The sequence below is a fragment of the Pectobacterium brasiliense genome (genome assembly GCF_016950255.1).
Classification (GTDB): Bacteria; Pseudomonadota; Gammaproteobacteria; order Enterobacterales; family Enterobacteriaceae; genus Pectobacterium; species Pectobacterium brasiliense.
Genome location: NZ_JACGFN010000001.1, coordinates 2,532,699 through 2,648,041 on the forward strand (window position 1 = coordinate 2,532,699; position 115,343 = coordinate 2,648,041).

100 protein-coding genes, 1 tRNA gene, 1 other RNA gene and 2 pseudogenes (1 of these 104 only partly in view) are annotated in these 115,343 nt (G+C 52.2%); 60 read left to right on the forward strand and 44 right to left on the reverse strand.

Annotation, left to right across the window (positions count from 1 at the left end):
• The 3 genes from H4F65_RS11215 to zapA all read right to left on the reverse strand — a co-directional run.
• On the reverse strand, window positions 1-177 hold the 5' portion of the coding sequence (locus H4F65_RS11215) for a 5-formyltetrahydrofolate cyclo-ligase (RefSeq protein WP_010284681.1). Its footprint begins 471 nt before the window's first position; the window shows 177 of its 648 coding nt (coding positions 1-177); its start codon is at window positions 175-177; the stop codon falls past the left edge of the window.
• Window positions 178-217: 40 nt separating this feature from the next.
• A non-coding RNA gene (gene ssrS, locus H4F65_RS11220) (6S RNA) lies at window positions 218-401 on the reverse strand.
• Between the two features lie 74 nt (window positions 402-475).
• Entirely contained in the window at window positions 476-805 is a 330-nt protein-coding gene (zapA, locus tag H4F65_RS11225; RefSeq protein ID WP_010284667.1) for a cell division protein ZapA, read from the reverse strand.
• A 192-nt stretch (window positions 806-997) separates the two neighbouring features.
• On the opposite strand from zapA, the gene H4F65_RS11230 reads away from it, so the two are divergent.
• The 9 genes from H4F65_RS11230 to H4F65_RS11270 all read left to right on the forward strand — a co-directional run bounded on the left by H4F65_RS11230 (window position 998) and on the right by H4F65_RS11270 (window position 8,950).
• Complete coding sequence (locus tag H4F65_RS11230) at window positions 998-1,585, forward strand: YecA/YgfB family protein (protein WP_010284662.1); 588 nt, start codon at window positions 998-1,000, stop codon at window positions 1,583-1,585.
• A gap of 57 nt (window positions 1,586-1,642) precedes the next feature.
• Window positions 1,643-2,968, forward strand: coding sequence for a Xaa-Pro aminopeptidase (gene pepP / locus H4F65_RS11235; RefSeq protein WP_010284660.1), 1,326 nt, complete (start codon window positions 1,643-1,645; stop codon window positions 2,966-2,968).
• A 45-nt stretch (window positions 2,969-3,013) separates the two neighbouring features.
• Window positions 3,014-4,192, forward strand: a complete 1,179-nt coding sequence (gene ubiH, locus H4F65_RS11240) for a 2-octaprenyl-6-methoxyphenyl hydroxylase (RefSeq protein ID WP_010284657.1) — start codon at window positions 3,014-3,016, stop codon at window positions 4,190-4,192.
• 28 nt (window positions 4,193-4,220) lie between these two features.
• A complete protein-coding gene (ubiI, locus tag H4F65_RS11245) occupies window positions 4,221-5,432 on the forward strand; it encodes an FAD-dependent 2-octaprenylphenol hydroxylase (RefSeq protein ID WP_010284655.1) in 1,212 nt (403 codons plus the stop codon).
• Window positions 5,433-5,901: 469 nt separating this feature from the next.
• Window positions 5,902-6,330 (forward strand): hypothetical protein, encoded by a 429-nt coding sequence (locus H4F65_RS11250; protein ID WP_039313461.1) that lies wholly within the window; start codon window positions 5,902-5,904, stop codon window positions 6,328-6,330.
• Between the two features lie 540 nt (window positions 6,331-6,870).
• Complete coding sequence (locus H4F65_RS11255; protein ID WP_010285305.1) at window positions 6,871-7,350, forward strand: Hcp family type VI secretion system effector; 480 nt, start codon at window positions 6,871-6,873, stop codon at window positions 7,348-7,350.
• A 52-nt stretch (window positions 7,351-7,402) separates the two neighbouring features.
• Window positions 7,403-8,089, forward strand: a complete 687-nt coding sequence (locus H4F65_RS11260; protein WP_010285302.1) for a hypothetical protein — start codon at window positions 7,403-7,405, stop codon at window positions 8,087-8,089.
• Window positions 8,067-8,498 carry a hypothetical protein gene (locus H4F65_RS11265; protein WP_039313464.1) on the forward strand — a complete coding sequence of 144 codons (432 nt, stop codon included), beginning with the start codon at window positions 8,067-8,069 and terminating at the stop codon, window positions 8,496-8,498. Before H4F65_RS11260 ends, H4F65_RS11265 begins: the two co-directional genes overlap by 23 nt.
• Before the next feature lie 149 nt (window positions 8,499-8,647).
• Complete coding sequence (locus H4F65_RS11270) at window positions 8,648-8,950, forward strand: DUF2645 family protein (protein ID WP_072013556.1); 303 nt, start codon at window positions 8,648-8,650, stop codon at window positions 8,948-8,950.
• A gap of 31 nt (window positions 8,951-8,981) precedes the next feature.
• Here the strand turns inward: H4F65_RS11270 and H4F65_RS11275 are convergent, their stop codons facing one another.
• Together H4F65_RS11275 and H4F65_RS11280 are read right to left on the reverse strand one after the other, a co-directional pair.
• Complete coding sequence (locus H4F65_RS11275) at window positions 8,982-10,019, reverse strand: NADP-dependent oxidoreductase (protein ID WP_010285300.1); 1,038 nt, start codon at window positions 10,017-10,019, stop codon at window positions 8,982-8,984.
• 94 nt (window positions 10,020-10,113) lie between these two features.
• The gene (locus H4F65_RS11280) at window positions 10,114-10,620 is read right to left on the reverse strand and encodes a TIGR00645 family protein (RefSeq protein WP_010285299.1); all 507 of its coding nucleotides are present in this window, start codon (window positions 10,618-10,620) and stop codon (window positions 10,114-10,116) included.
• Between the two features lie 325 nt (window positions 10,621-10,945).
• Here H4F65_RS11280 and rhaT point away from each other — a divergent pair, with 325 nt between their 5' ends.
• Window positions 10,946-11,980, forward strand: a complete 1,035-nt coding sequence (rhaT, locus tag H4F65_RS11285; RefSeq protein WP_010285298.1) for an L-rhamnose/proton symporter RhaT — start codon at window positions 10,946-10,948, stop codon at window positions 11,978-11,980.
• A gap of 302 nt (window positions 11,981-12,282) precedes the next feature.
• On the opposite strand, the gene H4F65_RS11290 is transcribed toward rhaT, so the two are convergent.
• On the reverse strand, window positions 12,283-12,897 hold the full coding sequence (locus H4F65_RS11290) for a YagU family protein (protein ID WP_010285296.1): 615 nt from the start codon (window positions 12,895-12,897) through the stop codon (window positions 12,283-12,285).
• Between the two features lie 739 nt (window positions 12,898-13,636).
• Here H4F65_RS11290 and H4F65_RS11295 point away from each other — a divergent pair.
• From H4F65_RS11295 to H4F65_RS11310, 4 genes are read left to right on the forward strand one after another with little or no spacing between them, the layout of a single operon-like run.
• Entirely contained in the window at window positions 13,637-15,250 is a 1,614-nt protein-coding gene (locus H4F65_RS11295) for an ABC transporter substrate-binding protein (protein WP_010285295.1), read from the forward strand.
• Complete coding sequence (locus H4F65_RS11300; RefSeq protein ID WP_039279295.1) at window positions 15,228-16,187, forward strand: ABC transporter permease; 960 nt, start codon at window positions 15,228-15,230, stop codon at window positions 16,185-16,187. Before H4F65_RS11295 ends, H4F65_RS11300 begins: the two co-directional genes overlap by 23 nt.
• A complete protein-coding gene (locus H4F65_RS11305; protein ID WP_010285293.1) occupies window positions 16,180-17,046 on the forward strand; it encodes an ABC transporter permease in 867 nt (288 codons plus the stop codon). The genes H4F65_RS11300 and H4F65_RS11305 overlap by 8 nt, the downstream gene beginning before the upstream one ends.
• Entirely contained in the window at window positions 17,043-18,752 is a 1,710-nt protein-coding gene (locus H4F65_RS11310) for a dipeptide ABC transporter ATP-binding protein (protein ID WP_010285292.1), read from the forward strand. The genes H4F65_RS11305 and H4F65_RS11310 overlap by 4 nt, the downstream gene beginning before the upstream one ends.
• Window positions 18,753-18,811: 59 nt before the next feature.
• Here the strand turns inward: H4F65_RS11310 and H4F65_RS11315 are convergent.
• The 4 genes and pseudogenes from H4F65_RS11315 to rhaS form a co-directional block, all read right to left on the reverse strand.
• Window positions 18,812-19,081 (reverse strand): annotated as a pseudogene (locus tag H4F65_RS11315) (type II toxin-antitoxin system RelE/ParE family toxin); the annotation flags it as partial.
• A 23-nt stretch (window positions 19,082-19,104) separates the two neighbouring features.
• The gene (locus tag H4F65_RS11320) at window positions 19,105-19,395 is read right to left on the reverse strand and encodes a CopG family ribbon-helix-helix protein (protein WP_010285289.1); all 291 of its coding nucleotides are present in this window, start codon (window positions 19,393-19,395) and stop codon (window positions 19,105-19,107) included.
• A gap of 61 nt (window positions 19,396-19,456) precedes the next feature.
• Window positions 19,457-20,311 (reverse strand): helix-turn-helix domain-containing protein, encoded by an 855-nt coding sequence (locus tag H4F65_RS11325; protein ID WP_039318963.1) that lies wholly within the window; start codon window positions 20,309-20,311, stop codon window positions 19,457-19,459.
• Between the two features lie 24 nt (window positions 20,312-20,335).
• On the reverse strand, window positions 20,336-21,175 hold the full coding sequence (gene rhaS, locus H4F65_RS11330; RefSeq protein ID WP_010285287.1) for an HTH-type transcriptional activator RhaS: 840 nt from the start codon (window positions 21,173-21,175) through the stop codon (window positions 20,336-20,338).
• Window positions 21,176-21,511: 336 nt separating this feature from the next.
• On the opposite strand from rhaS, the gene rhaB reads away from it, so the two are divergent.
• From rhaB to H4F65_RS11375, 9 genes are all read left to right on the forward strand, one after another.
• On the forward strand, window positions 21,512-23,002 hold the full coding sequence (rhaB, locus tag H4F65_RS11335; protein WP_010285284.1) for a rhamnulokinase: 1,491 nt from the start codon (window positions 21,512-21,514) through the stop codon (window positions 23,000-23,002).
• The gene (locus H4F65_RS11340) at window positions 22,999-24,261 is read left to right on the forward strand and encodes an L-rhamnose isomerase (protein WP_010285282.1); all 1,263 of its coding nucleotides are present in this window, start codon (window positions 22,999-23,001) and stop codon (window positions 24,259-24,261) included. Before rhaB ends, H4F65_RS11340 begins: the two co-directional genes overlap by 4 nt.
• 4 nt (window positions 24,262-24,265) lie before the next feature.
• A complete protein-coding gene (rhaD, locus tag H4F65_RS11345) occupies window positions 24,266-25,090 on the forward strand; it encodes a rhamnulose-1-phosphate aldolase (protein WP_010285281.1) in 825 nt (274 codons plus the stop codon).
• An 89-nt stretch (window positions 25,091-25,179) separates the two neighbouring features.
• Window positions 25,180-25,494, forward strand: a complete 315-nt coding sequence (gene rhaM / locus H4F65_RS11350; RefSeq protein WP_010285280.1) for an L-rhamnose mutarotase — start codon at window positions 25,180-25,182, stop codon at window positions 25,492-25,494.
• Between the two features lie 419 nt (window positions 25,495-25,913).
• Window positions 25,914-27,491, forward strand: coding sequence for a methyl-accepting chemotaxis protein (locus tag H4F65_RS11355; protein WP_010285279.1), 1,578 nt, complete (start codon window positions 25,914-25,916; stop codon window positions 27,489-27,491).
• Between the two features lie 485 nt (window positions 27,492-27,976).
• Complete coding sequence (gene mgtA, locus H4F65_RS11360; protein ID WP_010285278.1) at window positions 27,977-30,688, forward strand: magnesium-translocating P-type ATPase; 2,712 nt, start codon at window positions 27,977-27,979, stop codon at window positions 30,686-30,688.
• A 437-nt stretch (window positions 30,689-31,125) separates the two neighbouring features.
• Window positions 31,126-33,075: a methyl-accepting chemotaxis protein gene (locus tag H4F65_RS11365; RefSeq protein WP_010285277.1), complete on the forward strand. Its 1,950-nt coding sequence runs from the start codon at window positions 31,126-31,128 to the stop codon at window positions 33,073-33,075.
• A 580-nt stretch (window positions 33,076-33,655) separates the two neighbouring features.
• The gene (locus tag H4F65_RS11370) at window positions 33,656-34,324 is read left to right on the forward strand and encodes a carbonic anhydrase (RefSeq protein WP_072013566.1); all 669 of its coding nucleotides are present in this window, start codon (window positions 33,656-33,658) and stop codon (window positions 34,322-34,324) included.
• Window positions 34,321-35,790 carry a SulP family inorganic anion transporter gene (locus tag H4F65_RS11375; protein WP_010285275.1) on the forward strand — a complete coding sequence of 490 codons (1,470 nt, stop codon included), beginning with the start codon at window positions 34,321-34,323 and terminating at the stop codon, window positions 35,788-35,790. Before H4F65_RS11370 ends, H4F65_RS11375 begins: the two co-directional genes overlap by 4 nt.
• A 50-nt stretch (window positions 35,791-35,840) precedes the next feature.
• Here H4F65_RS11375 and H4F65_RS11380 read toward each other — a convergent pair whose 3' ends face one another.
• Window positions 35,841-36,938 carry a DUF1615 domain-containing protein gene (locus H4F65_RS11380; RefSeq protein ID WP_010285274.1) on the reverse strand — a complete coding sequence of 366 codons (1,098 nt, stop codon included), beginning with the start codon at window positions 36,936-36,938 and terminating at the stop codon, window positions 35,841-35,843.
• 152 nt (window positions 36,939-37,090) lie between these two features.
• Here H4F65_RS11380 and H4F65_RS11385 point away from each other — a divergent pair, with 152 nt between their 5' ends.
• Window positions 37,091-37,876 (forward strand): HNH endonuclease, encoded by a 786-nt coding sequence (locus tag H4F65_RS11385; protein WP_010285272.1) that lies wholly within the window; start codon window positions 37,091-37,093, stop codon window positions 37,874-37,876.
• 10 nt (window positions 37,877-37,886) lie between these two features.
• Here H4F65_RS11385 and H4F65_RS11390 read toward each other — a convergent pair whose 3' ends face one another.
• Window positions 37,887-39,230: a HEAT repeat domain-containing protein gene (locus H4F65_RS11390; RefSeq protein ID WP_010285271.1), complete on the reverse strand. Its 1,344-nt coding sequence runs from the start codon at window positions 39,228-39,230 to the stop codon at window positions 37,887-37,889.
• Between the two features lie 16 nt (window positions 39,231-39,246).
• Window positions 39,247-40,482, reverse strand: coding sequence for an RtcB family protein (locus H4F65_RS11395; RefSeq protein WP_161502920.1), 1,236 nt, complete (start codon window positions 40,480-40,482; stop codon window positions 39,247-39,249).
• A gap of 191 nt (window positions 40,483-40,673) precedes the next feature.
• Here H4F65_RS11395 and rtcR point away from each other — a divergent pair, with 191 nt between their 5' ends.
• From rtcR to H4F65_RS11420, 5 genes are all read left to right on the forward strand, one after another.
• A complete protein-coding gene (gene rtcR / locus H4F65_RS11400; RefSeq protein ID WP_010286778.1) occupies window positions 40,674-42,251 on the forward strand; it encodes an RNA repair transcriptional activator RtcR in 1,578 nt (525 codons plus the stop codon).
• 160 nt (window positions 42,252-42,411) lie between these two features.
• A complete protein-coding gene (locus tag H4F65_RS11405; RefSeq protein ID WP_010286776.1) occupies window positions 42,412-42,681 on the forward strand; it encodes a hypothetical protein in 270 nt (89 codons plus the stop codon).
• Window positions 42,682-42,694: 13 nt separating this feature from the next.
• Window positions 42,695-43,039: a hypothetical protein gene (locus tag H4F65_RS11410; RefSeq protein ID WP_010286774.1), complete on the forward strand. Its 345-nt coding sequence runs from the start codon at window positions 42,695-42,697 to the stop codon at window positions 43,037-43,039.
• A 101-nt stretch (window positions 43,040-43,140) separates the two neighbouring features.
• Entirely contained in the window at window positions 43,141-43,458 is a 318-nt protein-coding gene (locus H4F65_RS11415) for a helix-turn-helix domain-containing protein (protein ID WP_005971176.1), read from the forward strand.
• Between the two features lie 563 nt (window positions 43,459-44,021).
• Window positions 44,022-44,357 carry a hypothetical protein gene (locus H4F65_RS11420; protein ID WP_010286771.1) on the forward strand — a complete coding sequence of 112 codons (336 nt, stop codon included), beginning with the start codon at window positions 44,022-44,024 and terminating at the stop codon, window positions 44,355-44,357.
• Window positions 44,358-44,519: 162 nt separating this feature from the next.
• Here H4F65_RS11420 and H4F65_RS11425 read toward each other — a convergent pair whose 3' ends face one another.
• Genes H4F65_RS11425 through H4F65_RS11435 form a run of 3 tightly spaced genes read right to left on the reverse strand, consistent with a single transcriptional unit; the run spans window position 44,520 to window position 48,528 of the window.
• On the reverse strand, window positions 44,520-45,350 hold the full coding sequence (locus H4F65_RS11425) for a hypothetical protein (RefSeq protein ID WP_010286769.1): 831 nt from the start codon (window positions 45,348-45,350) through the stop codon (window positions 44,520-44,522).
• The gene (locus H4F65_RS11430) at window positions 45,347-46,993 is read right to left on the reverse strand and encodes a ribonuclease E domain-containing protein (RefSeq protein ID WP_010286767.1); all 1,647 of its coding nucleotides are present in this window, start codon (window positions 46,991-46,993) and stop codon (window positions 45,347-45,349) included. The genes H4F65_RS11425 and H4F65_RS11430 overlap by 4 nt, the downstream gene beginning before the upstream one ends.
• Before the next feature lie 17 nt (window positions 46,994-47,010).
• Window positions 47,011-48,528 (reverse strand): OmpA family protein, encoded by a 1,518-nt coding sequence (locus H4F65_RS11435; RefSeq protein ID WP_010286766.1) that lies wholly within the window; start codon window positions 48,526-48,528, stop codon window positions 47,011-47,013.
• 729 nt (window positions 48,529-49,257) lie between these two features.
• Between H4F65_RS11435 and H4F65_RS11440 the strand changes: the two genes are divergently transcribed.
• The 6 genes from H4F65_RS11440 to H4F65_RS11465 all read left to right on the forward strand — a co-directional run bounded on the left by H4F65_RS11440 (window position 49,258) and on the right by H4F65_RS11465 (window position 57,059).
• On the forward strand, window positions 49,258-50,253 hold the full coding sequence (locus tag H4F65_RS11440; protein WP_010286764.1) for a LysR family transcriptional regulator: 996 nt from the start codon (window positions 49,258-49,260) through the stop codon (window positions 50,251-50,253).
• Between the two features lie 251 nt (window positions 50,254-50,504).
• The gene (gene aspA, locus H4F65_RS11445) at window positions 50,505-51,944 is read left to right on the forward strand and encodes an aspartate ammonia-lyase (RefSeq protein WP_014913979.1); all 1,440 of its coding nucleotides are present in this window, start codon (window positions 50,505-50,507) and stop codon (window positions 51,942-51,944) included.
• A gap of 396 nt (window positions 51,945-52,340) precedes the next feature.
• Window positions 52,341-53,762 carry a TolC family protein gene (locus H4F65_RS11450; RefSeq protein WP_010287525.1) on the forward strand — a complete coding sequence of 474 codons (1,422 nt, stop codon included), beginning with the start codon at window positions 52,341-52,343 and terminating at the stop codon, window positions 53,760-53,762.
• Window positions 53,759-54,757 carry an HlyD family secretion protein gene (locus H4F65_RS11455; RefSeq protein ID WP_039318970.1) on the forward strand — a complete coding sequence of 333 codons (999 nt, stop codon included), beginning with the start codon at window positions 53,759-53,761 and terminating at the stop codon, window positions 54,755-54,757. The genes H4F65_RS11450 and H4F65_RS11455 overlap by 4 nt, the downstream gene beginning before the upstream one ends.
• Window positions 54,757-55,872, forward strand: coding sequence for an ABC transporter permease (locus H4F65_RS11460; protein ID WP_010284643.1), 1,116 nt, complete (start codon window positions 54,757-54,759; stop codon window positions 55,870-55,872). Before H4F65_RS11455 ends, H4F65_RS11460 begins: the two co-directional genes overlap by 1 nt.
• A complete protein-coding gene (locus tag H4F65_RS11465; RefSeq protein ID WP_010284642.1) occupies window positions 55,866-57,059 on the forward strand; it encodes an ABC transporter permease in 1,194 nt (397 codons plus the stop codon). The genes H4F65_RS11460 and H4F65_RS11465 overlap by 7 nt, the downstream gene beginning before the upstream one ends.
• A gap of 44 nt (window positions 57,060-57,103) precedes the next feature.
• On the opposite strand, the gene H4F65_RS11470 is transcribed toward H4F65_RS11465, so the two are convergent.
• From H4F65_RS11470 to lptF, 6 genes are all read right to left on the reverse strand, one after another.
• Window positions 57,104-58,240, reverse strand: coding sequence for a lipase family protein (locus tag H4F65_RS11470; protein ID WP_039318973.1), 1,137 nt, complete (start codon window positions 58,238-58,240; stop codon window positions 57,104-57,106).
• 297 nt (window positions 58,241-58,537) lie between these two features.
• The gene (locus H4F65_RS11475) at window positions 58,538-59,659 is read right to left on the reverse strand and encodes a ribosomal protein uL16 3-hydroxylase (protein ID WP_010284639.1); all 1,122 of its coding nucleotides are present in this window, start codon (window positions 59,657-59,659) and stop codon (window positions 58,538-58,540) included.
• 90 nt (window positions 59,660-59,749) lie between these two features.
• A complete protein-coding gene (locus H4F65_RS11480; protein ID WP_240350849.1) occupies window positions 59,750-60,211 on the reverse strand; it encodes a GNAT family N-acetyltransferase in 462 nt (153 codons plus the stop codon).
• Between the two features lie 277 nt (window positions 60,212-60,488).
• A tRNA-Leu gene (locus H4F65_RS11485) sits at window positions 60,489-60,573 on the reverse strand.
• A gap of 233 nt (window positions 60,574-60,806) precedes the next feature.
• Window positions 60,807-61,883 carry an LPS export ABC transporter permease LptG gene (lptG, locus tag H4F65_RS11490; RefSeq protein WP_010284634.1) on the reverse strand — a complete coding sequence of 359 codons (1,077 nt, stop codon included), beginning with the start codon at window positions 61,881-61,883 and terminating at the stop codon, window positions 60,807-60,809.
• Window positions 61,883-62,998 (reverse strand): LPS export ABC transporter permease LptF, encoded by a 1,116-nt coding sequence (gene lptF, locus H4F65_RS11495; protein WP_010284631.1) that lies wholly within the window; start codon window positions 62,996-62,998, stop codon window positions 61,883-61,885. Before lptF ends, lptG begins: the two co-directional genes overlap by 1 nt.
• A 283-nt stretch (window positions 62,999-63,281) precedes the next feature.
• Here lptF and pepA point away from each other — a divergent pair, with 283 nt between their 5' ends.
• The 4 genes from pepA (at window position 63,282) to H4F65_RS11515 (ending at window position 69,078) form a co-directional block, all read left to right on the forward strand.
• Entirely contained in the window at window positions 63,282-64,793 is a 1,512-nt protein-coding gene (pepA, locus tag H4F65_RS11500) for a leucyl aminopeptidase (RefSeq protein WP_010284628.1), read from the forward strand.
• Window positions 64,794-64,918: 125 nt separating this feature from the next.
• The gene (locus tag H4F65_RS11505; protein WP_010284626.1) at window positions 64,919-65,368 is read left to right on the forward strand and encodes a DNA polymerase III subunit chi; all 450 of its coding nucleotides are present in this window, start codon (window positions 64,919-64,921) and stop codon (window positions 65,366-65,368) included.
• Window positions 65,369-65,380: 12 nt separating this feature from the next.
• On the forward strand, window positions 65,381-68,236 hold the full coding sequence (locus H4F65_RS11510) for a valine--tRNA ligase (protein ID WP_010284623.1): 2,856 nt from the start codon (window positions 65,381-65,383) through the stop codon (window positions 68,234-68,236).
• Window positions 68,237-68,427: 191 nt separating this feature from the next.
• Entirely contained in the window at window positions 68,428-69,078 is a 651-nt protein-coding gene (locus tag H4F65_RS11515) for a DUF421 domain-containing protein (RefSeq protein WP_010284621.1), read from the forward strand.
• 174 nt (window positions 69,079-69,252) lie between these two features.
• On the opposite strand, the gene H4F65_RS22225 is transcribed toward H4F65_RS11515, so the two are convergent.
• Together H4F65_RS22225 and H4F65_RS11520 are read right to left on the reverse strand one after the other, a co-directional pair.
• Complete coding sequence (locus H4F65_RS22225) at window positions 69,253-69,399, reverse strand: DUF6862 domain-containing protein (protein WP_010284619.1); 147 nt, start codon at window positions 69,397-69,399, stop codon at window positions 69,253-69,255.
• A 325-nt stretch (window positions 69,400-69,724) separates the two neighbouring features.
• A complete protein-coding gene (locus H4F65_RS11520) occupies window positions 69,725-70,534 on the reverse strand; it encodes a VENN motif pre-toxin domain-containing protein (RefSeq protein ID WP_010284616.1) in 810 nt (269 codons plus the stop codon).
• Here H4F65_RS11520 and H4F65_RS22070 point away from each other — a divergent pair.
• Together H4F65_RS22070 and H4F65_RS11530 are read left to right on the forward strand one after the other, a co-directional pair.
• Window positions 70,503-70,784, forward strand: a complete 282-nt coding sequence (locus H4F65_RS22070) for a SymE family type I addiction module toxin (RefSeq protein ID WP_052051599.1) — start codon at window positions 70,503-70,505, stop codon at window positions 70,782-70,784. The genes H4F65_RS11520 and H4F65_RS22070 overlap by 32 nt on opposite strands.
• Before the next feature lie 58 nt (window positions 70,785-70,842).
• The gene (locus H4F65_RS11530) at window positions 70,843-71,385 is read left to right on the forward strand and encodes an RNA 2'-phosphotransferase (protein WP_010284611.1); all 543 of its coding nucleotides are present in this window, start codon (window positions 70,843-70,845) and stop codon (window positions 71,383-71,385) included.
• Here the strand turns inward: H4F65_RS11530 and H4F65_RS11535 are convergent, their stop codons facing one another.
• The 9 genes from H4F65_RS11535 to H4F65_RS11575 all read right to left on the reverse strand — a co-directional run bounded on the left by H4F65_RS11535 (window position 71,386) and on the right by H4F65_RS11575 (window position 87,168).
• The gene (locus H4F65_RS11535) at window positions 71,386-71,781 is read right to left on the reverse strand and encodes an SMI1/KNR4 family protein (RefSeq protein ID WP_010284609.1); all 396 of its coding nucleotides are present in this window, start codon (window positions 71,779-71,781) and stop codon (window positions 71,386-71,388) included.
• Between the two features lie 3 nt (window positions 71,782-71,784).
• Window positions 71,785-72,030, reverse strand: a complete 246-nt coding sequence (locus H4F65_RS11540) for a hypothetical protein (RefSeq protein ID WP_146235429.1) — start codon at window positions 72,028-72,030, stop codon at window positions 71,785-71,787.
• An 86-nt stretch (window positions 72,031-72,116) separates the two neighbouring features.
• Window positions 72,117-72,491, reverse strand: a complete 375-nt coding sequence (locus H4F65_RS11545) for a DUF6896 domain-containing protein (protein WP_039318976.1) — start codon at window positions 72,489-72,491, stop codon at window positions 72,117-72,119.
• 1 nt (window position 72,492) lies between these two features.
• Complete coding sequence (locus tag H4F65_RS11550) at window positions 72,493-79,578, reverse strand: two-partner secretion domain-containing protein (RefSeq protein WP_010284604.1); 7,086 nt, start codon at window positions 79,576-79,578, stop codon at window positions 72,493-72,495.
• A 71-nt stretch (window positions 79,579-79,649) separates the two neighbouring features.
• A complete protein-coding gene (locus H4F65_RS11555; RefSeq protein WP_010284602.1) occupies window positions 79,650-81,428 on the reverse strand; it encodes a ShlB/FhaC/HecB family hemolysin secretion/activation protein in 1,779 nt (592 codons plus the stop codon).
• Between the two features lie 250 nt (window positions 81,429-81,678).
• Window positions 81,679-83,298: a methyl-accepting chemotaxis protein gene (locus H4F65_RS11560; protein ID WP_010284601.1), complete on the reverse strand. Its 1,620-nt coding sequence runs from the start codon at window positions 83,296-83,298 to the stop codon at window positions 81,679-81,681.
• Between the two features lie 210 nt (window positions 83,299-83,508).
• Window positions 83,509-84,588 (reverse strand): alpha/beta fold hydrolase, encoded by a 1,080-nt coding sequence (locus tag H4F65_RS11565; RefSeq protein ID WP_039319122.1) that lies wholly within the window; start codon window positions 84,586-84,588, stop codon window positions 83,509-83,511.
• A gap of 351 nt (window positions 84,589-84,939) precedes the next feature.
• Entirely contained in the window at window positions 84,940-85,977 is a 1,038-nt protein-coding gene (locus tag H4F65_RS11570; protein WP_010284592.1) for a M48 family metallopeptidase, read from the reverse strand.
• Between the two features lie 9 nt (window positions 85,978-85,986).
• A complete protein-coding gene (locus H4F65_RS11575; RefSeq protein ID WP_010284589.1) occupies window positions 85,987-87,168 on the reverse strand; it encodes a YjgN family protein in 1,182 nt (393 codons plus the stop codon).
• Window positions 87,169-87,592: 424 nt separating this feature from the next.
• On the opposite strand from H4F65_RS11575, the gene H4F65_RS11580 reads away from it, so the two are divergent.
• Window positions 87,593-88,096 (forward strand): GNAT family N-acetyltransferase, encoded by a 504-nt coding sequence (locus H4F65_RS11580; protein WP_010284587.1) that lies wholly within the window; start codon window positions 87,593-87,595, stop codon window positions 88,094-88,096.
• Window positions 88,097-88,205: 109 nt separating this feature from the next.
• Here the strand turns inward: H4F65_RS11580 and rraB are convergent, their stop codons facing one another.
• A complete protein-coding gene (rraB, locus tag H4F65_RS11585) occupies window positions 88,206-88,631 on the reverse strand; it encodes a ribonuclease E inhibitor RraB (protein WP_010284584.1) in 426 nt (141 codons plus the stop codon).
• 91 nt (window positions 88,632-88,722) lie between these two features.
• On the opposite strand from rraB, the pseudogene argL reads away from it, so the two are divergent.
• Together argL and argF are read left to right on the forward strand one after the other, a co-directional pair.
• Window positions 88,723-88,770 (forward strand): annotated as a pseudogene (argL, locus tag H4F65_RS22165) (putative translational regulatory protein ArgL); the annotation flags it as partial.
• A gap of 22 nt (window positions 88,771-88,792) precedes the next feature.
• Complete coding sequence (gene argF / locus H4F65_RS11590) at window positions 88,793-89,800, forward strand: ornithine carbamoyltransferase (protein ID WP_039318979.1); 1,008 nt, start codon at window positions 88,793-88,795, stop codon at window positions 89,798-89,800.
• 53 nt (window positions 89,801-89,853) lie between these two features.
• Here argF and H4F65_RS11595 read toward each other — a convergent pair whose 3' ends face one another.
• The 3 genes from H4F65_RS11595 to H4F65_RS11605 all read right to left on the reverse strand — a co-directional run bounded on the left by H4F65_RS11595 (window position 89,854) and on the right by H4F65_RS11605 (window position 92,039).
• Window positions 89,854-90,519 (reverse strand): helix-turn-helix transcriptional regulator, encoded by a 666-nt coding sequence (locus H4F65_RS11595; protein WP_010284575.1) that lies wholly within the window; start codon window positions 90,517-90,519, stop codon window positions 89,854-89,856.
• Between the two features lie 4 nt (window positions 90,520-90,523).
• Window positions 90,524-91,207: a helix-turn-helix transcriptional regulator gene (locus H4F65_RS11600; protein WP_010284572.1), complete on the reverse strand. Its 684-nt coding sequence runs from the start codon at window positions 91,205-91,207 to the stop codon at window positions 90,524-90,526.
• A 367-nt stretch (window positions 91,208-91,574) separates the two neighbouring features.
• Entirely contained in the window at window positions 91,575-92,039 is a 465-nt protein-coding gene (locus H4F65_RS11605; RefSeq protein WP_010284571.1) for a NanQ anomerase/TabA/YiaL family protein, read from the reverse strand.
• A 436-nt stretch (window positions 92,040-92,475) separates the two neighbouring features.
• Here H4F65_RS11605 and pyrB point away from each other — a divergent pair, with 436 nt between their 5' ends.
• The 9 genes from pyrB to nrdG all read left to right on the forward strand — a co-directional run bounded on the left by pyrB (window position 92,476) and on the right by nrdG (window position 101,625).
• Window positions 92,476-93,411, forward strand: a complete 936-nt coding sequence (gene pyrB, locus H4F65_RS11610) for an aspartate carbamoyltransferase (protein WP_010284568.1) — start codon at window positions 92,476-92,478, stop codon at window positions 93,409-93,411.
• A gap of 15 nt (window positions 93,412-93,426) precedes the next feature.
• Window positions 93,427-93,891 (forward strand): aspartate carbamoyltransferase regulatory subunit, encoded by a 465-nt coding sequence (gene pyrI / locus H4F65_RS11615; RefSeq protein WP_010284552.1) that lies wholly within the window; start codon window positions 93,427-93,429, stop codon window positions 93,889-93,891.
• A gap of 98 nt (window positions 93,892-93,989) precedes the next feature.
• Window positions 93,990-94,376 (forward strand): 2-iminobutanoate/2-iminopropanoate deaminase, encoded by a 387-nt coding sequence (gene ridA, locus H4F65_RS11620; protein WP_010284551.1) that lies wholly within the window; start codon window positions 93,990-93,992, stop codon window positions 94,374-94,376.
• 220 nt (window positions 94,377-94,596) lie between these two features.
• Window positions 94,597-96,036 (forward strand): circularly permuted type 2 ATP-grasp protein, encoded by a 1,440-nt coding sequence (locus tag H4F65_RS11625; protein ID WP_039313642.1) that lies wholly within the window; start codon window positions 94,597-94,599, stop codon window positions 96,034-96,036.
• Window positions 96,030-96,959, forward strand: a complete 930-nt coding sequence (locus H4F65_RS11630; RefSeq protein WP_010284548.1) for an alpha-E domain-containing protein — start codon at window positions 96,030-96,032, stop codon at window positions 96,957-96,959. Before H4F65_RS11625 ends, H4F65_RS11630 begins: the two co-directional genes overlap by 7 nt.
• Window positions 96,956-97,777, forward strand: coding sequence for a transglutaminase family protein (locus tag H4F65_RS11635; protein ID WP_039318983.1), 822 nt, complete (start codon window positions 96,956-96,958; stop codon window positions 97,775-97,777). The genes H4F65_RS11630 and H4F65_RS11635 overlap by 4 nt, the downstream gene beginning before the upstream one ends.
• Before the next feature lie 23 nt (window positions 97,778-97,800).
• Entirely contained in the window at window positions 97,801-98,538 is a 738-nt protein-coding gene (locus H4F65_RS11640; protein WP_010286744.1) for a proteasome-type protease, read from the forward strand.
• Between the two features lie 402 nt (window positions 98,539-98,940).
• A complete protein-coding gene (gene nrdD / locus H4F65_RS11645; RefSeq protein WP_010286742.1) occupies window positions 98,941-101,079 on the forward strand; it encodes an anaerobic ribonucleoside-triphosphate reductase in 2,139 nt (712 codons plus the stop codon).
• Window positions 101,080-101,160: 81 nt separating this feature from the next.
• Window positions 101,161-101,625: an anaerobic ribonucleoside-triphosphate reductase-activating protein gene (nrdG, locus tag H4F65_RS11650; protein WP_010286739.1), complete on the forward strand. Its 465-nt coding sequence runs from the start codon at window positions 101,161-101,163 to the stop codon at window positions 101,623-101,625.
• An 11-nt stretch (window positions 101,626-101,636) separates the two neighbouring features.
• On the opposite strand, the gene H4F65_RS11655 is transcribed toward nrdG, so the two are convergent.
• The 3 genes from H4F65_RS11655 to H4F65_RS11665 all read right to left on the reverse strand — a co-directional run bounded on the left by H4F65_RS11655 (window position 101,637) and on the right by H4F65_RS11665 (window position 103,297).
• Window positions 101,637-102,290, reverse strand: coding sequence for a Rossmann-fold NAD(P)-binding domain-containing protein (locus tag H4F65_RS11655; RefSeq protein ID WP_010286737.1), 654 nt, complete (start codon window positions 102,288-102,290; stop codon window positions 101,637-101,639).
• Between the two features lie 104 nt (window positions 102,291-102,394).
• Window positions 102,395-102,841, reverse strand: a complete 447-nt coding sequence (locus H4F65_RS11660; protein WP_039318986.1) for a YhbP family protein — start codon at window positions 102,839-102,841, stop codon at window positions 102,395-102,397.
• A gap of 9 nt (window positions 102,842-102,850) precedes the next feature.
• Entirely contained in the window at window positions 102,851-103,297 is a 447-nt protein-coding gene (locus tag H4F65_RS11665; RefSeq protein WP_010286732.1) for a winged helix-turn-helix transcriptional regulator, read from the reverse strand.
• A gap of 153 nt (window positions 103,298-103,450) precedes the next feature.
• On the opposite strand from H4F65_RS11665, the gene H4F65_RS11670 reads away from it, so the two are divergent.
• Window positions 103,451-104,707, forward strand: a complete 1,257-nt coding sequence (locus tag H4F65_RS11670; protein ID WP_039318989.1) for an MFS transporter — start codon at window positions 103,451-103,453, stop codon at window positions 104,705-104,707.
• A 41-nt stretch (window positions 104,708-104,748) separates the two neighbouring features.
• The gene (locus H4F65_RS11675; RefSeq protein WP_010286725.1) at window positions 104,749-106,101 is read left to right on the forward strand and encodes a pyridoxal phosphate-dependent decarboxylase family protein; all 1,353 of its coding nucleotides are present in this window, start codon (window positions 104,749-104,751) and stop codon (window positions 106,099-106,101) included.
• A 94-nt stretch (window positions 106,102-106,195) separates the two neighbouring features.
• Here H4F65_RS11675 and H4F65_RS11680 read toward each other — a convergent pair whose 3' ends face one another.
• The 4 genes from H4F65_RS11680 to H4F65_RS11695 all read right to left on the reverse strand — a co-directional run bounded on the left by H4F65_RS11680 (window position 106,196) and on the right by H4F65_RS11695 (window position 108,293).
• Window positions 106,196-106,654, reverse strand: a complete 459-nt coding sequence (locus H4F65_RS11680) for a hypothetical protein (protein ID WP_010286715.1) — start codon at window positions 106,652-106,654, stop codon at window positions 106,196-106,198.
• 204 nt (window positions 106,655-106,858) lie between these two features.
• Complete coding sequence (locus H4F65_RS11685) at window positions 106,859-107,275, reverse strand: helix-turn-helix domain-containing protein (protein WP_010286714.1); 417 nt, start codon at window positions 107,273-107,275, stop codon at window positions 106,859-106,861.
• On the reverse strand, window positions 107,272-107,583 hold the full coding sequence (locus H4F65_RS11690; protein ID WP_010286712.1) for a type II toxin-antitoxin system HigB family toxin: 312 nt from the start codon (window positions 107,581-107,583) through the stop codon (window positions 107,272-107,274). The genes H4F65_RS11685 and H4F65_RS11690 overlap by 4 nt, the downstream gene beginning before the upstream one ends.
• A gap of 158 nt (window positions 107,584-107,741) precedes the next feature.
• Window positions 107,742-108,293: a bactofilin family protein gene (locus H4F65_RS11695; RefSeq protein WP_010286709.1), complete on the reverse strand. Its 552-nt coding sequence runs from the start codon at window positions 108,291-108,293 to the stop codon at window positions 107,742-107,744.
• 473 nt (window positions 108,294-108,766) lie between these two features.
• Between H4F65_RS11695 and H4F65_RS11700 the strand changes: the two genes are divergently transcribed.
• The 5 genes from H4F65_RS11700 (at window position 108,767) to H4F65_RS11720 (ending at window position 115,334) form a co-directional block, all read left to right on the forward strand.
• Window positions 108,767-109,690: an aminoimidazole riboside kinase gene (locus H4F65_RS11700; protein WP_039318992.1), complete on the forward strand. Its 924-nt coding sequence runs from the start codon at window positions 108,767-108,769 to the stop codon at window positions 109,688-109,690.
• 198 nt (window positions 109,691-109,888) lie between these two features.
• Window positions 109,889-111,424, forward strand: coding sequence for a carbohydrate porin (locus tag H4F65_RS11705; RefSeq protein ID WP_010280265.1), 1,536 nt, complete (start codon window positions 109,889-109,891; stop codon window positions 111,422-111,424).
• An 80-nt stretch (window positions 111,425-111,504) separates the two neighbouring features.
• A complete protein-coding gene (locus H4F65_RS11710) occupies window positions 111,505-112,875 on the forward strand; it encodes a sucrose-specific PTS transporter subunit IIBC (RefSeq protein WP_010280264.1) in 1,371 nt (456 codons plus the stop codon).
• Complete coding sequence (locus H4F65_RS11715; RefSeq protein ID WP_039318996.1) at window positions 112,875-114,284, forward strand: glycoside hydrolase family 32 protein; 1,410 nt, start codon at window positions 112,875-112,877, stop codon at window positions 114,282-114,284. Before H4F65_RS11710 ends, H4F65_RS11715 begins: the two co-directional genes overlap by 1 nt.
• A gap of 30 nt (window positions 114,285-114,314) precedes the next feature.
• A complete protein-coding gene (locus H4F65_RS11720; RefSeq protein WP_010280260.1) occupies window positions 114,315-115,334 on the forward strand; it encodes a LacI family DNA-binding transcriptional regulator in 1,020 nt (339 codons plus the stop codon).
• The last annotated feature ends 9 nt before the right edge of the window (window positions 115,335-115,343 follow it).

Genomic DNA, 115,343 nt, shown 5'->3' on the forward strand with positions numbered 1-115,343 from the left:
GATTTTCGGATGCGCCATGACGCGCTCACACGCCTGTTGCGCAAAACGCGACTGCTGCTCTGACGTCAGTAAACGCCGATTCTGCCGCACAGCCTGACGAATGTGCTGACGCGATGCTGCCTTAGAAGAGAGTGATGTATCGGGAAGTGCCGATGAAGATGAATCAGAAGATGACATGGGCTGCATTCGCCACGGGTCAAGAATGATAAAAAGAAAGGGAATCTCCGAGATGCCGCCGCAGGCTGTAACCCTTGAACCCTTGGTTCAAGGTGAACATAACGTCGCAGTCTTAAGGCTTCTCGGACGAACCGAGCGTGCTCACCAACCGCAGAGCATTACATTCTGTTGGTATGAAATATCGGCTCAGGGGACTGGCCCGCTGACAAACATCTCAGAGAAATTTTATTCGTTACTCGCGATAAACCTTAGCACGTCTTATCGCGTAAAAACACCGTACTTTTGTCAAAATACGACGTTATTCAAATTGTGCACCCTGACGTTCGGTGATCTTGCCCTGCTCCAGCAACGCCTGTTCGATGGTCTGCTGCAACATACGAATACGCTGTTCCATATTCGACGCATAATCACGCGTCTTACCCCGTTCCTGCGCCAGCTCATGGCACACGTTCAGCGCGGCAATAAACACCAATTGCTCAGTGTTTGTGACTCTAGTGCGAACTTTAAGATCTTGCAACCGCTGGTTAAGATCTTCCGCAGCCTGATTCAACGCATCCTGTTGTTCTGGCGGGCAATTCACTCTTAACGAACGGCCAAAAATTTGAATATCTACTGGTTGTGCAGACATACCACCTTCCTGCCTTTTGTCGTTCTTGCGCCTGCGTGCCGCATAGCATGAGCATTACCCGTTACATCGGGCTCGTTAAAGCGGGCGCAACTATATATAGCCGAGATCTAAGATACAAGCCCTTTCTGGTATCGAAAGGGAGCTTGGTGGTAGCATAGCACGAACCAATCCAGCCAACGATGACGAATCCGCATGTCTATAGAGAATACGTTTCCCGCCTATGAAGGCCTTAACCAACTGCTTCACCAACAGCAAGTCGCGCTGACCGCAGCAGAAATGCACGGTTTGATCAGTGGGATGCTGTGTGGTGGCAACCATGACGACAGTTGGAGAACGCTGGTTTTTGAACTGACTAATGAAGGCATGGCGTTTACCCAAACGCTGTCTCAGCCGCTTCAGGACCTGTACCAGGCTACGCGTGAAGCGCTGGAAGATGATGGTTTTCTGTTCCAGCTTTTCCTGCCGGACGACTCGCTGGATAGCGTGAGCGTTTTCGATCGCGCCGATGCGCTGGCAGGCTGGGTCAACCACTTCCTGCTTGGGCTGGGCGTGGCTCAACCACAGTTGAACAAAGCCAAAGGTGAGCTGAAAGAAGCCATCGAAGATTTACGCAACATCGCACAGCTTGGCTACGACGAAGATGAAGATCAGGAAGAGCTGGAACAATCACTGGAAGAAGTGATTGAGTATGTTCGCGTTTCTGCCATTTTGTGCCATACCGAGTTTACCAGCCAGCGCGTTGTGACTGCGCCCGAGCAGCAAAAACCGACGCTGCATTGAGTGTTATGCAAGGCAGAAGGGAAAGGTAACCGCACGGACTACTTTCAGGAGCAGGTGATGAATCCACAAGAATTTCTTCGTCGTCGTCAGGTACTGTTGGAAAAAATGGCACCGGGCAGCGCGGCGATTATTTTTTCTGCGCCGGAAGCACAGCGCAATGCCGACAGTGACTATCCTTATCGTCAAAATAGCGATTTCTGGTATTTCACCGGCTTCAACGAACCGGAAGCCGTGCTGCTGCTGGTAAAAAGCGATGCCAAACATCATCACAGCGTGATCTTCAACCGCGTACGCGATCTGACGGCTGAAATCTGGTTTGGTCGTCGTCTCGGTCAGGACGCGGCACCCGCCAAACTTGGCGTTGACCGCGCCCTGCCGTTTGGCGAAATCGGCGCACAGCTGCACCTCTTATTGAATGGGTTGGACGTGGTGTACCACGCGCAAGGGCAGTACGATTATGCAGACAAGCTGGTCTTCGCCGCGCTGGACACCTTGCGCAATGGCACCCGTCAGGGCTTTTCTGCCCCAGCTACACTGACCGACTGGCGCCCGTGGGTACATGAAATGCGCCTGTTTAAATCACCGGAAGAAATCAGCGTAATGCGCCGCGCCTGTGAAATTACCGCGCTGGCCCACACCCGCGCCATGCAGAAATGTCGCCCAGGCATGTATGAATATCAGCTTGAAGGCGAAATTCACCACGAATTTACCCGTCACGGCGCACGCTACCCTTCTTACAACACTATCGTCGGCAGCGGTGAGAACGCCTGTATCCTGCATTACACCGAAAATGAAACACAAATGCGCGACGGCGATCTGGTGCTGATTGACGCAGGCTGTGAATACAAAAGCTATGCTGGCGACATTACCCGCACCTTCCCCGTAAACGGCAAGTTTACCGCGCCTCAACGTGCCATTTACGACATCGTGCTGCGCTCACAGCTGCGGGCGCTGGAACTGTTTGGTCCGGGTCGCAGCATCCGTGAAGTGAACGAAGAAGTGGTACGCATCATGGTCAGCGGGCTTATCAAGCTCGGCGTGCTAAAAGGTGATGTGGAAGAGTTGATTGCCGAGCAGGCACATCGCCAGTTCTTCATGCACGGCCTCAGCCACTGGCTGGGTCTGGATGTGCATGACGTGGGAGACCACGGTTCGACAGACCGGGGACGCCCGCTGGAACCAGGTATGGTGCTGACCATTGAGCCAGGTCTTTACATCGCACCTGATGCCAAAGTACCACAGCAGTACCGGGGAATCGGCGTGCGTATCGAAGATAACATCGTGATCACCGAAAACGGCAATGAAAACCTGACGGCTGGCGTAATCAAAGACGCTGATGCCATCGAGGCGCTCATGGCGCAACGGCATGATAAACAACACTAAGCAGGGCTTTAAAAGGGCAACGACATAATTGCAAAGGACAACAGCATGGCGGTCATGATTGTCGGTGGCGGGATGGCGGGCGCAACGCTGGCGCTGGCAATATCGCGGCTTTCGCAGGGCGCAATCCCGGTTGACCTGATCGAGGCACACTCACCACTCGACAAGGAACATCCGGGTTTTGACGCACGCGCCCTCGCGCTGTCTGATGGCACACGTCAGCAGCTCGCAGCGCTGGGCATCTGGCAAGCGCTGTCGGGTAATGCAACGGCGATAACCGACATTCACGTCAGCGAACGCGGGCACGCCAGCGTGGTGAATCTGAAGGCCTCGGACTATCACGTTCAGGCATTAGGCCATGTGGTTGAACTGCACGACGTCGGACAACGCCTGTTTTCCCTGCTGCAACAGGCACCGGGCGTGCGCCTGCACTGCCCGGCCAAAGTCATGACCGTCACGCGGACGCAGGATAATGCGACGCTCACGCTGGACGACGGCACTGAGCTAACGGGTCAACTGCTGGTCGCCGCCGACGGTTCGCGCTCCATGCTGTCGCAGTCCTGCGGCATTCAATGGCAGCAGCATGACTATGATCAGATCGCGACCATCGCCAATGTGACAACTGCCGACTCCCATCGCGGCCGCGCGTTCGAGCGATTTACCCCGCACGGCCCGCTGGCGCTCTTGCCGATGAGCAACGGGCGCTGCTCGCTCGTCTGGTGCCATGACAAACACCGTCAACATGAGGTCGATGGGTGGAGCGAAGCCGAATTTCGCCAGCAGCTACAGCAGGCTTTCGGCTGGCGTCTGGGGCAGTTCACCCATATCGGCGAACGCCACAGCTATCCGCTGCGCTTACTCACGGCAAGCCAGCATATTAGCCATCGGCTGGCGCTGGTGGGTAATGCAGCTCAAACGTTGCACCCGATTGCCGGACAGGGCTTTAATCTGGGGATTCGTGATGTGATGTCACTAGCGGAAACCCTCGTCGACGCAGCAAAAAATCAGCAGGATATCGGCCAGTACACGGTACTCAACCGCTATCAACAGCGGCGCACGCCCGATCAACAAACCACGGTGGCGATCACCGATGGGCTGGTCAGGCTGTTCGCTAACCGCTATACCGCGCTGACAATCAGCCGTAATCTGGGTCTGATCGCCATGAATAACCTGCCGCTGATGCGCGACGCCTTTGCTCGTCGCACGCTGGGCTGGGTAGAACGTTAATTAAGCTCGCCAACAGGAAAAGACGGAAATGCAATCATTCGACGTGGTTATTGCCGGTGGCGGTATGGTCGGTCTGGCGCTAGCCTGCAGCTTACAGGGCAGCGGCCTGCGTATCGCCGTGCTGGAGAAACAGGCGGCCGAACCTCAGGCGCTCGGGAAAGACCATGCGCTGCGCGTCTCCGCCATCAATGCCGCCAGCGAATGCCTCCTGCGCCATATCGGCGTCTGGGAAAATCTCGTGGCGCAACGTGTCAGCCCTTACAACGATATGCAGGTATGGGACAAAGACAGCTTCGGCAAAATCAGCTTTAGCGGTGAAGAATTCGGCTTTTCCCACCTTGGGCATATCATTGAAAACCCAGTGATTCAGCAGGCGCTGTGGCAACGCGCTTCTCAGTTAAGCGACATCACCCTGCTCTCCCCCGCCTCGTTAAAACAGGTCGCCTGGGGCGAGAACGAAGCCTTTATTACATTGCAGGACGACAGCATGCTGACCGCCCGGCTAGTGGTCGCCGCGGACGGTGCGCATTCGTGGCTGCGTCAGCACGCGAATATTCCGCTGACCTTTTGGGACTACGGCCATCACGCACTGGTCGCCAATATTCGAACTGAGCACCCTCATCAATCCGTTGCGCGTCAGACGTTTCACGGCGACGGTATTCTGGCGTTCTTGCCGCTGGACGAGCCGCACCTTTGTTCAATTGTCTGGTCGCTTTCACCGGAACAGGCTCAGGCGATGCAGAGCTTGCCTGCCGAAGAATTCAATCGTCAGGTCGCGATGGCGTTTGATATGCGCCTGGGGCTATGTGAACTAGAAAGCGAACGCCAGACTTTCCCACTGACCGGACGCTACGCTCGCAGCTTCGCGGCACACCGGCTGGTGCTGGTCGGCGACGCAGCGCACACCATTCACCCGCTGGCGGGGCAAGGCGTCAATCTGGGTTTCATGGATGTCGCCGAACTGATTGCGGAAGTGAAGCGCTTACAGGCGCAAGGCAAAGACATCGGCCAGCACCTTTATCTGCGACGCTATGAACGCCGCCGCAAACACAGTGCCGCAGTGATGCTCGCCAGCATGCAGGGGTTCCGCGAACTGTTTGATGGCGATAATCCGGCGAAAAAGCTGCTGCGTGACGTCGGTCTGGTTCTGGCGGATAAATTACCCGGTATTAAACCCACACTGGTACGTCAAGCAATGGGATTACACGATCTGCCAGACTGGCTTAGCGTCGGGAAATAATAAAACCAGAATAGATAATATCGCCGCTTAAGCGGCGAGTTATCAATAACGCTTTCTTATTAATTAAATCACTAATTTATTCAACCCTCCCCCTTATTATTTAAGCGATCACTCTATTTTTATTTATAAAATAAATCCATCATCAAAACATAATTAGCAGAGTAATAAAAACTTACCTTACGCAGTTAATTACCATTAAAAACAATCAATTATAGGATTTTGGAAAGGATATCTTTCTGACAAAAGTCATAGTTTTTATTAAATAGTTGGGTTCTTCTTTTGTTCAATAAAGATTTACGTTATAACGTTCCCAACAAGGATTTTTTTAACAGGGAGTTACACGAATGGCTAATTCTATTTTCATGAAGATCACCGGAAAAATTCAGGGACTGATCTCTGAAGGGTGTTTAAGTATCGACTCTGTAGGAAATAAACATATCTCTGGTCACGAGAAAGCCATTTTCATCTTATGAAAACGATCTTAACTATCTTCATTTCATTATCTTCCCTGCTGTTTTTTTGGGGATGGCTTATCATCTTTCCTTATACCGTTTATACGGAAAAAGACATTTTTAAGTACTATACATTAACCTATAAAGAAATCAGGGACGCACCGAGACTATCAAAGAATTATTATTTTTCTTATGGGCCGAGTGATGAGGCAAACCCTCAGATAAGCACGATATATTTATGCGATCTAGATAACATTAATGAGGCTTACGATAAGTTACTCGATTATGTTAACAGTACTGGCATCCCATTAGTTGACGATTTCTCCTTAGGTAATTATCCATCATTCGATGAATACTTTCAGATCATTAAAACAAAAGAGAAAGATAGGGTAACTATGAAAGAAATAGAATGCCTAATGTTGGATTTATCTAAGGAACAACGTTAATTAATACTATGATTGAGTGAATGGCGCAGTGGTTTAAAAAATGAATAAATTAGCGTTTGATCTATCCTCGACTTAGAGCAATATCAAAAATCGCTATAATTAATAAAAAATAACAAATCTTATTAGTCTATTATCCCAGCGTTTATGAAAAGTGATGAACGAACATGCGTGGAATAATCGCTACTTTGAAAGCATAAGCGAGTTTCGAAATGCAATATTCAATTTGTTCTCAACCAAGCACCATAAATAGCCGGTCTCACTGACCGCCAGAATTCACGATCGCTTTCAGATGCTCAAACCTACATCTTGAGGTTTATTGGGTAAATAAACTTATCATTAAAATATAATTAGCGAACTAATAAATAGATTTCATCCTATATGGTGACTTACCATTAAAAACAATCAATTATAGGATTTTGGAAAGGATATCTTTCTGACAAAAGTCATAGTTTTTATTAAATAGTTGGGTTCTTCTTTTTTTCAATAAAGATTTACGTTATAACGTTCCCAACAAGGATTTTTTAACAGGGAGTTACACGAATGGCTAATTCTATTTTCATGAAGATCACCGGAAAAATTCAGGGACTGATCTCTGAAGGGTGTTTAAGTATCGACTCTGTAGGAAATAAACATATATCTGGTCACGAAGATGAGATTTTTGTTTATGCCACAAATTACGACTTATCAAGAGATCGACACGTCAATCATCATCCCTTTTCTGTGACCAAAGTCGTTGATAAGTCTACACCGCTCTTGCTCACCAGCATTGCCAACAATGAGCTAATGGAAGTTGAATTGAGATATTACCGCACCTCCGCCAGCGGGACCCAAGAGAACTACATGACAATCACATTGAGAGATGCGTCTATTGTCAACCTCTCTAACCAAAACCCCAACTCATTGACGCATAGCGATATGCAGCCATTTGAAATCCTAAGTCTGCGTTATGAGAGTATTACCTGCCAACACAATATTGCAGGGACATCAGGGTACAGCATATTAACTGAAAATATGTACTGAATTGCGATAAAAACACTATCTAGTTAACTTTATAGTAAATTATAGGTTCTTTATGAGCAAAAGAAGTGATATAGAAAAGGGAACATTAGTTTATACTGAAGTACTAGGATGGGTAGACTTAGCTCATGCCAAAGGAGATGATGCCAGGGCATTAATGGCTGCAATAAATTCAGGTGAAGAGCGAATAGAAGACCATTTTGTTGTCATATACTCACAGTACATGGGAAAAGGATTCAAATACGGAACATCAAAAACCACAAGATGGAAAATAAGGAAAGGGCTATCTTCGCATGATAAAAAAAGAGTCGCTCTCACTATTATTATGTATACAAGCCATATATTCGAATCATATCAAGGTTCGCCGCTATTCAGTTGGTACAGTGATAGTGGATATAGTGGTGAAGATTTGGTATCTAATCTACTCGGGTTTTATCGGGCAGTAGATAACATCGATTATTTACTTCAACTCAGGGTTGCTAGTCAAGCCGACACATTTACAAGATGGGATTACTATGGTCCTATAGGACAATATAAAAACAAAGAGTTTAGACCCTTACTTTTCCCACACCCAGAAAAATATCCAAATAATGCCAGACCTTATTATTCTGTTCTTCCTGAATTTATGAAATCTGTATCACCTGTAAATAATATTGAAAAGAGTGATATGTTAACACATCTTAACGATAAGACCGGATATAATATCGGAGTAGAAAGCCGTGTCACTATTCAAATCGAGTAACATTATTAAAATCATTGCGTTCTTTATTACATGCATGGGATTAGCTTTAGTATTAGCGTATCTTTTCGCTAATACCAGCTACTCTTATACGAAAGATAACTATGTTAAATATCACTTACTCACTTTGAAAGAAATAAAAGGAATGCCATTTATCTCAACAAACTACTCTATTGAATATGATTCCCCTGACGGAACATCTGGACTAATTAATAGCGTATTATTTTCAAATGTTGATCTTAAAAAAAAATCAGAACTAGTCAATTATCTTAATGAATTGGGATTCAAAAAACATGAGGACATTTTTTGGATTAAAGGAGGGGAAATTTGGAAAAAAGGAGATGATAGAGTTAGATTAATACAAGATAATGAAAGAAAAGTCATTATTATTTCATTTGAGAAAAACGATTAGTTTTACTTATCACCACTACCCAAGAAAAACAAAAATCAGGCACTGGATAAAATGTTAATAAAAAATGACTACATTTATGACGTCAATTTTCATTTCTATCCGGTCTTATGTTTTTTCTAGACTCGGGTTAATCTCTGTCCGTACAGATAATGCACTATGAAAACATAAATATATTACTCTTTGCTCTCTGTTTTTATCTCTATTCACTTCTCTGCGCTCTAATCATATTGATCACATCAATAAGGGATTACGAAGGGATGGTTGATGGGGTAGAAATAAGAAATCTCTGTGAAATACCTGAATCAGATTCCGACGGTTCCTTTGAGTTTATTATTATTCCCCTATCCATTCCTTTCTTTTTTGTAAAAAAGAGCATCGCCAGAATAATCACTTATCTTATTGTTTTAATTTATTATTTATGGAGTTTTTATCTCCGTTTTACTCTATGTTAAAACTCGCCGCCGCAGCGGCGAGTCTGGTGTATTAGGCGTCGGGTCCGACTCTGACCACTAATTTACCGAAGTTGCGGCCATGTAGCAGGCCGATAAAGGCTTCGGGGGCGTTTTCCAATCCGTCGACGATCTCTTCGCGATATTTGATCTTACCTTCTTCCACCCACGGCGACACATCCTTCCAGAACTCATCGAAGCGATGACCATAATCATCAAAAATGATGAATCCCTGCATGCGGATACGCTTTTTCAGGATAGTCCCCGCCAGTAGCTGTAAGCGGTCTGGGCCATCAGGCAACCCAGTAGCATTGTAGCCAGAGACTAATCCGCACACAGGAATACGCGCCGAGGTATTCAGCAGCGGCAGCACGGCGTCAAAGACTTTCCCGCCGACGTTTTCAAAGTAGATATCGATTCCCTTCGGACAGGCTTGTTTCAGTTGTTCGGCAAAATCATCCGCCCGGTGGTCGAGGCAAGCATCAAATCCCAGTACTTCAACCGCATAGCGACATTTTTCCGCGCCCCCCGCCACGCCAACAACCCGACAGCCTTTCAATTTCCCGATCTGCCCAACAGTCGCACCAACCGGGCCAGTCGCGGCAGCCACCACCAGCGTTTCACCCGCTTTAGGCTGTCCGATATCCGTTAGCCCCATATACGCAGTGAAGCCCGGCATACCCAGCACGCCCAACGCATAGGAAGGATTTGTCGGCGACTGACCCAGATTGGTTAATCCTTTGCCGTCGGAAATCGCATAATCCTGCCAGCCGCTGAAGGACAGCACCCAATCGCCGGTCTGATAATCCGGGTGTTTTGATTCCACCACGCGGCTGATTGTCCCGCCTACCATCACGTCATTCAGTTCAACGGGTTTAGCATAAGAAGGGGCGTCGCTCATACGGCCACGCATATAAGGGTCAAGGGAGAGAAACACCGTACGCAGCAGGATATGCCCTGAATCGACCTGTGGGACAGGCTGCTGTTCCAGACGAAAAGTCTCTAATGTTGGCGCGCCGTGCGGGCGCTGAGCCAGAACCACACGGCGGTTAATTTGATCGGTTTGCGGCATAATATCCTCCGTTAAACAAAGCGTGTTGATAAAATCACTTCGTTAACAATAGGATCTGTTCTTTCATCTGGCTACGCAAACCGTGCGGCGTTCATTATGCCGTTTTGCTTTTTTCGTAACGCGACATGCGATCCAGATACCCCATGACCAGTGCAGACAGCACAAACGTCAAATGGATAATCACGTACCACATCAGCTTGTTATCCGGGATATTACGGGCATCCATGAACACACGCAGCAGATGGATGGACGAGATAGCGACAATCGAGGCGGCAACTTTATTTTTCAGCGAGCCGGAATCCATCTTACCGAGCCAGTTCAGCTTTTCTCTGCCTTTGGAGATATCCAGCGCCGAGACAAAGTTCTCGTAACCGGACAGCATAACCATCACCAGCAATCCGCCGACCAGCGTCATATCGATGAGTGACAGCAGCACCAGCACCAAATCTGCTTCAGCGATATCCAGGATATTAGGCAGGACGTGGAACACCTCCTGGAAAAACTTGATCGCCAGCGCCAGCAACCCCAGCGATAGCCCGAGATAAACGGGGGCAAGCAGCCAGCGCGATGAGTACATCAGATTCTCAATAAAACGTTCCATAACTCACTATATGCAGGTGGAAAAGAGGGAAATAATAGCGAAAAGTCCTGCGGTGGTGTTAATCAATTCTTGAGCAGAATGCACCATTTACAGAATGCTCTGCCCTGTCTTGCCCTCAACGATGATTTCCGTGTTTTGTGATCGGACCGGCCCCCACCTTCAAACCGATGCCGTCCTCCTGCCGCTCGTGGCACGCATCTGAAGGTTCACCCTTTTTCACCTTCCTACACTGTCTAGCGCCAGCAGGTCTGGCAGCAATCATACACTGCACTCTACATTCAGAGCCGAATACAGGCTTACCACAAAATAAAACAAGGGGTTACGCATGAGCGATCCTATTTTCCTTGGTATTTTCTGGCACTTCATCGGAGCGGCCAGCGCGGCCTGCTTCTATGCACCGTTTAAGCAGGTCAAAAACTGGTCGTGGGAAACCATGTGGTCACTGGGCGGATTTTTCTCGTGGATTATCCTGCCCTGGTGCATCAGTTGGTGGCTACTGCCTGACTTTTGGCGTTATTACGGTTCATTCGATATGGCGACCCTACTCCCCGTCTTTCTCTTCGGCGCGATGTGGGGGATCGGCAATATCAACTACGGCCTGACGATGCGCTACCTTGGCATGTCGATGGGCATCGGTATCGCCATCGGCGTGACGCTGATTATCGGCACGCTGATGACGCCCGTCCTGCAAGGCAAGTTCTCCATTCTGTTTGGCTCGGCAGGCGGACGCATGACGTTACTGGGCGTGCTGGTCGCAGTCATTGGTGTCGCGATTGTCAGCTATGCCGGTTTACTGAAAGAGCGTGCGCTCGGTATTCGCGCCGAGGAATTCAACCTGAAAAAAGGGCTGATTCTGGCCGTGATGTGCGGCATCTTCTCCGCAGGAATGTCCTTTGCGATGGATGCTGCGAAACCCATGCACACCGCAGCACAAGAGCTGGGGATCAGTGCACTGTATGTCGCACTTCCCAGCTACGTGGTGATTATGGGCGGCGGTGCCATTGTCAATCTGGGTTTCTGCTTCATCCGGCTGGCGACCTGCAAGGGCATTTCATTAAAAGCCGATCTGGCACAGGCCAAACCGTTGCTGATTGCCAACGCGCTCTTCGCCATTCTGGGCGGCGTCATGTGGTATTTGCAGTTCTTCTTTTATGCCTGGGGACACGCCAATATCCCAGCCGATTACACCTACATCAGTTGGATGCTGCACATGAGCTTCTACGTACTGTGTGGCGGTATCGTCGGGTTACTATTTAAAGAGTGGAAGGCCGTTGGCCAGAAACCGGTGCGTATGCTGGTACTCGGCTGCGTGGTCATTATTCTGGCGGCGAATATCGTCGGGTTAGGAATGGCCGCGTAAGCGTTCTATCATCGCGTTCGGTGCCACCAAAACAAGCACCGAACGCGATGGCAATACATTCATATTATCGCCTCTCTGTACCAACATGCCTAACTCTCGTTGTTATACCAAACAAGAGACAATGAAGAGTGGGTAACATCAGAGGTGTTTTTTCTGAGAAGTAAAAACGCCCTGAGGGTACCTCAAGGCGTTCTGGAATAGACTTTAATTTTTATGGCTAACTTTTTCACGACTCATTAATAGTGCGATACTTAAATAATAAGCATCGCACTATTTCACATTATCTAAAATAAAATCACAGCCTATCGTGAAGCACTCAAAGGAATCTCTGGATCCGGTTCATGAGTCATTCGATTACGTAAATCACGGCGAATAATTTCAATAGACCAGAACCAAATGAGATGGCCTACGATTTCTGATACATGCTCATACCAAGGGAGAACAAAAAGAGATGGCGTAAGCCCCATCAATGGGAACGAAATCATATGGACAAATAATTGAGCCAGCGCACCAGCCAACAGACCTTGCCATAATTTTATTTTAGGAAATACTTCTGCAACAACGCAGTAACCTACAGCGAAAACAATAGAGAAAATAATATGCGTCACACCAACCCAATTGAATACGTGGCCGGCAAAGGTATAAACCGCCGCATTAGGGTCAACAACCCCAAGCCAATCGCGTAAAAAGATGTAGGGAGGGTTAAGAAAATTACGAGAGCAATCAATTTGCTCGGCCGCTCTAATCAGTGATTCTGGTGCACACGCACCGGTAAACATATCAGTGGGACTACGTGGAGGAAGCGGGTTTTCCGCGCCCCACTTAACGAAAGATGAAACAATACCTGCAATCAAACCGATAAAAGCAGCTAATCCATAGCGTCTCCGAGAGGGAGATGTTTGTTCAAAGAAGTTCATTTTTTTACCAATCTAACCATTAAAGGTTATAGTCTTACATAGACATCATGTACTTATAAAGAGGTTAATTGATATATAGAACAATCTCTCTAGGTTATTTTGTTATTAGGAACATCGTTTTAAATTTTATAAAAATAAAAAGAAGAAATCATGCGTTTATTTTTTGTGAAACTTTTATTCAATCATTGAAAAACCAGATTCTCTAACGTGCCCGAAATGTATATCCCAAATGATGCGAAAGAATAATAATTAACCAATAATATTATCAATAAGAAATAGACTGGTTATTTTTTTGTGAAAGAATAACAGTTCAGTCACTCATCCTCTCGCCTTGCATCCCTCTCACTCAGAATATTTTCTCACCTCAGCAAAAGCTGATATTCATTTTCGGTTGTTCGAGGGGGATGAAAAATCCAGCACGCTTCATTATCGCTTGTTTCTTAATCAACGGCGAATCAATCCGGGCGCTGATGTTCCTCACGCCCCTGTAGCGATAGGCAATCCCCCTGTCGCGGAGGCGTAGCAACAGGTACTTCAATCAATAGTCGTGATAAAAGCGGGCATCACACTGAGTTTCAAGCAGAAACCTCACTCATCAGCGAATGTAACAACCTTTCGCATATATATTTTTATGGAATTGAAAATCAATTTTTATTCTTTTACATGCATAAGGCCACCCTTTAGAGTAGCGAAAAGACCGCCGTGTATGGCCTCATGTCATTGGTAAGGGACACAGGGAATGGAAAAAAATCATCCGCAAGTTACAACTCTCGCCGCAGGGTTACTCTCGTTACTGTTTGCATTCAACCCCGGCGCATACGCGGCGGAAACCGGTGAAAAACCGGTGTCTGGCGGTATTCTGAATGTTGGATTGGGCAGCGATACGCCGATTATCGACCCACACATTACGGCCTACGGTGTTACCGCGCTGATTGCGCGTAACGTGGTGGATTCACTGGTAGGACAGGCGGAAGATAACCGCTTTACGCCCTGGCTGGCGGAAAGCTGGAAAATTAACGACAACAACACCGAGTACACCTTCCACCTGCGCAAGGACGTGACGTTCAGCGACGGCACCAAGCTGGATGCGGAAGCGGTGAAATACAACATCGAACGTATTCTCGATCCGAAAACCACCTCCAGCTACGCGAAATCGCTGTTAGGTCCTATCGATAAGATCTCAACGCCGGATGATTATACGATTGTGCTTCACTACAGCTCACCGTTTGCGGCGCTGTTACAAGGCCTGAGCCTGCCGTATCTGGGCATTCAATCACCGACGTATCTGAAGAAAACACCAAACACTAGCACCACCGTGGTAGGTTCCGGTCCGTTTATTCTCGATTCCTTTGTGAAAGGCAGCGGCAGCAAGCTGACGAAACGTCCTGATTACAACTGGGGACCGGGTTATGCCAAGCACACGGGTCCAGCCTATCTCGATGGTCTGGTGTTCAAATATCTGCCTGAAGCGTCGGTTCGCCTCGGCGCACTGAGCAGCGGGCAGATTCAGGCGATTGACGCCGTACCACCGGCTAATTTCCCGACGGTGAAACGCAATCCGAAGCTGGAAGTGATCACCTATGAGAACCCGGGCGTTAACCGTGTACTCTATCTCAACACCACCAAAGGCCCTTTCCAGGATGTCGCGGTGCGTAAGGCATTCCAGAGCGCGGTGGATACCAACGCAGCGGTGAAAGTTGCCTTCTTCGGTACGCTGAAAGCCGCCGATAACGTTCTTGGCCCGGCCACGCTGTACTACGATCCGAGCGTTGCATCCCGCTGGGGCTTTGATGTGAAAAAAGCCAACGAACTGCTGGATAACGCAGGCTGGAAACAGAAAGACGGCGAAGGCTTCCGAACCAAAGATGGCCAACGCCTGAGCGTCAGCTTCGTTTACGCCTCAACCAACGTTGAAGCTGCGGATGTCGCGCTGTTCCAGGCGGTGCAATATCAAGTGAAGCAGGCAGGCTTCGAAGTCAAACTGACGCCGGTTGATGCAGGTGAGTTCACCACGCGCACCAATGCCAACGAGTACGATATCGCTTCTAACTTCTTCGTACGTGCAGAGCCGGATATTCTGCGTACCGTCTTCGATTCAGCCTATGCACCACCGAACGGCAACAACTTTACGCGTATCAGCGTACTGAATGACAAGCTGAGAAAAGCCATCGGCGCAGGCGAAGCAGAACGTAAACAGCTGTATAGCGAAATACAGCGTGAGGTCATCGATCAAGCGTATGTTGTTCCGCTGTATATTCCTGCCTACCAACTCGGCCTGTCCAAACAGGTACAGGGCATAAGCTGGGCCACCAACGCAAAACCGAACTTCTATGATGTCTGGATTAAACGTTAATCTGTACGCGATAGGTAAACGTCTTTTCACCATTCTGGCTGTGCTCTGGGGCGCAGCCACATTGACGTTTATTGCTGTCAAACTGATCCCCGGCGATCCAGTCGCCATTCTTAGCGGCGGCGATAACGTGGTAGACGAAGCCTATCGCGCCGTACTCATCAAACAATTTGGACTCGACCAGCCGCTGTGGGTGCAATACCTGCGCTACTGCGGACAGGCGCTACAGGGTGATTTTGGCGTCAGCTATCTTTACCGCCTGCCAGTCGGCAGCGTGATTAGCGATGCGATGCATGAAACGCTACCATTGGCGCTCGGCGGCTTGATTCTGGCGCTGCTCCTTGCCATCACCAGCGCGCTGCTGACCGCAGGCCGCTATGGTGTCATGCGTACCACCGTGTCCTGGCTGGAACTCACGCTGCTTAGCACGCCGGTCTACTGGATTGGTATCGTTCTGCTAAGCCTGTTCAGTTTTCGTCTGCAATGGTTTCCGGTCACTGGCAACGATGGCGTCATGTCGCTAGTACTGCCCGTCATCACGCTGAGCCTACCGATTGCCGCTATTTTGAGTCAGGTACTGCGCGACGGTCTGGAAGATGCACTCTCCCAGCCGTTCTCGCTCACCGTGCGCACACGCGGCGTCAGCGAAATCCGACTGCGTTTTCGCCACGGTTTACGCCACGCGGCGCTGGCCGCCTCAACGCTGACCGGCACGCTGCTGGCAAGCGTACTCGGCGGCTCCGTGCTGACCGAAACCGTCTTTGGCCGCGCGGGTATCGGGCAGGTCACGCTGAGCGCAATTGAAAACCGCGACATGCCGCTGGTGTTGGGCGTCGTCATGCTGTCCGCATTCCTGTTCGTCGTTATCAACCTGCTGGTGGATGCGCTGTACCTCATTATCGATCCCCGCTTACGCAAGAAGGCGAGCGCCCATGAGTAGTGAACCGATGCCCTTCACGCAGACGCCCTCAAGAAAAACCTATCGCAGTCCGTGGCTGAGCACGGCGACGTTGCTGCCTGCGGCTATCGTTTTCCTGCTGGCGCTGGCGGTCTTTTTCCCCTCGCTGTTTACCAGCCGTACCGCCGACGAAATGGATATGGGTGCGGTATTCCAGTCGCCGAATAGCACTTACTGGTTTGGCACCGATCAGCTGGGACGTGACATTTTTTCCCGCATCGTTCACGGCACCTCGCTGTCGCTGGGGATTGGCGTCGGCGCGATGCTGATCGCCTGCTTCGGCGGCGTGCTGTTTGGCACGCTGTCGGTGCTCGCGCCGCTGCGCATCCGGCAGGTTCTGGTGCGCCTGCTGGACATCATGCTGGCGTTTCCCGATCTGCTGCTGGCATTGCTGGTGATCGCCGTCCTGGGACGCGGACCTGAAAATACCATGCTGGCCGTTGGTCTGGCGGGGATTGCTGGCTATGCGCGTTTGATTCGTTCTCAGGTGCTGCAAGTCAGGCTATCCGGCTATGTCGAGCACGCGATTGCGCTGGGTGAACACCCACTGTATATCGTTTTCCGCCACATCATTCCCAATACGCTGCGCCCGTTGCTGATTGTCGCCACCATTGGCGTCGGCCACGCGGTACTGTCCGCCTCGGCGCTGAGCTTTCTCGGATTGGGCGTCGTCCCACCGACCGCCGAATGGGGCGCGCTACTAGCTGACGGACGCAACTTCCTTGATATCGCGCCGTGGGTCAGCCTGCTGCCCGCCAGCGTCGTTGCGCTGTCGGTAATTTCCATCACGCTGCTGGGACGTCGTTTACAGGCCATTTTGGCAAAAGGAGAGGCACGATGAGCCTGAACACACATTCTCACCCCTCTCATTCATCTTCAGAAACGTCCGCAAAAACGCCGCTGCTGCGCGTAGATGGCCTGAGCGTTACCTTTCCCAATCCTTTCGGCCCCGTTCGTTCGGTTAAAAACCTTTCATTTCAGGTGAATGCCGGAGAAATCCTGGCGCTGGTCGGCGAATCGGGTTCAGGGAAATCCGTCACCGCTCGCACGCTGGTGGGTCTGGCTGGGGAAAACGTTGACGTACAGGCAAACGCGATTGAGCTCACGCGCCATGATGGCAGCCTGTGTGATTTACGCTATCTGACTGACCGGGATTGGCGGGCGATTCGTGGCCGTGAAATCGGCTTTGTTTTGCAGGATGCGCTGGTGTCTCTCGACCCGCTACGCAAGATCGGGCAGGAAGTCGCCGAACCCATTCTGACTCATCGCCTGTTGCCTCGCCAGCAGGTTCCTGCACGCGTCGCCGAACTCCTGACGAAGGCAGGCATTCCCGATCCAGAGAATCGCGCGGCGCAGTATCCGCATGAGCTGTCCGGCGGGCTGCGTCAGCGTGCGCTTATCGCTTCCGCGCTGGCGGCGGGTCCACAGTTGCTGATTGCCGACGAACCCACCACCGCGCTCGACGCCACGGTGCAAAAGCAGGTGCTAAAAGTCTTCACGGCATTGGCGCAGGCAGGGCACGGCGTTTTATTGATCACCCACGATCTTGCCGTCGTCGCAGAGGTGGCAGATCGTGTCATCGTGATGCAGCAAGGATCGCTGGTTGAAGGCGGTGAGGCGAAGCAGATCCTGTCCGCACCGACGCATCCCTACACCCGCAAGCTGCTGGCGGCGATCCCGACCGCGTCTACCCGTGGAAAATGGCTGGCTGGTGCGGACCCGTTACAAAGTGGCATTGCACCGTCACCCGCTTCTTTGGCAGCCAATCACACCAACACCGACGACACCATTGCACTCACGGCAGATCGGATTGCGGTGTCGTTCAAGCGCCCAGACGGTAGCCGAATGCAGGCCGTCAATCAGGTCTCTCTCCAGATCAAACGCGGAGAAACACTGGGCATCGTCGGGGAATCCGGTTCGGGGAAAACCACGCTGGGCAAAGTCATTCTGGCGCTGCAAAAGCCAGACAGCGGGGAAGTCCGACTCGCGGACAATGCCTGGAGCACATTAACGGAACGCGAACGCCGACCGCTGCGCGCACGCATTCAGACGATCACACAGGATCCGCTTAGCTCGTTCGATCCGCAATTTACCGTCGCCCAGATTCTAAATCAGCCGCTGCGTTTGCGCCGCGATTTGAGCGACGATGAGAAGCAGCGGCGCATGCTGACGCTGCTCGAGTATGTCGGCTTGACGCCCGACCTGCTGAGCCGCCGTCCAAGAGCGTTGTCCGGTGGGCAACGTCAGCGCGTCTCCATCGCACAGGCGCTGGCTTCAGAACCCGAGATTCTGATCTGCGACGAACCGGTATCAGCGCTGGACGTCACCACACAGGCGCAGGTGCTGGATTTGCTGGTGGCGTTACAACGCCAACTGGGGCTAACAATGCTGTTCATCTCCCACGATCTGGGCGTGGTACAGCATATGAGCCACCGCATCGCGGTCATGAAAGACGGGGATATCGTAGAAACAGGGCCGGTCGAGCAGATCTTCAATCAGCCGCAGCACCCTTACACCCGCCTGTTGCTTTCAACGGTGGCGGAATAGCGCTGTTGACATGTAGTGGCACGCTGAATTTGGCGAATGGGTAATCTCAGAGGACAAAATTAAGGGTTTTGGTAACCCGCTTCTTTTTGATGCTTAACGGTCAGTATCACCACTCTGTCAGTCAGTTCATCATGACGGTAAAGCATCACGTATCCGCTGCTGCCGAATTCGATCACCAGTTCCTGATATTCAAGAGGGAGATGTTCAACGGGTCGTCCGATATTCGGCAGCGCTTCTAACTGACGAATGCCCTGAATCAAAACTTCAGCGGCCTTTTTCGCAGCCAGCGCATTTTTGTTTTTTAAAAAATCCTGCAGACGCTGCAAATCACGTCTTGCGCGTTATGAAACAATCACTTGTGGCATGCAGGCGCATCCTGTTCATGCCCAGAACCCCAAGATTCTAACCAGGTGACCGTCTCATCGGCGGTGATGTGTTCGCCGGTGTCCTGGTATTCCTCCCACGCGGCCAGCGCCTCTTTACGGTACTGACTGCGTTTTTCTTCACGCTCCACGTATTCGGCGATGGCTTCCAGCATTAGCGCATGGGCTGAGCTATGGCGGTCATCGGCCAACGTTTTCAGTCGTTCTTTAATGTCCTGATCGATGCGCAGCGTCGTGGTTTGTCGTGGCGTGTCAGCCATGATGTGCTCCGGTTAATATCACTGGTGTCACCAATGATATTAACCCTGAATGATGCGTGTGTCACTCCGCATTCAGGAAGCGCTGGCGGTAGGCGCTGGGTGAAACGCCGAACGCCTGATGGAACACCACGGAGAAATAGTTGCTGTCTTCAAAACCGCACAGCGCGGCAACGTCGCCAATGGTTTGCAGGTCATAACGCAGCAGCTCCATCGCCTTACATAGCCGTAGCTGGCGCAGGTAGTGCGGCACGCTCATGCCGGTTTGTTCTTTAAAGCGTGAACGTAAACTGCGGGCGCTGAAGTGGTGCTGTTCACAGAAGGCCTCAAAGCGGAACGGAGCGGCGATGCTGGCACGCAGCGCATTCATCAACATATCCAACTGATGCGCATCGGCCAACTGTGGGCTATCCGGCGTGTGGCGATAGCGCGCCGCCAGCAGCGCAATCTGTAACAGCAGCGCTTCACTCAGTTGTAACGACAGCACATCCGACTTCATGCACTCCTGCCTCAACGCATCCACCTTCTCGCGGAGGGTATCCATGCCTTCCGAACCTAAACACCAGTGGCGCTGGCTTTGTGGCAGCTCCCCGCCCGGCAGTAACGCTTGCCAGTCGGCAGATAACGTCAGGCGATTGCGAATATAGAGAATGTTGTCGAGTTCGAGTCCGTTGACGGATTCATAGCTGTGGCGATCGTTCGCGGAGACATAGAACATATCGCCGCGAGTGATGCGATAAGGCACATCGTTCCAGACGTGGAGGCCATTGCCACGCCAGACAATCACCAGTTCATCGAAATCATGATGATGTAGCGGAAACACAGGCTGTGGATGCCGTTCGGCAACCATCACGGCATTCTTGTCGGTGAGGAAATAGTCTTCAGTCTGTAATTTCAAACCCCGTATTACTGTCGTCATTCCCTCACCCGCAGTTGCCGTTACCTACTCTTCACGAGAAAACGCCTGATGGCGCAGTGACTTAGGTGCCTGCGAGAATGCCTTGCGGAATTGCGTCGAGAAGTGATTGCTGTCGCTAAATCCACAGGCGTGCGCAATAGTGGTGATGGAATCATCACTCTGCTGCAACCGCCGACGAGCCTCCAGTAATCTTAACCGATTCAGATAGCGTTGTGGCGTCATACCGGTGTGTTGTTTGAGCTGACGGTGCAGCGTGCGCAGCGGCAGCGAGAACTGATCGGCCAGACTGCCCCAGTTCACCTCTTCGCTGTAGTTATTTTGCAGCCAGCCCAGCAGCGCCTGTACCCCCTGACGCTCGGAGCCATTGGCCTGCGTCTGGAAACAGTGCTGACGCAGTTGCACCAGAATATGCAGAAACAGGCTCTCGCTGGCGGCAATCGCTTCCGGCGCATCGCTCTGTGCCAGCTCCGCCAGACTGTTCATCGACTGTTTCAACTGCTGCATCCCCGCCGCATTCACCTGCCACTGCCCTTGCCACTCGCCGTTCTGGCCATACGGCAAAAAGGCAGCGATGTCGGAAAGGAAGCGGAATCCACGCGGCGAGCGGTACAGCATGTTGGTCAGGCACAGCCCTTCGACGTCTTCAAACAGATGCCGATCGTTATCGCGAACAAAGAATACTGAACCGCTGCATAGCGCATAGGGCTGATCGTTAAACACATGGACGCCAGCACCCTGCTCCACCAGCACGATTTCCCAGAAATCATGATAATGCTCAGGAAACGCCGCTTGTGGGGTGCGCGGCTCCACCGCAACCGTTACGGCACGCGAAGTAAAAAAATCATCACCACGAAGTAACGTCATTTCAGTTCTCCATTCAGCCTCTGGCAAAAGTGCGGCCTTTGAAAAAGGGTAGTCAGAAGCCACAAAACCGGCCTTCAAATACCGTCGCCCACACGCCATCTGGCTGCTCTTTTTTTAAGATCGCACCGCCTAATTGATTGAAGTGTGGCAAGGATCACACCGCTTTTTCCCTGATTTTTTCATGGTTATTCCCTGAATAATTTCCCAGATTGTGAGCCCTTTCACGGTCAGCTTTGTCATTTTGCCAGCCGCCTGTTGTAGATGGCACTCATAGGAAGGTGGCTTCTGTTACCGCTACTTACACTGCAACACATCCAACAAGTAAGGAGTGCGGCTATGGCGGTGAAGAATATCGTGGCGGTGGATTTAGGTGCATCCAGTGGTCGGGTCATGCTGGCAACCTTGCACACCGCAACGCAGCATTTGACGCTGAAAGAAATTCACCGTTTCAGCAATACGCTGGTGTTTCAGGACAAGCATCACCAGTGGGATCTGGCCGCGCTGGAAGGCGACATCCTCACCGGATTACACCAAATCGATGCTATGGGTATCACCCCCGATAGCATCGGGATCGACAGCTGGGGCGTGGACTATGTGCTGCTGAATAAGGACGGGCAGCGCGTTGGCCTACCCTATTCCTATCGCGACCACCGCACCGACGGCGTGATGGCTACCGTCACTGCCGAGCTGGGGCGTGAAGCGATCTATCAGCGTACCGGCATTCAGTTCCTGCCGTTTAATACGCTGTACCAGCTTAAAGCGCTGTGTGACACATCATCTGACGATCTGAATCAGGTGGCACATCTGCTGCTGATTCCCGACTATTTTCACTATCGCCTCACCGGGAATCGGGTCTGCGAATACACCAACGCCAGCACGACCCAACTGCTTAATCTGGAACAGAAAACCTGGGACAGCGAACTACTGGACTATCTGGGTATCCCGCGCCGCTGGTTGAGCGATCCAGTTCAGCCGGGTCACGTCGTGGGGAACTGGGCAGCGCCGAGCGGACGGCAGATTCCCGTCACCGCTGTCGCCACGCACGATACCGCCAGCGCGGTGGTCGGCGCGCCGTTACAGAGCCGCGACAGCGCCTACCTGAGTTCCGGCACCTGGTCACTAATGGGCATCGAGAGCGACACGCCGTTTAACAGCCCGCAGGCGCTAGCCGCCAATATCACCAACGAAGGTGGCGTGGATGGCACCTATCGTGTACTGAAAAACATCATGGGCCTGTGGCTGCTACAGCGCGTTTGTCAGGAGCGTGACATCAAGGACTTAGGTGCGCTGATTCAGTCCGCCGCCGCTCTACCCGCTTTTGTCAGTTTGATTAACCCGAATGACGAGCGCTTTATCAATCCGCCGTCCATGCATCAGGCGATCCGCGACTATTGCCGTGAGCACGGCCAGCCTGTGCCCCAAAGCGATGCCGAACTGGCACGCTGCATCTTCGACAGCCTCGCGCTGCTCTACCGACAGGTGGTACTGGAACTGGGCGAACTGCGCCACGCGCCAATCCGCCAGCTGCATATTGTCGGCGGCGGCAGCCAGAACGCCTTCCTGAACCAGCTGTGCGCCGATGTGTGCCAGATTCCGGTTCTGGCCGGGCCGGTCGAGGCCTCGACGCTTGGCAATATCGGCTGCCAGCTGATGGCGCTGGACGCCGTCGCCGACCTTGCCGCATTCCGGCACATGCTGACTCATAACTTCCCTCTGCATCGCTATACCCCGCGTGCGGAGAGTGACTTTGCCGGGCATTGGCGTCGTTTTCAGGCGCTCAGCCAGCCAGAAACCGCCCCACAGGGCAAAAAGGAGACTACGCAATGAGCACACCAATTGAAGCAGCCTGGCAACTGGCAAAAGCGCGTTACGCCAGCCTAAATGTTGACGTAGAGGCCGTGCTGGAACAGCTCGACCAGATTCCGGTGTCAATGCACTGCTGGCAGGGCGACGATGTGGCCGGATTCGAGAACACCGGCGGGCCACTTACCGGCGGCATTCAGGCCACTGGCAACTACCCCGGTAAGGCGAGCACGCCGGATGAACTACGTGCCGATCTGGAACAGGCCTTTGCGCTGATCCCCGGCCCTAAACGTCTGAACCTGCATGCTATCTATCTGGAATCTGCCCAGCCCGTCGCCCGCAACGAGATTGCCCCCGAGCATTTCAGCACCTGGGTCGAATGGGCCAAGCGCCACCAGCTCGGGCTGGATTTTAACCCGACCTGCTTTTCCCATCCGCTGAGCGCGGACGGCTTTACCCTGTCGCATCCAGACGAAAAAGTACGCCGTTTCTGGATTGAACACTGCCAGGCCAGCCGCCGGATTTCCGCCTACTTCGGGCGCGAACTTGGCACGCCGTCTGTAATGAACATCTGGGTGCCGGACGGTATGAAAGATTTGACCATCGATCGTCTGGCGTTCCGCCAGCGGCTGCTCAGCGCACTGGATGAGGTCATCGCCGAGCCGCTCGATCAGGCACATCATATCGACGCGGTGGAAAGTAAGCTGTTCGGGATCGGTGCGGAAAGTTTCACCGTCGGCTCCAGCGAATTCTGCCTCGGCTACGCAGCCAGCCGCGGCACCGCGCTCTGCTTGGATGCCGGACACTTTCACCCGACCGAAGTGATTTCCGACAAGATCTCCAGTGCGATTCTGTACGTTCCACGCCTGCTGCTGCACGTCAGCCGCCCGGTACGCTGGGACAGCGACCATGTGGTGCTGCTAGATGACGAAACGCAGGCCATCGCCCACGAAATCGTGCGCCATAAACTGCTCAACCGCGTGCATATCGGGCTCGATTTCTTTGATGCCTCGATCAACCGCATCGCCGCCTGGGTCATCGGCACCCGCAATATGAAGAAAGCCCTGTTGCGCGCGCTGCTGGAACCCACGGAAACGCTACGCACGCTGGAACAAAACGGCGATTACACCGCGCGTCTGGCCCTGCTGGAAGAGCAAAAATCGCTGCCGTGGCAGGCCGTGTGGGAACACTACTGCCAGCGTCATGACGTCATCCCGGGCAGCGAATGGCTGCAACAGGTGCGTCAGTATGAAGAAACCATCCTCACTCAACGTCAAGGGTAAGATTATGCAAGCAATTCTCTCTTCCTGGTTTGTACAGGGAATGATTAAAGCCACTAGCGACATGTGGCTCAAAGGCTGGGACGAACGTAACGGCGGTAACGTCAGCCTGCGCCTGACGGCTGAGGATGTGACGCCTTATGAAAGCGATTTCTACCCGCAGCCGCGTCATGAAGCCCTTTCGCAGCCGATGCCTGCGCTGGCTGACTGCTGGTTTATCGTCACCGGCTCCGGCAAATTTTTCCGCAACGTGCAGTTGGATCCGGCCGATTCACTGGTGGTGTTGCAGGTCGATAGCGACGGTAAAGGCTACCGCATTTTCTGGGGGCTCACCAACGGCGGTCTGCCGACTTCTGAACTGGCTTCGCATTTCCAGTCGCACATTGTGCGTATGGGCGTCACCCACGGGCGCGACCGCGTCATCATGCACTGCCACGCAACCAATCTAATCGCTTTGAGTTATGTGCTGGAGCTGGATACCGCTAAGTTCACCCGTGAACTGTGGGAAGGCAGCACGGAGTGTCTGGTGGTTTTCCCGGACGGCGTGGGGATTGTGCCGTGGATGGTGCCGGGCACCGATGCCATTGGCGATGCCACCTCCGAACAAATGAAACGTCATTCGCTGGTGCTGTGGCCTTTCCACGGTATCTTCGGCACTGGCCCGACGCTGGATGAAGCCTTCGGCCTGATCGATACCGCAGAGAAATCCGCCGAAGTGATGGTGAAAGTGATATCGATGGGCGGTAAGAAACAGACAATCTCGACCGAAGAGCTGATCGCATTGGGTAAACGTTTCGGTGTCACACCAATGGAAGCCGCGCTGCGCGTGTAGCAGATTTTCAGCATAACATTACCTTCATCCTCAACTCGCCACGGCCTCACCGCCGTGGCGTTCTGCCAACGACTACGGGAGATTCATCCATGTTGCGTAAGGCTTTTGTGATGTCAGTTTTTCCTGACAGCCACGATGAATATCAGCGTCGCCACAATCCTATCTGGCCGGAACTGGCTGAGGTGCTCAAGAACCACGGTGCGCACCACTACAGCATTTTTCTGGATAAGCAGCGCAATCTGCTGTTCGGCTATGTCGAGGTCGAATCCGAAGCACGCTGGGAAGCGATTGCACAAACGGATGTCTGCCAGCGCTGGTGGAAACACATGAGCGACGTCATGCCCGCCAACCCTGATAACAGCCCGGTTAGCGATGCGTTGGAACCGGTGTTCTATCTGGACTAAGAATAACCATGCGGCGGTAATATAATGAACATATTACTGCCGTAACATTACGATGAAGATAGAATAAAGAAATAGTTTGTCATTTAATTAATGAATCTTGTTACATATAATCATTAGGTATTATTAAATACATAAATATTTATTGATTATTGATGGCGGTCACATTTTATTTTCCTTCATTGTGAATAGCGCACCCTTCACATTAAAAATAACAAACTTATTGAGATGATTTTTATTTTTAAGAAATAAACCATTACCACTTAATGATTAATCAGCATTTAGTCTCACCGCAGAGAGTCGTGTTGCTATTAAATCCCGTTTATTCTTTAACGCCAGTTAATCTAATCACACATCGTAAAGATCTTATTTTATTTGCCGTTATCACTACTACCTTCTCTCTATAATCAATAAGAATAACGATGAAATTTTCCCAACTCACAGTGTTCTCCAAATTATTACTTGGTTTTTCCGTCCTGATAGCCATGATGTTGTTATTAGGTGTGGTTTCACTACTCCAGCTGAGCCTTAATAATAGTCGTATTGATGAATTAAGCAGCAGCAGCCTGCCCGGCGTACGATACAGCCTGGAAATGCGCGGTTCCTTGTCTGAAACGCGTTTGCAACAAATACAGTATATCGATTCCAAAACGCCTGAGGAGCGCGAAGGCCATCGCAAAGAATTACTGCAAAACGCCACTGCTTTCCTCACCGCGTTTAAGAATTACCAAACGATTGCCAGCAGCGAGGATAAAAAAGCGTTGATTAACGTGATTGGGGAGAATTTCTCCGGTTTTAACTCGGTCAATGCCACGCTGATCGATACCGTCAATCGGGGCGATCTGGCAGAAGCGAGCAAAATCAGCGGCGCAAACTCTGCAAAATACCGTAGTCAGCTAATGAAAGATTTGGCAAAACTGGTCGAAATGGAAGTGGCAACGGCAAAAGATATCGTCGATGGCGCCAATTCGACTTATCGGACGTCACAGTACTCTGTCTGGGGATTGCTACTGCTCGCTCTGCTGACGACCGCCGTTATCGCCACCATTATCTCACGTAATATTTCGCGCCAGCTCGGCGGCGACCCGCATTACGCCCAGGAAATCATGACCGAGATTGCTTCCGGTAATCTCACAACGGAAATCAGGTTGCGTCAGGGGGATAACAGCAGTCTGCTGGCGTCCATCAACCACATGAACCGGCAGTTGGTGAACACCGTACACACCATCATGAACGGCAGTGAATCCATCTCGCTGGCGTCCAATGAGATTGCTCAGGGCAACAGCGACCTGTCGCAGCGTACCGAAGAGCAGGCGGCTTCGCTGATTCAGGCATCGGCCAATATGCAGCAGTTAACGCACACCGTGCGCCAGAATGCGGATAACGCCAAGGAAGCCAGCCAACTGGCGCAGCAAACCTCGGAAACAGCCTCTCAGGGCGGGCTTATCGTGGACGACATGCTCAAGCGTATGCATGAGATCTCCGACAGTTCACAGAAAATCGTTGATATTATCGCCGTGATCGAAGGCATTGCCTTCCAAACCAATATCCTTGCCCTAAACGCGGCGGTAGAAGCGGCCAGAGCGGGTAGCGAAGGGAAAGGCTTTGCCGTCGTAGCAGGCGAAGTCCGGACGCTGGCACAGAAAAGCGCCAATGCCGCCAAAGAGATCAAAACGCTGATCGAAGGCACCGTCGAGAAGATTACCGACGGCTCCGCGCGGGCAGACAAAGCCAGCCAGGCGATGTCAGAAATTGTGCAATCGGTGAAAAAGGTCACGGATATCGTGGCGGAGATTTCTCAGGCCTCCAACGAGCAGCATATCGGCATCAAAGAAATTAGCGTGGCGGTAGAACAAATGGATCGGGTCACTCAGCAAAACGCCGCGCTGGTTGAACAATCCGCCACGGCGGCACACGCCATGACGGAACAGGGGGCACAGCTGCGTGATGCGGTTCGTTTCTTCAAAGTGAGTCAGGACCACATGCTGAGAATTCATTAATTCTCCTCTGCCCCGCCAGCGACTCAGCGGGGCAGCCACCTATTTCTGAGCTCTCTTGTTTCTGATAACTATTGTTTCTGAACTCTATTATTTCTAATAACGGCTAACTCACCCTGTTTGCTTCATGAACAAACGTTGACGTCTGGTTTAGGCAAACGGGGTTATAGTTGCACCACTACACTACGTGCTGTGTTTTTACGTACCCGTTTTCTACGTACCAGATTTCTGCGCAATCTGTTTCGTCAGCTGACGACTATTTTTACATCTCGCCGCACGGCGATAAGGAGACCACATGGACGAGCACCCTCGATGGCCCGGTAAACCGCATCCGTTAGAATAAGGACCGTCTTCTTCCTCGACCTCTCTGTTCTCTCCGTCTGCGCCGTTTACCTCCCTTAATACCTTCATTTTTTTCCGCTTTACATCCCTTTATCCGGGATGCGCGCCCGTGCGCGGCGGACAGGCAACATTAAGAGAGCAGCATCATGACCGATATGATCACGCAAACGGGGTATCGCCGCGCCCGTAAGACACCCACGGCCACCTTTGCGATTGCCCGCGAGGCGCAAAACAGCCTCGATCAAACACTGGCTAACCTGAATACGCATCTGCACGGCTTAAGCCATGATGACGTCATTGAGCGCCAGCAAACCTATGGCGAAAACCGCGTCGCACATGAAAAAGCGCCGCACGCGCTGGTGCAGTTGGCCGCCGCGTTTAATAACCCGTTTATTTACGTACTGGTGGCGCTGGCCGCGATCAGCTTTTTCACCGATTACTGGCTACCGCTGCGCCATAATGAAGAGACATCGCTCACTGGTGTGATCATCATTCTGGTGATGGTGAGCCTGAGCGGCCTGCTGCGCTTTTGGCAGGAGTTTCGCACTAATAAAGCCGCCGAAGCACTGAAATCGATGGTGCGGACAACGGCCACCGTGCTGCGCCGCCCTCACGCCAGCGCCACTGCCGTCATGCAGGAAATCCCGCTTCAGCAATTGGTTCCCGGCGATATTCTGACGCTTTCCGCTGGCGATATGGTGCCAGCGGATGTCCGACTGGTGGAATCACGCGATTTGTTCGTCAGCCAGGCCGTTCTGACCGGTGAATCGCTGCCGATCGAAAAATACGACGTCTTCAGCGATATCAGCGCCAAAGGCTGTCAGCCCGCAGGCTGCGGCGGCGAAAGCGATCTGCTGGCGCTCTCCAACATTTGTCTGATGGGAACCAACATTTCCAGCGGTACGGCAACCGCCATCGTCGTGGCGACGGGTAGCCACACCTACTTTGGCTCGCTGGCAAAATCGATTGTCGGCACCCGTTCCCAAACCGCCTTCGATCGCGGCGTGAACAGCGTAAGCTGGCTGCTGATCCGTTTCATGATTGTGATGGTGCCTGTCGTGCTGCTGATTAACGGCTTCACCAAAGGTGACTGGATGGAGGCTAGCCTGTTTGCGCTGGCGGTCGCCGTCGGCCTGACGCCGGAAATGCTGCCGATGATTGTCTCTTCGAATCTGGCAAAAGGCGCGATCGCCATGGCGCGGCGTAAAGTGGTGGTCAAACGGCTGAACGCGATTCAGAACTTTGGCGCGATGGATGTCCTGTGCACCGACAAAACTGGCACGCTGACGCAGGATCGCATCATCCTTGAACATCACCTGAATACGCAGGGTCAAATCGACGCGAGCGTACTCCAACTCGCCTGGCTCAACAGCGCGCACCAGAGCGGCATGAAAAACCTGATGGATCAGGCCATCATGCATTTTGGTCGCCATAATCCCGCCATCGCCGCACTAGGCCGCTATCGCAAAATCGATGAGCTACCGTTTGATTTCATTCGCCGCCGTCTGTCCATCATCGTTGCCGATGAGCACAACCAGCAACGCCTGATTTGCAAAGGCGCAGTAGAAGAAATGCTGGCCGTCGCCACGCACGTGAGTGAAAACGGGCAGCGGTATGAACTGGACGACGAGCGCCGCAGTACGCTGAAAACGCTGGCGGAAAACTACAACCAGCAAGGATTCCGTGTGCTGATGATCGGCACCCGTGAACTGAGTCCGGTGGGCAGCACGCTGCCGCTGAGCGCCGAGGATGAACGCGACCTGACAATTTGCGGTCTGCTGACGTTCCTCGATCCGCCGAAAGAAAGCGCCTCTGCCGCCATTCGTGCCCTGCATGAAAATGGCGTGACGGTTAAAGTTCTGACGGGCGATAACGCGATTATTACCAGCAAGATCTGCCGCGATGTCGGGCTGGAACCGGGCGAAGTGCTGGAAGGCAACGCTATCGATGCGCTCAGCGATGAACAGCTCGGCGTGCTGGTAGAACAGCGCACCATTTTTGCCCGGCTGACGCCGCTGCAAAAATCCCGCGTGCTGAAAGCGCTACAGGGGAATAACCATACGGTCGGATTTCTGGGTGACGGTATCAACGATGCTCCCGCTCTGCGCGATGCGGATATCGGGATTTCTGTCGATACGGGTACAGATATCGCCAAAGAGTCGGCCGATATCATTCTGCTGGAAAAGAACCTGATGGTGCTGGAAGAAGGCGTCATCAAAGGGCGCGAGACGTTTGGTAATATCATCAAATACCTGAACATGACCGCCAGCTCCAACTTCGGTAACGTGTTTTCAGTGTTGGTAGCCAGCGCCTTTATTCCATTCCTGCCGATGCTGGCGATCCATCTGCTGATTCAGAACCTAATGTACGACATCTCTCAGCTATCACTGCCGTGGGACAAAATGGATAAGGAGTTCCTGCGTAAACCGAGAAAATGGGATGCCAAAAATATCGGTCGCTTCATGCTGTGTATCGGGCCGACGTCATCGATTTTTGACATCACCACCTACGCGCTAATGTGGTTCGTGTTTGCCGCCAACAGCGTAGAGCATCAGGCCCTGTTTCAGTCAGGCTGGTTCGTTGAGGGGTTGCTGTCACAAACGCTGGTAGTGCACATGCTGCGTACCCAGAAGATCCCGTTCATTCAGAGTACAGCGGCGCTGCCGGTGATGCTGATGACCGGGCTGGTAATGGCGCTGGGTATCTATCTGCCGTTCTCCCCGCTGGGGCCGCTGGTCGGTTTGCAGCCGCTGCCGTGGGAATATTTCCCGTGGCTGGCCGCCACGCTGATTGGCTACTGCACCGTCGCTCAACTGGTCAAACGCGCCTATATTCGCCGTTTCGGCCAGTGGTTCTGAGCCCTTCTTACCTCTTCACGGCGGGTGCGCTGTCGCCCGCCAAATCAGGAGCCGCGATGAAACCTTCTCGCTATGCATTCAGGATAGTTGTCTTCTTTCTTACCCTGATTTCACTGATTAACGTCACGATGCTGCTTACCGTCATCTAGACTGTAAAAATACCGATACAGTGGCAAACATACATACCACCTTAGATGTAGCATAAGTTAACGATCTTGTTGCAAAAAAACAGAGAAAAAAGATATAAGCAATTAAATAATAAGCAATATATTCTTGTTAATGGGGTGGCAAGCAAAATAGGCATGATTTTTTTAAGGGAATCATGGGGTCAGCGCTAAACCATTCCCCTATTAGGCCGAAACTAAAATAAACCCCTGTCTACTTTTGCAAACTGCACATGTCAGGAACGGACGACTTGCAGGCTATGGAGCACACCTATGAAATCCCTTCATCATATCTCGATTCGTAGTAAGTTCATTCTTGCTCTTCTCCCACCCATTCTTGCCCTCCTCTGGTTCAGTTTTTCCGGCGTGATGGAACGCCGCAGTACAGAAAATGAAATGATCCGTATGGAAAAGCTTATCACGTTGGCGCGCGATGCAGGCGAGTACGCTCACCAGTTACAGCGTGAGCGCGGCTTGAGCGCAGGCTATTTTGGCAGTCAGGGGAAAAATTTTGGCCCAGAGCTCACCACGCAGCGGCAAGCCACCGATCGGGCACAGCAGGTGCTTGAGCAAACCGCCGTAAACCTGAGCCGCGCCGAGCTTGGGGATGCCGTCAGCGAAGAACTCGGGCGCCTCACACAGAAAACACAACAGCTTGGGGAGCACCGTCGCAGTGTCGATAGCATATCGATACCCGTTGCCCAAGCCATCGGCTACTATTCCGATTCCGTCAACTATCTGCTGAATATTGTCGGGGATATGACTCATCTGGTCAGCGACGGCGGTATCGCCCAGCAGTTGGCGGCCTATTACAACCTGCTGAACGTCAAAGAGCAGGCCGGGCTTGAACGCGCCGTGCTCTCCAACACGTTCTCTGCCAATAGCTTTGCTGCTGGTATGTTCGAACGTCTAAACCAGATGGTTGGCCGGGGAGATGCCTATACCACGGCCTATAACATGTTCGCCAATCCCGAGCTACGCAGAGCTTTTGAACAGGCCCTCAACAATCCTTCTGCACAAAACGCACTTCAGATGCGTAATAAGGCCATCGCCTCTCCCGGCGGCAATTTTGGTATCGATGCGAGCCAGTGGTTTAATCAACAAACGGCAAAAATCGATGAGTTGAAAAAGGTTGAACAACTCGCCACCAACGACCTGACGGTACAGGTGAATACCTTAGCCGCCAATGCCCGCCAGTCCTGGATTAGCTATCTGGCCGGTGCGTTGGTTTCTCTGCTCATGGCACTCGGTCTTGCTTCCATGGTCATGCGCAGCATCAACGAGCAGCTTCAACAAACGCTGACGACCATTCGCGAGATGGGCGGGGATCTTACACGCCGCCTGCGCGTGCCGGGAACCGACGAACTGTCGCAGTTGAATCAGGCGTATAACGCCTCACTGGAAAACATCGCCGATATGGTGGTGAGTATTAAGCGCAGCTCGCAGACGATTGGACAGGCCAGCAGCGAGATCGCCAACGGCAATCAGGATCTGGCGCAGCGTACCGAAGAACAATCCGCTTCGCTGGTGCAAACCGCCAGCAGCATGGAAGAGATTACCGTCACGGTAAAACAAACCGCCGACTTTGCCGGACAGGCGCGTCAGTTGACAACAGAGGTGGACGATCAGGCTCATCGTGTCGGCACCATTACCGAGTCGGCCAGCGGTGCGATGGAAAGAATTCAGGACGCCAGCCAGCGCGTGAACGCGGTGGTTTCCGCCATTGATGCCATTGCCTTTCAGACCAACCTGCTGGCGCTGAACGCGGCGGTTGAGGCCGCACGAGCGGGGCAGCATGGCCGCGGGTTCTCTGTCGTCGCGGCGGAAGTGCGTCAGCTATCGCAGCGCAGTGCAGACGAAGCAGGCAAAATCCGCGCGCTCATCGCCGACAGCATTGCCAGCGTCAGCGAAGGGACAAAGCTGGTGAACCAATCGAACCGGGGGATTAACGATATCGTCGCCGGCACCCGTAAAGTGCGCGATCTGGTGAATGAAATCGCGGTCGCCGCCGATGAACAGTCGCTGGGCATCGCGCAAATTAATGAAGCGCTCAGCCAGCTAGAGATGGTCACGCAGCAGAATGCGACGCTGGTTTCTCAGGCTTCCGTTGCCAGCCAGTTACTGGATGAACAGGCGATTGAAATGGAATCGCTGGTCAGCCGCTTCAAGGTTGACGACAACGCACCGCAGCAACCTTTGCGGCAAGCGCTGTTATCAAGGTAGTGCATTAAGACAGTCGGACTGAGGTGGCCGACAGCAGTATCTGCTGTCCTTTTAGCCGGGCGATGTAGCCCGGCTCCACTTCATTACTTAGACGATATATCCCGTATATCTCTCATCACTTCCCCCTCTTTATTCCCTCTCTATCTCTTCTATTTATCTCCACACTTTATATTGGGTTAATACAGGTAAAATCTATTTTATATTTCCAAACATAATTATAATTGGTACCCTCGTCGCTTTAATTAACTAATTAAAGTGGATGTCAATAACGCATTACTTTATATAAAAAGGCCTAGAAATAAGGATATAAATTGTAATATCAATACAACATTACATACCTAACCTCAAATAAGGTTAAGTAAAATAGTTTTTTCTTATTATAAGGATATAAGTGATAAGTGATTGTTTTTAAAAGAATTAAATAATTATTTATTTATATTAACAACAAATAAAAATATAAGAAAATTCTCAATAAGCGTCACAATTTAGAAAACGCCAGAACTAAATCCAATTATGCCTAACTTAATTAAGTGAAGGCTAATAATTAATGATTCCGTTTTCCTTCCCAACTGGGCGGGGAATATCCCTGTGTTTTCTAAAGAGAGAGTTCACTTTGACGACATTAAAACCCCTATTAGCCAAAAACCGTAGTTGGGCTACGTTGCGTCGCCAGCGCCATCCCCATTATTTCAGAAAGCACACGCAGGGCCAGACGCCCCACTCACTCTGGATCGGCTGTTCAGACAGTCGCGTTCCTGCCGAAGTGCTGACGGGTTCTGCCCCTGGCGAGCTTTTTGTTCACCGCAACATCGCGAATATGGTGGTGGCAGACGACGATAATTTCATGAGCGTGCTGCAATATGCCCTCGAATACCTGCATGTTTCCCGCATCGTGCTCTGTGGCCACTATGGCTGTGGCGGCGTTCAGGCGGCGGTGAACCTCCCCGAAATGGGGCTCGCTCAGGAGGATTCCGCCCTTTCCCGCCGCATCACGGATCTGCGTCAGGCGCTTTCGCCGCATATTGCCGCTTCGCAAGATAGCGATGCCGATGAAAGCACGCGCCAGAACCAACTGGTGGAAGCCAACGTGCTGGCACAGTTCGCCCACTTGATCGCTTGTGAACCGGTACAAAAAGCCTGGCGCAATGGGGTCGAGCTTGATGTTTTCGGCTGCGTCTACGACCTGCATAGCGGTCACCTAAAGGAACTCATCCACCGTCACGCCCAGAAACAGGAGGCATCCCCATGAATCTGAGCACACTCCGACATGATATCCCCGCGGGGCTCGTCGTCTTCCTTGTTGCCCTGCCGTTGAGCCTCGGTATCGCGCAGGCCAGCGGTCTTCCTCCTTTTGTCGGTCTGTTGACCGGCGTCGTCGGTGGTATCGTCGTCACCCTATTCAGTCCATCTCGCTACGCCGTCAGCGGCCCTGCCGCCGGTCTGGTTACTATCGTCTCCGGCTCTATCGCCAGCCTGGGATCGTTTTCGGCATTGCTATTGGCGATCATGCTCGCAGGGGTGCTGCAATGCCTTATGGGCCTGCTGCGCGCCGGGCGTTTCATTACGCTCATCCCTGGCACTGTAATTAAAGGCATGCTGTCTGCTATCGGCATCCTGCTGATTATTCAGCAAATCCCGCTCGCCTTCGGTTCGGACGGTGAGGACAGCCTGAAATCGCTCTTCGACGCCTCCGAACCGGGATTCTCCGCCAGCGCGCTGACCGTCTGCCTGGTCGGGCTGGCAATTCTTTGGCTCTGGACCACCAAGCCCGTGCAGAAAATCAGCGCATTGAGCTGGCTTCCAGGCCCGCTGGTCGCCGTGCTTTTTGGCGGACTCTTTACCGTCTACGGTGAGCGCTTGTCCTCCGAAATGGTCGATAACCTGCCGCGTATTGTTCTGCCGGAATTTGGCAGTCTGGAACAGTTGATGGGGGAGATGACGCGTCCTGACTGGCAAGCATGGAAGAACCCGGCGGTTTATGTCGTCGCGGTAACGCTGGCGCTGGTGGCTAGCCTGGAAACGTTGTTAAGTCAGGAAGCGCTGAAGAAAATTCGTCCGCAGCATCCTGCGCCTTCGCCGGATAAAGAGATGCGCGCGCAAGGTATCGGGAACCTGCTCAGTGGTTTTCTGGGCGGATTGCCGATTACTGCCGTGATCGTACGCAGCTCCGTCAACGTCAACGCTGGCGCGCGTACCAAATTTTCCATCCTGCTGCACGGCGTGCTGCTGCTGCTTTGCGGCCTGTTTATGACCGACTTGCTCAACGTCATTCCGCTTGCCAGTCTGGCAGCCGTGTTGCTGTATACCGGCTATAAGCTGGCTTCTCCGCAACAGTTCCTGCTGCTGTGGCGTCAGGGTTTACAACAGTTCGTGCCTTTCGCCGCGACCGTTATTGGGATCATCGTGTTTGGGATGCTGGCAGGCATCGGGATTGGTATCGTGACCCAGTTGGCTTTCAGCATTTACAAAAGCCACCGCAACGCGATGCAGCTCACACGCTACGGCGATCACTTTGTCCTGAGCTTTCAGCAGAACCTGACGTTTGTACACAACCCGCGTCTGCAAGGCTTGCTCAACAAGATCCCCGCCAACAGCGTCGTGATTGTGGAACACGACAATGCCGACTACATCGACCCCGATGTCCGCACGATGCTGGAAGATTTCCGCGAGAATGCGCAAGAACGCGGCATCAAACTCAGCCAGTGGCCAGTTTGACGCACTAACCGCCGCGAATAACGGCAACGCCCTCGTCGGAGGGCGTTTGCCTATTTAGCTCTCGCCAAACACCGCTGGCGACGATCGTCGACCCGATTGGCAAACCACGCCGTGGTCAGCTTGCGCGTAATTTTCGGGCTTTCCAGCGTGATCCCCGGCAGGATGGCGCGCGGCGCCTTCGTGCCCGACTTATCCGCCAGCGCAAAGACGCGCTCATACAGGCTGGTGTCTTCAAAATCGAGGCTATTACCCTTCTCCAGCGCGCGACGAATGGCGCTGTCACTCATGTCCAACCGCTTCCCCAACGCGCGAACCGCCAGTTCCGTAGCACTGGCTTTATCCGAACCGTAGTTGATTAAATCACCGTCCAGCGCCAGCTTGATCCCCGTCAGACGGCTAACAGCACGCTGAAACGCTGCATTTCGGCTGGCATACCATCCCGCGTTAAAATCCGCGAATCGGTATATTGACTGCGGATAATTCGCCGGATAGCCCAGCAGGTGTTTGATGCCAAAGTACATCCCGCCACGACGGCTAAACACCTCCTGACGAATCGTGCCGTCCACGGTATACGGATAGCCCTTCGCGTTAGCTTCCGCGAACGCGATGCTCACCTGCATCGGCCCACCGGTATGCACCGGATTCAGCCGACCGAACAGCGTCTGCCCCATCGGCACCATGTCGATGAAATCATCAAAGATCGCGCTAAGCTCTTTTTCGGTACGCACTTTATCAAGCCGCTCGCTGTAGCTTTTTCCGTTAGGGGATTTGATGAGCAGCGCGGTACGCACCAGAAACGCTGGTACATGAACTTTCTCCGCACGGCGGTCAATCTCCTGCCAGGCGATTTTCGACAAATTCGGCACCTGCGGATCGGCATTAAACGTCGATTCCTGCTCGGTTACAGCCAGTACCGAACACAGATTTTCATTGCTGGGATCGAGTCCCTGCGTGGTGAACGCCGTAGCGATGTCGGTCGCCCAGCCCTGACGATCTTTCACGTTGTCCGGCAGCAGCTTGAGTAGCTGAGCACGAACATCCGCAGGCCGCGATTCCGGTGTCGTCGCAGTCTTGCTGGCACAGCCCGCGAGCACCAGCAGAGCCAATGCGCATAGGGGACGAAACAAGGGAATAGAAGAACGGGACATAGTCTCTCGCATCATGATGGGAAGGCTGTCAGAACGTTAGCGCAGCCCGCACCAATTATCCAGCCGGAGTCAAGCACATGCATTTTACGGGCTGACCTGGCATAGTTAGCGCTATCACTAACCGAATGCGCTAACGAACGGATAACACACGCATGGCTGCCACCAACCATTGGACGCGAGATCAGCTCCTGATCGCCTTCACCCTGTACAGTCAACTACCGTTTGGCAGGCTGCATTCGCGTAACCCCGATATCATTCACTATGCTGGGTTGATTAACCGCACGCCTTCCGCACTAGCGATGAAGCTAGTTAATCTGGCTAGCCTCGATCCGTTTATTATCGATTCCGGTCGTACTGGCTTGCGTGGCGCGTCCAACGCTGACCGCGCGCTGTGGCAGGAGATGGGCAACAATCCTGAGTTATTTGAACAGCAGTGCCAACAGGCGATGGTATCGCTCGAAGCAGGAGCGGCGGAAGCGACAGCAGTACCGTTCCAAGCCAACGACAGCGAAATCCCTGATTATCACGGAGGAGAACGCCTTACACAGGTAAAAACGCGCATTGGTCAGCAGCTATTCCGCAAACGCGTACTCAGCAACTACGGCGAACGCTGCTGCGTGACCGGATTGGAAGAGCCCGCGCTACTGGTCGCCAGCCATATTCAACCGTGGAAAACAGCGGCAGAATATCGCCTCGATCCCAGCAACGGTCTCTGCCTGTCCAACCTGCACGACAAAGCCTTTGATATGGGACTCATCAGCTTTAATGATTCGCTGGAAATGCTACTTTCTCCACGCATCAAAAAGCTGAAAAGCGCTATCAGCGACGTCAATTTCGCCCAGTACGAAGGCAAACAAATCAACCTGCCAGACACCTACCCGCCCAACCTGTCACAGATGGCATTCCATCGTGAGCATATTTTTTTGGCGCGGGGGTAAAAGCGACAAATCAACGATACAAAAACAGGGTGATATAGGGGCTGTCGCGCGAGATGACGTGTGGGTTTTCATCAAGCAGCCTCCGTAAACGTGCCTGCTGTCGGGTATTCGGCAACATGCCAGAACGGTTGAACCGCTGTACCCAGTACGCCACGCCAGTGTGCGTGAGTGCAGTATTCTCTGACTTAGCATTATCCAGCAGGAACACCAGCCAATCCCATTTATTCAGCTTATGCGCTAGAAAGTAGTACACCTCGACGTGTTCTCTGGAAGACGCGCTGTCCAGACAACATTGAAGATCAGACAGCGACAAATAAATTTTCTGCTGGTAAAACAGCTTCCGTGCCACCTTCGTAATAGCAATCGAAGGATTGCGCAGAGAATCCAGCAGCCGCTCACGCGCATCATCACCCGTACGCAGAATAAGAATGCGCAACGCGCTGTAGTAAAGGCTGGGATAACGTTCGTCCAGATTGCGCTCCGCCAGCGCCACAATGCCGTCATAGCGATGCTCATCCAGCCCCCATAGCGTGATTTTTCGCACGGTAACGGTACTCGCCCGATCCAGTGCCGCAAGATAATGCGCAACCGGATCGTCGTTTCGTTCGCGCAATAGCGCTGAGGCTCGCTGACGCACCAATGCATTCTTATCAAACATTAAGGCAATCAGTTGAGACTCAGACACTGGGAACGCATTGTGTATCACATACTGCAACGCCACCTGCTTGATGGGGGCGAACGAGTCTTTCAGCAGAATGGTCAACACGTCGTGATCGACGTCCTTGTCCGCACTCAGCAAATACCGTGCCGCGTTCGCCCTGACTAACGGATCGTGATGCAACATCGCCTGTCCAAAGATCTGCTTCAACGGGAACCGCTCACTCTCAGCGAGAATATCCAGTGATAATCGGGCGACGGTTTTGTCTTCCGAACACAACCCCGCGAATAGCGACGGCGCGTGCGCCTCCTCGGACAGAAAGCTCACGATCTCATCCACCAGCGGCTGATGATCTGCCCGCTGGCACTGCAACAGCCAGAAAATGGCAGGCAAATTGGCGACAAAAGACGCGGTGTTATTCGGCGTTAACAGCAGCCGCACGCTCTGTTTAGCCGCTCGGCGTACCGGTTCAGCCCAATCGTTCACCCGTTCAATCAGCGCCGGTAATGCCAAGACCTCATCCATGAAGCCCAGACACAGCACCGCACGCTGCCGAATATGCCCGTTATAGTGACGTGTGAGCGCTATCAGGTGTGACGTTGAACCCAGTGCCTCAGCCTGCGCGGGCCGATAATAGTTATCTGGTGAGGCCACCAGCTTTTCTAACTGGTACAGTAGTAGATCGTACGATGCCATATTCCCTGCCCTCTTCTTATCCTTTCACACACACCACCTGACGCAGCGTATGCACAATTTCCACCAGCGATGACTGTGCCGCCATCACCTTATCGATGTCTTTGTACGCCATCGGGATTTCATCGATAACGTCGCTGTCTTTTCTGCACTCGACGTGTGCGGTCGCGCGAATCTGGTCTTCTACGGTGAAGCGTTTTTTCGCGGCGGTACGGCTCATCGTTCTCCCCGCGCCGTGGCTACAGGAACAGAAGCTTTCTTCGTTCCCCAATCCGCGCACGATAAAGCTCTTCGCGCCCATCGACCCCGGAATAATCCCCATCTGACCTTTCTGCGCCGACACTGCCCCTTTACGGGTGATCAGTACCGATTCACCAAAGTGCGTTTCGCGCTGCACATAGTTATGGTGGCAGTTCACGCCTTCCTGCTGGGTGGTAAACGGCTTTGTCACAATGCGAGACAGCGCCGCCAGCGTATGCGACATCATCACTTCACGGTTATGACGAGCAAAATCCTGTGCCCACTCAACTGCTTCAATGTAATCGTCAAAGTGCAGGCTACCTTCCTCGAAATACGCCAGATTACGGTCCGGTAGATTCGCAATGTGCTGCTGCATATCTTCCTGCGCCAGCTTGATGAACAGCGACCCAATCGCGTTCCCTACTCCACGCGACCCGCTGTGCAACATCACCCACACGCGATCCACTTCATCCAGACAGATTTCAATAAAGTGGTTACCCGTTCCTAACGTTCCCAGATGCTGATAGTTGTTGGTTTTCAGCAACTGCGGATATTTATCCGTCAAACGCTTAAAACGCGGCTCCAACAGCGACCAGTGCGCATCCACCGTTTGTGGCGGGTTCTGCCAGGAACCGACATCACGCTTGGAGCGCGTTACGCTACGTCCGTGCGGCACCGCCTGTTCAATCGCGCTACGCAGCCCCATCAGGTTATCCGGCAGGTCACTGGCAACCAGTGACGTACGCACCGCAATCATCCCGCAGCCGATATCCACACCAACTGCCGCCGGGATAATCGCGCCACGCGTGGGGATTACGCTACCAATCGTCGATCCTTTTCCCAGATGTACATCCGGCATCACCGCCAGATGTTTAAAAATGAACGGCATTTTGGCTGTGTTCAGCAGTTGATCGCGAGCTTCCGGTTCCACAGGCACGCCCTGCGTCCACATTTTTACCGGTGCGCTATTCACGGGCGACATCATGTCGTAATCCTGCGTTTTCATTTCTTCCATTTTTCATTCTCTTTGTTTGTCATTATTCGCTATAGGTATTGCCAAAGGCGTGCCAGTTTTCTGAAAAAAACAAAATAAAAATATAACCAATTGATAATTAATAGTTAAAAAACAAAGCATACAAACTAGCAACGAAACAAAAGAACCGGTAAACTTATCCCACAGGATAATAATTTATAACAAGGTATAGCATGAAGCGTCGCGTCGTCATTGGTGTGTTAGGCACCACGCTGGACAAACGGGGTAAACGGGAGAATCGTTGGACGAAATGGCGGCCTACCGTCGGCCTATGCCAGCAGCCGGATTTTCCGGTCGATCGGCTGGAGCTGCTGCATCAGTCACGCAACGAGGGAATGGCACAGCAGGTGGCGGAGGATGTTGCCGTGGTGTCACCCGCCACGCGGGTCACGCTTCAGGCCGTTGAGCTGCGCGATCCGTGGAATCTGGAAGAGGTCTACAGCGCCTTTCTGGACTTTGCGAGCCGCTACCCATTCGATACCGAGAACGAAGAGTATTTCGTTCATATCACCACCGGCACTCACGTCGTGCAGATTTGCTGGTTCCTGCTGACCGAAGCCCGCTACTTGCCCGCCAAGCTGCTGCAAACCGCGCCGGGAGAGAAAGCGGATCGCCCCTCACCGCAGGGCATCTATGCCGTTATCGATCTGGATCTTAGCCGCTACGCGACCCTCACCAGCCGCTTTCAGCACGAGCAAGAGCGCTCTGTCTCGTTCCTGAAATCGGGTATCGAAACACGCAACAGTACGTTCAACGCACTGATTGACCAGATTGAACGCGTCGCGCTGCGTTCCACCGCACCGATGCTCTTAACCGGACCAACCGGTGCGGGGAAATCCTTTCTGGCACAGCGTATCTATCAGCTACGCCAGTCCCGCCATCTGGTCAGCGGTCGATTTGTCGCGGTTAACTGCGCCACGTTGCGCGGCGATAACGCAATGTCGACACTGTTCGGCCACGTAAAAGGCGCGTTTACTGGTGCATTGCAGGCGAGAACCGGACTGCTACGTGAAGCGGACGGCGGGATGCTGTTTCTGGATGAGATCGCCGAACTTGGGCTGGATGAACAAGCTATGCTGCTCAAAGCCATTGAAGAAAAACGCTTTTTACCGTTTGGTTCGGATAAAGAAGTCAGCAGCGATTTCCAACTGATTGCTGGCACGCACCGCAACCTGCACGAGTGGATCGCACAGGGCAAATTCCGTGAAGATCTCTACGCCCGTATCAATATGTGGACGTTCCCCTTGCCGGGGCTAGCGGAACGTCGGGAAGATATCGAACCGAATATTGACTACGAACTCCAGCGCTTCACACGCGATCACCAAACGCAGATCCGCTTCGATAAAGACGCTCGACAACGCTACCTCACCTTTGCCTGCTCATCGCAGGCCGCTTGGCGCGGCAACTTCCGCGAACTCGGCTCTTCCATCGCCCGCATGGCGACGCTGGCGGAACAAGGACGTATCACCGTGGCACTGGTAGAGGAAGAAATCACGCGCCTGCGGGCCAATTGGCAAAGCGATGCCCCGACAACCGCGCTACCGCCCGAACTCGCCAACATCGATCTGTTTGAACAACGCCAACTTGAAACCGTGCTCGACGTCTGCCGCACGGCAAACTCACTTTCCGAAGCTGGCCGCCAGCTGTTCGCCGTTTCACGCCAGCAAAAACAAAAGCCCAACGACGCAGACCGACTGCGTAAGTATCTGGCACGTTTTGGGCTGAGCTGGGAGGGGTTGAAGCGGGTATAAATTCATCATAAATTTATACATTACGTGTAGGCTACGATATAATTACTCTGTGCCTCCTCAGGCAGCAGCAAGATGAAAGTATTCACTACACCACATGGCAGGAGTCTACCGCTTATAGCCATATTTTCTATAAGCGATTGTTTTAATTAAGGCAGATGATATGAAAACCACAATGTCTCAGAAGTCGGCCCGTGAAGGTCTTGGCAACCCTGAACTGTTCCAGGGGGGCGTTTATATAACGAAGAACGGCTCCGCAGAACTTTTCGTGCAGACGGCAGCAGAGCGCGAGGCAGAGTTGATCGAGAGAGAAAGAGAAAGGCAATCTAACGCACTTTTGAAACTGGTGATGACAGCCAAAAAAGAAATTAAAGACGGTCAGGGAATGTCCGCCGAGGAAGCACTACAAAAATTACGTGAAGCACGAACGTAAATAAGGAGCCAATTTGGCCAGTTCGTACACCATTAAAGTCGCACCTGCGGCTGTCTGGTCTTTGCAGGATGCTGAGTCTTATAAATCTCACTATATCGGCATTGCGCAGGCCGCTACATGGTCTGAATCGTTGTTCTCATCATCCATACAGGCCATTTCTCAAGATCCTGCACGCTACAGGCACAACGCGATATTATCCGATAAGGGAATTTCGCTCCGTGAACGTCTCTCAGTAGAAGATGATTTTCGCTGTTTGTATGATGTTGATGAAGAGAATGGCGTCATAGAGATCCTGCTTTTCGTCAGCATGAAACAGGACCTTGAGAAAATGCTCTATCGCTATCATGTGTTGAGCTGACTAATTCCGAATCAGTAAACAGGACACTTTCCATCCAGTAAACTTGACGAAATATCTAAAATATTAGATATTTTATTTACTGAGATAAGGAGGTAAGCATTATGGCGTTAAAATTCTACGAAAGTCCGTTTCATGTAACGCATGACGCAGAGATTGCCAGCAAGATGGCAATGAAAATGGATTTATCGATCATGATCACTAATTTAATCAAAGAGAAAGGCTGGACACAAAAAGAAGCAGCGGAAAAACTGGGTATCAGCCAGTCGCGCGTTTCAGAACTGAAAAATGCCAAGATCGAGCTTTTCACTATTGACGCCATGTTCGACATGCTGGATGCACTCGGTTTCCGCGCGAAGATGTCGATGCCAAGCCTACATCAGGCATCAATCGCTATAACTGAAATCGAATCAGCAGGCTAACGCTTTTTACAGCGTTCACTCTCCCTGACATCAGCCATAAGCACGCCACCTCCTTAGCTTTACGATCAACGCTTTTAATGCCGCCCTCCCCTGTTCATCAATAATGCGTGTAAGATTCCTCGTGCCCACAAGCCCCCCTAGCTAGCCTCATTTTAGGGGAAACACAGGGGGAGGTTCCCGCAGGGAGGCCTCACCCCTGTGGTCGCCCCGAGTATCGCGGTTTGCCAGCGGAGGCTTTCAAGCCTGTTTCTGCGAACTCCATTCCAAAACGCACTGTAATTCCACTGTAAATCTATCCACCCTATTTCACGTTTTTCGCCATTGGAATAGAGTCTCTGTGCTGCGGCAACATCCGTAGCCGGGCTTGGAACCCCGACTATCTAGAACTGAAAACGCTTTGTTTTTTCAGGGGCTACGTGCACACTCTAATCCGTGGCTCAGGCAGGGCAACCGCAAGGTTGGCCGGTCGCTAGATCCGGTGTTCCAACCCTGTCTGGGTCACACCTTTAGTTTGGAACCTGAAGGCGTGATGAAATAATTATCTAGCAATGGAAGATTCAAACATGACGGACACTCACGCCACACCCGCAGACAGCACCATTACCATTTTCCGCGATCTGATCGCCAGCCTGCCTTTCGCGCAGTTAGATGACGTTCAGCTCTGCGACCTCGGCGCGATTGCTGCCGAATCGGTTGAAGGCCTGTGCCACGGCCTGCATTACCTCGGCGACACACTGCAAAATGAAGTGGAACTGCCGCAAGAAAGCCTCAACCAGCTAGGCGCCTGCCTCAACGCCACCGCACACCTGATTCCGGCGCTGCTGGAAATATGTGAACAGGCGGAACGCCATGTGCGCACAGTCACGGCAGTGGGTGACGTGCCTCTTACCACACAGTAAAAACACGCGGTTAGATCATATAGGGTGTTAGCATTCTCTATCGAAGGGAGCAAGCTCGGTATTGCTCATCAACTGAAAAAATAGAATCAGTGATGCAAACCCGCTGAAAACAAAAAAGGCGCTAATGCCATTCATACATTAGCGCCTTTCAGTAGGAAAAAATTACTTCAGATCAACAGTCAACTCAGGCGCACCGAAACTCACCACAGTTGCTTTTGAAGCTGCGAAGTATTGTCGCCAGAAGACTTCAAGCTGCTGCATGATCTTGCCGGATCGGTAGTTGTTTTTCGAGTCCGTATCGATCAGCCCCGCCCCTGCGATATACACATTCGCACCGGTGAAATCCGCCACTAACTTTTGCTTCCCAGCACGTGCCATCTCTTTTTCCGGCTCTAACAGACGAATACTGTTGTTGCTATAAAAGCTGCCAAATTCGCTATTCTCCAGCATATCGGACACCAGCAGAATCGTTTTACTAGCAGCAGAGGTCTCTTTCAGATCATCACCAATGCGCTTGAGGCTATCCATAATCTCACTTTTAGCGATGTTATCCCCGCGTTCGGCAAAACTTTCTGCCATTTTCTTTCCGATATTTTGCGCAAAAAACTGCCTTTGCTGCACAAGGCACCCATCCAATGATTTCAGGCTGTCCATCCCCAAGCTGTTGCGTACCTTCTGATCGGTAAACGGCATTTCCAGCTTGCCGTCAAACACGCGCTTCATGTAGTTATCCTGCAACAGCGCCGAGAACTGATACATCACAACATGGTCGCCAGGCTGCACGTAACGAACGACCTGATTCCAGATCGATTTTTTCAGTTCAACAGGCACTTTGACCGTCTGGTCAACAATCACCACCAGTTCCCGACCGCTGTCAGCCGGGCGATGTTGATCCAGTTTGGCAAAGCTATAGCAACTAGGGATATCGTTACGCTCTGCGGCCTGCGACATACAGGTTGCCCCCAGTAGCAGCAACGAGAGTAGCATCCTCATACGCTCTCCTTCGGACGCGCCTTATTCAGTAACGCCTGCACGCGCTGACGTTTCTTCAAAGACTCCAACGACAGCCCCTGATCGTCAGCAATCAACTGTAACTCTTCCTCGCTGAACAACGTCAAATCACCCAGTTCATGGATACGCTGTTTCTCGTCATCGCTCTCCGGCGTATTAACTGCCGAAGTGACTGGCTGAGCAGCCTGAACAGGTTCAACGACCGTTGCTGTCGGTGCGTGTACCGCAGGCTGGCTAACCACCTCGGCAGGTGCAGACTCAACGTGCTGGACCGCTACAGGTTGAACAACAGGCGCGGGCTGCACCGGTTCGTTTTTCGCTTGTAAATGCGCAGTCAATTCTGCGTTAGAGCGCGCTTTATCACGTAGCTTGCCACTGATGTAATCATCAAACGTCGGTAGCGTGGTAAGCGGTTCACTCTGGCTATTAGTGCGTTTCATCATCAAACGATTTTGCAACGCGGTTAGCTTTTCTTGCCCATCACGCTCCACACGCTCACGCCGCATTGCATGCCACGACGCAAACTCTTCAGACCCACTGAAATTACCGATATATTTCGCCGCAGCTTTGGATTCAATCCCGGCAAATGAACGATAAATACCAATCAAAATACCAATTAGCTGTACGCCAACAAAAATGACGGACAGGATGATGAACGTCAGTTTCGAAGCAAATATACGATTGTCCGTGATCTCTTGTGATGCCTGCGTGTCCGCTTTGGCATTGTCCGCTACCGCACCCGACGGCAGGTCAAACGGGGAAGCTTCGCTGGTTTGAACCATCTGCGAGAACGGAGAACCGTTCACTGCCTGCGTATCCATCGCATTGATGGTCGCAGCACGTACCAGGTAAGCACCGACGGAGAAGAAAATAATCAGCGCCAATGCAACTGCCGTTGCCCAATACTGCGGCTTAACGTGTACATTGTGGGTTACGCGGTTCAACATCTGGATGTAGTTTGGTTCATTGTCATCCAGACGAGTATTTTCCAGCGAGATTTCGTGGTTCTTACTCAGCCCTTTCGCAGAGCCGCTGTGGCGCGCTTCTGAATACCAGTAACGGATCTTTTTCAGCAGCGTATTTTTATGCAGCTCGGCCCCCATCAGGTGAGTAGCAGGCACCAGAACTACACCGATCAGAATGGAAATGACAATCGCCGAGAACTCGGCCTGATTGGCAGAAATGTTGCTAGCGATAAATGGCGAGAGCACTAACGCGAAAATAAAGGCTTCGAGCAGGACTAATACCACACTGCAACCCCACAAGATGACGCCCGTCGGCTTACGCCCCCGTTCATCCACCTTGTTCAGGTAGTTGACGCAGCGCAGGTAAAAATCAGCATCCAGATTAGAGGTTTTATAGTATTGCCAATATTTGGCGCAAATCGCCTCTTCTGCCGGATACCAGGCCAGCTTTCCCGTACCTTGACGACGTGGTTCATTCGCGCGGGACAAACGGGATACATGGCCGATAAGTGGCATACTGCTAATCAGGTTGAGGAAAAAATAGCTGACCTGATCCCACCAGCGGATAAAAATCAGTACCAGCGCCATCAATGCCAATAATGGCCAGAAAATGTAGCGATAAAGCGAAATCGCCTCAGCGATGCTTTGAAATAGTTCCATGAATCAATACCTTTTAATTAACTACGCGTTGGGGTGTAGCTCGCGATGTATTCTTTGCTGTGATTGCTGTAGAACAGCTGACCTTGTTGTGCCTTACTGGCCTTTTTCGGCACCAGCAAATCTACGCAGGAAAGTGCCTGTTGTGTCTCATCTTGCAGATAAACCCGATACAGAATGCTCTCTTCGCCTTCCCACGCATTCGCCACTGCATTTAATGGCGCATCAGCTTTACGGTTACCTTTGGACTGATAATCGCGCGTGACATACACCTTCGGATTTTCCACCACCGTGGCGTTATCACTCAGAACCTTAACTGGTGAGAGCGTGACCAGATGATTATTCACCAACCCAGCCCAAGCCCGACCGTTCATGCCCGGCAGATATTCTCGGGTTTCATGGGCTTCAACCGCTTTCCCGCTAGCCAAATTTTTTGCCTGTCCACTGACCCGCACATTGTCTGCTACACAGCTTTTTAGCATAGTGCTGGCATTCGCTTCTGGAATCAGGCTAAACCCGCTGCTGCGCGGTTTGAGGCTTGCCGCCAAAACCGGTATGGAGGAATTGACTGGCTGCCCGCCAAAATCAACAAAATTCTTGCTATTAGCTGGCTCGGCTTTCTTCGTCGTTGGCGCGACTGACGGCTTCGCTTCTGTTGCTGACGTTACCGCCGCAGTCTGCGTTTCTGCTTTACGCGTGGAATCAGCTTTACGATTTGAAGATGATATAGAGGGTTTCGCCTTGCGGCTTGATGTAGCGGAAGAACGCGCTGTCGACGTAGCCTGCTCAGCCGTACCATAACGCAGATAAGCAAGGTTACTGCCTTCCTGTTCAAGCCGCTGTTTTAACAGGGCTTCATTTGCCAGCCCCACAATCTCGACCCGGCGGTTGGCAGTACGGCCAGTTACCGTAGCGTTATCGGCCACCGGCCGAGCGGAGCCCGCCCCCTGAAAGTAAAGTTTCTGTGCGCTCAGTCCAGCCTGTTCTAACACCCGACCGACATTCTGAGCACGTTGTTCTGAAAGACGCTGATTCCATTCCGCACTCCCAGTGGCATCAGTATGTCCCACAACCAAAATGACGCCGCTTTGATCTCCCTCTTTCATCGCTGTAGCAATCTTTTTGACCTGACGTAAACCGTCTGTAGAAAGCTGCGCACTATTGGTATCGAACATGCCGCTGTCTTGAACCTGAGCCACCAGTCCTACGGTTTCAGTACCGCTTTTTTCCTGAGATTGCAGCGCACGCGTTGTCATCGCGATGTTCTCTTCTTGAGCGATTTTTGCCAGTGCCTCTTCGCGATTCTGCCAAACGTTCCCCAATGCACAACCTGCGGCACCGCCTAACAATCCTCCCGCCACAGCTTTCTTGGCGTCCCCCGTCACCAGATAGGTAAGGCCACCACCCAATGCCGCCCCGCCAATACAGCCAATCGCCGTTCCATAACTGCGCCCCGCATCATGTAAGGACGCACAGCTTGTTGTCAGTGTCACAATGGCAGCAAGCAGGCTAATTCTTCTGACTTGATAATGCTTCACTCCATATCCCTCATCCTTAACCACCCCAAACGCGAAGAACGCCGACAAGCAGAGTTCTTTTATCCCTTAATTAACATATTTTTATGTCATTTTTTTTGAAAAAATCCGCCAGCCGCAGTACCCCCCCACGGCGTGGTTTTCTCAAAAATCAGAACGGTTAATTAATTCGGCATAGTTTTTTCCGCACTTAAGCGCCACTCAATGTGAATAAAGTGAGCGAAGTACGAAATCAGTTTTTATATTTATCTCTTTGAATTAACGTGAGAATTAAGAAATTACACGCCAGTGGATATCAATCCGTAAGAGAGTATTTCGTATCGTAACAAAGGTGTCAACAAGCTGTTAAAGGGAAACTTTCTAACTTAGCCCTTTGAAATACAGAGGCATTTTCCACCCTACTGCGTACAACACCTCTTCATTCCCTCGCCACATTCCATTGACTCGCCGCTTCTCAATAATGGCTGCTCATTCGCCGATAAATATGGCCCAACATCATTGCGTTCCTTCTTCCTTCTCTACGCTATTCCACACGTTAAAATCCATGAATGTCATATCTTCAGATCCGCTAAAGCTAGAAATAAGAAAAAATTAATCAGTGACGCGACCTGTATTTTTTCTGAAGTTAGCCGACTATTCTGACATCAGTTAGCGAGGTCGTAGTCAGCGAGATGAGATAGACTAACGCTTCATATTTCGACGACATTCACCTTGCAGCGTAGGCAAACTCATATGGTTAAACGCACAGTGTCCGCCAATAAATCGATCGATATGTACGCCGTCTATGTTTTTGTGACGATGGCGGAAGCAGGAAGCATGACGGCAGCCGCCACGCGGCTAGGTCTGACGCCTTCTGCCATTTCGCAAACGATCCGGTTATTGGAAGAAGATTTCGGCGTCAAATTGGTAAACCGGGCTCGTCGCCCCTTTGTCCTGACGCCTTACGGCATTGCGTTGAAAAACCGGGGAGAAATCCTGACGGAGGAGATTGCGAACCTGAAGGCGCAGGTGTTGGAAGCGGGAAAAGGGATTAAACCTGACTTGCGTATCGGCCTGGTGGATTCGTTTGCCATCACCTGCGGTTCGGTGTTTACCAAGAGTTTGATGAAGAGTTCATCGCAGTTGCTGATTCGTACCGGGCTCAGTCCGCAGCAGGGTGAAGCGTTAATGCGCCGCGAGCTGGATATGATCGTCACCAGCGACCCGTTGATCGACAGCGATAGCGTAGTGCGTCATCAGCTGTTTTCCGAAGGCTATTTCATTATCACGCCACCGGATTACCGCAAACGCATCAAAACGGTTGAGGATATCCGCGAGCTTTCCGCCGCACTGCCGCTAGTGCGCTTTAACCGGAACTCGCAGATTGGGATGCAGATTGAGCGTTACCTCCGACGCATCGATGTCCGCGTACCAAACATGCTCGAATTTGATAATGCGGATACCTTAACCTCGATGGTGGCGGCAGGTATCGGTTGGGCGGTAACCACCCCGCTCAGTTTCCTGCAATCCGTTGCACACTCCCGCGAGGTGCTAACGCATATGCCGGAACAGCTGAATATTAAGCGTTCGCTGTATATTGTCGGGCACCGAGATGAATACAGCGCGTTCTTTGAAGAAGCGTGTGATGTCACACATGACATTATTAAAACCGTATTTATTCCGAAATTGAAAACGCTGAACCGCGGAATAGAAAAGCTGGTTGAGATCAACCCGGATAATACGGAATAACGGTTAGATATAACTATTCACGATTGGGAGACGTAGCAAAAATGGAGGAATATATCCACCGCTAGCCATTTAACAATGCTAATTCCATGTTCGTCTCCCCGAGAACGCTTTTTAGTCATGATTTTATACAAATCGTGATGGGTTCGTGTTACCTGAAAATCAAAAAACAGGAAATACAAACCCTAAAAAATCATAGTCTTAATATTGAAAGCGATGCTATGTACATCGAACAAGAAAAAGGAAGAAGAACCATGTCAACGAATATCCGTATTGAAGAAGACCTGTTAGGTACCCGTGAAGTCCCTGCTGATGCCTATTATGGTATCCATACGCTGCGTGCGATTGAGAACTTTTATATCAGCAATAGCACCATCAGCGATATTCCAGAATTTGTCCGCGCTATGGTGATGGTAAAAAAAGCAGCCGCGCTGGCGAATAAAGAACTGCAAACCATCCCACGTAAAATTGCCGATACCATTCTGCAAGCCTGTGATGAAGTGCTGAATAACGGCAAATGTCTGGATCAGTTCCCTGTCGATGTCTATCAGGGTGGTGCGGGCACATCAGTCAACATGAACACCAACGAAGTGCTGGCGAATATCGGTCTGGAACTGATGGGTCACCAGAAAGGTGAATACCAATACCTGAACCCGAACGACCACCTGAACAAATGCCAGTCTACCAACGATGCCTACCCAACCGGCTTCCGTATCGCGGTGTACACCTCCATCCTGAAACTGGTCGAAGCGATTACCCAGTTGAGCGATGGCTTTGAGCGCAAAGCGAAAGAGTTCGAAAACATCCTGAAAATGGGCCGTACCCAGTTGCAGGACGCCGTACCGATGACTCTCGGTCAGGAATTCCACGCGTTCAACGTACTGCTGAAAGAAGAAAACCGTAACCTGCTGCGTACCGCCGAGCTGCTGCTGGAAGTGAACCTGGGCGCAACCGCCATCGGTACGCGCCTGAACACGCCGGATGAGTACCAGAAACTGGCCGTTCAACATCTGGCAAAAGTCAGCGGTCTGCCTTGCGTACCGGCTGAAGACCTGATCGAAGCGACCTCAGACTGTGGCGCTTACGTGATGATGCACAGCGCCTTGAAACGCGTCGCAGTTAAAATGTCGAAGATCTGTAACGACCTGCGCCTGCTGTCTTCCGGCCCACGCACTGGCCTGAACGAAATCAACCTGCCGGAACTGCAGGCGGGCTCGTCCATCATGCCAGCCAAAGTTAACCCAGTCGTACCAGAAGTGGTCAATCAGGTCTGCTTCAAAGTCATCGGCAACGATACCTGCGTCACCATGGCGGCAGAAGCGGGTCAGTTGCAGTTGAACGTGATGGAACCGGTTATCGGCCAAGCGATGTTCGAATCCATCCAGATTCTGTCCAGCGCCTGCTACAACCTGCTGGAAAAATGCGTTGACGGCATCACCGCTAACAAAGAAGTATGTGAAGCTTACGTCTTCAACTCTATCGGTATCGTGACCTACCTGAACCCGTTCATCGGCCACCATAACGGCGATATCGTCGGGAAAATCTGTGCCGAAACGGGTAAGAGCGTGCGTGAAGTGGTACTGGAACGCGGCCTGCTGACCGAAGAACAGCTGGACGATATTTTCTCCATCCAGAACCTGATGCACCCGGCCTACAAAGCCAAACGCTACACCGACGAAAACGAAGCCGTTTAATTTTCATTTTCCGTCATTATTGTTGCTAGTTGTCACACAGGCCCGAGGGAAACGTCGGGCCTTTTCTTTGCTTATTATTTACAGTATGACGATATTATTTTTCCCGCTTACATACAGGAGTCACCGATATACCGTGACTTATTTCCCGCAGCACCGCTTCTCTAAAAATAAATTTCCAATTCAATCCCTTATATTATTTGAATAATTGGGGATTTAGACCAAAACTAAATCATCACAAAAAATAATACGGAACACACCACCCGCAATACGTGTTTGTTTACCTGACGTTAGATGCTTTTCCTCATCATGTACAAACGGACAAGCCTTGTGCTGCTTTCGGCGGGCTTATTTTTATTAATTTGACGGTATTTGGGTAAAAGGATGATTTCACCTGGCATGCCTCGAATAACACACGGCAAAATCCGGCTTCTGACTTATTTCCCCGTCGCGCTGCTGCTGTTGCAGTGCTGGTCGTCCACGGCATTGGGGCAAACCATCTCGTTTAATCAGGCCTGGGCCCGCCTGTTGCAGAGCGATGACAGCATTGCCGCTGAACACGCTGGAGTCGATCGCGCCCAGTTCCTGAAAGAATCCGCCAAAGGGCTCTATTGGCCGCAGGTCAACGTGGGCGCAAGCTATACCCGCCTTGATAAGCCTGTCGAACTGGACGCTCGCGACTTAAACCCGCTGTCGAACCACCGGGACATCTTCGCCGCGCTCAATCAGTTGATTAATACCAGTGGCAATCCCTTCGTCACCCGCTTCACAGAACAAAATGTGGTAACCAGCTCCGTTCAGGTCGTCTGGCCGTTATTCACCGGAGGCAGGATTGATGCGGCTCAGTCGATTCGTGCCGCACAGGTGAATGAGGCAGAGCAAATGCTGATCGTCCGCACACTGGCGCAGTTTGAGGCGCTGGCACAGACTTACTACGGCGTGGTGATGGCGCATCAGGTAATGAAGACGCGTCAGGATATCGAGAAAGGCATGGCGCAACACTATGACCATGCCCGCAAGCTGGAAGCGCAGGGCCAAATCGCACGAGTCGAGGTGCTGTCTGCCCAATCCGCTTATGACATGGCGCGTATCGAAACACAAAAGGCGCGGCGAAGCATGGAGACCACCGAAATGGTCTTCGCCAAGCTCATCAAAACAGAAGGCGCAACCCCTTCGTCTTCGCTGTTCGTCAACAAAGCGCTTCCCGAACTGCCTGCGCTGGTGAAGCAAACGCTCAACACGCACCCCGGCTTAAAGGTGCTCTCCGCTAAGCGCGATCAGGCTAAGGATCTTATCCGTATCGAACGCGCCAAATACGCCCCTGACGTATTCCTATTCGGCAACTATCAGCTCTATGAGCAGGACACGCTGGCCGCCAGAACGACTCCGGACTGGATGGTGGGCGTCGGCGTTTCCGTCCCGCTCATCAGCCGCGAAGGCCGTTCCGACAACATCGCCGCCGCGAAAAGCGCGGAAATGCAGGTTAACTATCTGGAAGCCGATATGCGCCAGAACCTTGAAATAGTCGTCGAGAGTACGTGGCGAGAGGCCCGACTGGCGCTGGAAGAGTTCAATTCTCTGTCCTCAACGGAAAAACTGGCCGAAGAGAACGTCCAGCTACGTAATAAGGCGTTTACGCAGGGCATGTCTACCTCATTGGACGTCGTGGATGCGCTAAACCAACTCGCTGGAGCCAAAACACAGCGCGCCTCTGCGGCCTATCGTTACGTGGTATCCATCGCCAGATTGATGGCGATTTCCGGCCAGATAAACCGCTTCTCTGACTACCAGACCCAATACGCCATACAGGTGACGCCATGACACAGCCCCAGCGCCCTTCTCGTGCAAAACGCAAATGGCTCCTTCAGGCCGTTCTGTTGATTGTGATTGTCTGGATAGCCTATCGCTTCTGGCTCGCCTATCAGCCCGAACCGATACGGCTTCAGGGACAAATCGAAGCACAGCAGTATTCAGTGTCATCAAAAGTAGCTGGCCGTATCGCAGAGGTGCAGGTACAAAAAGGCCAGCAGCTTGACGTCGGCGATCTCGTCTTCACGCTCCTGACGCCGGAACTGGACGCGAAGCTGGAACAGGCAAAAGCGGGTGAAGCCGCGGCGGGTGCGGTGGCGCAGGAAGCCAAAAAAGGCGCACGTGAACAGCAGATCGCCGCCGCCAAAGATCAGTGGCAAAAAGCCAAAGCCGGTTCCGAACTCAGCCATAAGACCTATCTGCGCGTGCAGAACCTCTATCAGGAAGGCGTGCTGCCGCTGCAAAAGCGGGATGAAGCTAAAGCCTCATGGGATGCCGCGCGCTATACCGAAGGGATGGCGTGGCAGGAATATCAAATGGCGCTGGAAGGCACGCGGAAAGAAACCCAGGCAGCGGCAGAGGAACAAGTCCGTATGGCCGCCGGTTCCGTCGCCGAAGTGGAAGCCTATCTGGCAGAGGCGCGCGTCGTCAGCCCGCACACTGGCGAGGTTAGCAATGTGCTGCTGCGCAGCGGCGAAATTGCGCCACAGGGTTTTCCCGTGGTCACACTGCTGGACATGAGCGACATCTGGATCCAACTGGCAGTACGCGAGGATCTGCTTGAACGCTTTGCGATGGGCACCGAGTTTGAAGCGCGTATCCCCGCGCTGAACAACCAGACATTTCGGTTTAAGGTGTCTTACGTTTCCGTCATGGGCGACTTCGCCACATGGCGGGCAACGGATACCCGACAAGGATTCGACATGCGAACGTTCGAAGTGGAGGCGCGTCCAATTCAACCGATTAGCGGGCTGCGCGTCGGCATGAGCGCACTGGTAGAAATGTGATGATGCGCGAATGGAGAGCGCTGTGGCGCGACCGCTGGGGTATGGCTTTAGCGCTCTGGTTGCCACTTGTCACCATGCTGATTACCTGGTGGACGCTATCCGGGGCGATTGTGCGCGAACTCCCCATTGGTCTGATCGATCTGGATAACAGCACGATGTCGCGCCAGTTTGCCAGAGAGCTGCATGCTTCGTCGTCTTTCAACCTGAACCATCAATTCTCGACAGAGACGGAAGGCTCAGCCTCGTTACGCGGCGGCAAGATCTACGCACTAGTGGTCATCCCACGCCATTTTGAGCGCGATATCCGACTGGGAACCTTACCCACCGTGACCGCCTGGAATAATGGGCAGTTTGTGCTGATTGCAAAGGTCATCAACAGCTCGCTGTCGCTGGTCGCAGGGACGTTCAACGGGCAGATCGCCGTGGTGCAGGCGCTGTCTCAAGGCTCAGCTGTTCCCGAAGCCAAAGGGCTAGCGATGCCGATTGGTGGACAGATTACCGCGCTGTTTAATCAAAACTCCAACTACGCCCAGTTCTTGCTGAACGCGATTATCCCCTCGATCTGGTCGATTCTGCTCGCGCTATACGGCCTGAATACGCTAGCTCGGGAGGATCGGCACGGAGCACATTGGGTGCCGGAAAACCACGCTGCCATCGGTGCTAAGTTCCTGACGCACTGGCTGATCGGCTGGGCATGGGGCGGCGTCTGGAGCTATGCGCTGTATAGCTTGCTTGATTACCCGCTTAACGGCTCAGCGCTGTTGCTATTTGTCTCGATTGGCGTGACCGCTGGCGCCTGCGTTGCACTAGGCATGGCTTTCTATGCGCTGATCCGCGATCCAGCACGCGCCGTTTCCATTGTCGGAGCGCTAATGGCTCCCGGGCTGGCGTTTATGGGCATCACCTTTCCGGCGGCAGCGATGGAGACATTCGCCACGTTCTGGCGGCAGTTGCTGCCGGTCGCGCACTATGGCGATATCGCGATTGCCATCACCAGCTACGGTGCAGAACTCAGTCAGATCGCGCCCGCATTGGCCGCGCTCGCGCTATTCTGGCTGCTGCTACCGCTCACACTGTGGCGCTACCGTCCCAGTAGCGAGGAGGTAGCATGCTGACCCTCGCCACCCTCATCCGGTTTGAGCTGCGTAGTTTATTGCGCGATCCAACGATATTGCTCACCCTGTTCGGTGGGATTCTGCTCTATTCCTTTCTCTATCCGCGCCCTTACCTCGCCCAGACGCCGCGCGAACTGCCGGTGGTGCTGGTTGATGAAGATGGCACTCAGCTCTCACGCCGTCTGGCGTTTATGGCCGATTCCACGCCGGAGGTGCGGCTGGTGGCGCAGCGCAACACGCTGGATGAAGCCAAAACGCTGCTTCTGCACGGCGAAGCAAAAGGGATCCTCTACATTCCGCGCCACTTCTATCGCGATATCATGCAGGGAAAAAGCGTCACGGTCAGTTACTCGGCAGATGCCAGCTACTTCCTGATCTACGGCGCAATCGCGCAGTCTCTGGCAACCGTCGGCGGCACCGCGGGCGCACAAGTTAAAGTCGCCCGGCTACTTGCTCAGGGGGAAGGCATACCCGCCGCCAGCTCACAGTGGCAGGCAACCTCTTTGAATGTCGTGCCGGTATTTAACCCCACCATGGGCTATGTCGATTACGTGGTTCCCGGTGTCTTCATGTTGATCCTGCACCAGATTTTGCTGATGGGATGCGGCCTGCTCGGTGCCGGACAAAATCAGCGCACGCGATCTGGCGAGGTTCGCTACTGGCAATCCGCGACACCGTGGCGTTTGCTGCTGGCCCGTACACTGGTCGTTGGCGGAGCCTATCTGCTCTCGCTACTCTACATGCTCGGTTTTTGTCTCGATGCCTACGGCATTGCACGCGAAGCCAGCATGAGCCAACTGCTGCTGTTTGCGCTGCCCTTTCTGCTCTCGACGCTATGGCTCGGTGTGGTGTTGGGGGCGGCTTTTACGCGCAAAGATCTCCCCAGTCAGGCGGTGCTGCTGTCTTCCATTCCGATAGTGTTTCTTTCTGGCTTCATCTGGCCCGTTGAAATGATTCCCGCGCCTCTGAACTGGCTGGCGCAGTGGGTGCCCGCGGTCTTCACGATTCAGGGAATATTGCGTCTTAATCAGATGGGGGCTGACTTTGCCCAAATCGGCGCATTTTGGTGGCATTTGTGGGTGCTGTCCGCGCTGTACGGCCTGTTGGCGTGGGGCATGCTAGGGTATCGGCAACGGCAATACCGTCGGGAAAATCAGGCTGCACGTCGATGGCTGGCACGCGATTGAAGATTAAAAATTAATGTCCCGACAGGTATGCCGGGACAAGAGGTTTACGGTTTTGTCGACCACACAAAGGGGGCCGAATTACGCAGTGAAACGTTAACCGTTTCACTATGATCCATGCCTTTATATTCATGTACCTCTGCTGACGTCCCTGCATTAATGACATCTTCCGCAAAGTGACGCTGCATCTTTGTCGGTACGTTAATGTCACTGGTACCAATCCCGATGAAGACCGGTTGGTTAATCTTGAGTGTGTTATAGCGCAAACTCGCGGTTTGGCTATCCAATAATTCTTGGATCGCAGGCTTCAGGCTATTCTTCGCATTCAACCCCTCGGCCATCACCTTTTGCGTCAGCTCACCGATACACATCTTACGTGCGTCAGCGACAATGGCAGCAGCTTTCGGTGTGAAATAATCATCAACCTTAAGCTCTTTATTGACATCGGCCGCCGAGAGATAGATATACATCACATAAGGTATTTTTGGATCGCCACCCTCTCCACTTTCCCCAGCAAAAAGATCTGCCGCAGAGGTCTCGTCATCAAAATAGGGCGTACCGGTCAATACCGTCGATACGATATTCAGGTTCGGCGCATAATCCGGTTGGTAGCCCGCTGTCGCAAAGGCCGCATGCGCCCCCTGTGACTGACCGACAAGCGTTAACTGATTACGCAACGGGAATGTACTCAGCGATGCTTTGACACCATCCAGCACGCTCCACGCTTCACCTCGTGAATTGAGGTAGTGATGCAGCCCGTCAGACCCAAGCCCCGCGTAGTCCGGCGCCACGATGGCAAACCCCAACGACAACCAAGTATTTAAATACTGCGCATCCCGCGCTGAACGTGGATTAAGAGACGGTGCGCAGGCAGCCGCCACACCGATCGTTCCATGCGTCCACACTACGACTGGCCAGCCACCTTCTGGCGTCTCACCTTTAGGGATGAAAACAGCGCCGGTGTCGTCCCGTGGACTTTTACCATCCACACCACTTCGAGAGTGATACAGGATCCGATACTGATCAGCGGCCTCCATTAAGCCATACTCCTCAGCCAACTGTACTTTTTTTACTAGCGTGCCTGGTGCCTTCGTCTCTGCGGAAGAAAACGGTGCCACCATACAGGCTGATATAATGAGACATAACGCTAAGGGGGTTTGCTTTATTTTAGGTAAATGATACATGACATATCTCCAGAGTTATTTGATTTTACATCCCCTAAAAGGTAGTTCAGTTATTGATTTAATGATGTCATAAATTAATAATTTCTTTATTAAATTCAATAGATAACTAATTTTTAGCAATAAAGGGATTAGGCTATGGTGATATTCATCTTGGCGCGACTGACATCAGGCTGATAGTCGAATGTTAACAGGACGAACCTATACGCTTTTGATACCGCGCTCAATGCGAATGATAATGTGCGGCTCCCGAGGCACCTCATGCCATACGTGCCAGGAAGCCGCTAAAGAGAAGGGAGTTTATTCGTCGAAGAACCAATATCCTTGATTAACCAGCCCGGTTAATTCAGCCACAAATGCCGGATTTTTCAGCGCCGCACCCAGCTCTTTTTTACCGAGAACCGTGTAACGACACAGTGCATCCGCCGCTTTCGGATCGACCGTGTCCAGCCGTTCGCTGTTGATGAAGTAGCTACCGCCGACTTCAAGCACGCGCAGTCCACTCAGACGCGTCAACACACCGCCGTCCATCAACGCCCACACAACCTCATCCGGCTTGTAGGGCGGTTCTGCCGGAGCGATATCCAGCTCATGGCGCGGCGTCGTCACAAAGCGACCGAACCACTGCTTCAACGCTTCCGGCTGATTGATCACGTCGATCATCATCTCGCGCAGACGGTCAAACTCATAGTCCTCAACCCGCCCCGGATGTTCCCGACAGGTCAAATCAGGGTCGCTATAGTGCTCACCGCCAAGATCGTTCTCCAGCACATAGTCAGCAAAGCTGCTGATTAAGTCTCTGCCGTTCGGCCCACGGAACCCCACGGAGTAGTTAAGTGCGGTTTCATGCGTGAAGCCATCATGCGGGAAACCTGGCGGAATATAGAGAATATCGCCCGGCTCAAGATTTTCATCAATAATCGGTGGGAAAGGATCGACATGTAGCAACGCAGGATGCGAGCAAAACTGACGCATCGGCAGCTTGTCACCCACGCGCCAACGGCGGCTGCCCATCCCCTGAATGATGAAGACATCGTACTGATCGATATGCGGCCCCACGCCGCCACCCGGTACGGAAAAGGAGATCATCAGGTCATCTAAACGCCAGTCCGGCAACACGCGGAACGGGCTCACGAGTTCAGCAGACGGCGCATGCCAGTGATTCACCGCCTGAGCCAGCAGCGACCAGCCAGTTTCACCCAGATTATCAAAATGCTCAAACGGCCCGTTACTGGCCTGCCACTGACCATTTTTATGGCTGACCAAACGGCTATCGACCTCCGCCTCCATCGCCAGACCCGCCAGTTCATCCGGCGTAATCGGATCGACGAAATTCGGGAAAGCGTTTTTCAATACAACAGGTTGTTTTTGCCAGTATTTTTCTAAGAATTCAGGCCAATTAAGGTTAAGTTGGTAAGCCATGCGTCCACACCAGTGAGAAGAGAAACGGGCCTGATTATAAAGAAGGGGCTACCAGCGCTACCTTGTCATTGGTCAATGGGCGGGTAACTATCATGCAGACTGCATATTTTGCTTGATTAAATAGTGCCTAAACATGCCTTCCTCAGGAAAATCAGGTAAAGACATTTGCAGTTGATAACCTTGTTTTTCATAGAAAGGAAGTGCCTGAAAACTAAAGGTATCCACAAGCGCATGACGGCACCCAAAACGCATCGCCTCCTGCTCTGCTTCCTTCACCAACGCGCTACCGAGCTTCAGACCTCTGGATTCCTCGCTCACCCACAAATAATCAATACACAGCCATAATCCTTTACGCGTGGCGATCAACCCGCCGGTCATCACTCCGGCGCTATTGCGGTGAAAAATACCGATTTGCCCAAAAGAGGCAGGATTAATAAACCGGTGATTGTAGCTCCTCAGGCCAGCAAAAAGTGCTTCCCGATCGTTATCCGTAATGTCGTGCGTCACGATTAATTCCACTAGTCCTCCCAGCTTCCGTTTATTAAAAATCATGAGGTTGCATGAATAACGCGCTGCTGAAAATGCGGTTTCAGGGATTCCCGAGCTTCCATACGCGCTCCCATTCAGCATAATCACAATCCGCCTTTCAGTACACGACTCTCTGCATGGCGATTAGGCTTCTCCGTGTGCAACAGAAGCGTGTGTGCTTACAAAAGAAAGACTAGGTAGTTTGAGAGTGTTTTGGGGAAAGGATGTCAGGAAAAGGATACAATCTTCTGAATTTTAGGCATAAAAAAAGCCACCCTGAGGTGACTTAATTTTCATACTATGGTGCCGAAGGCCGGACTCGAACCGGCACACCTTGCGGCGGTTGATTTTGAATCAACTGCGTCTACCGATTTCGCCACTTCGGCACAGAAGTAGTATGCGGAAAACGGGTGCATTATACCGTTTGACGGCCCACGCGCAATGTTAATCCACTCTGCGTTAGCTTAAGTGCTGAAAAAATCATCTTTAGCAACGTGTTATGCCCGCTTCACCTTAATATAAAGTGGTGATGGGCGTTGCTGAGGGCAATTTGTCACGACCAATAAAAAAGCGCCGAGGAGTTATCCACTCAGCGCTTTTTCAGACTACTGGGGTCGGTCTATCGGCGTTTCAGCAACAGCGCTACGCTGATGAACAGAAACACCGAGCTTGGCAAGATAGCGCCCAGAATCGGCGGGATACCATAGACCAGGCTGAGTGGGCGGAAAATCTCATTCAGCAGGTAGAAGAGGAAGCCGAAGCTGATACCAATCACGATGCGTGAACCCGCCGACACGCTGCGCAGCGGGCCGAAGATGAAAGAGACCGCCATGAGCATCATCACCGCCACTGAGACTGGGGCAAAGATTTTGCTCCACATGTTCAGCTGGTAGCGGTTCGACTCTTGCCCGCTTTGTTTCAGGTATTTGGCATAATTGTGTAGCCCACGGATCGACAGGGCATCCGGCTCCAGCGCCACCACGCCGAGCTTATCCGGCGTTAGGTTGGTTTTCCATTCTCCGCTGAACGTCTGGCTGCCGCCAATCTGTTTACCGTCGCTCAAATCAGATTCATCAACCTGCGAGAGCTTCCAGACATTCCTGTCGTCTTCAAACTCGGCAGAGGCCGCATAGCGCACAGATAGCAGCTTGTTCTTATCGTCGAAGTGGTAGATGTTGACGCCAGACAGTTCTTTATCGCCCGTCACTCGTTCGATATAGATAAAGTCATTGCCGTCTTTTGCCCACAGTCCGCCCTGCGTAGAGATCATCGACCCACCGGAAATCATCTGAGAACGGTAGTTGCGCGCCATCTGTTCCCCTTGCGGAGACACCCATTCGCCAATCGCCATCGTCAGCAACACCAGCGGGATCGCAGTTTTCATCACGGCCGTCGCAATCTGCAAGCGGGTAAAGCCAGAAGCCTGCATCACCACCAGTTCGCTGCGGGTTGCTAGCTGGCCCAGCCCGAGCAACGCGCCCAGCAGCGCCGCCATCGGGAAAAAGATCTCAATATCTTTGGGTACGCTGAGCAGCGTGTACAGCCCTGCGCCCAACGCCGAATACTCGCCCTGCCCGACTTTACGCAGTTGGTCGACAAACTTGATGATGCCGGAGAGCGACACCAGCATGAACAACGTCGTCATGATGGTGGTAAAAATCGTTTTGCCAATATAGCGGTCTAATACACCAAACATCAGGCCGCTCCTTGTGTTTTAAGGGGACGAGGCTTAAAGCGGGCGCGCACTTTGCGCATCGGCACAGTATCCCAGAGGTTAAGCATGACCGCGATACCGAAGTACATCAGGTTGGTCAGCCAGACCCATACCATCGGATCGATTTTTCCTTTGCTGGCGTTAGAACGCAGCGAGCTTTGCAGCAGGAAGAAAATCAGGTACAGCAGCATCGCAGGCAGCATACTCAGCACTCTACCCTGACGTGGATTCACCACACTCAGCGGCACCACCATCAGCGCCATAATCAGTACCGAAATAATCAACGTCAGCCGCCAGTGGAACTCCGCACGCGCATCGTGTGCATCCGAATGCCACAGGGTATTCATATCCATTTGTTGCACGTCGCTATTATTTAGCGTCACGCTCTGGTGACCAATCACGGCCTGATAGTTGGTGAAATCTGTGATACGAAAATCACGCAGCAGTGCCGTGCCTTCGTAACGCGAACCGTTATCCAACGTCACGACCTGCGCACCATCTTCGTTTTGCTTGATATGACCGCGATCGGCGACGACGACAGAAGGCCGTGCGTTACCGCTGGGGCGCAACTGTGCCAGAAAGACGTGCTCAAACTCTGACCCTTTGACATTGCCGACAAACAGCACCGCGTTGCCACCCTGCGCGGACTGGAATTGCCCTTCAACCAATGCTGCCATGCCAGGGTTCGCCTTCGCTTCCGCCAGCACTTCTTCCTGATGCCGGGACGACCACGGGCTAAGCCACATGACGTTAATGGTGGCGACGATGGCAGTGAACACGGCCAGGACCAGCGCGGCTTTCAGCAACACGCGCTTGCCCAAGCCGCAGGCGTGCATGACGGTGATCTCGCTTTCCGCATAGAGGCGGCCAAACGTCATCAATACGCCAAGAAATAGACTTAATGGCAGGATGAGCTGCACCATTTCTGGCACACCCAATCCCAACAGGGAGATAACCAAATTTGTCGGGATTTCACCATCAACAGCGGCGCCCAGTATCCGTACTAATTTCTGGCAAAAGAAAATCAGTAGCAGAATGAAAAGGATGGCCAGTTGACTCTTAAAGGTTTCCCGTACCAGATATCGAATGATGATCACGCTTAATTACGCCTGTGAAAACTTGTCTTTTTGCAGGAAAATCGATAGTTTCTTCGCTAACGCGCCATTTATACTCATTTTTTGGCTGCCCTCTTAGCTAAAACGGTATTACAACACACTGCGTTTGAGCTGTTGTATCAGAACCTGCTTATTAGTCACTAAAACAGGTTCGTTACGTCGTTAAGATTAACACAGGTTATGTTAACGCAACGGCGGGAAGTATTACGGAGTGTCACATTCTAGCCGTTGCCCCCGCTGTTGTCTTTAAGATTCAGGAGAGTACATGGAGTTCAGCGTAAAAAGCGGTAGCCCGGAAAAACAACGCAGTGCCTGCATTGTCGTCGGCGTGTTTGAACCGCGTCGTCTGTCCCCTATTGCCGAACAACTCGATAAAATCAGCGACGGCTACATCAGCGCGTTGCTTCGCCGTGGTGAATTAGAAGGCAAAGTGGGGCAATCACTGCTTTTGCACCATGTACCTAACATTCTTTCCGAGCGCATTCTGCTGATTGGTTGCGGTAAAGAGCGCGAACTTGATGAACGCCAGTACAAACAGGTGATTCAGAAAACGATCAACGCTCTGAACGAAACCGGTTCGATGGAAGCGGTCTGCTTCCTGACCGAGCTGCACGTGAAAGGCCGTAACACGTACTGGAAAGTGCGTCAGGCGGTCGAAACCGCAAAAGAGACGCTGTACACCTTCGATCAGCTTAAGAGTAACAAGGTCGAGCTGCGCCGTCCGCTGCGCAAAATGGTCTTCAACGTGCCGACGCGCCGTGAGCTGACCAGCGGCGAGCGTGCCATTCAGCACGGTCTGGCGATTGCGGCGGGCATCAAAGCCGCGAAAGATCTCGGCAACATGCCGCCGAATATCTGTAATGCCGCGTATCTGGCTTCGCAAGCGCGTCAACTGGCCGATACCTATAGCCAGAACATCATCACGCGCGTGATTGGCGAGCAGCAGATGAAAGAGCTGGGCATGAATGCCTATCTGGCCGTGGGTCAGGGCTCGCAGAATGAATCACTGATGTCCGTGATCGAATATAAAGGCGATCCAAACCCGGAAACCCGCCCGATTGTGCTGGTAGGTAAAGGCCTGACGTTCGATTCCGGCGGCATCTCCATCAAACCTGCCGACAGCATGGACGAAATGAAGTACGACATGTGCGGCGCGGCCACGGTCTACGGCGTAATGCGCATGGCGGCCGAGCTGGCGCTGCCGTTGAATATCATCGGCGTGCTGGCGGGTTGTGAAAACATGGTTGATGGGCGCGCCTACCGTCCGGGCGACGTGCTGACCACGATGTCCGGCCAAACGGTAGAAGTACTGAACACCGATGCGGAAGGCCGTCTGGTCTTGTGTGATACGCTAACCTACGTCGAGCGTTATGAGCCGGACGTGGTGATTGACGTCGCAACGCTGACCGGCGCGTGCGTGATTGCGCTGGGGCACCACATCACTGGGCTGATGGCGAACCACAATCCGCTGGCGCACGAGCTGTTGAGCGCGTCCGAGCAGTCTGGTGACCGCGCATGGCGTCTGCCGCTGACCGACGAATTCCAGGAACAGCTGGAATCCAATTTTGCCGATATGGCGAATATTGGCGGTCGTCCAGGCGGTGCGATTACCGCAGGCTGCTTCCTGTCACGCTTTACGCGTAAGTACAGCTGGGCGCATCTGGATATCGCGGGCACCGCCTGGCGTTCAGGTAAAGCCAAAGGGGCAACGGGTCGCCCGGTCGCGCTGTTATCACAGTTCCTGCTTAATCGCGCCGGACAGAACGACGTAGAATAAGACTTTCACGTCAACGACGATGACCAAAGCCAGCGATTGCCTTATCCTTATAAGGTAATTGTCTATCGGGCCGGATATTCCGGCCCTTATCACTTTCTGGCTCTTAGCAATCAATAGTGTAAACAATGAAAAACGCAACGTTCTATCTTCTCGAACACGACAGCAAAAGCGGTGAGCTCAGCGCCCATGAGGCACTGGCATGCGATCTGGCGGCAGAACGTTGGCGAGCAGGAAAGCGCGTGCTGATTGCCTGTGAAGACGAACAGCAGGCCATCAGACTGGACGAAGCATTGTGGCAGCGCGATCCCAACGCATTCGTGCCGCACAATCTGGCAGGCGAAGGGCCGCGCCACGGTGCACCGGTCGAACTGGCCTGGCCGCAGCGGCGTGGCAACGCGCCACGGGATCTGCTGATCAGCCTATTACCGCAGTTCGCAGATTTTGCCACCGCTTTCCATGAAGTGATAGACTTTGTCCCTTACGAAGACTCCTTGAAACAGTTGGCGCGCGACCGCTATAAAACCTATCGCAGCGTCGGCTTCCAATTGACCACGGCTACGCCGCCAACTCACTGAATTTTGAGCATAATGGAAACGAAATATAACCCGCAAGATATCGAGCAGCCGCTCTACGAACACTGGGAAAAGCAAGGCTACTTCAAGCCGCATGGCGACACGAGTAAAGAAAGCTTCAGCATCATGATCCCGCCGCCCAACGTCACCGGCAGCTTGCATATGGGTCACGCTTTCCAGCAAACCATTATGGACACGTTGATTCGCTATCAGCGTATGCAGGGTAAAAATACCCTGTGGCAGGCAGGTACCGACCACGCCGGTATCGCCACGCAGATGGTCGTTGAGCGCAAGATCGCCGCCGAAGAAGGCAAAACTCGCCACGATTACGGCCGCGAGGCGTTCATCGACAAAATCTGGCAGTGGAAAGGCGAATCCGGTGGCAACATCACCAATCAGATGCGCCGTCTGGGCAACTCCGTTGACTGGGAGCGCGAGCGCTTCACCATGGATGAAGGCCTGTCCAACGCGGTGAAAGAAGTTTTCGTCCGTCTGTATAAAGAAGACCTGATTTACCGTGGCAAGCGTCTGGTGAACTGGGATCCAAAACTGCGCACCGCGATTTCCGATCTGGAAGTGGAAAACCGCGAAGTGAAAGGGTCGATGTGGCACCTGCGCTATCCGCTGGCCGATGGCGTGAAAACCGCTGACGGGAAAGACTATCTGGTCGTCGCGACTACCCGCCCGGAAACCGTGCTGGGTGATACTGGCGTCGCCGTTAACCCGGAAGATCCGCGTTATAAAGATTTGATCGGCAAAGAGGTGATCCTGCCGCTGATTGGCCGTCGTATTCCGATCGTTGGCGACGAACACGCCGATATGGAAAAAGGCACCGGCTGCGTGAAGATCACACCAGCGCACGACTTCAACGACTACGAAGTCGGTAAACGCCACCAGTTGCCGATGGTCAATATCCTGACGTTCGACGGTGATATCCGCCAGAGCGCTGAAGTTTTTGATACCAATGGCGAAGCCAGCGCCGCTTGCAGCAGCGACATTCCAGAAGCCTTCCAGGGTCTGGAGCGTTTTGCCGCACGTAAAGCGCTCGTCGCCGCATTCGATGAACTCGACCTGCTGGAAGAGATCAAAGCGCACGATCTGACCGTTCCTTACGGCGACCGTGGTGGCGTTGTCATTGAGCCGATGCTGACCGACCAGTGGTACGTGCGGGCTGCCGTGCTGGCTAAGCCGGCGGTAGAAGCGGTGGAAGATGGCCGCATCCAGTTCGTACCAAAACAGTACGAAAACATGTACTTCAGCTGGATGCGCGACATTCAGGACTGGTGTATCTCCCGCCAGCTGTGGTGGGGTCACCGCATTCCGGCCTGGTACGATGCTAACGGCAACGTCTATGTGGGTCGCACCGAAGCGGAAGTACGCAGTGAAAACAACCTCGCTGACGATGTCGTTCTGAATCAGGACGAAGACGTACTGGATACCTGGTTCTCATCTGGACTGTGGACGTTCTCTACGCTGGGTTGGCCAGAGCAAACGCCCGATCTGAAAGCATTCCACCCAAGCAGCGTGATGGTCAGCGGCTTCGACATCATCTTCTTCTGGATTGCCCGCATGATCATGCTGACCATGCACTTCATCAAGGATGAAGACGGCAAGCCACAGGTGCCATTCCATACCGTCTACATGACCGGCCTGATCCGTGATGATGAAGGTCAGAAGATGTCTAAATCCAAAGGGAACGTGATCGACCCGCTGGATATGGTCGACGGCATTTCGCTGGAAGCGCTGCTGGAAAAACGTACCGGCAACATGATGCAGCCACAGCTAGCGGAAAAAATCCGCAAGCGCACCGAGAAACAGTTCCCGAACGGCATCGAGCCGCACGGTACGGATGCTCTGCGCTTCACGCTGGCGGCGCTGGCCTCTACCGGCCGCGACATCAACTGGGACATGAAGCGTCTGGAAGGTTACCGCAATTTCTGTAACAAACTGTGGAACGCCAGCCGTTTTGTGCTGATGAACACCGAAGATCAGGATTGCGGCTTTGGCGCAGGCGAGAAAGTGCTGTCACTGGCTGACCGCTGGGTTCTGGCAGAATTCAACCGCACTGTGAAAGCCTACCGTGAAGCGTTGGATGGTTACCGCTTTGATATTGCTGCCAACATTCTGTACGAGTTCACCTGGAACCAGTTCTGTGACTGGTATCTGGAGCTGACAAAACCAGTGATGAATGGCGGTTCAGAAGCGGAACTGCGCGGTACGCGTCACACGCTGGTTACCGTACTGGAAGCGTTGCTGCGTCTGGCACATCCAATTATTCCGTTCATTACCGAAACCATCTGGCTACGCGTTAAAGCGCTGAAAGGCATTAGCGCCGACACGATCATGTTGCAGCCGTTCCCTGAGTTCGATGCTGAGCAGGAAGATACGCTGGCGCTGAACGATCTGGAGTGGATCAAGCAAGCGATTATCGCGGTGCGTAACATTCGTGCGGAAATGAACATCGCACCGGGCAAACCGCTGGAAGTATTACTGCGTGATGTCACTGGTGAAGCACAGCGTCGCGTGGAAGAAAACCGCAGCTTTATCCAAACGCTGGCGCGTCTGGAAAGCATTACGCTGCTGCCTGCGGGCGATAAAGGTCCAGTTTCCGTCACTAAACTCATTGATGGTGCCGAGCTGTTAATTCCGATGGCAGGCCTAATCAATAAAGCGGCAGAGCTGGATCGTCTGACGAAAGAAGTAGCGAAAATCGAAGCAGAGATTGAGCGCATCGAAAGCAAGCTGTCCAACGAAGGCTTTGTGGCACGCGCACCGGAAGCGGTCGTAGCCAAAGAGCGTGAGAAGCTGGACGGCTACGCCGTAGCGAAAGCCAAACTGCTGGAGCAGCACGCGGTCATCGCTGCGCTGTAACTTTTGCTTATTTCTCATCTCAGCCCCGGCACCTTGTCGGGGCTTTTTTCCCCGCTGCGTCCAGCGAACAAGTGAATAGTGCTCACCAATCCGTACAGTGTTGCTATAGTCAATAGAGAGGTACCGACCACACCGCCTGTATCAGGCCATAATAAGATGAAAAAATAGTCAGGGCAGCAACGGAGAACAGAATGGAATATTATGGATATGTGTTATTAAAATTCATCATCGGTTTTACCATTGTCATCACGCATTTAAATTTTTCGGGTAAAACTCAGCTCTCGCAAATGACCCCTGTCGACTTTATTGGTAACTTCATATTAGGCGGTATCATCGGTGGTGTCATTTATAGCGACAGCATTCCACTTTACCAATATGTAATTGTGCTACTTATCGGTGTCAGCCTGATTTCTATTCTTAACTCTATCAGTAAGAATATTTATTTTTTTCGTTCCGTCAGTATTGGCGACCCAATCCCTATCATTAAGAAAGGCCAATTCCTGATGGAAAACATTCTGCAAAAGAAAAATAAGATAGATATTATCAACGTTGCTTCACAGCTTCATGCTCAGGGGATCAACTCCTTCCAAAAGATAAACTATGCGCAAATTGAACCCAACGGACAACTAAGCGTCATTTGTGAAGGTATGGAAATGCCGTCAGTCATTGTCATTAAAGATGGAAAACCCAGAAAATATGATTTATGTGAAATAGAAAAAGATGAAGAATGGCTCTCTGCCGAAATCGCACGACACGGTATTGAATTAGATAATATTTACCTAGCTGAATTCTGGAAAGGAAATCTCATGTTTATATTGAACGATGGTACCGTCGTCAAATAGACGCGCTCATAGCCAATTAACAAGAAGATCCTCATTGTACTTATACACTTTGCGAGGATAAGCAGCAGAGAGATGTGCTGCTTTCGTTTCTGCCTCCGCTTTCGCGGCTTTGGTCGCAATGATCGCTCACTACGTACCGGGTCCTGTCCTTCCGGCATTGTTCCCGTTACCAGTTTATGCATCGCGTATTGCCGCTGATGAAAGATTCTTACATGCCGCGTCAATCGCAGCATTAAACGATTCATCCTTTTCGTTCAGCTCACTAATGAGTTTATCAGCCTGTTGTTTCTGTTTTTCATCCTTAATATACGGCAGTGACAATTTCGCATCCTGACGTTTTTTCTCATCCTGAGAGTTCAGCGCGTTATTCTCAACAATAACCCAGCAATCAGCTGGGTCACTGAGCGGATGTTATTTGTCTTTCTTCAACTTTAGTCGTGACATGATCCAGATTCCTACCCCTAGGGGTACACCGCCAGATAAACCCTTTTTAACAGAATCAATAACGCCGTTATACCAAGAAAAATAAAAAGTTCCATTTTTAAAAAAGAATACCGACGCGACACCCAATCTAATTAGGATTATAGTAATAGCAATGAGTGCGCTAAATGATATGATTAACATCAAAAGAGTTTTGATTCCGACTTTATTCGTCATTTTTATTACCCCTGATTGCTTTTATTTGGCTCTCCGCTTCGGAAGTAGCAGCTTCAGAACCCAAAGCACCGACTACCGTCCCCACAGATTCCGCTGCTCTATCCGAAACAACAGGGCTTAATTTATTACCGTAAGTGATAACTTTACCACCTCCAGCACCAAACGCCGTACCGATTCCCGCCGCAATAGAAGCCGTCAACGGGTCTTTGTTCTGCAACTTCGCGCCCGCATAAGCACCAGCAACACTCACCACTTCTGTAAACCAGAATCCCCTGCCTTGCGTTACCGCCCCGGTTCCCGTCGCGATCAACGCATCTGTATAGCTGAAGGGATCGTTCCCCATTAGCTGATTACTGACATTCGCAGTACCGCTAATAGCGCCTCCACCTATTATTGTGCCAGCACTCAGCATACTAGGTAAAAAGACAGGGGCGACAACCACTGACATACCCGCCCCCCACGCCGTTAACAGGCCTCGCACCGGGTCCTGACCTTCCGGCATTGTTCCCGTTACCAGTTTATGCATCGCGTATTGCCGCTGCTCGTCGGTTGTCGGATTAAGCACATTACCTTTCTCATCCGTCAGATTGGTATTGGTATACAGCGACGTCGCAGACTGACCATAATCGCTCACGCCTTTCGGGACAGCGCCAGGGTAAAAGAGGTTATTCTCAACCGCATTCTGACTTGCCTGCGCCCCCACTACCGCGTTAGTGGTTGAGTCACCCACCGTGCCCGCAGCCAGACCACCCGCCAGAAGCGAAAGCGTGGTGACCGTCTGTTTCTCGCTTTCCGTCATTTCCGAGATGGTTTTGCCCGGATACAACCTGTCGGCAATCACTCGCGCCGCCAGTTCACCCGTCGCGGCACCGACGGCACCCGCCACACATCAAGCATTACGACACCTGAAGGTCGGCTATGTCAGCCGCAGCCCCAGCCTGCACCTCAAGGGCGATTGGCTGGAAGCGGCAGGATTTGGCACCGATATCCCGGTGATTGTGACCGTTGAGTGCGGTAAGCTGGTCATTGAGACGGAACTGCGCTTCTGACTGGCAGACAAAAAAAACCGGCCTCTTTAGTTACCGGGACTCATTTGAGATTATTATCATGAGCAAAAAAAATACAGATATCAGTAAATTTTTAAGTTACATATTACGTCATCAACCTGAAGCTATTGGTTTATCTTTGGACAAGGAAGGATGGGCCGTTATAAGCGATCTTGTTCTTTGTGCCGCGGAAGAAGGCTATAAACTCGACAATAATCTTATTCGGAGTATCGTTAATAATAGTGATAAAAAACGCTTTACGATTTCAGATGATGGATTACGTATCCGGGCAGCTCAGGGACATTCATCGCAACAGGTTGATATAAAGTATGAAGAAAAAACTCCCCCCGAGTTTTTATATCATGGAACTGCAACACGATTTCTAATATCAATTCGTGTTCAGGGATTACATGCAAAAGATAGACAATATGTTCATCTATCTGCCGATGAAGAGACAGCAATTCAAGTTGGAAATCGGCATGGAAAACCGATTGTACTAAAAATAAAAGCCCTGACTATGTACGAACAGGGCTTTAAATTCTACCAAGCTGATAACGGGGTCTGGTTAACAGACATCGTTCCTTATCGGTTTATTCAAGAATAATTACACATCATCTTCAGCCTGCTCTACTTTATAGCGGGCTGACTCAAGGCGAGCCATTTTCAACCATTCAGTAAAGTTATCAGTGTACCCTCTGTCTTCCCAGCCAGAAGATGCAAAGGCATGAACATAGTAAACTTTTGTTTCTCCTGATGTATCTGCTCCATCAAAACAAGCTATATCATCAGAGTAATTTACTTTGGCAAAAGGCACTAACCTCCGGGTTGGGTACTTTCCCTTTACTTCCCTCATCCAGAAAGCAGAAGATTCCTTAAATTCACAAATAAATGACCATGGCTCGATATCAGGAATGACATCCATAGACATTATTTCGATATAAGAGGATGGATACTTAAACTTTTCAGGAAGTTCATCCTCTGTATATAAATACGCGCTCATCTTCTATTTTCCTCTTCCTGTAATTCTGGGAGATTCATTTGAACCATAAGGGTTTTGAGTACCAAAACCTCCAGATTGTTTATTTATTCTCCCCGTGATTGCCTCTCCCCACGTTTGAGGCACAAATCCACGTTTTCTGTCTGAAAACCGTTCGATTTCAGAAGACGTTAATTTTTCATTATAGCTTCTGACGTTAGCTTCAACTTTGACGCCTGCTTCTCTGGCGGCACTGATCCTTGTATTATCCATACTGGTCATTGAGACTGAGCTACGGCTCTGACAGACAGATAAAAAATCCCGGCCTTTTTAGGGCCCGGGATCCTTTGACTACTTAATCATATCAATTCGTATTGCTTTTCTGATATTTTTTGCAAAATCCCAGACTCAACCATTCCATCTAAAACCCCCTTTATCTCATGATCATCATATGATGAAAAATATTGAGATAAGCGCCATATATCTATCAATTTGGGATTTTTGACATTGTTAACATCGACCACAGCCTCTTTCTGATCGCTGTTTATTAAAAACCTAATACCTTTACCATGTTTAACAAAACTCCATTCATCATTATTAACAAAAACAATCCCTTTCTTAGGGAAGTCCAGCAAGAAGTCAAAGTCCTTTAAGCCTGGATAAGCGATAAAGAAAGCCTTCATTAGCATCTCTTGAAGACTGATAAAACTGATAATTTCCCTTTCGTTCATCATATCAATACCTTACCCTTGCTTCAGCGGCTTCACGCAAAAGTTGATCACCTTGCTCTTTCGTAACTTCATGTATTCTAACTGGTATATCTTTAATTCCGGCTTTTGCTGCTGCTTCAGCTCTATGATGGCCATCAATAATAATTGCTTTACCATTTACGATAGCAACGTCGACAGGTTCATTGATATCAAAGCCATTCGCTTTCATATCTTTTACAAGACGTTTTACTTGTGAGCCCGACATTTCATTTTTATTTTGCCTACTAATTAGAATGCTTGGATCTACGTTCTTAGTAGTTACTTGAGAAGTTCCATTTCCAGTGTTATGTCCAGCCTTACTTGCTCCTCCAATAATCCCTGCCGCACTTGTCGCCCCTGCTTGAGCAATCGTATTAATAGCAAGCTGTGACGCCTCATCCGAACCGCCCACTGCTTGTGCGTTATGTATCGCCTTTATACGTCCAGCTTCCAGAGCAGGCGTCACAATGTGCAGATAAGTCCACTCCTCAAGATCTGCACCACTCAAGCGGCCATTGGCCCGAAGTTTTTCCCCCAGTTCCTCAATTCGCTGACCATAATCTGCCTGCAACTCCGCCATTTCTTTGGCTTTTACAACACAAACATCAACGCTGGAGCAATTTTCAACACTCTTGATTTGTTCATCGGAGATTTTCTTGAACTTCTCCGTCACCCCGTCTTTACAGGCACTGTCACTGCCACAGGATGACATTTCACTTAAGCGTTGACGGTTCTCATCCGTACTCAGGAAGTTATTATCAACCGCATTCTGGCTTGCCTGCGCACCCGCTACCGCATTTGTCGTCGAGTCACCCACCGTGCCCGCAGCCAGACCGCCGGCCAGAAGCGAAAGGGTCGTAACCGTCTGTTTCTCGCTTTCCGTCATTTCCGAGATAGCTTTACCCGGATACAACCTGTCGGCAATCACTCGCGCCGCCAGCTCACCCGTCGCGGCACCGGCGGCACCCGCCAGCGCACTGTTGCCGCTGGCTTCCGCCACTATCCCGCCCAGCACCGCGTGCGCTACCGCATTGGCGGCAATATTGACGTTACCCTTTGCATCCGTCGTCGCTTTCTTGATTTCTGTCGCCAGATACGGCGCCGCCGCTCCCGCGATTGCCTGCGCAACATTCCCCCCGGCCAGCCCCTGCACCGCCGCCGAGACCGCCATGATGCCCTGACGTATCGCCCCACCGGTGCCAAAACCAGAACTGTTCAATGCCTGAGTATAGGCTTTGTCATACGTCGTCTGATAAACGTATTGCTGAATCTCGGCCTCTGTCGGGTTCAGGTTTGGCTTATCGCCTGCTGCAAAAGCATCTCTCGCCATCTTCCTGTCAGCATCAGAGAGACCCGCGGCCTTCGCGTCTGCCTCCGCTTTCGCGGCTTTGGTCGCAATGATTGCCCCGTGCGTACCGGCAATATCTATCACCTGGCTGCTGATTTCTGCAATCACCTGCATTTGTTGCAGACGTTTCTGCTCTTTCTCTTTATCAAAAATCGGGCTCAGCGTCTGGTTTGCATGTTCAACATCGTTACTCAGCTGTGCGACATCCTGACGCTGGTTGGCTTCATCACGGATAACCAACTGCCCATTGCTCACCGCCGCACGCGTGGTGCTCGCTGCATTACCGTCATTATTTCCGCTTATCAGCGAGTTGGATGCCAGATTGCTCAGCATCTGCATGCCAACCGGCCCACCAGTGCTGATACCTACACCGCTGTGCGAGGTCTCAAACTCCGCTCGGTTCTCAATGTCACTAAAGCCCAGCGTCCCGGTATCCAGTCGGTTTTTCCCGGCCTCTGCCGTGGAGCCAATCACCGCACCATCAAGCTGCGTATGGTTGCCCACCTGAACATCGTAGCCACCCTGCCCGGCAAACAGCCCAGTCTGCTCCTGCACACTGCGGTAGTCACTGTGCATTTTGTCTTTGCTCATACTGAAACTGGCTGAAGCGCTTCCCGCACCATAAATCGGAATGCTGACGCCTGCACTCATGCTCTGCTGTTTGCTGTCGTAAATGTCGCTGTCCTGCTCACTGCGCAACAGCAAATCGCGTCCAACACGTGCCGTGATCTGCTGTCCGCTGACCTGTGCACCCTGCAACGTGGTATCGCGACCGCTGCTTAGCCGTACCTGACGTCCCGCGTCCAGCAGCGTTTCAGTGTGGCTCAGTCCTTCACCCAGCTCGCTGCCTTTCGCTTTATTCATGCTCGCGTTCACGCTCAAACTAAAGCCGCCGCTGCCAGCACCCAGGCTCAGGCCAATGCTGCCACCTTTGCTCTTGTTGCTCCCTTCCGTGTGCTGACTGTTTTGTGCAGACAGTAGCTGGATATCACGTGCCGCATCCAGTGCCACATCCTGACCCGCACGCAGCTCGCTTCCCTGCACGCGGATATCATCACCCGTTGCGGTCAGAGACAGGTTCCTACCCGCGTTCAGACTGCTACCTTGCGCGGTGCGCTGCTCCACCGTTTGCTCAGATTTCGATGACTGGCTTCCCAGCGAGACACTGACGCCCACGACATTGTTATTTGTCGGATCGTCTTTACCTTTCAGCGCCGCCAGATATGCAGCTTGCCCCGCTTGTACGCCGCTGAGCGTCGCTTTCACACCCTGCAAAGCTTGAAGGCGGCCATCTTCCGTCTCTTTAGCCGTCTGCGCCGTTTGTACGGCCGTATTCACCATGCCGCCAACCGTGCCACTCAGCGCCAGCGTTAGCCCACTCTGCTTCTGTTCATAGGTCTGCCGTTGCGTCTGACTGTTCTCCGCTGCCGTCACGTCTATCGTCTTACCTTGCAGTGTCACATCCTGTCCGGCCACGATGTCGCTGCCTTTTACGGTCAGTTGATTACCCGCCAGCAGCGTCGCGTTGCCTTTTTCACTGCCTATGATGCTGGATTTCTCACTCATGCCATCGGTATCGGTCGTGCTCTTTTGGCTGGCCTGACCGATGGTAAATCCGATGCCGCCGCTACCCATCAGGCCAGATTTTTTCTCTTCCTTTAAATGTGTTTCCTGATGATTTTCTTGCGCCGTGCTCACCGTAATATCGCGTCCGGCGGTAATGCCGACATCCTGCGTACCCGCAACGGAGCTACCCGCGATCTGCACATTATTGCCCGCACCGATCGCTACCGTATCGCCGCTGAACGAACTGCCCACCGCAGATTGATGCTGAATACTGTCGTGGCGTTCGCTGGACTGCGCGGAGAGCAAACCGCGACTGCTTTGCTTGCTGTGTTCCGTCAACGTGTAGGATGACTCACCGCTGGTCAGGTTAATGTCATTGCCTGCCTGAACCTGTAGCCCCTGCTGCGCGGTGACGGACGCCGCCGTCGCATTCAGGTTTTGTCCCGCACGCAAGGCTATCTGACCATTGGCGGCAATGTCGCTACCGATATCTTCGCGCGCCTGATAATGGCGATAATTATTGCTGTCCCAATCACTATTCAGCGTTTCCGTGGTCGTCAGCGTCGCCAGATTCAGGTTGTTCCCCGCGCTGATCAGCGTGGAGCTGTCCGCACCCGAGTTAATCACCTGGCTACCGATTAGGTTGATATCCTTGCCCGCCGCCAGCGTTAGTTCACCCTTATCGTTCTGAACGTACATGCCTGCGACGCGATCCAGAATGCGGTTATCCTTATCGCCACTCAACGTGCTGGCACTGTTGATATTACCGCCTGCCAGTGCGGTCAGTTTGTCTTCTGCCTGAATGACGCCACCGACATTATTCAGATCGTTACGCACCTGAAGCTGAACCTGTTTACCGAGCAGAGAACCGCCCAGATTGTCCAACGTATCAGATGAGATAAACAGAGTATCACGTGCAGCAATACGTCCGCTGTTCAACATACCGCCAGCCAGCCCAACAGAAATCGTATTCCCTGCTAACAGGCTACCCGCACCGATTTGTTCATTCGAACGGACTTTAGAATAAACCTGCGGGACAAGCACCGTCTGTGAAGAGCCATCCGGCAGCGTCACCGATTTTTTCACCATCCAGACCATGTCAGTGGTGAGCAATGCCATCTGCTCCTGCGTCAGCGCTACCCCCGGTGTCAGCGAAAACTGACGACCAAATGCGATGCCCGCATCCATCAATGCCTTGTATTGGGCCTCATCGCTGTTATAGCCCGCCAGATAGCGCTGTCCGGTTAATTGAGTGATCTGCTCGCGAACTTCACGCTGTTCGTAGAAACCATCGCCCAGTCGTTTATCTTGCCCTTCGGTACTAAAGGCTTGCAGCATATAATCAGAGCTAAGCCACTGCTTCTGATTGGTAAAACGGGCATCCGTTTCCACCAGATAGCGGCTTTCTGCCGCGGGTTGCAGCGTAAACAAACTACTGCCTGGAAGCGTCGCCGTCGGCGTACCCACATTTTGACCCACGTTACCTGCACGCAGCGCCGTTACTGCATAGCCCGATCCGTCAAATGCTGCCTGATCACGCCAGTCGTGCACTTTTAGATCGATCGTTTCGACTTGAGCCGCTGGCGCATAGTTATTGCCATCAATCCCCTGGGATGTCCGCGTGACGCCGCGCCAGTTCTTTTTCTTCTTGGCATACCAGCGCTCCTGACGTCCTCGATCGGTTGTGGTACGTTCGCCCGGCGTCGCCAGATTGCTGAGTTCCTTCACACCGTCAATCAACAAACCTGCCGCAATCACTCGGCTATCGCTGTTGGTCATCCTCGCTGCCGTCAGATACAAATTACCGCCGGACAGAATCTGCCCTGGATCGCTCTCTTTTACTCGCGTTTCGTTTACCGTACGGGTGTAGGTATAGCGATAAAAATTATCGTCAGCGTACCCATCCGGCATATGCGCCGTGTTCACACCATATTTATTGCGCGTCCGGCGAATATCACTCCAGTTGTAACGCGTAGTATGTCCACGCAGCACAGCTTCATCGATTTGAGTCGCGCTGGTAACGATTTCCGTCACCAAATTATCGTTAACGTTATTAATCTGGCTGGCAGATAACGCCATATCGCCGATAGATTCAATGGTGGCGCCGTGGTTATTGATCGCCTCAGCCTGACCTGTCGCCATTCCTTCTGCATCCAGATTACGTCCCAACGCCATCACGCCATCGCTGTAAATCAGGCCGTGTTGACGATTATTGAGCGTACCCACGCCCAGATCCAGACGCTGGCGCGCGGCGATCGTTGCTCCCGTATCTGCTTCATTGAGATTATTCAGCGTTTGCGCTTGCAGGCTTATCCAATCACCATAAACGCGACCGCTGCCGATATTGTTTAGCGTGCCCGCATCAATACGGGTTAGCCCCCCATCGATCAGGCCGCGGTTGATTAACGAATCCGACAGCGCCAGTTGCGTCTTCTGGCTACTAATTTCACCGCTGGCGTGGTTATCGAGACGTGCTGCCGTCAGTGTCAATTCGCTGCCAGACTGGATTTTCTGGCGGTTGGTAACGTCCCCCGCTACCGTGAGATCGAGTTTACCGTTTGCAATCACATCGCTCTGGTTGTCGAAGTGCTGTGCAGCGGTGAGCGACATGTCACCCAGTGACAACAGTTGGCCGTCACCACTCAGGCTATCGGCTTGTACATCCAGTTTTTTCCCCGCGATGAGCGTGCCTTCGGTGTTATTGACGGCTTTCGCCGCCGTTACCTTAAGATTGTTATCCGCACTGACTTTCGCTTTACGGCTGGAAACCGATCCGCTGGTAGCGTTGAGCGTAACATTGGTCGCCTGCGTCTGACCGCCGTCGGTATTCACCTCTGCCGCAGCCACCGTCATCGACCCGCCTGCGAGTTGCTGGCCGTTCGTATCTGCACGCTGGCTAGCCGTCAGAGATAAATTGCCCGTTTGCGCCACCGAACCGTCGCTGTTGATTCCCGCGCCCAGCACCGCGCCTTTCTGGTTGCTAATGTTTGCGGCTTGCACTGTCGCATTACGTTGCGCGGCCAGCACACCACGGTTAGCGGTCTGTTGCTGTGTGCTAACGCCCACATCTCGCTGGGCGTAAACCTTGCCGCTATTATCCAGCTCACGCCCCGCCAGTTGTATATCCTGCGAGGCATTAATGCTGCCGCTGTTCTCAATGCGGCCATCGGCAGAGAGCATCACGCTTCCAGCCTGCGCACCAATCGCACCTGCGTTACGTACCCCAACGCCTTGCTCCGTACCAATGAGCTGGATCTTACCCGCGTACATACCACCGAGTTGCGCCACGTCCACTGCCAGCTTCGGCTCTGCGCGCTCCGTTGACGCTGAAGCCGTCGCTGCTTTCTCGATGTTCTGCTGTTCGGCATCGACGGTATTACGTCCTGCCGTCACCTTCAGGTCGTTCGCCCATAACCCGGCGTTGATCTCTACCGTCTGTGCAATCAGGTCGGTATAATCCTGACGGCTGGAGTCCATCCCCGCCCCCTGAACGCGAATATTGCCTTTCTCAACCTGATAGCCCTTAAGCTGGCCGTTTTCCATCATCGCCTTGCCGGTCGTCAGCGTCGCACGGTTAGCATTGATGAAACCACAACCGTCACAGGTGATACCTGACGGGTTAGCGATCACTACCTGCGCTTTTTTCCCTGCGACTTCGATATACCCGTTTAATTTACTGGGATCGCGTGAATTCACTTCGTTCAGAATGATCTTCGCTTCGCCTTTAGCCAGCCACGGGTTACCCGCAACCCAGCCACCTTGCTGTGTTTGCACCTGATTACGCGAGTTATTAAGAATGGCACCCTGCTGATTCACATCGAACTGGCTGTAGACATTGCGCGATACGCCGCCGGCACTTGGCGTTTGAATATTGACTTGCGGTGTCCCGTTGGCAGTTTGTAAGACAGTCGGTTTCTGATTACCGGGCGCGTTGCGATCCGCCACAATGTTCGCCTGTGCCATAGGTGCAAGCGTGACAAATCCCATCACACCCAGCAGCAGGAACGTCAGCGGGGAGAGTCGCCCTGTTATCTGGCTCAGCGTTGGCCCAAGGCCGGACGATGCGGAATCTTTGACGCAGCCGCGACAAAGTTCAGAGACCACCATCAAAACGCCGCGAGCACGGTTAAAAACGATGCGATACAGGTGCTTATTCATTCTTGTTATCCATTCAAAGAAAGAAATTTTTCAACAAACAGGTTTACGACTGGCGCATTCCAAAGAATGCCTCAGTACTGCCAACTCAGGCTAAAACCGAAGACGGCCGGACTGGTTTCAAAGCCGTCGGGCTTGGAAAGCGGGATGCCCGCAAACAGGTCATAGCCGGTGTTCAATACGTTGCCACGAAGCCCGACTACACCACCGGCCAAATGGTTACCCATCAGCCTGTCTTTGCTGTTATTACTGACCTCACCGTAATCCACACCCAGATACAGCTCCTGATTCTGAAGCGGCGTGCGCCAGGCGAGTTCATTGCGTACCAGCCAACCATCGTCGGCGCTGAGCGTGAGCTCGCCGTCGAAGCCGCGAACGGTCCAGCGGTTGCCAATGGAGAACTGATCCTGTGCGGTCAGGCGGGTGTTGGCGAGCTGGCGGCGGTATTGCACGTTATAGCGGAAGGCTTCATCAAACACGGTGAAGGGAACGTCCAGTTCGGAAGAGAACTGAATGATTTTTGACAGCCCAGTTCCTTCGTCGTTAGCTTCTTCTGGGATAGGTTGCGCACCGAACCAGCGAGTACCGCGCTGATAGCTAACGGCGGCATCCAGTGTGGCTTGGGAAATATAGTGACGATGCTGTAACCCCAGACGCCACCCCGCCGTTTTACGCCGCTGAACCTCAACCTCGGTATCATTAATAAAGTTACGTGATTCGCGCGTCATGACTTCATAGCTCACTGACGTCTTCTGGCTACCGCTACGATGCAATACCCGACTGAGCTGGAAATTGAGGCTCTCGTTTTCGCCGCTGTAGGTATAGTTTTCATTTAATCCGGCGATCGTCTGGTGATAGTCATAACCGCTGGCGGTCATCCCAGCCTGCCAGTAGCCAAACGGCACCGAGTAATGGGCAACGTAGCTTTTACTGCCTTTGCTCCCGCGTCCTTGTAAATCGTGGCCGCCGTAGAGGTAGAAGGTATCGCTGAGCGAAAGTGGGTTATCGAGGAAAAGCGTTAAACCGCCCTGATAGCGTCCTGTGCTTTTGGTGCCGGAATCGTCCAGCGTCGCGCCGAGCCGCCAGTGCTTTGCTTGTTTATAGCCAACGACGATATCGCTTTCGCCCGGTTTCTCTCCCGGAACCAGTTGCATATCAGCCTGCGCAGTCGGCACGCGCTGCAAATTCTCCAGCCCTTGCTCAATATCGCGCAAATCGAGCAGTTCACTTTCACGTGCAGGCATAGCGCTGTAGAGCTGGACATAACGGTCACTGTCCGGCGACAACGTTATCTTGCCAACCTTACCGGCCATCACCACCAGCTTCAGCGTACCGCTTTTCAGATCCTGAGCAGGTGCCAATACGCGGGCGGTCACATAGCCGTGATTCACCAGACGGTTTTGCAACGCGCTCATTAACAGGTTAATTCCTTTACCGCCCAGACACTGATTCACCGCCTGATCGGCCAGCCGCTGCAACGGTAGCCAACTGGGGAAATCCTCCGTTCCCTGCAATTCCACCTTTTTGATGGGAAAACAGGGTGTCATCTCCACGGGAAAATGCAGCCGTGTCAGAAACGCCCCCGGCTCCTGTAGGCGCACATCCGGTGGCTGAGGTGAAAGCTGTCGCTCTTGCGCACGCTGCCGTTCCTGCTGATTAATTTGCTGCTGGTTGATCTGACGCTGATCGAGCTGTTGCAGCTCAGCTGATGTAGCGGCATTCGCTATGACTGCAAAGAAAGGTAAAGGCAACGTAATGAATAGCGAACGAATTAATTGGGTATTCCTTAATGTAATACTTTTTATTTCATTGATTTTTAATGATAAAAAATAGAATAGAACAATCCTTGTCATAATAGATAAACCTAAAGGCACAAATAATTAGTTACATTTTCATATCAGATAAAAATATTAGGAATGAGAACTGTCTTATTCGTTCTTATCTCAAATTGACAAAGCAGAGGAGAAAACTAACGGGTGAGTGTGGCGCTCAGATAGGGTCTAGTGTTGGAATATCTATCGCATCATGTTGTGGTTTTGAGGATTACCGTCTGTTTTCTTTCCTGATACAGGCAAACAAAAACAGACGGTGGCCATTTAACGATTAGCGGGCATCGGCCAGCGCGATATTCTGGCGCAAGCCGGGCAGCACGTTGTCCAATTCCCTATTTTCCCTTGCGATCTGGAAACGGGAAACGGACTGTTGCAGATTAATAACCTGCTCCTGAAGTGAATTCGCCGAGGTCGCCACTTCTGATACCAAAGACGCATTCTGCTGGGTCACACCATCCATCTGATTGATGGCAATATTGATCTGCGAAATGCCGCGGCTCTGCTCGCTGGAAGCCAGCGTGATCTCATCCATGATATCGACCACTTTTTTCACATCCATCAGCACTTCGTCCATGGTGTTACCGGCGACTTCAACCAGCCCTGCGCCCTTCTCAATGCGGCTGAGAGAATCATCGATCATGGTGCCAATTTCTTTCGCTGCCGTCGCACTGCGCGCAGCCAGCATCCGTACTTCGGAAGCCACCACCGCAAAACCTTTACCGTATTGACCCGCACGCGCAGATTCTACCGCAGCGTTCAGCGCCAGCAGGTTGGTCTGGAAGGCGATGCCGTCGATCACACCAACAATGTCGGAGATCTTGGCAGAACTCTGCTTGATGGAACGCATGGTATCCACCACTTCGGAGACAACGTTCCCGCCGCGAGACGCAGAATTAGAGGCTTTCAGCGCCAGATCGTTGGCTTTACGCGTGTTGTCTTCGTTGTTTTTCACCGTCGACATGATCTGTTCCATGCTTGACGCGGTTTCATCCAGCGAGGCCGCCTGCTGTTCGGTTCGGCTAGAGAGATCGATGTTGCCGGAGGCAATTTCCTCAACCCCTACGCTTATCGCATCGGTTCCGTTACGCACTACGCGCACCATATTCTCCAGCCCGTCACGCATACGTTGAACCGCAGCAAACAGCTGTGCGATTTCATTTTTTCCACTGCTATCAATCTGCGCCCGCAGGTCACCTTCGGCGATACGGTCAAAGACGGAAATCGCCTGGTTCAGCGGTTTCACGATCATGTTGGTCATCACAGACCAGGCCAACGCCGCCAGCAGCAGTGCACAGGCAATCGCGCCGTACAGGATGACCTCCATCTGTTCGACACGCCCATTTGAATCCGCATAGGCTTCATCAATGCTCTTCAGCTTGAAGGCAACCAGCGCTTTAGAGGATTTATCAAACGCGGCATACAGCACTGTCGATTTCCCAGCGCGCTGGCGATATTCATCCAAATTTCCTGCGTTAAGCGCCGCAAATGCCGGATCGATAAACTCCTGCATCAGCGCATTACGTTTCTCGGCCATGTCCGAAGAAATGACTTTTTCCGCTTCGGACTGTGGGTATTTCAGGTATTCCTGCCACTTTTCACTGGCACCGTCGACCTTGCCTCTGGCGCGCCCTAGCGCGACTTTAGCTGCCTCGACATCCCCTTTCCCCATTAATGATTCGTACAGACGCAAATCCAACCGACCACGCAACAGCAATTCTGAGCTGTCATTCAGCGCAACCAGCCCTGGCAGCACTTCCATATCGACGCGGGCAAATGATTTATTCCCTGACTGAACGGCAATCAACCCTAACACGCCGACGAAAAGCAGTAGCGCCGCTAACGAAAACACCATCATGCTGAGTGCAGTACGGATCTTTATCTTACGAAACATAAATTATCCCTGTGGCCTAAAATAAGAAAGGATGAGCGCCAGCTCCAGAGTAGAGCCGTTCCGTTATTTACGTAATAATCGTTATTCATTTTCCAGACGAGTGAATTTCCACGAACTGAAATAAACTTGTTATAAAACCGTAATAAAATAAAGAAACGTATAAAGAAAACGATGACCGACAGAAAGAAAATTTCTGCCGGTCATGAGTTTTTATTTTTTATTATTTTTCTGAGACGGATTCTTTTCTAAGAAACGTTGTAGCTCATCTTTATAAAACTTCGCCGACATCATGGTGCCATGTCCGCTGGTATCTTTGCTGGCAGGAATAAGGAACAACGTCGCCTGCTTAATTTTCTTAATCTCATTATCCAGAATGCCTGTTTCAATAGGATTACGCTCATCATCCGCAGAGTTAATCACCAGAACCGGTGCCTTAATTTTATTCAGCTCCGGTGCCGCGTTATAATTTGCAGACGAGCCCCAGAGATAAATAAAGTCATTCGCATCGCTGGTCGACGGAGCCGCAAGGCGATCTTCTACCAGTTTGTCCGCCTGTGCGCGCGTCGGCGCTTTGCTCTGATACGCGAGCGTGCCGCCAGTGGTGGCGATACTGAACATAATGCTGGCGGTTTTCAGCGTTGGCGGCTGCTGCGTGTAATTACCGTTATTCCACGTTGGATCGTTCTTGATGGATTCAATCAAGATGCGGCGCATCATCCAGTTACGACCAGACAGCTCGTTTGGCAGCGATGCCATTGGCACCAGCGCATCCATCATGTCTGGGTATTTTTCACCCCAGAGCCAGGTTTGCATGCCACCCATGGAATATCCCATCACTAGACGCAGGTGGTTAATGCCCAACCCTTCTTTGATTAAGCGATATTGTGCCTGCACCATATCGTTATAATCGTACTGCGGGAATTTCATCCGTAAGCCGTCTGACGGTTTGGACGATTTTCCAGAACCGATGCTCTCCGGCATGATAATAAAGTATTTGCTGCTATCCAGCGCCTGGCCCGGCCCGAACAGCTCCCCGCCAAAACCATTTGCTAGCAGTGATTTAATCGGCTGGTTCGTTCCGTGTAACAGTAAGACAGCGGGCTTGGTTTTATCACCGATCGTGTAGTAGTGAATACGCAGATCTTTTAATTTTTCGCCGCTGTTGAAAGTAAATTCTGGCGCAATCCAGTCGCCTTCTTTGGGCTCTGGGAAATTGGCCTGTGCATGCGTTAATGGTGACAGCATTAACAGAAATGCGCCCACCACCCCTGATAGAATTCGATTAATCATAAATAACTCTTCGGTAATCATGAAGTCGTGAAGCCGCGATTTTAATGTCTATTAGGAAAAATCCCAATAAACATAAGCGAACTAATAATAAAAAGAGATTATTGTCTGGTTTTTTTATTTAGCGCGAGAGATTCTACAGATAGTTTTTAATAGGATGATATTTAACGTATTCCTGTTAATCGTCCGGCTACGCAGTTCATGCTTTTCACTCGATATTCACGTTTATAAAAACAACAAAGCACGCTTTTTTTGCTCAAAAATATCTTGTCGGAAGGAGATCGTGTGCGGTGACACCGCACACGATTGACACAAAGCAGGGTTAAATCGGAGATGAGAATCGAGATCGGAGGATTAGTGCTTATTCATCTCGCTTTCAATGGCTTTCAGCCGCTCATCCATATCCGGGTGCGTACTCAGCCAGTCAGGTAAATCCAGCGAATCAATTTCATCATGGCTACGGTCGTTATTGATCAACGCCCGATACATCGCCTGCATCGACTGAAGCGAACGCCCTTGCTGCTGCATTTCTGCTATTGCCCATGTGTCAGCTTCCCGTTCCATAGCGCGAGAAAACTGCATCTCGTTGATAAAGGCAGCAGACTGCAACAAAGTATCCCCCACGCCGCTGACATCTCCCGTCATCCACATGAACGTCAGCGATACCAGCGATGAACGCACCACCATGCGCATTGGGTGGCGATAGGCGTGGTGTCCCATTTCATGCAGCATCACCGCGGCCAACTCGTTGTCATTTTTCGCCAGCGTCACCAGATCGTCACTGATAATCAGCGTGCCATCTGCCAGCATAAAAGCATTCGGCCCGATAGGCGCAGACATGATCTCCAGACGCAGTGGCGTTTTGTCTTCTCGCATGTCCGCGGGCATAACCTGTTGAAACAGCGTTTGCATCGCCTGCTGGCGCTCAACAGGCAGTTCAGAAGGCTTAAAATCACTGTGCCGTAACAGCTTTAGCGTATTTTGCCCCAGTTGCTGTTCAATAGCGCTAGGCATCCGTAGCGCCAGCGCGGAACTTGCCCACGGCAGTACCACGTAAACGTAGTTTATGACGAGCAAGACTGTGGCGAGTAGCGTGAGAATGACGCCACGCTTATGGCGTTCCAGACGATGGACAAGTCCTGGGCGGCGTCGTGCGGAATACCACGTGCGAAAAGCGGGATCGTCGGCAGGAACAAAGCGACCACCGTCAGGAAAGGTGAGCGTTAGAGGAATCGAGCCCAGCGCATCGGAAACCGTGACCTGCTCTAACGCAAATGTCGTATTCGATGACCCAGTGTTCAACACCATCATCGAACCGTTGTCCGTTAAATGAAGAGAAGCGGCCACGCGGGCCGCCAATCCGGGGTATTGATAATGCCCCTCAATATTCATATTCCTGCCTTAGAGACCGACACCCAAATCGAGCGCCTGCACGGCTTCTTCAGCCAGTGCGCTGTTTGCTGTGTCCTGATGAGCCTGAACATGCAGCAGTGCCAGATCGCCTTCAACCGCTGTCGCATTCGCGATATAGCGTGCGTGACGAATCTCTGCCACCGGTGCTGCCCAACCCAAAGAGAAAATAGTGATCAGGCTATTGGTTATCAGCAGCCCCATGTAAGACAGGGTTTGCATGGAAGAGTGTAATTTCACACCACCATTCAGCGTCGTCTGGTTAAACAGATAATTACGCTGTGCGACCACCAGATAACTGCTGGAAACCAGAACACCCAGCAGCGCCACAACGAACATCATGATCATATTGAAGAAGTTGCTCAGCATCATCATCAGTATGAGATCTTCATTTCCGCCGCCCATCATAATAGTTTGGAACAGCGTGAAAAAGAATGAGCTCATGAATGACAGCGCGGCGATCAAGAAAGGAACAAAAATCAGCAGGCTAATCAGGGCGAACTTAATAAACACCGCTTTTGCCAATTCTGCTTTAAACGCTGTTTTGCCGAAGAACAGGTTATTAACATAGAAATCGAGCTGCATCATTTTCATGATGCCATTCACCGCGGCAAATCCCGGAATAGCAACTGCCAATACAATGAATCCAATCAGAATCGGGCTATCGCTCTGCGAGCCAATCAACAGTGCTACAGCCAACACGGCATAAAAAGCCAGTAACAACAGAATAGGACAAAGCAACAACACCCAATACGCGCGGCCCGTCTGGCAGTGATAGTTAAAACGAATACCACGATAACTGGACATAATGGCATTATAACGCCAGTTGCGAATCACGATAATCGGAATCAATGCCGCAAATGCCAATGCGAGAATAGTTCCTAACGTCGGTGAAATCGCTAATACGATATAAAATAGAACAATACCGGCTATAACCAGCAAACGCCCTTTGAGAATCTGAATGGGATCCGCATGGTAATCAAAACGGTCACCGTTAATTTCTGTATTGCCGTAAAAATAACGGCGGCGGCGCACGGTCGCCCAGGCAGAGTAAATACCTAAGGTGATGACCGTTAATAATGCATTCACCAGCCAAATTGCAAAATATTCCCCAGCCTTACCATGAAACTGCACGCGATGCTGCGCGCTATTTTCTGAAGTATTGATAGTCATAGACCTTTCATCCTAAAAGAAATAAGCCTCATAAACGCTTCATTCGATACGTTATTGGCATACAAAAAGCGGCTTATTTAAGCATGTCTTGTTAACGACAACAATAAAAGTTAACAGTAATTAAACAACTGCATAGTCTTATAAATCGTAAGGAATAGCGCTACCTAAATAGTTATATCTTAAGAGATTGCAGGAAATTTTACTTATATCTTAGATAATTCGAGCTCCAGAGTGTCATCTTATGGCTTTAACAGTAGAAAATGCTGGCGCGTTAGTGTGGATATGGAATAAAAATCACCGCAGATACCACGCGAAGAACAGCAGGAAGAACGGGTATAGACGTTGCATCAATGTGGTCTGAAATGGTATTACAATCGGCCAGGATCATTCCCCCTCGTAAACCGTAAGAGCAAGAGTACGTATTATGACAACCGCGACCTCCGCCAATCTTCAGGTACGCCCAATCACTGCGCGAGACGATGCCGCTATCGCTCAGGTCATCCGTCAGGTTTCTGCTGAATTTGGTTTGACGGCTGATAAAGGCTACACCGTTTCCGATCCTAATTTGGACGCGCTGTTTGCCCTCTATAGCCAACCGAAAAGTGCCTATTGGGTAGTTGAATATGAAGGCAGCGTGGTGGGCGGTGGCGGCATTGCCCCACTGGTCGCAGGTGAAGAAGATGTCTGTGAATTACAGAAAATGTATTTCCTACCCGTCGTGCGGGGAAAAGGGCTGGCACGTCAGTTGGCGATACAGGCGCTTGATTTTGCGCGTCAGCACGGCTTTCGCCGCTGCTATCTGGAAACAACCGGCCACCTGACCAGCGCGATCCGACTGTATGAGTCACTGGGCTTCGAGCTGATTCCCCACTCAATGGGTAACACGGGCCACACCGACTGTGAAGTGACGATGTTGAAGACACTGTAATTAGCTGAAAGTACGGTAATCACGCGTTGTCATTCCGAATAAAAAACGCCGCAGGGGTTCCGGCGGCATTTTCAGTGAGGCGTGTTCTTTCGAGTGAATGACTCAATAATTAGTGGCGCTTGCCGTCATCATCTTCATCATAAAAATCTTCATCATCCCCGTCTTCTTCGCCTTCACCATCTGGATCTTCGAAGTAGGTGCCCCAGCCGTCGTAATTCACGCCGTGGCGTTCTGCCAGAGCCAGCAGTTGCTCTACCTGCGCGTCGATTATCTCCGCCTTCAGCGCAACTTCACTGATAGCATCGCAGCACATCAGCAACACACCATCTTCCACTTCCAGTTCTTCCGCATCCGTCACTTCATAACCCAACTTGAAGGCTTCTACAGCGACTTTTTCCAACACTTCAAACTTCTCAGCAGAGAAATGGTGTTCAATGGTATAGAGCGCGTCAGGATCGCTGCCATCATCCAGCAGTTCTTCAATGATCAGGCGTGTCTCTTCCCGTTGCTCTTCCAGTAATTCGCGGTTTGCCATGCCTCAGTCCTCATTAAACGACGTAATATTACTTATTGTCCCACAGCCCTGCGGCTTGCTCCACCACAAAGTTTGATATCACCACTTGAATTTGAATAATTACACATATAAAGTGAATTTTAATTCAACCAATGGTGTTGAGCCACATGGAGAGGTACATCATGCAACCGTTCTATAAGCGTCACTTTTTAAGGTTAATGGATTTTACACCCGCAGAAATTGCCCATCTTTTAGCCCTGTCAACGAAGCTGAAAGCCGATAAAAAAAACGGGACAGAAGCCCGACGTCTGCAAGGCAAAAACATCGCACTCATCTTCGAAAAAGATTCGACTCGTACTCGCTGCTCTTTCGAAGTTGCTGCATACGATCAGGGCGCGCAAGTGACCTACCTCGGCCCAAGCGGCAGCCAAATCGGCCATAAAGAATCCATCAAGGATACTGCACGCGTACTGGGAAGAATGTACGACGGCATTCAATATCGCGGCTACGGCCAGCAAATTGTCGAAACGCTGGCACAATACGCTGGCGTTCCGGTCTGGAACGGGCTGACGAATAAATTCCATCCTACGCAGCTGCTGGCGGACCTTCTGACAATGCAGGAGCATTTGCCGGGTAAACCACTGTCAGAGATGACACTCGTCTATGTCGGTGATGCACGCAACAACATGGGTAACACCATGCTGGAAGCGGCGGCGCTGACCGGGCTGGATTTACGCCTCGTTGCGCCAAAAGCCTGCTGGCCGGATGCCGGTCTGGTGGCTGAGTGTCAGGCGGCGGCAGAACAAACCGGCGGCAGCATTACGCTAACGGAAGATATCGCCACGGGCGTCGCGGGCGCAGATTTCATTTATACCGACGTCTGGGTTTCTATGGGGGAACCGAAAGAAACCTGGAAAGAGCGTATCGCGCTGCTGAAACCGTATCAGGTGAACATGGCAATGATCGCCGCGACGGGTAATCCGCAGGTGAAGTTCCTGCACTGTCTGCCCGCGTTCCACGATGATCAGACGACGATGGGCCAACAAATGGCGGAGCAATATGGTCTGCACGGTGGAATGGAAGTCACGGATGAGGTCTTTGAATCCGCGCACAGCATCGTGTTCGATCAGGCGGAAAACCGCATGCACACCATCAAAGCAGTGATGGTCGCCACGCTGGTACAGGATTAAGGTTTAGCCTGCCTTTGATGTGTTTTAAAAACAGATCAGAGGTAGGCAGGCCCTCAGGTAATCGACACATGCCCTTTTATCAGAAAAAAAGGAGGAATGTAGTTATCCCATCCTTTTTGGTTGCAGTGCTGGATCAAGGCGGCGCTGTTTGCCACACCTGTTTTATCGCAGCAACGCGTTATCCTGTTACGAAGCGCTGAAGAACTGATACCGAGTATGTCCGGAATACGGTTCTGCTTCACCCCGCTCTGCAGCAAAAGAACGACTTCCCACTCTTTGTCTGTAAAAATATTTGCCGGTCGGGTGAACACAACGGGCTTCCTTTCGCATGGCGTAAGAAAGGTTGAAAAGTAAACATTGGTGATTTCTATGTAAGTGCAAACAATACCGTCATTGCCATCATTGAGCCGCCAAGGACGCTTCTCCACCAGAAAAGACCTGAGCCTATTCCGTCTTCCGTAATCAAATGTTTTAAGGACGACACTCATTTCATTTGTGGTCAATATTTTTTGGTCGTCATACAGTACACGGTCATAGTGCTCGCTGACATCGGGCGTTAAGTCAGTGTCGATACAGCCTAAAAGTTTATTTTCTGTTACGCCGAAATACTGACATACCATCTTATTGCCATAAACATACTGGGAGTTTCTATCCTTTATTGCCCAGCCAAATAAAGAGTTATTAAAGTAATACTCAACAGGAGTCAAATCTGGATCCATCAGTTTAGCCTCTGATAATGATATGTCCTTTTTTCAGAAAGAACAGCGGGATGTAGTTATCATATCTGTTATCTCTACAGTATTCCTTTAAGCCTGAGAGTGAATTCAAGCCTGTTTTTCTGTAGCAGCTTCGGAGTCTGCTGTTAACGGCATCGACGGTGATGGAGAGGATGCTGCTTATATCTTTCAGCATCATCCCACAGACCAGCAGGTAAATAACCTCCCATTCCTTCTCGGTAAATATTTTAGAAGGAGGCTCGAAGGTGGAATGTTGAATTATTGTTCCATTTAGCAACGAGGTCGGTGTGATGATCCTAACATGTCTGACGCTGATAACGGTGCCTACACAGTTGCGATGTTCATCATAGATTGGCTCCTGAATATTGTAGGCAGGCTGCATTATTTTTTCTGAGCCTTGAATATGCGTTGTAATGGCTCTCACCGCCTTACCTGTACGCTCTATCTCTCGTTCCTGCTGGTTAAAAATGTCTGAAAATTCGGCGACAGGAACAGGGATATCCCTAATGTTCAAGCCTTCATAATCATAACGAGTTGATATGGTTTGCCAGGTTTTAAAGGTGTTATTGACATAAATAAAACGGGAGTTTGTATCTTTTACTGCCCAGCCGACGAGAGGATCGCTTGCAAACATCGCGATTAAGCTGTCAGGTAATGTAATTTGTTTCATCAGTGTATCCCTACATTAAAATTACCCTACATAAAATATGCCGTACCTGATATGCACCTGTTTATAAAAAATAAAATAGAATAAAAAGTCTGTGACAGGCCAATGCCAGGGAAAACATCCTACATAATTTAAAGTAATAATATACCTATAATCGAAAGGTCATGAGGTTTTCTAGCAAAAAAATCATCTTCTGAATAATGCCAGTCAGTTAAGCAACTGACTGGCTGTTTTTTCGAGGCCTTACTGTATTTACGTATGCTTTCTTTTACTGCTCTACAGAAGGGAAAAATCACCGGGAGGCATCTGAGGAATTATTGCCATTATTCTCTTCCATTTTATGGTTGAACGTTCCTTGTTCACAAAAATCCTACACCAGTGACGCGTCGATTTTCACCACGGCTTTGCGCACGTGCGCGGGTTCACCAACGGCACACAGCGGTTTATGCACTTCGCCAGGGAAGAAGACAACAAAATCCCCTTCCTGCATCACAAACTGTTTTTCCTGCTCACCCGCAGGCAAGAAAGCAATGTCTTTATCCGCCAGCCAATCGGTATCCGGCTTGCCCGCAGGCAGGTTACTGAACGTCATCCCTTCCACACCAGACAGCACAATCTGAATGTCCAGATATTTGGCGTGATACTCGGCGCGACGTTTTTCCAGCAGATCGGTGCTGTCGTTGGAGATCAGCACAAACACGCTATTGCCGTCGATATCATGCTTGCCCAATGGCGTGTCTGCCGTAATGTTTTGCTTCACGTATTCAATCGCTTCGCGCAGTTTGGCAGGCAGATAAGGAACCAGTTCAAGGTGGTGGACGTTGCCAGTAATCATAAAAACCCTCGTTAATATAAAAATGAAACCCTGTTTTACAATCCTTATACTCTCCAAATGTGACGCCCGCCAGCGTGTTCATCCGAAAAAGTGAACTGCCCACCACTCTTCTCCCACTCACGCACGTTATGCATACAGCACGCGACCCGCAACCGATTGCTATGCGTAAAAAACCACGTTTTCTGCTTGAAATAGCCTAGTCGGCGCGTATAATTCCCGACAGTTTGCTGGGAGGGGTCATGCACCGTTACACAAAAAAATCCGCTGCTTATGTTGGTTCTCAACCACAACTGCCATCCGGCAGCCAGCTAGCGTTTTCCTTTCCGTTGCTCAATCATTCAATGAAGAAAGCCCCTCAATGAGGGGCTTTTTTTTGGCCCACAATCCGGGCAACCAGATACGACATTTCCTGTGTACACGTTAGGAGAAAGACAACATGGTCAATCCGCTCTATCAAAAACATATTATTTCGATTAACGACCTCAGTCGGGACGATTTGGAGCTGACGCTACGTGTCGCCGCCAGCCTGAAAGCCAATCCTCAGCCGGAGTTGTTGAAACATAAAGTGATTGCCAGCTGCTTCTTCGAGGCCTCCACCCGGACGCGTTTATCCTTTGAAACCGCGATGCATCGCCTCGGTGCCTCCGTCGTCGGTTTCGCTGACAGCAACAACACATCGCTGGGGAAAAAGGGTGAAACGCTGGCCGACACCATTTCCGTCATCAGCCAATACGTGGATGCCATCGTAATGCGTCACCCGCAGGAAGGCGCTTCCCGCCTTGCGACCGAGTTCTCCGGCGGTATTCCGATTCTGAACGCTGGCGACGGCGCGAACCAACACCCGACGCAGACGCTGCTCGATTTGTTCACCATTCAGGAAACGCAGGGCCGACTGAATAACATCAATATCGCGATGGTCGGCGATTTGAAATATGGCCGCACCGTGCATTCACTCACGCAGGCGCTGGCGAAGTTTGAAGGTAACCGCTTCTACTTCATCGCCCCGGACGCGCTGGCGATGCCAGACTACATTCTGAGCATGCTGAAAGAGAAGAATATCGCTTACAGCCTGCACAACAGCATCGACGACGTCGTCGGCGAGCTGGATATTCTGTACATGACGCGCGTGCAGAAAGAGCGTCTGGATCCGTCTGAATACATCAACATCAAATCCCAGTTTGTCCTGCGCGCCGCCGATCTGCACAACGCCCGCCCGAATTTGAAAGTGCTGCACCCGCTACCGCGCGTTGATGAGATCACCATTGATGTGGATGCCACGCCTTACGCCTATTATTTCCAGCAGGCAGGCAACGGTATTTACGCCCGTCAGGCGCTGCTGGCGCTGGTCCTGAATCGCGAACTGGTTCTGTAAGAGGAAGAAACCATCATGACACACGATAATAAATTACAGGTTGAAGCGATCAAACGTGGCACGGTGATCGACCACATTCCCGCACAGGTAGGTTTTAAGCTGCTGACGCTGTTTAAACTGACCGCGACAGACCAGCGCATCACCATCGGCCTGAATTTGCCGTCCAACCATCTTGGGCGCAAAGATCTGATCAAGATCGAGAACGTCTTCCTGACCGAACAGCAGGCGAATCAGCTGGCAATCTACGCACCGCAGGCAACCGTCAATCAGATCGATGATTATGACGTCGTGCGCAAGCTGGTGCCGACGCTGCCAGACCACATTACTGGCGTGCTCACTTGCCCGAACAGCAACTGCATCAGCCGCAGCGAACCGGTTTCATCATCATTCAGCGTGAAGCAGCGCGACGGCGACGTTCACCTCAAATGTAAGTACTGCGAGAAAGAATTTGAGCGTCAGGCGGTACTGCAAGATCGCTAGTTTTCTGCGTTACCCCGCGATGGACATTGCCTGTCGCGAGGCTTTTTTGAATAATGGCGGCGTCCGCGTTCCTTTTACGCCCCCATCAAGGAGATACCATGTCACGTATTATCAGCACTGAGCACGCCCCAGCCGCCATCGGCCCTTATGTTCAGGGCGTCGACCTTGGCAGCATGATCTTCACGTCCGGCCAGATCCCCGTGCACCCGAAAAGCGGCCTTGTGGCAGATAACATCACCGCCCAGACGCGTCAGTCACTGGAAAACGTTCAGGCGATCGTAGAAGCCGCTGGCCTGAAAGTTTCCGATATCGTGAAAATGACCGTATTTGTGAAAGACCTGCACGATTTCACTCTGGTCAACACCGCATACGAAGCCTTCTTCAACGAACATAGCGCACCATTCCCGGCTCGCTCTTGCGTTGAAGTCGCACGCCTGCCAAAAGACGTGAAGATCGAGATCGAAGCGATCGCTGTTCGTCGCTAAGCACCATCATTGATCGTTCTCTTCTCAAGACGCACCATCATGGTTGCGTCTTGCTGATTTTTAGCGTCTTTATTCTCCCCCCTCAGTGCAGACTTTCCTTGCTACGCACCAATTAGAGGAAAAAATCGACCTCCTCTCGATTAGATCACGCTTTTTTCAAAATGGCGCATTTTGTGCATTGTCCTATTATCGCTATTAAGCGTGCTGCCTGGGGATGACAATGATAAAAATGAAACTTCCATCTGCGCCTTATTATGACGAGATGCTTTCGTCACAAGGCCAACAACGTCAACATTACAATTCCTATTGGCAATGGCTTCAGCAAACCGACCAACAGGCCATTAAACAGAAGAAAGAGCAGGCAGAACTGCTGTTTCACCGCGTGGGTATTACGTTTAACGTTTATGGCGAGGAAGGAGGCACCGAGCGCTTAATTCCCTTCGACAGCGTACCGCGCATTATTCCTGCCCACGAATGGCAGTTGCTCGATCGCGGTATACGTCAGCGGGTACAGGCGCTGAACGCCTTTCTCTACGATATCTATCATCATCAGCACATACTCAAGGCCGGGATTATCCCCAGTGAACAGGTGCTGGCCAATGAGCAGTACCAACCGTGTATGCAGGGTGTGAACCTACACAACAACATCTACGCCCACATCACCGGGATTGATATGGTGCGCAACAGCGACGGTCATTATTACGTGCTGGAGGACAACCTGCGCACCCCATCCGGCGTCTCCTATATGCTGGAAAATCGAAAAATGATGATGCGGCTCTACCCGGATTTGTTTGCCAGCCAACATATCGCCCCTGTTGAACGTTATCCCAGCTATCTGCTACAGACTCTGCGTGAAAGCACGCAGGTTGACGATCCTACCGTGGTCGTGATGACACCGGGCCGTTTCAACAGCGCCTACTTTGAACACAGCTTTCTGGCGCAGCAAATGGGTGTCGAGCTGGTGGAAAGTGCGGATTTATTCGTGAAAGAGGGGGCCGTGTATATGCGCACCACGGAAGGCCCCTGCCAGGTGGATGTGATTTATCGCCGCGTGGACGATGCCTTCCTCGACCCGCTGGCGTTTCGCGCGGATTCGATGCTCGGCGTACCCGGCCTGTTGTCCGTGTATCGTGCTGGTGGCGTCGTACTAGCGAATGCTATCGGCACCGGTGTCGCCGACGATAAATCCATCTACCCCTATGTCCCTGAGATGATCCGTTTCTACCTGTCTGAAGAACCGATCCTCCACAATATTCCTACCTGGCAGTGCCGCAACCCCAGCGATCTACGCTATGTGCTCGATCATCTGGATAGCATGGTGGTGAAGGAAGTTCACGGTGCAGGCGGTTACGGCATGCTGGTCGGCCCACGGTCCACGCGTGGGGAAATCGAAACATTCCGCCAACGGTTGCTCGCACACCCGAACAACTATATCGGTCAGGAAACCTTAGCGCTCTCCACCTGCCCAACGTTCATCGACGACGGTCTGGCTCCCCGACATATCGATCTACGGCCTTTCGCCCTGAGCGGTGAAGAAATCCGATTGGTTCCCGGCGGCCTGACGCGTGTCGCACTCACGGAAGGTTCTCTGGTCGTCAACTCCTCACAGGGTGGCGGCACCAAAGATACCTGGGTCATGGAGGAGGATGAATCATGCTAAGCCGAACTGCCAGTGAACTGTATTGGATGGCACGCTATCTGGAACGTGCAGAAAGCCTCGCCCGTGTACTGGACGTGACCTACAAGCTTTCGATGATGCCACGCCACAGCCAGCAGCAGCGCGATCTGGCTCTGCCCCTGAATCTGACCGCCACACACGAACTCTTTCAGCAGCGCTATACCCGCTTTTCGATGAATAACCTGCTGAATTTCTTCGCGCTGGACAGCCAGAACCCCAGCAGCATCTACAACTGCATCGAAACGGCCTGGAACAACGCACACGCCGTGCGCGGCAGCCTGTCCTCCGAGGTCTGGGAATGTATCAACGCGACCCGCATCGATATTCGTAATCTACGGCATCAAGGGGTAGATAATGTCGGGATCGATGCGTTCTTTGACTGGGTGAAGGAGCGTTCCCACCTGTTTCGCGGCGCGATGTTCGGCACCCTGCTGCGCAATGACGCGCAGTGCTTCATTCGTGTTGGCACGCTGATTGAGCGCGCCTGTGCCACCGCACAACTGCTGAAGGTGAAACACCAACAGCTCAATAACGACCCCGACCCGGTACGCGAGTATTATCGTCTGGATACCCTGCTACGTGCAGTGAGCGCACGCGAGGCTTACCACAGCATCTATCGCCAGCCGATCAGCCCAGAAACCGTCACCGAACTGCTGGTCTTACGCGAGGACGTCCCGCGTTCGCTGCACGCCTGCATCGGCGATCTGGTGCTTCAGTTGGAAGCCATCGGCAGCCAACGCGCCAAAGTGCCACATCGGCTCGCTCATCTGCTACACGTCGAGCTACGTTTCAGCACGTTGGACGACATTCTGGCGCAGGATTTATCCACGTATCTCAACAATTTCATAATTAAAATCAATGAACTGGCAGACAGCATTCGTCATACCTATCTGGAGGCGCTATGAAACTCACCATCAACCATCTCACCCACTACCGCTACGATGAAGAAGTGAAGTTCAGCACCCAGTATCTACGCCTGACGCCGCAAAACTCTGCCCATCAGAGAATACGGGAGTGGAAGCTGACGCTACCCACACCAGCGGTTCAAACCACCGACGCGTATGGTAATGTACTGCATGTGCTGACACTCGATCACCCTCATCAGGACATTACGATTCATGCGGAAGGCGTGGTCGATATTCTCGACAGCGACGCAGTAGAAAATCCCGAAACACAGGATGGGCTGTCACCGTTGGTTTTTTTACGTCCGACGCCGCTGACCGAAGCCGACGGCGAGATTCGAGCGTTTGCACAACGCTATTATCGCCCAGATGCTGCGGAGGAAAGCCTGAATACGCTGATGGCGGAATTACGGCTGAAAATGCCGTATACTCCCGGCGCGACGCAGGTAGAGGATACCGCGGCGGCGGCATTTGCCATGCAGAAAGGCGTTTGTCAGGATCACACCCATGTGTTTCTCGCCTGTTGCCGTAGCCTGAGTATTCCAGCACGCTATGTGAGCGGCTACGTGTACAGTCAGGATACCCACCATGTCGCCATGCACGCCTGGGCGGAAGTGTGGTTAAACGGATACTGGCAAGGATTTGATATTACCAACAGTACCCGACAGCTCCATCAGCATCTGTGGCTTGCCGTAGGAATGGATTATATGGATGCCTGCCCGGTTCGCGGTACGCGGCTGGGAGGGGGATGCGAAGAGATGTTTTCAGAAGCTGAAGTCCGCTTGTTTGAACGGCAACAGCAGGTACAGCAGCAACAGTAAAATTTTTAACGAAAAGGTACCTTATGACGTACTGTGTCGCTATGTGTCTGTCTCACGGTCTGGTTTTTGCCTCCGATTCCCGCACGAATGCGGGCGTCGATCACATTGCAACGTTCAAGAAACTCTATGTTTTCCAGCATGAGAATGAACGCGTTTTAGTGATCCAATGCGCGGGAAACCTGGCGACAACGCAAAGCATTATCAGCCTGCTCAACGCCCGTATTGACGCGCAGCATACGCCAAATCTCATGCAGGTTAACTCCATGTATGACGCCGCGATGTTGCTCGGGGAAACCGTGCGAGAAGTGATTCATCGCGATAGCAGTGTTCAGCAGAACAGCAGCAATACCAATTTCGGCTGCAACCTGCTGCTAGGCGGCCAGATTGGCGGTGAAACACACCGGCTGTTTCATATTTACCCTGAAGGCAACTTCATTGAGGCCACGCCGGATACCCCGTATTTTCAGATCGGCGAGAGTAAGTACGGAAAACCGATCATCGATCGCGTGTTGACGATGGATACTCCTCTGGAACAAGCCATGTGCTGTGCGCTGATTTCTATCGATTCCACCCTGCGCAGTAATCTGTCGGTCGGCCTGCCACTGGATGTCATGATTTACCGCACCGGCAGTTTTGCCAGCACTGAACAGCAACGCATTACGGAAAACAACGCCTACTTCACGACGATCCGTAAAGCCTGGTCGGAAGGGCTACTGAATACTTTCCGCCAGCTTCCTCCGTTCCCTGATATTCAACCGTAATATGCACCTCCTCGTCGGCATTCGATAGTCAGCGTCACGCATGACTACGAATGCCAAAAACGGTATCGGTTATTTCAGACATTTCTGTATCGCCCCTCTCACTCACAATAAAAAACGCCCGACAGACCGTCAGAGCACGCCGTGTAAGCCTTCGCGGACCACATGCTCAACCTGGTCAAATTTTGTTCAAGTTCGATTTATCTACTAGGTAGGAATTTCTTTGCTCTACGTCAATTTTACAGCGATAAAAGCGCAAACACCTCTACGCAATTTCAATATATAGTGCCTATCCTGTAAACATGAACTACATATAGTGTTTATCCACAGTGTCATCCACAGCCCTCTGTAACCCTTGTCAGTTACGGTTTTCGCCTGTGGATAACCTTTCCAGAGGAAGAAAACGTGAAACCAGTAGTGATTAAACGGGATGGTTGCCAGGTGCCTTTTGATGAAGTCCGTATCAAAGAGGCGGTCGAACGCGCGGCACATGCAGCCGGTGTCAATGATGCAGACTACTGTGCAACTGTGGCCTGTGCGGTCGCTCAACAAATGCAGGATAAATCGCGCGTAGATATCCGCGAGATTCAGGACGCGGTCGAAAACCTGCTGATGTCCGGCAATTACAAAAAACTGGCGCGTACCTACATCGAATACCGCCATGACCGCGATATTGCGCGTGAACGCCACGGTCGCCTGAATCAGGAAATTCGCGGTCTGGTCGAGCAGAGCAACATGGCGCTGCTAAACGAGAACGCCAACAAAGACAGCAAAGTGATTCCCACCCAGCGCGACCTGCTGGCCGGTATTGTCGCCAAGCATTACGCCAAACAGTACATCCTGCCGCGTGATGTGGTTCTGGCACACGAGCGCGGTGAGATTCACTATCACGACCTCGACTACTCGCCGTTTTTCCCGATGTTCAACTGCATGCTGATCGACCTGAACGGCATGCTGACCAACGGCTTCAAAATGGGCAACGCGGAGATTGAGCCACCGAAGTCGATCTCCACTGCTACCGCCGTCACCGCGCAGATTATCGCGCAGGTCGCCAGCCACATTTATGGCGGCACCACGATTAACCGTATTGATGAGATTCTGGCGCCGTTTGTCACCGCCAGCCATGCGAAACATAAAGCCGTGGCGGAAGAGTGGCAGATTCCAGATGCGGACAACTATGCCCTGACCCGCACGGAAAAAGAGTGCTACGACGCCTTCCAGTCACTGGAATATGAAGTCAACACGCTGCACACCGCAAACGGTCAGACGCCGTTCGTGACCTTTGGCTTCGGGCTCGGCATCAGTTGGGAATCGCGTCTGATTCAGGAATCGATCCTGCGCAACCGCATTGCCGGACTGGGTAAAAACCACAAAACAGCGGTCTTCCCGAAACTGGTCTTTGCGATTCGTGACGGTCTGAACCACAAAGCAGGCGATCCGAATTACGATATCAAACAGCTCGCGCTGGAGTGCGCCAGCAAGCGCATGTACCCGGATATTCTGAACTACGATCAGGTCGTGAATGTCACCGGTTCGTTCAAAACGCCAATGGGCTGCCGCAGCTTCCTCGGTGTTTATGAAGAAGACGGCCAGCAGGTTCACGACGGCCGCAATAACTTAGGTGTGATCAGCCTGAACCTGCCGCGTATTGCGCTGGAAGCCGAAGGCAATGAAGACCGATTCTGGACGCTGCTCGACCAGCGTCTGGTGCTGGCGAAGAAAGCCCTGATGACGCGCATTGCGCGGCTGGAAAGCGTGAAAGCTCGCGTCGCGCCAATCCTGTATATGGAAGGCGCGTGCGGCGTGCGCTTAAAAGCGGACGACAGCATTGCGGATATCTTCAAGAACGGACGCGCCTCGATTTCACTGGGCTATATCGGCCTGCATGAAACGATTAACGCCCTCTTCGGTAGCCAAACGCACGTGTTTGATGACGAGGCGCTGCGTGCCAAAGCCGTGGCAGTTATCACTCGCCTGAAAGCCGCCACCGAGCAGTGGAAAGACGAAACGGGTTACGGCTTCAGCCTGTACAGCACGCCGAGCGAAAATCTGTGTGACCGCTTCTGCCGTCTGGATACCGCCGAGTTTGGCGTCGTACAGGGCGTGACGGACAAAGGGTATTACACCAACAGCTTCCACCTTGATGTGGAGAAGAAGGTGAACCCTTACCAGAAAATCGACTTCGAACTGCCCTATCCGCCGCTGGCTAACGGGGGGTTCATTTGCTACGGCGAATACCCGAACCTGCAACACAACCTCAAAGCGCTGGAAGACGTGTGGGATTACAGCTACAGCCGCGTGCCTTACTACGGCACCAACACGCCGATCGACGAATGCTACGAGTGCGGTTTCACCGGTGAATTCGAGTGCACCAGCAAAGGCTTCACCTGCCCGAAATGCGGCAACCACGATTCGGCCCGCGTTTCCGTCACGCGCCGCGTATGCGGCTACCTCGGCAGCCCGGATGCACGCCCGTTCAACGCCGGTAAGCAGGAAGAAGTTAAGCGTCGAATCAAGCATTTAGGCAACGGTCAACTGGGATAATCCCTTCTGGGCCGCAGCAATGCGGCCCACCTTTCGCGGCACCGTCAACCCACGCCCGCTTCATAACATGGGCTCTACCGTATGAATTACCACCAGTATTATCCCGTTGATGTCGTCAACGGCCCCGGCACCCGCTGCACGCTGTTTGTCGCTGGCTGCGTGCATGAGTGTGTGGGGTGTTACAACAAAAGCACCTGGCGACTCAACTCCGGTCAGCCGTTTACGCAGGAACAGGAAGATCGGATCATCGCCGACCTCCAGGATACGGCGATCCCACGGCAAGGCATTTCGCTGTCTGGCGGCGATCCGCTTCACCCACGGAATGTGCCTGACATCCTGCGCTTGGTCGAACGGATACGCGCGGAATGCCCAGGCAAAGATATCTGGGTCTGGACGGGCTACGTGCTGGCGGAGCTGACGCCGGAGCAACAGCGGGTGGTCGATCTCATCAACGTATTAGTCGATGGAAAATTTGTGCAAGATCTGAAAGATCCCGCACTGATCTGGCGCGGCAGCAGCAATCAGGTTGTCCACCACCTGCGTTGATCGACAAGAGGCTATTGAAGCGCCTGTTGCTTACCCAGTGAACGTAATTGATCGGATTCGAGCACGGTGACCCGCGCTTTGGGCTCGGGTGAGAACGCCTGATTCAGCAACGCCTGCGCGACCGTTCTCCCTTCAATGGCCCGCCATTTTGCTGGGAACAGGCGAAACAGCGGTGCGGCCAGACTTTCTAGCGGACGACTATCTTCTCTTTCTCCCAGCAGCATCGACGGCTGTGCCAGTGTCAGATGCTGCCAGCCTTGCTGACGCAGCGATTTTTCCGTTTCCCCCTTCACGCGCGAATAGAAGAAAGGCGACGTCGCACTCGCGCTCAGCGAACTGACGACTAACAGGTGCGTCGCGCCTAGCGCCAGCGCTACCTTTGATCCTTCTACCACCAGCGTGTAATCCACATAGCGGAACGCCTGCTTGCTACCTGCCGTCTTGAGCGTCGATCCCAGACAGCAAAACGCGATATCGACAGGATCGGTTAATTGCGCCAGCGCGGCAGAGAGATCGGGATCGTGCGGATTGACCACTTTCTCTGACGGTGCCAGCGGCTTACGGGTCGGCGCATAGATCGTCTCTACCCGATTATTGGCTTTCAACAGCTGTAACAACTCGTGCCCCACTAACCCCGTTGCACCTAATAACAGTACTCGGCTCATCGGTTTTCCCCCATGCTCAGCGTCTTTCACTATCCCATCTTTTTACGTTTCTGTTGTTATGTATGGAAAATGTTATGTATGGAAAATGTTAGTTATGACAAACGTTAGCGCTGCCAGTGGCGCTTCTTACCAAAGCCCAACGTATTGTCCGTCATTTTGATTTCTATCAGATCGAGCCGCCAAATCGGCGCTTGCGATGCCCGGGCAATAGGGAAACGCGCGTTATATCGCGCTCTGGCCTGCTGCGCGTCATCCCCTTCCAACTGCACCGCCTGCGCCCGAAACTGCACGCCTTTGATCAGCATGACGCTCTTAGGCTGACCGCTCACCGTACCGGCCACCTGCGGCAGCCTTGCCATTATTTCTCCGTGGCGCGTCTGCAACTCCGTCATTAGATAGAAGGCTATCTGTTGATCGTCATAAGTATAGAAGCAACTCGCACACCATAATTCCGAATTTTCACCCACGCACAACGTCAGTACGTGCAACTTCTTCAAATAACGGGAGATTGCCTCAAGATCGCTACCTGTTTCTCTCAGTTTTTTCTGCATTACGCTGCCTCAATCCACTTTCTGAACGAACGTATCCTGCCCGACCACTAACTGCCCTTCCGCAGAGTGCGGCAGCATGGTTTGCAGAGGCTGGCCGGTGTGTTTATCCAATAGCAGGGAGTGAGGTTCTCCCTCTGCAAACAGCTGCTGTTCCCCCCACTGGCGTAACGCCACAACGAGTGGGAATAGCTGTTCGCCTTTTGGCGTCAGGATATATTCCTGATAGGCCGAGCCTTCGGAAACGGGCTGAACGGACAAAATACCTTCCTCAACCAGGGCGCGCAGACGATCGGTAAGAATATTTTTGGCAACGCCCAAACTGCGCTGAAAATCGCCGAAACGGCGGCGATTGTCGAAGGCATCGCGGATAATCAGCAACGCCCAGCGATCGCCAACCACATCCAGCGCGCGGGCGACGGGACACGCATCCTCTTTCAAACTTTTGCGCTTCACCATGAATACTTCCTCTCCTTTTTCCTGTTCATCCTGCCTGCCTTACCCACAGGCGGAAAACTGACCGCACGTTTTTTGGTTGCAGAATAAAACCAGAGTATTTATGCTTCAAGTGGTTTTATTTTGAAACCAAATTGAGCCATGAAAGCCAATACGATGAAAACAAGCCCTATTCATACCACGTCATCCGTCACCGACGGCGATCTTTACAGCACGCAGACGACATTGCCGCGCGCGTTAGTTTTGCTGTTTGCCTGTGCCAGCGCCCTCAGCGTCGCCAATGTGTATTACGCACAGCCGCTGTTGGATGCACTATCGGTAGATTTTCACATCAGTATCGCCGCCGTTGGTGGCGTGATGACCGCAACACAGCTTGGCTGTGCGCTAGCGTTAATTCTGCTCGTGCCGCTGGGTGATATCCTCAATCGACGCTATTTGATGCTCGTCCAGTTGGGTGCGCTCATCGTGGCGCTGATCGCCGTTGGGCTATCCACCACGCCCCTGGCTCTATTGATCGGCATGCTGGCCGTGGGCATGCTCGGCACGGCAATGACTCAGGGGCTGATTGCTTATGCCGCGACGGCTGCCGCACCGCAGGAGCGCGGGCGCGTGGTGGGTGCGGCACAGGGCGGCGTGGTGATTGGGCTGCTGCTGGCGCGCGTGCTGTCCGGCTTTATCGCCGATGTCGCAGGCTGGCGCAGCGTGTACTTTTTCTCCGCGCTACTGATGCTCCTGCTTGCCGTGCTTTTATGGCGCACACTGCCGCATCAGCCGCTTGCCCGGCAGCGCCCACGCTATTCCGCGCTGCTGCTTTCTATGCTGACCCTGCTGCGTCAAGAACGGGTGTTGCAAATACGCGGCACCATCGCTTTACTGATGTTTGCTGCCTTGAGCATTTTCTGGAGCGCGCTGGTTCTGCCGCTGAGTCGCGAACCGTATTTCTTTTCTCATACGGTTATCGGTGCGTTTGGTCTGGTGGGGATTCTCGGCGCATTGGCGGCGGTAAAAGCGGGCTTATTGGCCGATCAAGGCCGCGAACAGTGGGTCAGCGGCATCGCCCTGTTATTGCTGCTGACATCGTGGCTACCGCTGTGGCTAGCACCCTATTCTCTCTTCGCGCTGGTGGTTGGCATCATCGCTCTCGATCTGGGTGGACAGGCCATTCACGTCACCAACCAAAGCATGATTTTCAAGACGCATCCCGATGCGCACAGCCGTCTGGTTGGCTGTTATATGCTGTTTTATAGCATCGGCAGCGGGCTTGGCGCGCTGGCAACGACAGCGGCGTATGACGCTGCGGGCTGGTCAGGCGTGTGCCTCCTTGGCGCAGCCGTCAGCCTGACGGCGCTGCTTTTCTGGAAAGTGACGCTGCACGCCTCAGCGCCGTCACCGACCGCTTCCACGACATCGTGATAGCGGAACAACGCTTCTTGATAAACAATAAGGGAAAAAACATGAGCGAACTGACATTACTGGCTGATGCCGACGAGCGCGGCCGACGCTATCTGGCTGAGACTGCACAGCGTCGGGTTTTCCCCGATGCCGCTGCCCTCGCGGCGCTGGCACGTTTTGATGAAGCGCTGCCGCAACAGGGCTTCTCACCCGAAAGCACGCTGACGCTGCTGGATGAGGTCGGTTCACCGGCTACTACCGCTTCCAATGGTCCGAACTATTTCGGCTTTGTTATCGGTGCCTCATTACCGGTCGCCGCCGCTTCCGAGCGATTAATGATCGCCTGGGATCAGTGCGCCTCCACCTTTGATAACTCGCCGGTATCCGCCACGCTGGAACGCCTCGCCAGCCGCTGGGTACTCGATGCGCTGAACTTGCCCAAAGACAGCGCCGTGGGTTTCGGCACCAGCGCCACCGCTTGCACGCTTTCCTGCCTGGCCGCCGCACGTCGTGCTCTGCTGGCAAAACAGGGCTGGGATTTTGACAACGATGGACTGAACGGCGCGCCTGAAATTAAAGTCGTAATCTCAGAACTGACGCACATCACCGTGAAGAAAGCGCTGCGCGTACTCGGATTTGGGCTACGCCATTTACGCATCGCGCCCGTGAATGCTTTTGGGCAGATCGACGTGGCGCAGCTTCCTCCGTTGGACGACCGCACGATTCTTTGCTTGCAGGCGGGCGAGGTCAATACAGGCGAGTTCGATAACTTTGCGCAGATCATTCCCGTCGCGAAAGCAGCGGGTACTTGGGTTCACGTTGATGGCGCCTTCGGACTGTGGGCCAGAGCCTCGTCCCACGCGGCGCTCACCGACGGCATCGAGCTGGCCGATAGCTGGACAACGGACGCGCATAAATGGCTGAACACTCCTTACGATTGTGCGATGGCAATTTGCCGCGATGCGGACGTGCTGGCGGAAGCGATGAACGCGGATGCGGTTTACTCCAGTGCGGCGCGAGATGCCCAGAAGAACCTGACGCTCGAGTTCTCCCGTCGGCCACGCGGCATTCCGGTGTGGGCGGCACTACGTACGCTGGGGCGCGACGGCGTGGCAGAGATGGTCGAACGACACTGCCGACAGGCAACCTTCATCGCCGACGGCCTGCGCCATGCGGGTTTTGAGATACTGAATCGGGTTGTGCTTAATCAGGTTCTGCTGCGGGGGGAAACCGACAGCCAGACGATAGCAATACGAGACGCGTTGCAGGCGTCAGGCAAAGCATGGTTTGGCGGCACCGTCTGGCAGGGGCGTCCGGCATTGCGCATCAGCGTGTCATCCTGGCGCACGCAGGACGATAACGTGCAGGCGCTAATCACGTTGCTGACGGACATCAAAGCTCAGACCCAACGCTGAGCGAAGCCTAAAGCGCTGGGCGCGGTATAAAACGACTATCCCCGCATTTGCGGGGATAGAGAGACGTAATCAGACTACGGCGCGTCGGAATACGCTAGACGTAAACGCTAATGCTGGAAACCTGTCCCTGAAAGCGGTTCAGCGCCTCTGCGGCACGTTGCAGGCTTTCGGTATTTTGCACTTCGCTACGGGATGATGCACCCGCGACGCCTTGCTGAATGGTGTCGAAAACATTAATCGGCTGGAACACGTTGGAAGGCGGAATGCTTCCCCCTTCGGCTCTCGGCGACGAGACAAAACCCAGCAGCGCGGAACCCTCTTCACGCCCCAACCGCCCACTGCTGACAAGGCCTTCTACTGTTTCATACAGCTCGGCTGGGCTAATACGGGTGAAATCATACCGCGTCGTCTCACCGGCAGGAACGGCACCGCTGCCCGCCTGATAAGACTGAAGCTGTTCGGACAGCGCCGCTTTCTCTGCATGCTCCGTGGAACGCTTCGCCATCACCTGCTGGCTGGCAAAGACGGACGACTCTGCGGCTTCAACTTTCATATCACCTCCTTACGGTAACGTATGGAAGACAAAAATCATTGGCATCGCGCCTCGCCGTGACGGTGGGTGCAAAAATGGCGTGCTTTAATACTGACACGCAATCCCTCATCGCGCCAGCCAGAAGCGGGATTTGAACCCATGTGGGGAACACGTTATAGCGCGGAGCATTATGCTGCTCTTAACAAGAATCACTGAACCGTCGTGTCAATCAACAAAAGCACTCACGGGAATATCGAATCGTTTAGCAAGCGCTCTCATGTGATCCAGCGTTAGAGTGCGCTCACCGTTTAAAATACGGGATACCAGAGACTTTTTACCGATCTCAGCTTCAAAATCACTCTGCGTTAGCTGGTGCTGATCCATGAGGACACGCAGTAAAGCGATACCAGCTGGGAGTGCTTTAATACGTTCGTTGAAGGCAACAAACTCCGGCGCATCATTCTCGTATTTGTCAATTTTGGCAGTCAGCATATCGATTAGCGGACTATCAGGCTCACTCTCGATCAGATATTCAGTGAGTTTCAACGCATCATCATAATCCTTACGAGAGGTGCTACCTCCGAGGAATGGTACGATACTCGTCAGGTTGTTAGCTGCCTTGATGGCGTCTGCGTACATCATTCTTTATTCCTCCGGTAATACTCTGTCAGTCTGTCGTACTCTACATGGGATATGATGTGCTTGATGAAGATTTTCCCCCGCTCAAAATCAGCAAAAAACATCACTCGAAGATGCCCGCCACCAATATCAATAACCCACCATTTTTCCCGATATTTCATCCTATCCAGGCTAGGGAAGCGTTTTTTCATATCGTCCGGCGTTGCATACATTTCGCGTTTGATAACCCGATATAGATCAGCAAGTGCTGCCGCCTGATTCGGAAACTGAGTGGTTGCAGTGTCGAAAGGTGCCCGCGAAATAACATGCATCTGGATTTACTCCCTGATGTTTCCAGATTGGAAACAATATGCCGTAAATGGCATAAGTTGACAATATGGAAACCGTAATAATCGACATCCCTGCTGTTCGGTTTATCCCCGCTGACGCGGGGAAGACTAAGTAATTATTCAGAGGTTAGGAATGAGCTTCACGCCGTGGGCGCATTACTCGCTAGCGCGACAACGTTCTCTTGCTCTGCGGGGGCTTTGCTGGTTTTCTCTTTTTTCTTTTCCACGTAGGTCAGTTTTTCCTGACTCTGCGTCGGTGAGGTCAGCGGGTGGGATTGACCAGTGAAGACGCCGCCTTTTTCGATGGAGAGTTCATCGGTGAAAATGTCGCCGAACACTTTGCCCTGCGCCAGAATAGCTACAACGCTGGCGGCTATGCGTCCTTCTACACGACCGTTGATGACGATCTGCTGCGATTTCATTTCGCCGTTAACCTGACCGGTGTGCTCCACTTTAATCGTATTATCACACTGCACATCACCTTCTACCCGGCCTTCCACGGTAATGTTGCCATCCACGGCCAGAGAGCCCGTCATACGCGCGCCCTGAGAAATGAAGGTGTCTTTTTTCACGCGCACAGGGTTCACTGAATTAATCAACTCGTTCGATGGACTGATAGCGGGAGAGCTGTTTATTTCACTGCGCTCTTGCGGTTCTTTTGCGTCTTTTTTGTTTTTATCGAATGAAAACATCGTGTTATTCCTTTTAACAGTATAAAAAAATGCGATCGTGGCACTTGCGGCGAGTACAGCAGCCACTCCCTGACCGTAATATCGAAGGGGAAATTCGCTATAAATATCAATAAGCCAGACGATAACCAATAAAGCCCATATCGCCCATATTCCCCAAAGCAGGTTGTAATTACGCACCGGGGCAAACCCGGAAAGAGGTGGGGTAATGCATATCCTTCTCCATTCGTCCTTTTTGTTGCGGCTTAATTTCCGGCTTAATTCAGCCACGCCCCATAGATATCGGATAACAGGCCCGTTTATTTAGTCCGATGACCGTGGCAACGTGATGACTATCGCATAAATTTTCGCCAACACGATGTGGAAATGTGCGTTTTATTGATGTGGGTGCGTCTCTGCGGTGAAGAGTATTGCTTAGCTAAACCGATTCTTCTATTTTAGCAAACAGTCTAATTATCATTGATAAGAGTAACGTTATGGCAAACAGAATTTGGGTCATGGGCGACGCGGTTGTCGATCTCATACCGGAAGATACGGAACGCTATCTGAAATGCCCTGGCGGTGCGCCCGCCAATGTAGCGGTCGGCATTGCCAGGCTCGGGGGAAACAGCGCCTTTGTTGGTCGCGTTGGCGATGATGTTTTTGGCCATTTTCTAAAAACGGTGCTGGAACGGGAAAGCGTTGATACTCGCTACATGGCACACGACAGGCTCCATCGGACCTCAACCGTGGTCGTTAGCCTTGATGAAACAGGGGAACGCACCTTCACGTTCATGGTACGCCCGAGCGCCGATCTGTTTTTACAACCGGAAGACCTGCCGGTGTTCAACCGGGGAGAGTGGCTGCACCTCTGTTCCATCGCACTTTCGCAGGAGCCCTCGCGCAGTACCGCATTTGCGGCGATGCGGCAGGTGAAAGCCGCACAGGGATGGATCAGCTTCGACCCGAATATCCGTGACGACCTCTGGCAAAGCGAGCAGGAACTGCGCGACTGTCTGACACAGGCACTGATGCTGGCCGACGTGGTGAAGCTATCGCGTGAAGAACTGGCCTTTCTCTGTTCGACACCGGATGTTGAAGCGGGGATTCAGCAGTTTATGCAGCGCTACCCTACCCAGCTCTTGCTGGTGACGCTGGGCGGCGAAGGTGTCTGGCTGCACGATCGCCATCGGCTACAACACTTTGCCGCGCCATCGGTAACGCCCGTCGATACCACCGGCGCGGGGGATGCCTTCGTCGCCGGTTTGCTGCACGGCCTGGCGCAGTATGACGACCTTTCACAGCCGCTTAGCTGGGACCCAATTATCGAGCAGGCGCAGCAGTGCGGCGCACTGGCTACCACGGCAAAAGGCGCGATGACCGCACTCCCTTACGCTCAGCAGTTGCACGCATGCCCTTAGCCAAGCCCTAATCCCCTCTTTTGATACGGTTACCGCCCGGTTTTGTAGTCAGGATCACAGTTACAGAATCGGGCGAGTGAAATTTCTTGCTAACCCTTCTTTTGGCTTTTATTTTCCTCATGAAAAACCGGTTTAGCAATTTAGCTAAACACGAAAAATCCAAAAACAATAAATCTCCTTCACGACGAGAACGAAAAAATGAAACCAAGCCACCTTGCTGTGACGATAGGATTATTACTTTCCTCCCCGTTTTATGTTTCCGCTGCCAACACCGACAGTATTGAAGCCCGCCTGAACGCCATGGAACAGCGTCTGCTACAGGCTGAAGCCCGCGCTCAGGCCGCCGAAGCCAGAGCTAATGCCGCTGAAAAGCAAACCCAGCAGTTAGCGACCCGCACGACCCAAACCGAACAAAAAACCCAACAGGTGGAACAGCGTACAACGGCGCTGGCCAAGCAGAAGTCGTTCGCTGATGGATTTGAATTCCACGGCTACGCACGTTCTGGCCTGTCGATCAATGATTCTGCCACCAGTTCCAAAACCGATATTGGACCGGGCATGTCCCCTGCGGGTCAAACTGGCGGACATATTGGCCGTTTAGGCAATGAAGACGACACCTACGTCGAGATCAAACTGGAGCACAAACAGAAGCTGGATAACGGCGCAACCACTCGCTTCAAGGTGATGATGGCGGACGGCCAGCGCAGCTATAACGATTGGACGGCGGCCACCAGCGACCTCAACATTCGTGAAGCTTTCGTCGAACTGGGTTCACTGCCAACCTTCACCGGTGCCTTTAAGGACACCACGCTGTGGGCGGGTAAACGCTTCGACCGCGATAACTTCGATATTCACTGGCTGGACAGCGACGTGGTCTTCCTCGCAGGCACCGGCGGCGGGATTTATGACGTGAAATGGGCGGATAGCGCCAAGAGTAACTTCTCGCTGTATGGCCGCAGCCTCGGCGAAATTACCTCGCTGGATAACGACATCAAAAACTACGTCTTTACCGCTAACAACTACGTCGGGCCATTCCAGTTCATGCTGAGCGGATTAACCGCGAAGAACAACGACGTAAAAGAAAACACGGGTACCAGCCGCGATAACACCGTCGTTACTAATACCAATGCGGGCGACAAAGGCTATCACGCCATGGTGGCTTACCACGGCGACAGCTTCTACGGCTTGCGCGACGGGACATCGAAAACCGCGATCCTCTACGGTCACGGTCTGGGTGGCGAAGTGAAAAACATCGGTGCCGACGGCAACCTGACCAACGATGCCAACACCTGGCGGTTTGCGACTTACGGTACCACTGCGCTGAACAAAACCTGGAGCTTCGCGCCGTCCATTCTGGCGCAAACCAGCAAAGACCGTTACGTCAGCGGTGATAGCTACGAATGGGTGACGTTTAATGCGCGCCTGATTCAGGAAATCACCGAAAACTTTGCACTGGCCTATGAAGGCAGCTATCAATACATGGACCTCGATCCGCGCGGTTATCGCAGCCTGAATCAGGTGAGCGGCGGCTTCTACAAGCTGACCTTCGCACCGACGTTCAAGGTTGGCGATATCGGCAATTTCTTTAGCCGCCCTGAACTGCGCGTGTTTGCCAGCTACATGGACTGGGATAAACGACTGGATAACTACTCCAGTGAAGATACGTTCGGCTCCACCGGCTTTAAAGCTGGCGGCGAATGGAACTTCGGTATCCAGATGGAAACCTGGTTCTAATCCTTGCCTGAACCTGGCGTCGATGATGCGCTAATCGACGCCAAAGAAACCGCATATCCTATAGAAAGAAGAGGAATAACATGGATATCAACAAAACCGCCGCCGCGCTCATCCCCCTTCTCGGCGGGAAAGAGAACATCGCCAGTGCTGCTCACTGTGCGACTCGCCTGCGTCTGGTGCTGAATGATGACAGCCTGGCTGACAAGAAAGCGATCGAGAACGTCGACGGCGTTAAAGGCTGCTTCCAGAACGCCGGACAAATGCAGATCATTTTCGGCACAGGGCTGGTTAACAAGGTGTATGCCGAGTTCATCAAAGCGGCAGGCATCAGTGAATCGAGCAAATCCGAAGCGGCCTCTATTGCCGCGAAAAAACTGAACCCGCTGCAACGTCTGGCGCGCCTGCTATCGAACATCTTCGTCCCTATCATGCCGGCGATTATCGCGTCCGGTCTGCTGATGGGGCTGCTCGGCATGATCAAGACCTACGGCTGGGTCGATTCCAGCAGCGCGATCTTTGTGATGCTGGATATGTTCAGCTCCGCGGCATTTATTATCCTGCCTGTTCTGATCGGCTTTACTGCCGCGCGGGAATTCGGCGGCAACCCTTATCTGGGCGCGACGCTGGGCGGTATCCTGACTCATCCAGCGTTGACCAATGCCTGGGGCGTCGCCGGTGGTTTCCAGACCATGCATTTCTTCGGCATGGACATCGCCATGATCGGCTATCAGGGCACCGTGTTTCCGGTCCTGCTGGCCGTCTGGTTCATGAGCATCGTGGAAAAACGCCTGCGTAAGATCGTACCGGATGCGCTGGACATCATCGTCACGCCGTTCCTGACCGTCATCATTTCCGGCTTTGTCGCCATGCTGCTCATCGGCCCGGCGGGGCGTGCGCTGGGCGATGGCATTTCTTTGGTTCTCAGCACATTGATTACGCACGCTGGCTGGCTGGCCGGTTTGCTGTTCGGCGGCCTCTACTCCGTCATCGTGATCACTGGCGTCCATCACAGCTTCCATGCCATTGAAGCTGGACTGCTTGGCAACCCGAATATCGGCGTCAACTTCCTGCTGCCAATTTGGGCGATGGCGAACGTGGCACAGGGCGGCGCGTGTCTGGCGGTATACTTCAAAACGCGTGATGCCAAAACCCGAGCGATTGCCGTTCCCGCCGGGCTTTCTTGTCTGCTAGGCATCACGGAAGCAGCGATATTTGGTATCAACCTGCGCTTCATTAAACCGTTCCTGGCGGCGCTGGCAGGCGGTGCACTCGGTGGCGCATGGGTGGTCTTCAATCACGTCAATATGACGGCCGTCGGACTGACCGGTTTTCCGGGACTGGCGATTGTGCAAGGGGGCTCAATGCTTAACTACCTGATTGGGATGTTAATTGCGTTCGGTGCTGCCTTTATCATTTCCTTACTGCTGAAATATAAAACGGATAGCGAATAATGAAGGAAGTCCACTTACTAAAGCGCATGGCGCACGCCCTGATGTCAGGCCATTCACGGAAACAGGAAGATCCGTATCGCCCGGAATGGCATCTGTCTCCGAACGTTGGTTTACTCAACGATCCGAACGGATTTATTCATCACAACGGGCGTTACCATCTGTTTTATCAGTGGAATCCTTTAGCCTGTGCCCACGGAGCGAAATTCTGGGGGCACTGGAGTTCCGCCGATCTGGTGAACTGGACGCATGAACCCGTCGCGCTGGTGCCGAGCGAAAGCTACGAAAGCCACGGCTGCTACTCTGGTTCTGCCGTGGTAGATCAGGGGGCAATCATGCTGATCTACACGGGTAACGTGAAATACGATGACGGCTCACGTACCGCATTCCAATGTCTCGCCCGTGAGAATCCTAACGGTGAATATGACAAACTGGGAGCCGTTCTGACGCTCCCCGACGGCTACACTGGCCACGTTCGCGATCCCAAAGTGTGGCGTCATGATGACCACTGGTACATGGTGCTCGGTGCACAGGATCTCGATCTGCAAGGCAAAGTGTTGCTCTACCGTTCTGCCGATCTGCTGGCGTGGGAAAAGATCGGTGAGATCGCCGGTTCCCGTTTGGGCGGGCTCGGTGATTTTGGCTACATGTGGGAATGCCCGGATCTGTTCCCGTTGGATGGCAGAGACGTTCTGATTTGCTGCCCACAGGGCGTTCCCGCCAAAGAGGAACGCTACCTGAATACCTTTCAGGCTGGCTATTTCATCGGCTCACTCGACTACAAAAGCGGCGCTTACCCGCATCAGGATTTCCACGAACTGGATCTCGGCTTCGAGTTTTACGCTCCACAAACCACGCTGAGTGAAGACGGGCGACGCCTGCTGTTCGGCTGGATGTCGATTCCTGACGACAATGAATTTTTTGAACCGACGATCGAACATGGCTGGATCCATACCATGACCTGTCCGCGTGAACTCACGCTGCATGACGATCGCGTTTATCAACGTCCTGCTCGTGAACTGCAACAGCTGCGCGGACAGCATTATACCTGGCAGGGTGCCGCAGACTACGCGTCTCCACTGGACACTAGCAGCGCGGAAATCCTCATCACCGTGCAGGGAGAATTCCAGCTCAACCTCGCTTCCCAGTTGGTTCTCTGTTGGGACGGTGAACGTGTTACGCTGAGCCGACGTAACCGTCGCACCGGCGAGCCCGAGCACCGCTACTGGCGCGGCGATCTGAACCAATTGCAGATCCTGTGCGATCGCTCCAGCGTTGAAATTTTCATCAACGACGGTGAAGCCGTGATGTCTGCACGCTATTTCCCGGAAAGCGAGGCAATCGTGACATTCAGCGGCTCTGGGCAATTAACGCTACAGCACTGGCTGTTAGCGCCATGCGTGATAGAATAACGTCCCTTTTTTCTGATAGCAGACCTCGCGGTGAAACCGACTAAACGCATAACAATCAGTGACATCGCCGCGCTGGCTGGTGTATCAAAATCTACCGCCAGTCTGGTGCTTAACGGGCGCAGCAAAGAGTTTCGCGTTTCTGATGAAACCCGCGATCGCATTTTAGCCGTCGCACACGAGCAACGTTATCAGCCCAGCATCCACGCACGTTCGCTGCGTTCCTCACGCAGCAATACGCTGGGGCTAGTGGTGCCGGAAATGACCAACTACGGCTTTGCCGTGATTTCCCGCGAGCTGGAAATGCTGTGCCGTGAAGCAGGGCTACAATTGCTGATTGCCTGCACCGACGAAAACGCCAGTCAGGAGATGATGGCGGTCAACAGTCTGGTGCAGCGTCAGGTCGATGGCCTGATTGTCGCTTCCAGCCTGTTAAGCGATGTCGAATATCAGAAAATTAATCAGCAGTTGCCCGTCGTGCAGTTTGACCGGGTGATTGGTGATTCCACGTTGCCGATGGTGATTTCCGAAGCGGTAGAATCCACGGCGGAAATGGTCGAACGTATCGCTCGCCAGCATCGTGATGAATTCTATTTCCTTGGCGGGCAGCCGCGAATCTCCCCGACTCGCCACCGTCTGGAAGGTTTCCAGCTTGGACTCACGCGCGCAGGTATCGACTGCAAGCCGGAGTGGGTTATTCACGGTAGCTATCACCCCAGCGCGGGTTATGAAATGTTTGCTCAGCTGTGTGCGACGCTGGGTCGTCCGCCAAAAGCGCTGTTTGTTGCCGCCTGTGGCCTGATGGAAGGCGTGCTGCGCTATATGAACCAGCATAACCTGATGGAAAGCGGCATTCGACTGTGCTGCTTTGACGATCACTATCTGTTTGACTGCTTACCGCTGAAGATCGATACCGTGGCGCAGGATTGTGAAAATCTGGCGCGCAGCAGCTTTGAAATGGTGACCAGCCTGATTGCACAACAGCCGCTTGAAGAAGATCGACGCTATATCCCAACGCGGATTCACTGGCGTCATCCTGACTCTCGGGCGTAGGCTAACGCC

Excerpts from the sequence above, each read along its gene's own strand:
- zapA (WP_010284667.1), bottom strand. The coding sequence starts at position 805 with ATGTCTGCACAACCAGTAGATATTCAAATTTTTGGCCGTTCGTTAAGA.
- H4F65_RS11230 (WP_010284662.1), top strand. The coding sequence starts at position 998 with ATGTCTATAGAGAATACGTTTCCCGCCTATGAAGGCCTTAACCAACTG.
- pepP (WP_010284660.1), top strand. The coding sequence starts at position 1,643 with ATGAATCCACAAGAATTTCTTCGTCGTCGTCAGGTACTGTTGGAAAAA.
- ubiH (WP_010284657.1), top strand. The coding sequence starts at position 3,014 with ATGGCGGTCATGATTGTCGGTGGCGGGATGGCGGGCGCAACGCTGGCG.
- ubiI (WP_010284655.1), top strand. The coding sequence starts at position 4,221 with ATGCAATCATTCGACGTGGTTATTGCCGGTGGCGGTATGGTCGGTCTG.
- H4F65_RS11250 (WP_039313461.1), top strand. The coding sequence starts at position 5,902 with ATGAAAACGATCTTAACTATCTTCATTTCATTATCTTCCCTGCTGTTT.
- H4F65_RS11255 (WP_010285305.1), top strand. The coding sequence starts at position 6,871 with ATGGCTAATTCTATTTTCATGAAGATCACCGGAAAAATTCAGGGACTG.
- H4F65_RS11260 (WP_010285302.1), top strand. The coding sequence starts at position 7,403 with ATGAGCAAAAGAAGTGATATAGAAAAGGGAACATTAGTTTATACTGAA.
- H4F65_RS11270 (WP_072013556.1), top strand. The coding sequence starts at position 8,648 with ATGCACTATGAAAACATAAATATATTACTCTTTGCTCTCTGTTTTTAT.
- H4F65_RS11275 (WP_010285300.1), bottom strand. The coding sequence starts at position 10,019 with ATGCCGCAAACCGATCAAATTAACCGCCGTGTGGTTCTGGCTCAGCGC.
- H4F65_RS11280 (WP_010285299.1), bottom strand. The coding sequence starts at position 10,620 with ATGGAACGTTTTATTGAGAATCTGATGTACTCATCGCGCTGGCTGCTT.
- rhaT (WP_010285298.1), top strand. The coding sequence starts at position 10,946 with ATGAGCGATCCTATTTTCCTTGGTATTTTCTGGCACTTCATCGGAGCG.
- H4F65_RS11290 (WP_010285296.1), bottom strand. The coding sequence starts at position 12,897 with ATGAACTTCTTTGAACAAACATCTCCCTCTCGGAGACGCTATGGATTA.
- H4F65_RS11295 (WP_010285295.1), top strand. The coding sequence starts at position 13,637 with ATGGAAAAAAATCATCCGCAAGTTACAACTCTCGCCGCAGGGTTACTC.
- H4F65_RS11300 (WP_039279295.1), top strand. The coding sequence starts at position 15,228 with ATGATGTCTGGATTAAACGTTAATCTGTACGCGATAGGTAAACGTCTT.
- H4F65_RS11305 (WP_010285293.1), top strand. The coding sequence starts at position 16,180 with ATGAGTAGTGAACCGATGCCCTTCACGCAGACGCCCTCAAGAAAAACC.
- H4F65_RS11310 (WP_010285292.1), top strand. The coding sequence starts at position 17,043 with ATGAGCCTGAACACACATTCTCACCCCTCTCATTCATCTTCAGAAACG.
- H4F65_RS11320 (WP_010285289.1), bottom strand. The coding sequence starts at position 19,395 with ATGGCTGACACGCCACGACAAACCACGACGCTGCGCATCGATCAGGAC.
- H4F65_RS11325 (WP_039318963.1), bottom strand. The coding sequence starts at position 20,311 with ATGACGACAGTAATACGGGGTTTGAAATTACAGACTGAAGACTATTTC.
- rhaS (WP_010285287.1), bottom strand. The coding sequence starts at position 21,175 with ATGACGTTACTTCGTGGTGATGATTTTTTTACTTCGCGTGCCGTAACG.
- rhaB (WP_010285284.1), top strand. The coding sequence starts at position 21,512 with ATGGCGGTGAAGAATATCGTGGCGGTGGATTTAGGTGCATCCAGTGGT.
- H4F65_RS11340 (WP_010285282.1), top strand. The coding sequence starts at position 22,999 with ATGAGCACACCAATTGAAGCAGCCTGGCAACTGGCAAAAGCGCGTTAC.
- rhaD (WP_010285281.1), top strand. The coding sequence starts at position 24,266 with ATGCAAGCAATTCTCTCTTCCTGGTTTGTACAGGGAATGATTAAAGCC.
- rhaM (WP_010285280.1), top strand. The coding sequence starts at position 25,180 with ATGTTGCGTAAGGCTTTTGTGATGTCAGTTTTTCCTGACAGCCACGAT.
- H4F65_RS11355 (WP_010285279.1), top strand. The coding sequence starts at position 25,914 with ATGAAATTTTCCCAACTCACAGTGTTCTCCAAATTATTACTTGGTTTT.
- mgtA (WP_010285278.1), top strand. The coding sequence starts at position 27,977 with ATGACCGATATGATCACGCAAACGGGGTATCGCCGCGCCCGTAAGACA.
- H4F65_RS11365 (WP_010285277.1), top strand. The coding sequence starts at position 31,126 with ATGAAATCCCTTCATCATATCTCGATTCGTAGTAAGTTCATTCTTGCT.
- H4F65_RS11375 (WP_010285275.1), top strand. The coding sequence starts at position 34,321 with ATGAATCTGAGCACACTCCGACATGATATCCCCGCGGGGCTCGTCGTC.
- H4F65_RS11380 (WP_010285274.1), bottom strand. The coding sequence starts at position 36,938 with ATGTCCCGTTCTTCTATTCCCTTGTTTCGTCCCCTATGCGCATTGGCT.
- H4F65_RS11385 (WP_010285272.1), top strand. The coding sequence starts at position 37,091 with ATGGCTGCCACCAACCATTGGACGCGAGATCAGCTCCTGATCGCCTTC.
- H4F65_RS11390 (WP_010285271.1), bottom strand. The coding sequence starts at position 39,230 with ATGGCATCGTACGATCTACTACTGTACCAGTTAGAAAAGCTGGTGGCC.
- H4F65_RS11395 (WP_161502920.1), bottom strand. The coding sequence starts at position 40,482 with ATGGAAGAAATGAAAACGCAGGATTACGACATGATGTCGCCCGTGAAT.
- rtcR (WP_010286778.1), top strand. The coding sequence starts at position 40,674 with ATGAAGCGTCGCGTCGTCATTGGTGTGTTAGGCACCACGCTGGACAAA.
- H4F65_RS11405 (WP_010286776.1), top strand. The coding sequence starts at position 42,412 with ATGAAAACCACAATGTCTCAGAAGTCGGCCCGTGAAGGTCTTGGCAAC.
- H4F65_RS11415 (WP_005971176.1), top strand. The coding sequence starts at position 43,141 with ATGGCGTTAAAATTCTACGAAAGTCCGTTTCATGTAACGCATGACGCA.
- H4F65_RS11420 (WP_010286771.1), top strand. The coding sequence starts at position 44,022 with ATGACGGACACTCACGCCACACCCGCAGACAGCACCATTACCATTTTC.
- H4F65_RS11425 (WP_010286769.1), bottom strand. The coding sequence starts at position 45,350 with ATGAGGATGCTACTCTCGTTGCTGCTACTGGGGGCAACCTGTATGTCG.
- H4F65_RS11430 (WP_010286767.1), bottom strand. The coding sequence starts at position 46,993 with ATGGAACTATTTCAAAGCATCGCTGAGGCGATTTCGCTTTATCGCTAC.
- H4F65_RS11440 (WP_010286764.1), top strand. The coding sequence starts at position 49,258 with ATGGTTAAACGCACAGTGTCCGCCAATAAATCGATCGATATGTACGCC.
- aspA (WP_014913979.1), top strand. The coding sequence starts at position 50,505 with ATGTCAACGAATATCCGTATTGAAGAAGACCTGTTAGGTACCCGTGAA.
- H4F65_RS11450 (WP_010287525.1), top strand. The coding sequence starts at position 52,341 with ATGCCTCGAATAACACACGGCAAAATCCGGCTTCTGACTTATTTCCCC.
- H4F65_RS11455 (WP_039318970.1), top strand. The coding sequence starts at position 53,759 with ATGACACAGCCCCAGCGCCCTTCTCGTGCAAAACGCAAATGGCTCCTT.
- H4F65_RS11460 (WP_010284643.1), top strand. The coding sequence starts at position 54,757 with ATGATGCGCGAATGGAGAGCGCTGTGGCGCGACCGCTGGGGTATGGCT.
- H4F65_RS11465 (WP_010284642.1), top strand. The coding sequence starts at position 55,866 with ATGCTGACCCTCGCCACCCTCATCCGGTTTGAGCTGCGTAGTTTATTG.
- H4F65_RS11470 (WP_039318973.1), bottom strand. The coding sequence starts at position 58,240 with ATGTATCATTTACCTAAAATAAAGCAAACCCCCTTAGCGTTATGTCTC.
- H4F65_RS11475 (WP_010284639.1), bottom strand. The coding sequence starts at position 59,659 with ATGGCTTACCAACTTAACCTTAATTGGCCTGAATTCTTAGAAAAATAC.
- H4F65_RS11480 (WP_240350849.1), bottom strand. The coding sequence starts at position 60,211 with ATGATTTTTAATAAACGGAAGCTGGGAGGACTAGTGGAATTAATCGTG.
- lptG (WP_010284634.1), bottom strand. The coding sequence starts at position 61,883 with ATGTTTGGTGTATTAGACCGCTATATTGGCAAAACGATTTTTACCACC.
- pepA (WP_010284628.1), top strand. The coding sequence starts at position 63,282 with ATGGAGTTCAGCGTAAAAAGCGGTAGCCCGGAAAAACAACGCAGTGCC.
- H4F65_RS11505 (WP_010284626.1), top strand. The coding sequence starts at position 64,919 with ATGAAAAACGCAACGTTCTATCTTCTCGAACACGACAGCAAAAGCGGT.
- H4F65_RS11510 (WP_010284623.1), top strand. The coding sequence starts at position 65,381 with ATGGAAACGAAATATAACCCGCAAGATATCGAGCAGCCGCTCTACGAA.
- H4F65_RS11515 (WP_010284621.1), top strand. The coding sequence starts at position 68,428 with ATGGAATATTATGGATATGTGTTATTAAAATTCATCATCGGTTTTACC.
- H4F65_RS11520 (WP_010284616.1), bottom strand. The coding sequence starts at position 70,534 with ATGACGGAAAGCGAGAAACAGACGGTCACCACGCTTTCGCTTCTGGCG.
- H4F65_RS11530 (WP_010284611.1), top strand. The coding sequence starts at position 70,843 with ATGAGCAAAAAAAATACAGATATCAGTAAATTTTTAAGTTACATATTA.
- H4F65_RS11535 (WP_010284609.1), bottom strand. The coding sequence starts at position 71,781 with ATGAGCGCGTATTTATATACAGAGGATGAACTTCCTGAAAAGTTTAAG.
- H4F65_RS11540 (WP_146235429.1), bottom strand. The coding sequence starts at position 72,030 with ATGGATAATACAAGGATCAGTGCCGCCAGAGAAGCAGGCGTCAAAGTT.
- H4F65_RS11545 (WP_039318976.1), bottom strand. The coding sequence starts at position 72,491 with ATGATGAACGAAAGGGAAATTATCAGTTTTATCAGTCTTCAAGAGATG.
- H4F65_RS11550 (WP_010284604.1), bottom strand. The coding sequence starts at position 79,578 with ATGAATAAGCACCTGTATCGCATCGTTTTTAACCGTGCTCGCGGCGTT.
- H4F65_RS11555 (WP_010284602.1), bottom strand. The coding sequence starts at position 81,428 with ATGACAAGGATTGTTCTATTCTATTTTTTATCATTAAAAATCAATGAA.
- H4F65_RS11560 (WP_010284601.1), bottom strand. The coding sequence starts at position 83,298 with ATGTTTCGTAAGATAAAGATCCGTACTGCACTCAGCATGATGGTGTTT.
- H4F65_RS11565 (WP_039319122.1), bottom strand. The coding sequence starts at position 84,588 with ATGATTAATCGAATTCTATCAGGGGTGGTGGGCGCATTTCTGTTAATG.
- H4F65_RS11570 (WP_010284592.1), bottom strand. The coding sequence starts at position 85,977 with ATGAATATTGAGGGGCATTATCAATACCCCGGATTGGCGGCCCGCGTG.
- H4F65_RS11575 (WP_010284589.1), bottom strand. The coding sequence starts at position 87,168 with ATGACTATCAATACTTCAGAAAATAGCGCGCAGCATCGCGTGCAGTTT.
- H4F65_RS11580 (WP_010284587.1), top strand. The coding sequence starts at position 87,593 with ATGACAACCGCGACCTCCGCCAATCTTCAGGTACGCCCAATCACTGCG.
- rraB (WP_010284584.1), bottom strand. The coding sequence starts at position 88,631 with ATGGCAAACCGCGAATTACTGGAAGAGCAACGGGAAGAGACACGCCTG.
- argF (WP_039318979.1), top strand. The coding sequence starts at position 88,793 with ATGCAACCGTTCTATAAGCGTCACTTTTTAAGGTTAATGGATTTTACA.
- H4F65_RS11595 (WP_010284575.1), bottom strand. The coding sequence starts at position 90,519 with ATGGATCCAGATTTGACTCCTGTTGAGTATTACTTTAATAACTCTTTA.
- H4F65_RS11600 (WP_010284572.1), bottom strand. The coding sequence starts at position 91,207 with ATGAAACAAATTACATTACCTGACAGCTTAATCGCGATGTTTGCAAGC.
- H4F65_RS11605 (WP_010284571.1), bottom strand. The coding sequence starts at position 92,039 with ATGATTACTGGCAACGTCCACCACCTTGAACTGGTTCCTTATCTGCCT.
- pyrB (WP_010284568.1), top strand. The coding sequence starts at position 92,476 with ATGGTCAATCCGCTCTATCAAAAACATATTATTTCGATTAACGACCTC.
- pyrI (WP_010284552.1), top strand. The coding sequence starts at position 93,427 with ATGACACACGATAATAAATTACAGGTTGAAGCGATCAAACGTGGCACG.
- ridA (WP_010284551.1), top strand. The coding sequence starts at position 93,990 with ATGTCACGTATTATCAGCACTGAGCACGCCCCAGCCGCCATCGGCCCT.
- H4F65_RS11625 (WP_039313642.1), top strand. The coding sequence starts at position 94,597 with ATGATAAAAATGAAACTTCCATCTGCGCCTTATTATGACGAGATGCTT.
- H4F65_RS11630 (WP_010284548.1), top strand. The coding sequence starts at position 96,030 with ATGCTAAGCCGAACTGCCAGTGAACTGTATTGGATGGCACGCTATCTG.
- H4F65_RS11635 (WP_039318983.1), top strand. The coding sequence starts at position 96,956 with ATGAAACTCACCATCAACCATCTCACCCACTACCGCTACGATGAAGAA.
- H4F65_RS11640 (WP_010286744.1), top strand. The coding sequence starts at position 97,801 with ATGACGTACTGTGTCGCTATGTGTCTGTCTCACGGTCTGGTTTTTGCC.
- nrdG (WP_010286739.1), top strand. The coding sequence starts at position 101,161 with ATGAATTACCACCAGTATTATCCCGTTGATGTCGTCAACGGCCCCGGC.
- H4F65_RS11655 (WP_010286737.1), bottom strand. The coding sequence starts at position 102,290 with ATGAGCCGAGTACTGTTATTAGGTGCAACGGGGTTAGTGGGGCACGAG.
- H4F65_RS11660 (WP_039318986.1), bottom strand. The coding sequence starts at position 102,841 with ATGCAGAAAAAACTGAGAGAAACAGGTAGCGATCTTGAGGCAATCTCC.
- H4F65_RS11665 (WP_010286732.1), bottom strand. The coding sequence starts at position 103,297 with ATGGTGAAGCGCAAAAGTTTGAAAGAGGATGCGTGTCCCGTCGCCCGC.
- H4F65_RS11670 (WP_039318989.1), top strand. The coding sequence starts at position 103,451 with ATGAAAACAAGCCCTATTCATACCACGTCATCCGTCACCGACGGCGAT.
- H4F65_RS11675 (WP_010286725.1), top strand. The coding sequence starts at position 104,749 with ATGAGCGAACTGACATTACTGGCTGATGCCGACGAGCGCGGCCGACGC.
- H4F65_RS11680 (WP_010286715.1), bottom strand. The coding sequence starts at position 106,654 with ATGAAAGTTGAAGCCGCAGAGTCGTCCGTCTTTGCCAGCCAGCAGGTG.
- H4F65_RS11685 (WP_010286714.1), bottom strand. The coding sequence starts at position 107,275 with ATGATGTACGCAGACGCCATCAAGGCAGCTAACAACCTGACGAGTATC.
- H4F65_RS11690 (WP_010286712.1), bottom strand. The coding sequence starts at position 107,583 with ATGCATGTTATTTCGCGGGCACCTTTCGACACTGCAACCACTCAGTTT.
- H4F65_RS11695 (WP_010286709.1), bottom strand. The coding sequence starts at position 108,293 with ATGTTTTCATTCGATAAAAACAAAAAAGACGCAAAAGAACCGCAAGAG.
- H4F65_RS11700 (WP_039318992.1), top strand. The coding sequence starts at position 108,767 with ATGGCAAACAGAATTTGGGTCATGGGCGACGCGGTTGTCGATCTCATA.
- H4F65_RS11705 (WP_010280265.1), top strand. The coding sequence starts at position 109,889 with ATGAAACCAAGCCACCTTGCTGTGACGATAGGATTATTACTTTCCTCC.
- H4F65_RS11710 (WP_010280264.1), top strand. The coding sequence starts at position 111,505 with ATGGATATCAACAAAACCGCCGCCGCGCTCATCCCCCTTCTCGGCGGG.
- H4F65_RS11715 (WP_039318996.1), top strand. The coding sequence starts at position 112,875 with ATGAAGGAAGTCCACTTACTAAAGCGCATGGCGCACGCCCTGATGTCA.